A 115,343-nucleotide genomic window follows, 5' to 3' on the forward strand; every position below is an offset into this window, starting at 1 on the left:
GCTTGATCACTTTCTTGGCAGCGATTTCGATGGCAGCGCCAGTCGAAGGGTTACGGCCAGTACGGGCAGGACGCTCGGTGACTTTCAGCTTGCCGATACCTGGCAAGGTGATTTCGCCGCCGTTTTCCAGCTGATCGGCAACGATTTGGCCCAGTTGGTCCAGAGCGTTACGCGCGGTGGTTTTCGGCGCGTCGATGGCTTCAGCGATGTCAGCGATCAGTTGGTCTTTAGTAAGAGCCATGTAGTGTTCCTTCCCTATCAAATTCATATGGATTGCAGAGTGCAGTGTCAGCCATCGAGCCCGATCTCTGTTGATCAGGCACCCTCGGCACTCACCACGACGGATCGGGGTAATAGATGCCGAAAACCGGGTTTGGTTCGACCTGACAGATGCTGAATGCACGCTTAACGCAGTGACTTCGCGTAAGACCGGGCAAAACTAGCACAGAGCAGGGGAAATATCCGCCTCTAGCTACCCATTTGGTCAGCTTTCTTGCGCTAAAACGGTAAAAAATTGCATATGGGGTGCCGCAAGGGTCTGAAAGAGGCTTTGCAGGGTTCCAAAACCAGTGATTGCGGTACACTGGGCCCTTTTTCGGGGAGCGCGCCCTCCTCTCTTTCACCAGCCGAGAAACCCATGCCGATCCGTCATTGCATCGTCCACCTGATCGACAAAAAACCCGACGGCACACCCGCAGTGCTCCATGCCCGCGACTCCGAACTGAGCGAGTCCACAGCCATCGAGAACATGCTCGCCGACCTCAACGAGAGCTACAACGCCAAACAAGGCAAGGCCTGGGGCTTTTTCCATGCCGAGTCTGGCGCGCACCCGTTCAGCGGTTGGCTGAAGGAATACCTCGACGGCGGCAAGGATTTCACCGCCTTCAGTCGCGTGGCGGTGGAACACCTGCAGAAACTGATGGAAGAATCCAACCTGTCGGTGGGTGGCCATGTGCTGTTCGCCCACTATCAACAAGGCATGACCGACTACCTGGCGATTGCCCTGCTGCACCACAGCGAAGGCGTGGCCGTCACCGACGAGCTGGACGTGACCCCGTCCCGTCACCTGGACCTGGGCCAATTGCACCTGGCGGCGCGGATCAACGTGTCGGAATGGCAGAACAACAAGCAATCCAAGCAGTACATCTCTTTCATCAAGGGCAAGAACGGCAAGAAAGTCTCGGAGTATTTCCGCGACTTCATCGGCTGCCAGGAAGGCGTCGACGGCCCTGGCGAGACCCGCACCCTGCTCAAGGCCTTCAGTGACTTCGTCGAAAGCGAAGACCTGCCTGAAGACGATGCCCGGGAAAAAACCAAGACCCTGGTGGATTACGCCAGCAGCCAGGCCAAACTTGGCGAGCCGATGGGCCTGGCAGAACTGTCCGAGCTGATCGACGAAGATCGCCCGAAAGCCTTCTATGATCACATCCGCAACAAGGACTACGGCCTGTCGCCGGAGATCCCGGCAGATAAACGCACCCTCAACCAGTTCCGCCGCTTCACCGGCCGCGCCGAAGGGTTGTCCATCAGCTTCGAAGCGCACCTGCTGGGCTCCAAGATCGAATATGACGAAGAAGCCGGCACACTGATCATCAAGGGGTTGCCCACGTCGCTGACCGACCAGCTCAAGCGACGTAATTGATGCTCGGTAGGGTGCTGAAGAAGTTTCTGCTGATTCTGCTGGTGGTGGTGGCGTACCAGAACTGGGGCAAGATCGAGCGGGTGTTCAACCCGTCACAGATGGTTTCCGAGCAGGTCCGAACCAATGCCCGCGTCGTGCTGTATGCCACCGACTGGTGCGGCTACTGCAAGGCCACCCGACGGTTCCTGGATGAGAAAGGCGTGCCGTTTCGCGAGTTCGATATCGAGAAAGATGCCGAAGCGCGCAAGGCCTACGAGGCGCTGGGCGGCCGGGGGATTCCGATTCTCGATGTGAATGGCACATTGATGCGTGGGTATGAGCCGGAGAATATTCTCAAGGCGTTGTCCGCCATCTGATCATCCCCCTTGTGGGAGCGAGCTTGCTCGCGATGGCGGCGGCACATTCAACATCACTGGCCCAGGCAGACCGCCATCGCGAGCAAGCTCGCTCCCACCGGTCATTGGTTGCTCAGCGCGCCTCGATCCGAAACCCAAACCGCGGAAAGTGCACATGCACCACTGCGCCACGCTCATCCTCGCGGCGCAGGATCAGTTCTTCACGACCGGCAAACAGCAACTCCCCAACCACCGGGTCGACGCCATAGTCGGTCGCGGCAATCGATACCTGTTGCCCCTTCGTAAACCCGTTCGGCTCGTCGAATGATTCATCCGGCAGCGCCGCCGGCGTAGCGTTGCGGGCCACTTCCAAGGCTTCCTCGGAACTCATCGCGCTCGACGCACCATGGCCGAAACCCAATACTCGCGCCAGCCAGGTCGAGACGGCCGGGTAAGCGTCCACCAGCGGCGAGGTCACCGGCGTGCCCTTGAGGAACCACAGCGGATGGGCCATGGCGAAGTCGGCAATCGAGGGATCACCCAACAGGAAGTCGCCTTCCTCACGCTGCAACTGTTGCTCGAGGCGCGCCATGATCGTCGGCCACTGGTGCCGGGCTTGCTCGGCAGCCAGGCGTGTGGTGGTACCACCACTGAACAGCCCGGCACGGTCGGCGATGAATGCCTTGATTGCTTCAGGCGGTAGTTTAGCGAAACGCATCGCCACCGATTCCGGCTGGAACACCAGGCTCACCGCATGCTGGAACACCACCGAGTCGGCCCATGCCGCAAAAGACGCCGCGATCATTTCCCGGCCTTCGGGGAACAGCGCCGGCGAGGCTTTTTCCTGTTCCAGTCGGCGGGCAATCAGGGACGTGTCGCAATAAATATCCGCGCCGACCTGCAATACCGGGGTCTTGCGGTAGCCGCCCGTCAGGGCCGTCAGGTCGGGTTTGGGCATCATTGGCGGGATGTGCACCGAACGCCAGGACAAGCCCTTGAAACCCAACAATAGACGGGCTTTTTCCGCGAAGGGAGACGTCGGGTAATGATGAAGAATCAGCTCTGACATGAGATTCGCCACTGCAGGAAGTAAGTCCCGCAGCTTAGCGCGCCAGGGACGGGCGGCCTACCCTCCTGATGAGGGCCTATCAGTCCGGTTGATGAGGTCGCGCGGCGCTCGCCACCAGGCATTCCTTGGCGCTTTTCCTGAGCTTTTTGATCAGCCGCTCCTGGCGCAGGGCTTCGCGCTTGTCGCGGCAAGCTTCTGTGTACACCAACGCCACCGCCGGACTGGAGAGAAAGAAGCGCGCGCCCTTGCCGCTTTGATGCTTGGCAAAACGCCGTAGCGGGTCATCGCTGATGCCGCAGTACAGCGAGCCGTTGGCGGCCCGCACCAGGTAGACGAACCAGGGTTTGCCCGGTTCGCTCGCGGCGTGCACAGGCGGATCGGCAGAGAGGTTGACGGTGGTCACGGCATGTTCAACGGACGAAGGAAACAAGCCGCGATCTTATCAGCGACTGGCCTGGAATGCCCGCAGCCCCTTGAGGGCCTGGGCCCTGACGGCGTTGCGCACCAGCGGCGTCCAGCCCAGCAGCAGACCCTTGGCGCCCAACGCCTGCCGGGACCAGCGCCACAGATCAAAGCTGTCATGGTGCTCACAGATCTTGTCGTCGCGAAAAACGAAACGCGCCTGAATGTCATTGATCACGATGTTGCCGGTCTGGCTAAACAGGTACGTCGCGACCCAATGGGCACCACCGGTATGCTCATCGCTGCGCACGTTATCGAAGGTCAGGGAAAAGTCCTTGGCCCGGGTGGTGAGCATGCGCCACATGTCGCCGGCATCGCGCCCGCGCAGTTCGCCGAACGCCGGGTCGCTGAACACCACGTCGTCGGTGTAGCAGGCGCTCATCGCTTCAGCGTCCAGGCGCTGGAAGGCCTGGTAGAACCGGGTGATCACGGCATTGTGGGCATCACTCATGGGCAGTCTCCGAAAATTCGCTTCAATAGACCTGCACGATAATCTGCCGTCGCGGGGAACACTACCGTCATTCGCCATGAAAATGACATCAACTAAGAGGGGGAACTCTTTCGCTGCTGACCCCTACGTACAGCGCGCGGCCGGCCCCGATACCCGCGATGATCGCCCCCAGGCCTACCAGGCCGAAGATCCAGCCCAAGGCATTCCAGCCGCCGGTCAAATCGTGGACCACGCCTACCGCGAATGGCCCAAGCGACGCCAGTGTGTAGCCGAAGCCCTGGGCCATGCTGGAGAGGTTAGCGGCCACATGGGCGTCCCGCGAGCGCAGCACGATCAGCGTCAGCGCCAGGCTGAACGCCGCGCCCTGCCCCAGGCCCAGCAGGATGGCCCAACCCCACAGCCCCTCAATGGGTGCATAGAGGCAACCGAACAACCCACCAAGGGCCATGAGCATGACGATCACGATGGCCAGGCGCTGGTCCTTGCCGCGGGTTGCCAGCCAGGGCGCCGCGAGGGAACTGATCAACTGCACGATGACCGAGACGGACAGCACGAGCCCGGCTTGGGTCGGGGTAAGGCCACGTCCGATCAGGATCGAAGGCAGCCAGCCGAACACGATGTAGGCCAGGGACGATTGCAGCCCCATGTACAACGTCACCTGCCAGGCCAGGGGATCACGCAGCAAACCGCGAACCCGATACGCCGCTTGATGAGCACCGTGTTTCTGGCCCACTTGTGGCAACCAGAACACCGCCGCCAGCAATGCCGGAATCGCCCAGAAACCAAGGCCCAGGGCCCAACGTTGGTCCAAGTGCTCGCTCAACGGCACCGTCGCCCCGGCCGCCATCGCCGCGCCCAGGCACAGCGCCATGGTGTAGACACCGGTCATGGTACCGGCCTGTTTGGCGAAGTCGCGCTTGACGATGCCTGGCAACAACACGCCGATCACGCCAATGCTCGCCCCAGCCAGGATACTGCCGGCGAACAGGCCGACCTGGCCGAAAGAGCTGCGCAAAATGATCCCTGCGGCCAGCGTCAGCAAGATCCCCAGCACCACGCGCTCGGCACCGAAACGCCGCGCCAGCACCGGCGCCAGCGGCGCGAACAGGCCCAGGCACAGCACGGGCAACGTGGTCAGCAAACCGGCCTGGGCAGCCGACAGGCCAAGGCTTTTTGAGACTTCACTGAGCAGCGGCGCCATGCTCGACAGCGCTGGACGCAGGTTCAGCGCCACCAGGATCAACCCGAGCAGCAACAACCAGGGCCGACACACCAACGGCGGACGCTGCTGGGCCTGCTCGTCGTCGGCTTCGGCGTCGATCAACAATTCTTCGAGTTCGGCGGCGCGCTTGGGCGTCGTCGAGGGGGTACGGTCAAGCACATCGCGGGACATGGAAAGCTCGGGTTCAGGGTTCATTGATCAACTGTCGGCACAGGGCCTTGGCCCGTTGCGGATCCTGTCGTTCGACAGCGTCGAGGATTTCGCCGTGCAGGTCGAACACATGTTGATGACGAGGAACGATGTTGAGGCTCTGGCGCAATTGCGCGCCGATCACACTGGAAAAATAGCGATACAACTCGCTGAGGGCCGAGTTGTGCGCGGCGTCCACCAAGAGACGGTGGAACACCAGGTCGCAGGCGATGTAGTGCTCCAGATCGCCGTGGTAATGCTCGCCACTGGTTTTCAGCGCCTGGCGCAAGGCACGCAAATCGTCATCGGTGCGCCGCAACGCAGCCAGGCCGATGGCCTCGACTTCAAGGATATGCCGGGTTTCCCGGGCCTGATCCAATGAACAGCGAGACAGGACCTTGAGGGTATCCAGCGGGTCCACCGTCGCTCGCACATAACTGCCGTCGCCCTGACGGATTTCGATCAGCCCGGAAAACGCCAACACCCGCATGGCTTCGCGCACGGTGTTGCGACTGATCCCCAGCTCGGCCACCAACTCGGGCTCGGTGGGCAAACGCTGACCGACGGCCCACACGCCATCGCTGATGCGCTGGCGCAGTTGGTCCAGGGCCTGATCGACCAAGGATCGCTTAATTAATGGAGAAATGTCTGACATGGAACCCACCCTTTCATCCAATCATAGGATGAATTTTCTGACATGTTAGTCAGCTTCGCGTAGGACGGCAACCGCCTAGGGTCAACAAGAGGTAAAGAAACGAGATTTTCGATTAGTCAAAAATTACCCTTTTAGGGTAATTTTAAGGACAAGGCAGAAGGTGACGTACCGCCCCAGCGGAGGCCCACCGGTAATTTCCTTCAAGGAGAAAAACTCATGAAACAGCAATGCTTCAGCTGTGGTGCCCCGGAAGGTATGTTGCATTTCGAAGGTCGCGGCGAAACCATGAGCGTCAAGGGACTGGAACGCCGGGTCGATGACTTGTCTGGCTGGGAATGTCAGATGTGCGGCGAAGTCGAGCTCGATGCAAGCTGCTCGGATCGCTACGACCACGCAGGTGATGAACTGGTCAACGCGGCCAGGCGAATGATCGGCGAAGAGATCAAACGTGTCCGGCGCAAACTGCATCTATCGCAAAAGGAAGCGGTACTGCTGCTATCGGGCGGTGGACACAATGCGTTTTCCCGCTACGAGCGCGGCGAGGTAGTGCCACCCAAGGCGTTGATCTTGCTGATGCGCCTGCTTGATCGCTATCCGCATTTGCTTGCCGATGTCCATGCCTTCGCTGAAGACGCAGACTTGCGGCAATTCAAAACGACGGTGCACAAGGAACACGAGACCCTCACGGCTTGCTGAGCGGCCCATTAAAAACAAACCCGGACAAGTCCGGGTTTATTTCACTGCCTAAGACCGGATCAATGCAGGATCTGGCTGAGGAACAGCTTGGTGCGGTCGTTCTGCGGGTTGTCGAAGAAGTCGTTTGGCGCGGCCTGTTCGACGATTTCACCCTTGTCCATGAAGATCACGCGGTTGGCCACGGTACGGGCAAAGCCCATTTCGTGGGTCACGCAGAGCATGGTCATGCCGTCTTCAGCCAAGCCGATCATGGTGTCGAGTACTTCCTTCACCATTTCCGGGTCGAGAGCCGAGGTTGGCTCGTCGAACAGCATGATTTTCGGCTTCATGCACAGGGCACGGGCGATAGCCACACGTTGCTGCTGACCGCCGGAGAGCTGACCCGGGTACTTGTGCGCCTGCTCTGGAATGCGCACGCGTTCCAGGTAGTGCATGGCGATTTCCTCGGCCTTGCGCTTGGGCATCTTGCGTACCCACATCGGCGCCAGGGTGCAGTTCTGCAAGATGGTCAGGTGCGGGAACAGGTTGAAGTGCTGGAACACCATGCCAACTTCACGACGGATCGCTTCGATCTGTTTGAGGTCGTTGGTCAGCTCCACGCCATCGACCACGATGCGGCCCTGCTGGTGTTCTTCCAGACGGTTGAGGCAGCGGATGGTGGTGGACTTGCCGGAGCCCGACGGGCCGCACAGCACGATACGCTCGCCCTGCTTGACGTTCAGGTTGATGTCTTTCAACACGTGGAACTGGCCGTACCATTTGTTCACGCCCTGCATCTGAATAATGCCTTCAGGGCTCACAGGCTGTTTGATCGCTTCACTCATAAACTACGCTCCTAACGCTTGTGGCCAGTGTCCAGCTTGCGTTCCAAATGCATGGAATAGCGGGACATACCAAAACAGAAAATCCAGAACACCAAGGCGGCGAACACATAGCCTTCGGTGGCCATGCCCAGCCATTTCGGGTCGGCGGCAGCTTGTTTTACGCTGTTGAGCAAGTCGAACAGGCCGATGATGATCACCAGACTCGTGTCCTTGAACAACGCAATAAAGGTGTTAACGATGCCCGGGATCACCATCTTCAGGGCTTGCGGCAGAATCACCAGGCCCATGCTGCGCCAGTAGCCCAGGCCCATCGCTGCGGCCGCTTCGTACTGGCCCTTGGGAATGGCTTGCAAACCGCCGCGCACCACTTCAGCCACATAGGCCGACTGGAACAGGATGACCCCGATCAGCGCCCGCAGCAGCTTGTCGAAGTTCATGCCTTCGGGCAGGAACAGCGGCAGCATCACCGACGACATGAACAGCACCGTGATCAACGGCACACCGCGCCAGAACTCGATGAAGGTCACGCAGACCACGCGGATCGCCGGCATGTTCGAACGTCGGCCCAACGCCAGGACGATACCCAACGGCAAGGCTCCGACAATACCCACGGTAGCGATCACCAGGGTCAGCATCAAGCCGCCCCATTGGCTGGTCGCCACGGCGTCCAGACCGAACACACCACCATGCAGCAGGCACCAGGAGATGATCGGGTACAGCACCAGGAAGCTCAGGCCGTAGATCGCCTTGCGCGGGAAGCGCGAGATGAACAGCGGTGCCACACCGATCACTGCCAGCCACACGGTCAGGTCGACGCGCCAGCGCAGGTCGGTCGGGTAGTACCCGTACATGAACTGACCGAAACGCTGCTGGATGAACACCCAGCAGGCGCCTTCCTTGGTGCAGTCGGCGCGGGTGGTACCGACCCAGTTGGCATCGAGGATCGCCCACTGCAGCAGTGGGGGCACGATCAGGTAGATCAGGTAAAACGCGAACAGCGTCAGCAGCGTATTGATCCAGCTGGAGAACATGTTGGCGCGCATCCACGCCACCACGCCGATGCTGCTGCCCGGCGGGGGCATGTCAGGTTTGAAAGTATGAGTCGTCATGCGCGTTTCCTCACCGCTCGATCAGCGCAATGCGCTTGTTGTACCAGTTCATCAGCAAGGAAATGCTGATACTGATCGCCAGGTACACGCTCATGGTGATCGCAATCACCTCGATGGCCTGGCCCGTCTGGTTCAACACTGTGCCGGCAAACAGCGAAACCATTTCCGGGTAACCGATACCGGCCGCCAGGGAAGAGTTTTTCGCCAGGTTCAGGTATTGGCTGGTCAACGGTGGAATGATCACGCGCAGGGCCTGCGGGATGATCACTTTGCGCAGGGTCGGACCGTTGCGCAGTCCCAGGGAACGGGCGGCTTCGGTCTGGCCGTGGCTGACCGACTTGATGCCCGAGCGCACGATCTCGGCGATGAACGCCGCGGTGTACACGGTCAAGGCCAGGGTCAAGGCCAGCAGTTCCGGGATCAACACCCAGCCACCGACGAAGTTGAAGCCCTTGAGCTCCGGCATTTCCCAATGCACCGGCGCACCAAAGAGCAGCGCGCTCAAGGCCGGAATCACCAGGAACAGCGCCAGGCCGACCCAGAACTTATGAAACGGCTCGCCAGTCGCTTCGAAACGCTTGTTGGCCCAGCGCGTCATCAGCACGATGGCGACGATCGCCAGCACAACGCTGATCACGAACGGCCAGAACCCCTCGGACGTTAGCGCGGCAGGCATGTTCAAGCCCCGGCTGCTGACAAAGAAGGTGTCGCCGAAGTTATGGGCGGCCCGCGGTCCCGGCATGCTCAGGAACACCGCAAAGTACCAGAACAGGATTTGCAGCAGTGGCGGGATGTTACGGAAGACCTCGACATAAACGGTCGCCAGCTTGGAGATGATCCAGTTCTGCGACAGCCGTGCCACGCCGATGATGAACCCCAGGATGGTTGCCAGGATCACGCCGATGAACGTGACCAGCAGCGTATTGAGCAACCCGATGACAAATACCCGGGCATAGCTGTCCGCTTCGGTGTAGTCGATCAGGTGCTGGGCGATGCCGAAACCGGCACTGCGCTCCAGGAAGCCGAAACCGGAGGTGATGCCACGGTGCTGGAGGTTGGTCTGTGTGTTATCGAACAGAAACCAGCCCAGCGCGATAACCGCCACGACAGTGACGACTTGAAATACCCACGCACGCACTCGTGGATCGCTGAGGCTGAGCCTCTGCTTAGGTGCGCCGATTGAATTTTGCATGAAGTGCCCCGCAAAGAATGGAACAGAACATCACCCGGTGGTTGGCCCACCGGGTGATAGAACCATCAGCGCACTGGTGGTGCGTATTGAATGCCGCCAGCGTTCCACAGAGCGTTCAAGCCGCGATCGATTTCCAGCGGAGTGCCCTTGCCGAGGTTGCGCTCGAACATTTCGCCGTAGTTGCCGACTTGCTTGACGATCTGCACGACCCAGTCTTTCGGCAGTTTCAGGTCTTTGCCGTATTCACCGTCGGCGCCGAGCATACGAGCGACGTCAGGGTTTTTGGTGGACTTGGCTTCAGCCTCGACGTTTTTCGAGGTCACACCGGCTTCTTCAGCGTTGAGCAGCGCGTAGCCGGTCCAGCGCACGATAGCCAGCCACTCGTCGTCGCCGTTACGCACGACCGGGCCCAGTGGTTCTTTGGAAATGGTTTCCGGCAGAACCACGTAGTCCTTCGGCGAAGCCAGCTTGCTGCGCTGGGCGAACAGCTGGGACTTGTCGGAGGTCAGCACGTCGCAACGACCGGATTCCAGCGACTTGGCGCTTTCATCGGAGGTGTCGAAAGTGATCGGGGTGTACTTCAGGCCGTTGGCGCGGAAGTAGTCGGAAACGTTCAGCTCGGTGGTGGTACCGGCCTGGATGCAGATGGTTGCACCGTCCAGTTCCTTGGCGCTCTTGACGCCCAGCTTGTTGTTCGCCAGGAAACCAATGCCGTCGTAGTAGGTGATGAAACCTGGAAACTTCAGGCCCATGCCCGCATCACGGGAGCTGGTCATGGTGGAGTTGCGCGAGAGCATGTCGATTTCGCCCGATTGCAGCGCGGTGAAGCGCTCCTTGGCGTTCAACTGGCTGAATTTGACCTTGGTCGCGTCGCCGAATACCGCAGCGGCCACGGCACGGCAGAAGTCAGCATCGATACCGACGATCTTGCCGGTCGAATCAGGCACCGAGAAACCCGGCAGGCCATCACTCACGCCACATTGCACAAAGCCTTTCTTCTGTACGGCATCCAGGGTTGCACCCGCCTGAGCGAACCCGCTGACACCGAGTACTGCAGCAGCAGTCACGACGGCCAGGGTGGATTTCAGTAACTTCATTCAAACCTCCAGTTTTGCTCTTGTTGTGTCGGAGCTCGAGTCCTGTCGCACCCTTTTGAGGCATTGCCGACCCTTGTTGGCTTTTTTTCGGGTCAACCGACGTTTTGGACCTTCGCTATGAGTCTATTAATGAGAACGCCCATAAACAGGGGTCATGCCCACTTCTCACCAATCGGCCGAACGGGCTGTAGCCCTTCACGTTCGCGAAGCCCGCAGCGGCTATTGGCGAACATCCATCACCGGATTTCTGATATCCCATGCGTCGCGTCGAGCTGATAGTGTTACCGCGCAGCGTAAGAATCATCACTCAGGCATCCTCATAGCAAAGCCCGTACCACACCGCTGCGCTTAGCCCTTGTGAAACACGTCAAGACAAAAAGTTGTAAGTTTGCGACATCTAATTAACTGAGACACCAGGCGCGCACTGTAATCACGCACTGATTGAGCGCGACCGCACAATTTTGGAGCACACCATGACCGACCCCTTGATTCTCGAGCCCAGCGGCACTGCCGATGCGTGCGTTATCTGGCTCCACGGCCTGGGCGCCGATCGTTATGATTTTTTGCCAGTCGCTGAAATTTTGCAGCAAAGCCTGCTCACCACGCGTTTCGTTCTGCCCCAGGCACCGACCCAGCCAGTCACGATTAACGGCGGCTACGCCATGCCCAGTTGGTACGACATTCGCGCCTTGAGCCCGGCACGGGCCATCGACGAACAACAACTCGAAGCGTCGGCGCAACGGGTCATCGACCTGATCGAAACCCAGCGAGCCAGCGGAATAGACGCCTCGCGGATTTTCCTGGCGGGTTTCTCCCAGGGTGGCGCGGTGGTTTATCACACCGCATTCGTGAAATCGGAGGGCCCGCTGGGCGGCGTCATCGCGCTGTCTACTTATGCACCGACATTCAGCGACGAACTGCAATTGTCAGCCAGCCAACAGCGTATTCCGGTATTGGCACTGCACGGACAATACGATGAAGTGGTACTCAACCCGATGGGGCGGACCGCCAAGGAGTATTTAAAGCAGCATGGTGTCACCGTGACATGGCAGGAATACCCAATGGGCCACGAAGTGTTACCCGAAGAGATTCGTGACATCGGCACCTGGCTGACCGAGCGGTTGCGCTAAAGCGTCCGATTGCCACGTCAACGCATTGTTCATCACACTACGCCGCGCCCGTTTCTTGCATTACACTGGCCGGCGTACATTCCTTAACCAATCGATGAGATGACCGTGCTCAAAGCACTCAAGAAGATGTTCGGTAAAAGCGAGGCCGAGCAGCTCGCGCCTGGCGCAAGCGCCCCTGTCCACAGCCAGAGCCGTACCGATGCGCAACAACCGCGCCGGGCTGCCCCTGTTGCACAGGCCAAAAAAGAGCCCGCCGCCCAGCCTCTTATTGCCCCTGAACCCGAAAAGCCACGCAACGAAGCCCCCAAGCCACGCCGCGAGCGCGCACCAAAACCGCCGGTCGTCGCCTGGAAGCTCGAGGACTTCGTCGTAGAACCCCAGGAAGGCAAGACCCGCTTCCACGATTTCAAGCTCGCCCCTGAACTGATGCACGCCATCCAGGACCTGGGCTTCCCGTATTGCACGCCGATCCAGGCGCAAGTACTGGGCTTCACCCTCGCCGGCAAAGACGCCATCGGCCGCGCCCAGACCGGCACAGGGAAGACCGCCGCGTTCCTGATTTCCATCATCACCCAATTGCTCCAGACCCCGCCGCCCAAAGAGCGCTACATGGGCGAACCGCGGGCGCTGATCATCGCCCCGACCCGCGAACTGGTGGTGCAGATCGCCAAGGACGCCGCCGACCTGACCAAGTACACCGGCCTGAACGTCATGACGTTCGTGGGCGGCATGGACTTCGACAAGCAGCTCAAGCACCTCGAAGCCCGCCATTGCGACATTCTGGTGGCAACGCCAGGCCGCCTGCTGGACTTCAACCAGCGCGGCGACGTGCACCTGGACATGGTCGAGGTAATGGTGCTGGACGAAGCCGACCGCATGCTCGACATGGGCTTCATTCCCCAGGTCCGCCAGATCATTCGCCAGACTCCACCGAAAAGCGAACGCCAGACCCTCCTGTTCTCCGCCACCTTCACCGAAGACGTGATGAACCTGGCCAAGCAATGGACCACCGACCCGTCCATCGTCGAGATCGAGGCGCTGAACGTCGCCAGCGAAAACGTCGAGCAGCACATCTATGCGGTGGCCGGTGCCGACAAGTACAAGCTGCTCTACAACCTGGTCAACGACAACGGCTGGGAGCGGGTGATGGTGTTCGCCAACCGCAAGGATGAAGTGCGACGCATTGAAGAACGCCTGGTGCGCGATGGCGTCAACGCCGCCCAACTGTCGGGCGATGTGCCACAGCACAAGCGCATCAAGACGCTGGAAGGTTTCCGCGAAGGCAAGATCCGCGTGCTGGTCGCCACCGACGTGGCCGGTCGCGGGATTCATATCGACGGGATCAGCCATGTGATCAACTTCACCCTGCCGGAAGTGCCGGATGACTATGTGCACCGGATCGGCCGGACCGGTCGTGCAGGCGCCGCGGGTGTATCCATCAGCTTCGCCGGTGAGGATGACTCCTATCAGTTACCGTCCATCGAGGCGCTGCTGGGGAAAAAGATCAATTGCGAGACGCCGCCGACGCATCTGTTAAGACCGGTTGAGCGTAAGCGGCCTTAACCGTCTCCACAGAACAGAAAGCGCAGCCCTAAAAAAGCTGCGCTTTTTTTACGCCTGGGATATTGCTTGAATAAACTAAAAGTCCATAATGGACAAATTAGTTTACAAGCAACTTCTCGGAGCCCCGATGACCAGCACGCCTTATGTGATGAACCAAGTCCAGGCCCGAGAACTGCTCGCGCAAGTCGACGTGCCGCAGATCCTGCGCAAGCTGTTCCGCGACCTTGCCGCCGGGCAAGCAGTGCAGCCCGCCCAGCAACTTGTGGAATTCCCCCAAGGCGCCGGGGATTTCATCAACTACCTGGGCGTACTGGCGCAAGACCAGGTCTACGGGGTCAAGACCTCGCCCTATATCGTGCGCGAGCAAGGTCCGCTGGTGACCGCCTGGACCTTGCTGATGTCGATGCAGACCGGCCAGCCCCTGTTGCTGTGCGATGCCGCCGAGCTGACGACCGCCCGTACCGCCGCCACCACGGCTGTCGCTGTCGATGCCCTCGCCCCGCTCCAGGCCCGGCGCCTTGCGGTCATCGGCAGCGGCGCAGTGGCGCGAGCCCACGTGCAGTACGTCAAGGGCCTGCGGGACTGGCAAAGCATCAGCCTCTACTCGCCGGGCCTGAAGAGCAAATCGGCGCAGGCGCTTGCTTCGATCACCGGCCTGGACCCACGCCTGCACATCGTCGACAGCCTTGAAACGGCGCTATACGACGCCGATGTGGTGATGCTCTGTACCTCGTCCGCCAAAGCGGTGCTCGACCCACAGATACTCGGCAAACCAGCACTGATCACTTCCATCAGCACCAACGCCCCTCGTGCCCACGAAGTGCCGCCGCAGAGCCTCAACGACATGGACGTGTTCTGCGATTATCGTCAGACCACGCCTGGCTCGGCCGGTGAAATGTTGATTGCCGGCGAACAGTTCGGCTGGGACGTTTCGAAAATCGTCGGCGATTTGCCCGAACTGCTCAGCGACTACGTGGCACGCCCCGACTATCAACGCCACGTGTTCTACCGCTCCATCGGCCTGGGGCTGGAAGATATTGCGTTGGCGAATGCGCTTTACCATTTACACCGCACTATCTGACACAACTCGATTCCCTGTGGGAGCGGGCTTGCTCGCGAAAGCGGTGTGCCAGCCACATCAATGTTGAAGGTGCTGCCGCCTTCGCGAGCAAGCCCGCTCCCACCAGGGTTTAGCGGACACCCGGCACCGTGCTCCACAGGAGAGCTCCATGACCTCAGCAGACTTCATCATCATCGGCGGCGGCATTGCCGGGGCTTCCACCGGTTACTGGCTGGCCCCCACGGCCGGGTCATTGTGCTCGAGCGTGAATCCCATCCGGCCTACCACTCCACGGGACGTTCGGCGGCGCTGTACACCGCCGCCTATGGCACGCCACAGGTACGGGCATTGACCCAGGCCAGTCGTGACTTTTTCGACGCCCCGCCGAGCGGGTTTTGCGAACATCCCTTGCTCACCCCGCGGGGCGAAATGACCGTGGATTTCACCGGCGACCCGGCCGAGTTGAACAACCAGTACCTCAGCGCCAAGGCCACCGTGCCACAGATGCAGCTGCTCAGCGCCGAAGAAGCCTGTGTGCGGCTGCCGATCCTGCGACGGGACAAGGTCCACGGCGCGATCTACGACCCCACGGCTTGTGACATCGATACCGATGCACTCCACCAAGGCTACCTGCGCGGTATTCGCCGCAATGGCGGTGAAGTGCACACCGACAGTGAAGTGCTCGGTCTGAGTCGCGACGAACAGGGGCTGTGGCAGGTGAAAACCGCCAACCAGAGCTTTAGCGCGCCGGTGCTGATCAACGCCGCCGGCGCCTGGGCCGACCAGGTCGCCGACATGGCCGGCGCCCAAAAACTGGGGCTGCAACCCAAGCGGCGCGCAGCCTTTATCTTCGCTGGGCCCGAGGGTGTGGATATTCATGATTGGCCGATGCTGGTGAGCTTGGACGAATCCTTCTACATGAAGCCCGACGCCGGCATGTTCCTCGGCTCGCCGGCCAACGCCGACCCGGTGGAACCGCACGATGTGCAGCCCGAAGAGCTGGATATCGCCATGGGCATCTACCAGATCGAAGAGGCCACCACCCTGACCATCCGCCGGCCGACCCGCACCTGGGCCGGATTGCGCAGTTTCGTGCACGACGGGGACCTGCTGTGCGGTTTCGATCCGTTGGTACCCGGGCTGTTCTGGGTCGCGGCCCAGGGCGGCTATGGCATCCAGACCTCCCCGGCCATGGGCCAGGCCAGCGCGGCGCTGGTGCGGGGCGAACCGCTGCCCGAGGACCTGGCCCGTTTCGGTCTGAACAACGCCATGCTGTCACCCAAGCGCCTGGGTTGAATCCACCCAGGTGACGCATCGCCACGATTGCGGCACACTCCCCCGCGCCCCTGCTTCACGGGGCGCTGACGCTGCCTGGAGCCCTGTCATGAACGCTGCACAACCCGATCCGGCACTGGATAATTTCCGTACCATCGCCGACGCCATCGCCACGCTGTTCTATCCCCACGCCGAAGTGGTGTTGCACGACCTGCGCACGCAGAAAGTCGACTACATCGCCAACAACCTCTCCAAGCGTGAGATCGGTGATGATTCGTCCTTGGAGGATATGCTCAGCGACGACGCCAGCGAACGTAATATCGGGCCGTACGAAAAGCTGAATTGGGACGGACAGAAAATTCGCAGCCTCAGCAGCGTACTGCGCGACGCCCAGGGTCGCCCGCTGGCTGTGCTGTGCATCAACCTGAATATCTCGCTGTTCGAAAATGCCAAGGCGGCGCTGGACCTGTTCCTGTCGCCGGGCAAATTGATCCCCCAGCCAGACTCACTGTTTCGCGATGACTGGCAGGAGCGAATCAACACCTTTCTGCACGCCTGGATGCGCGAACGTCAGCTGAGCCTGAACCTGCTGACCCGTGACCACAAACGCGAGCTGGTGCTGGCGCTGCACGCTGAAGGCGCCTTCAAGGGCAAAAGCGCCTCCAACTATGTGGCCAATGTGCTGAACATGGGGCGGGCGACGGTGTACAAGCATTTGAAGGAATTGAAGGGCTGAGATCGGTATTGCCTGGCCTGGCGCCATCGCGAGCAAGCTCGCGATAGCGATCAATCAGTCGCCATAGATATCCGACTTGAAGTACTTGCTCTGGATCTTCTGATACTCCCCATTGGCCCGAATCCCATCAATGGCCTTGTTCAAGTCCGCCACCAGCTCGCTATTGCCCTTGCGCACCGCGATACCGGCACCTTCACCGACGTATTTCGGGTCCTTGAGCTCCGGTCCGACAAACCCGTAGCCCTTGCCACGGGGCATCGACAGGAAGTCTTCCAACGGGATGGTGTCGGCAAAAATCGCGTCCAGGCGACCGGACGCCAGGTCCATGTAGATTTCTTCGTTATTGCTGTAGCGCTTGACCGTCACACCCTTGGGTTCGAGGACTTCAGTGGCGTAGCGATCAGTGGTAGTCGCACGCTGCACGCCCACGGTCTTGCCCTTGAGGCTGGCGTACTGGTCATCGACCACCGCACCTTCCTTCATAACCAGCCGCGATGAGGTGAAGTAGTACTTGTGGGTGAAATCCACCGACTTCTTGCGCTCCTCGGTGATGGTCATGGACGACAGCGCCAGGTCGATTTTCTTCACTTTCAACGACGGGATCAGCCCGTCGAACTCACCCTCGATCCATTCGCACTTGACCTGCATCTGCGCGCACAGGGCATTGCCGATGTCGTAGTCGAACCCCTCGATCTTGCCTTCCGAGGTTTTGGAAGCAAACGGCGGATAAGCCGCTTCGATGCCGATGCGCAAGGTTTTCTCGGCGGCGAACAGGCTGCTGGAGGCCAACAGACTCAAGGCCAGGCCGGTGATGAGGGGGAGTTTTTTCATGATCGATCTCTCGCGGGTTGTTGTTGGTTTGGCAGAGAAAGGTGGGGCAAGGACTTTTTATGTACTTATAAATCCATACTGGACTTTAATGTACATATCGTCAATCGGTAGACTGGGGAATGGGATGGGTGGCTGATGGCCTCATCGCGAGCAAGCTCGCTCCCACAGGGGATCCTTGGTGCATGAAGATCCAGTGTGGGAGCGAGCTTGCTCGCGATGGCAGGCGCATGGCTTGCGAAAAAACCACGGGGGTTTACTGCTTCCAGCGACCCGCCGCCGCGTGATCACTGTCGCGCCCTTCAACCCAGCGCGGGCCGTCGGCGGTGTTCTCTTTCTTCCAGAACGGCGCGCGGGTCTTGAGGTAGTCCATGACAAAGGCGCAGGCGTCGAATGCCGCCTGGCGATGGGCACTGGCGGCCGCCACAAAAACAATTGGCTCGCCCGGTTCCAGGGCGCCGATGCGGTGCAGCACTTCCAGTTTGAGCAACGGCCAGCGCTGCTCGGCCTCGGTGGCGATCTTGCCCAGGGCCTTTTCAGTCATGCCCGGGTAGTGCTCCAGGAACATCCCGGACACCTCGAGGCCATCATTGAAGTCACGCACGTAGCCGACAAAACTCACCACCGCCCCGACGCCAACGTTGGCCGCGTGCATGGCGTTGACTTCTGCTCCCGGATCGAACGGATCGGCCTGCACCCGAATCGCCATGGCTCAGCCTCCGGTCACGGTGGGGAAGAACGCCACTTCGTCGCCATCGACCAACGGCTCGTCAAGCTGGCAAAGGTCTTCATTGCGAGCGCACATCAGGTTCTGCTCGCGCAACACATCAAATCCCTCGCGTGCGGCCAACAGTGTTCGAACGTCGTCCACCGTGGCGAAATCCCCTTCGACCTTCTGCGAATCCACGCCCAGGGCCTCGCGATAACGAGCAAAGAACTTCACGGTAATGTTCATCGTGCATCCGCCTGGAAGTGGCCACTTTTACCGCCGAGTTTCTCCAGCACCCGCACGCCTTCGATGATCATGCCCCGATCCACGGCCTTGCACATGTCGTAGATGGTCAGCGCGGCAACGCTGGCCGCCGTGAGTGCCTCCATCTCCACCCCGGTCTGTCCCGACAATTTGCACCGGGCAACGATGCGCACCTGGTCCTCGCCTTCGGCACTGAGCTCGACCTTGACGCTGGTGAGCATCAACGGATGACAGAGCGGAATCAGATCGCTGGTTTTTTTCGCCGCTTGAATGCCGGCAATGCGCGCAACCGCGAAGACATCGCCCTTGGGGTGGCCGCCGCTGACAATCATCTGCAGCGTTTCGGGCAACATGCGCACAAAGGCTTCGGCGGTGGCTTCACGGAACGTCACGGCCTTGTCGGTCACGTCGACCATGTTGGCGCGACCTTGGGAATCGAGATGAGTCAGCACAGGGTTACTCCTGATCGGGAGCATCGATTGTAAACCCGCAGGTCAGATTCCGGCAGGGCTGATTGTCGCACCGATGGAGAACTGCAATTTTTCAGACCCTGCAAATCCTTTGTGGGAGCGGGCTTGCTCGCGAAAGCGGAGTGTCAGACAGCCTATCTGTAACTGTTACACCGCCTTCGCGAGCAAGCCCGCTCCCACAGGGTTATTGGCCGGACACAAAAAAACCGGGCGATATTGAGATCGCCCGGTTTGGCTGGGGGGGGTTACAGATGCGATTCGGCGTATTCGGCCAGAATCGAGCGTGGCACGCCCTGCAGGGTGATGTGGACCCCGTTGGGGAAGTCCTTGAAACGTTCGGTCAGGTAGGTCAGCCCGGAGCTGGTCGCGGACAGGTAAGGGGTGTCGATCTGCGCCAGGTTGCCCAGGCACACCACTTTGGAACCGGCGCCGGCACGGGTGATGATGGTTTTCATCTGGTGCGGGGTGAGGTTCTGGCATTCGTCGATCAGGATCAGGCTCTGCTGGAAGCTGCGGCCTCGAATGTAGTTGAGGGATTTGAACTGCAACGGCACTTTGCTGAGGATGTAGTCGACGCTGCCATGGGTGCTTTCGTCATCCATGTGCAAGGCTTCGAGGTTGTCGGTGATGGCGCCGAGCCAAGGCTCCATTTTTTCCGCTTCGGTGCCGGGCAGGAAGCCGATCTCTTGGTCCAGGCCCTGCACGCTGCGGGTGGCGATGATGCGCCGGTAGCGCTTGCTGACCATGGTCTGCTCGATGGCGGCGGCCAGGGCCAGGATGGTCTTGCCGGAACCGGCGGCGCCGGACAGGTTGACCAGGTGGATATCCGGGTCGAGCAAGGCGAACAGCGCCAGGCTCTGGTAGATGTCCCGAGGCTTGAGGCCCCAGGCCTCCTGATGCAGCAAGGGCTCCTGGTGCAGGTCGAGAATCAGCAGCTTGTCGACGTGGATTTCCTTGATCCAGCCGACGAATCCTTGTTCGTCGATGATGAATTCATTGATGTGCACCGCCGGCAGGTTGTCGATCAGTTGCACCTGGTGCCAGGTGCGACCATGGTCCTGGCGGGTTTCGACTTTGCTCACGCGGTCCCAGAAGGAGCCGGTCATGTTGTGGTAGCCATTGGGCAACAACGAGACGTCGTCGACCAGTTGGTCGGTGCTGTAGTCCTCGGCCGCGATCCCGCAGGCGCGGGCCTTGAGGCGCATGTTGATGTCTTTGGTCACCAGCACCACGGCTTGGTCCTTGTTGCGCGCGTGCAGGTCGATCAATTGGTTGATGATGATGTTGTCGTTCAGGTGTTCAGGCAGCACCAGGTTGGGTTCGGTGCGCTTGCTCATCAGGATCGACAGCAGGCCCTTGGGGCCGCTTTTGCCACGCTGGATCGACACCCCGAGTTCAACGTCTTCAGGGGAGGCATCGCCCAGGGTCTTGTCGATCAGGCGGATTGCCTGCCGGCATTCGGCCGCAACGCTGTGGTGCCCGCTCTTGAGTTTGTCGAGTTCCTCAAGCACGGTCATCGGGATGGCAACGTGGTGTTCTTCGAAGTTCAGGAGTGCGTTTGGATCGTGGATCAATACGTTGGTATCGAGTACATACAGGATTGGCTGGTTGGAGGAAGGGCTACGTCCGTGGTCATCCATACTCGGTCACCTTTGTGGGGGCCATTCGACGCAATACCGTGACAGTGCTGCGCCTCGAAGTAGCCACCGAATTCACCCGCGACGATTCAGGTGAACTGCACACAATCTGGGTCTTGGAAGACGCCACCTGTGTTGCAGGTTTCGGCGGTCTGTCTTCTTGATACTCCAAAAACCATGACAGGAAAAAGCACTTTGACGTTTTTTTGAAGTTTATTTTTCAGAGTGACGAATAACCCTTGGCGTTGCGCCATTGCACCGTTAAAGTCGGAAGTCCGGTCGCCATGAATCTGCGCCGTTTTTTTTGCCTCCCCCAGTGTTTCCGGGCCTTTCAAGGCATCAGCGAAACGCTTCCTGACAATCCTGCCAACCGATCCCGCTTTGCGCCGTTTGCGTAATGAGCCAAGGCATCGCCGTCTTCACCGCATCCTGCTTGGCGTTGAAGTTGATCACTCCGTGGCGCCACAACAGCATCAATGTCAGCGTGCGCTGGGCGCTTTGCTCGGGTTTGAGCCGATTGCTGCTGTCTTGGGGATCAATATCCCACAGCGCCACTTGCAGGCCCTGGCTGCGGAAAAAGGATCCGGCATCGCCACGGCGCTGGCCCTGGGGCGGTCGGAACAGCGGCACATAATTCTCTGGCAGCTTGCCCTTGACCAAGTCGACGCTGCGCCGTACCGAGTCCTGCCAGTCCTGCCAATAGCTGTGGGAGCGGAACTCCCAACCCTGTACACCCACGCATTGACCCGAATATAAAACCTGGAGGCTGTTGACCGAGCTGTCTGCCAGCCGCGCCTGGATGTCTTTGCCCAGCACAAAGAAAGTGCCGCTCATGTTCGATTTGCGCAGGTATTCGGTCAGCCACGGCGTATTGTCCGGCGCGATGTTGGCCCCACTGTCGAAGGTCAGCAGAAACAGTCGGTCGTTCATGTCGTCACCGTTGCGCTCGTAATCGCCGAAACGCTCGATTTCGCTGCTGCTCTGGGGAAACAGCGCAGCCTTGCGCAGCAGTTCATCGCGGTATTGGGTATGGAAGATCCGGCTCGGCTCGGCCCACTTGATGTAATAGGAGTTTTCATCGAGCCGGAATCTGCCCGCCTCTTCGCGCAGGGAGGCCATGTCCTCGACCAGGTAACAGAAGGAAGCATCCTGGTCGCAGCTTTGCTGGGCGAAGTTGTAGCTGGTCAGCAACCGCTGCCACAACCGTGCGCGAAGGGTGCCGATCGCCGCCATATTGACCGTGCGCAGACCCAGATACTGCTTGAGCGCGATTTCGTCCATGGCATCGGTGTCCAGCAGGACACGGGCGAACATCAGGATTTCGGCCCGCGAGGCCACGTCGAACAAGGTCGGGCTGGTGAGTTGCTCCGGCCAGGTGCTGCGGTCCAGGGTGGCGGCGTCGTTGGGCGCGGCATAAGCACCGAGGCTCAACAGCCAGGCCGATAACAGAAGGGCGATACGCAAAAGGGATGTCTCCATAACGAAACCCGCGCGGCATCATAGCCGATCTGTGGCGAGGGGATTTATCCCCGCTGGGCTGCGAAGCAGCCCTAAAAATCTGCGGCCTCATTGATCAGATTGATTCCACTTTGTTGGGGCTGCTGCGCAGCCCAGCGGGGATAAATCCCCTCGCCACAATGAGCACGCCACAAAATTCGGCACCTCACCACCGATCACCTATCGCCCCAATAGCTGGAGTCCACCCAGACAACCCCCTAGAATCGCGGCACCTTTGAAGGAGACGATTACATGCTGATGGTGATTTCCCCCGCCAAGACCCTTGATTACGAAACACCGCCGGCCACCGAACGTTTTACCCAGCCGCAATACCTGGACCACTCCCAGGAACTGGTCGAGCAGCTGCGTGAGTTCTCGCCGGCGCAGATCAGCGAACTGATGCACGTCTCCGACAAGATCGGCGGCCTAAATGCCGCGCGGTTCGGCAGCTGGACTCCGGCGTTCACCCCGGCGAATGCCAAACAGGCATTGCTGGCCTTCAAGGGTGATGTGTACACCGGCCTGGATGCACAGAGCTTTGGCGAAGCCGATTTCGATTATGCCCAACAGCACCTGCGCATGCTCTCCGGCCTTTATGGCCTGCTGCGCCCGCTGGATCTGATGCAACCCTATCGCTTGGAAATGGGCACGAAGCTGGCCAATGCCCGGGGCAAGGACCTGTATGCCTTCTGGGGCACGCGTATCAGCGAATGGCTGAATGAAGCCCTGGCGAGCCAAGGCGATGACGTGTTGTTGAACCTGGCGTCCAACGAGTACTTTTCGGCGGTCAAGCGCAGCGCACTGAAAGCGCGCGTCATTGATACCGAATTCAAGGACCTGAAAAACGGCCAGTACAAAATCATCAGCTTCTACGCCAAAAAAGCCCGAGGCTTGATGAGCCGGTTTGTCATTCAAGAGCGCATCAATGATCCCGCGGCGCTCAAACAGTTCGATGTGCAGGGCTACCGCTTCAACCCACAGCAGTCGAGCCCGGACAAGCTGGTTTTCCTGCGTGACCATGCTCCTGAATAAAGCATAACCTTATAACGCCCCCTGATCGGGGGCCTCGATTGAACTCATACTCGTCATCTAACTTCCCTCGCACTTCGCCAGTTCAATGACGCCAATAAATCGACCCCTCTGTTCGCTAACTTTTCTTTCACTCGACACTCGTCAGTTTTTTGCGTAGTGGCACAGAAATTTTTTATCGGTAGTGGCACATAAACATCTACCCTTCCTAACTCCCCATTTATAAAGGATGAAACGGTAAGTGCCATCATCCTGAGACTAGTGCCATCTTTCAAAATATTTCGAAAAATTTCGAAAATGGCGATGAGCGGATCGGAACTATGTCGAAATGCATGGCTCATACCACCCGTAACGATTCTCGCCGAGCGTGTAAGAGATGACTTACATAGGACGCCGATCTAAGTAACCGAGTTGTCATGGCAATTTAGCGAAACGGTCGCCTATTTGGATCCATCTTATAAAGGACAGGAGATAACGCACCATTACTATCCCCTACAAGGCCAAGGCTGCGCCCCTATAACGTGCTCACCCGAGCACACAAGCTTCTGATTTTGTGGGCTTTTTGCCAGGGATCAGAGGTGAAGAATTTTTTGCACGAGCGTTCTTGATAACGAGGACTGGCTGCATAACAGGGCAGGTCATAACAACTAGGCCGCTTTGCGCACAACTTGAGTGCACTTATTTAGACACTCGGAACTTAGTATGCCTGCACACGGCACTGTGGCGCCTGCATTCCACACTTCCGAGTGCTCGATGACCGCTGAACACTATTAACTCCGGCCATTCAATGGCATGAAAACAGAGGGAAATGCGATGCGCATTAGCATATTTGGTTTGGGTTACGTCGGTGCAGTATGTGCCGGTTGCCTGTCTGCACGGGGCCATGATGTAGTTGGCGTAGATGTCGCCAAAGACAAAATCGACATGATCAACGCGGGTAAATCGCCGATCGTTGAACCGGGTCTTGGCGAGCTGTTGGCACAAGGCATTGAAACAGGTCGTCTGCGCGGCACTACCAACTTCGCCGAAGCGATTCGCGATACTGACCTGTCGATGATTTGTGTCGGTACACCGAGCAAAAAGAACGGCGACCTGGAACTGAACTACATCGAAGCGGTGTGCCGCGAGATCGGTTTTGTCCTGCGCGAAAAGACCACCCGCCACACCATCGTGGTCCGCAGCACCGTACTGCCGGGCACCGTGGCAAACGTGGTCATCCCGATCCTCGAAGACTGCTCCGGCAAGAAAGCCGGCGTTGATTTCGGCGTCGCGGTCAACCCTGAGTTCCTGCGCGAAAGCACCGCGATCAAAGACTACGACCAACCGCCGATGACCGTTATCGGCGAGTTCGACAAAGCCTCTGGCGACGTTCTGCAATCGCTGTACGAAGAACTCGATGCACCGATCATCCGCAAAGACATCGCCGTCGCTGAAATGATCAAGTACACCTGCAACGTGTGGCACGCCACCAAGGTGACCTTCGCCAACGAGATCGGCAACATCGCCAAGGCCGTCGGCGTCGATGGTCGCGTCGTGATGGACGTGGTCTGCCAGGACAAGGCCCTGAACCTGTCCCAGTACTACATGCGCCCAGGCTTCGCCTTCGGCGGTTCGTGCCTGCCCAAGGATGTCCGCGCCCTGACCTACCGCGCCGGCTCCCTGGACGTGGAAGCGCCACTGCTCAACTCGCTGATGCGCAGCAACGAATCCCAGGTGCAGAACGCCTTCGACATCGTTTCCAGCCATGACAAGCGCAAGGTCGCCCTGCTGGGCCTGAGCTTCAAGGCCGGCACCGACGATCTGCGTGAAAGCCCTCTGGTGGAACTGGCGGAAATGCTGATCGGCAAGGGTTTCGACCTGAAGATCTACGACAGCAACGTCGAATACGCCCGCGTCCACGGTGCGAACAAGGATTACATCGAGTCGAAGATTCCTCACGTCTCGTCCTTGCTCAACGCCGATTTCGACGCAGTGATCGACAGCTCCGACATCATCATCCTGGGCAACCGCGACGAGAAGTTCCGCGCGCTGACCGAGAACGTACCGGAAGGCAAGCAGGTCATTGACCTGGTCGGTTTCATGTCCAAGGCCACCGACCCGAGTGGCCGGACCGAAGGCATTTGCTGGTAAATCTGTTTGCCGGCTGGGGCTTGGCCCCGGCCGGCCTTTCGCCTGCCTTAACCCATCGGGCCGCCCACAAGGCCCGCCCGAGATAGAGACGGATGCAGATTATGCACAGGCTAAAGCACGGCCTGCTTCAGGCCGCCGGTTGGCTGTTTTACTTGAGTTTATTGATGGGCATCGCCACGGCGTTGCCTGCGTCCACGTTCGACGCCGAATCCAAGGACTTTATCTTCCTGATCGGCGCCGTGGGCATTTGGCGTTACTCCATGGGAGCGACGCATTTCGTGCGCGGCATGATCTTCCTGTACATCGTCTACCCGCATCTGCGCCGCAAGGTACGCAAGCTGGGCACGGCGGCGGATCCGTCCCACGTGTACCTGATGGTGACCAGCTTCCGGATCGACGCGCTGACCACCGCCCAGGTCTACAGCTCGGTGATTCGCGAGGCCATCGATTGCGAGCTGCCCACCACCGTGGTCTGTTCCATCGTGGAAATGTCCGACGAATTGTTGGTCAAGAGCCTCTGGGCCCGCATGAACCCGCCAGAGCGGGTCAAGCTGGACTTCGTGCGCATTCCGGGTACCGGCAAGCGTGACGGCCTGGCCTATGGTTTCCGCGCGATCTCCCGCCACCTGCCCGACGACCGTGCAGTGGTGGCCGTGATCGACGGCGACACCGTGCTCGCCGAAGGCGTGGTGCGCAAGACCGTGCCGTGGTTCCAGCTGTTCGGCAATGTCGGCGGCCTGACCACCAACGAGTTCTGCGAAGTTCGCGGCGGCTACATCATGAGCGAATGGCACAAACTGCGTTTCGCCCAGCGTCACATCAACATGTGCTCCATGGCCCTGTCCAAGCGCGTGCTGACCATGACCGGACGGATGTCGGTGTTCCGCGCCACCGTGGTAACCAACCCGGACTTCATCGCCGACGTGGAAAGCGACTCGCTGCAACACTGGCGCCTGGGTCGCTTCAAGTTTCTCACCGGTGACGACAAGTCCAGCTGGTTCAGCCTGATGCGCTTGGGTTACGACACGTTCTACGTGCCTGACGCGGCGATCAACACCGTTGAGCACCCGCCGGAAAAGAGCTTCATCAAGGCCAGTCGCAAGCTGATGTTCCGATGGTACGGCAACAACCTGCGGCAAAACTCCCGGGCACTTGGCCTGGGCATGAGGCGTTTGGGCCTGTTTACCTCGGTGGTGCTGTTCGACCAGCGCGTGTCGATGTGGACCTCGCTGCTGGGCCTGACCGTGGCACTGATCGCCAGCTTCAAGTACGGCACCGCGTTCATCCTGGTGTACCTGCTGTGGATCGGCATCACCCGGTTGCTGCTGACCCTGTTGCTGTCGTGCTCCGGACACAAGATCGGGCCTGCCTACCCGGCGATTCTCTATTACAACCAGATCGTCGGCGCGTTGGTGAAGATCTACGTGTTCTTCCGCCTTGACCAGCAGTCCTGGACCCGCCAGCCCACCTCACTGACCCGTGATCTCGCCAGCTTTCAACGTTGGTTCAACACTTGGTCGTCTCGGACCATGACCTTCTCCGCCGGTAGCATTTTTGTCGCCGTGCTGCTGACGATGGTCTGACCGGACTTGAATGAATTAACTAGGAAATCGCCCCTATGAACACCGCCGTGAATGTCAACGTAGTGCATGAATCCGAAGCCCAGCGCCAACACGCCCGAGTGAAAATCCCGGCCAAGTTGCGCTTCTTCGGCCCCGACCGTACGCCTATGGAAGTCAAGGTCCTGGACCTGTCCGCTGGCGGCCTGTGCTTCAACGCCGGTCAGATGCCGCTCAAGGTCGGCGAGTCCTATAAGGGTCGCCTGCAGTTCGTGATCGACAACCTTGGCCTGGCCATGGACGTGGAACTGCAGATCCGCTCCTACGACCGCGAGACCGGTCGCACCGGTTGCCAGTTCCAGAACCTGGAGCCTCGGGACATCTCGACACTGCGCCACATCATCACTTCGCACCTGGCCGGCGACATCGTCGGCGTCGGCGACGTGCTGGCGACTCTGCAGCGCGACAACTTCACCAAGGCGCGCAAGCAGAAGGACCAAACCGGCGGCATGAGCGCCCTGGGCCGCCTGCGGGCCGTGACCTTCAGCCTGGCGATTTTCCTCGTCGGCCTGGCGGCATTCGGCTTCATCTTCAAGTCGGTGTACGGCATGTACTTCGTCAGCCACGCCCAGGCGGGCCTGGTGAACGTACCGGGCATGGCCATTACGATGCCGCGCGACGGCACCGTGCAGAGCCTGGTCAAGGCTGACGGCGTGGCCGCCAAGGGCGCCCCGTTGGCCACGTTCAGCACCAGCATGCTCGACGTGCTCAAGGGTCATCTGGACGACAACCAGCTGCAACCGGCCAAGGTCGAGGAACTGTTCGGCAAGCAAATGACCGGCACCCTGACCTCTCCGTGCGACTGCATCGTGGCCCAGCAGTTGGTGTCCAACGGTCAGTACGCCAGCAAGGGTGACGTGATCTTCGAACTGGTTCCTCGTGGCGCTGAAGCCAACGTCGAGGCGCGCTTCTCCTATCGCCAGTTCGGCGACGTGCGTCCAGGCACCCCGGTCAGCTTCCAGGTTGCCGGCGAAGACACCATTCGCACCGGCAAGATCGTCAGCAGCACCAGCCTGAAGAGCGCCGACCTGTCCTCCGATATCCGTGTGCTGATCAAGCCCGACGAACCGCTGGACAGCTCGCTGTCCGGCCGTCCAGTAGAAGTCAACAGCGACCGTGGCCCTAACCTGGGCTGGCTGATGGACAAAGCCATGGCCGTCGGTCGTTAAGTCGAGGATATGCCCGTGACCATTACAAAAATCCTGACCACGCCGCAGACCCTGTGGGAGCGAGCTTGCTCGCGCAATGCCCACACCGGGTTTGCGATGTGCGCACTGGCACTGGCAGTCAGCCTTAGCGGCTGCGCCGGCTTGCCCGACCAGCGCCTGGCCAACGAAGCGCTCAAGCGCGGCGACACAGCCATGGCACAGCAGAATTATCAGCAACTGGCAGACCTGGGCTACAGCGAAGCCCAGGTCGGCCTGGCCGATATTCAGGTGGACAGCCGCGATCCCGAGCAGATGAAAAAAGCCGAGGCGACTTACCGCGCCGCGGCCGGTATCTCGCCACGCGCCCAGGCTCGCCTGGGTCGCCTGCTGGTGGCCAAGCCCGGCTCCACCGAAGCTGAAAAACACGAAGCCGAAGGCCTGTTGAAAAAAGCCTTCGCCAACGGTGAAGGCGGTACCCTCATCCCGCTGGCGATGCTGTACCTGCAATATCCCCACAGCTTCCCGAACATCAATGCCCAGCAGCAGATCAGCCAATGGCGCAGCGCCGGTTACCCGGAAGCGGGCCTGGCGCAGATTCTGCTGTATCGCACCCAAGGCACCTACGACCAGCACCTGGACGAAGTGGAGAAGGTCTGCAAGGCCGCCTTGACCACCACCGACATCTGCTACGTCGAACTGGCCACGGTCTATCAGAAACGTGGCCAGCCGGAACAGCAGCCCGAGTTGCTCAAGCAGATGCAGGCCGGTCACAGCGCTGGCGTGGTCTCCGCTCAACGCGTAGACAGCGTCGCCCGGGTACTGGCCGATGCCAGCCTGGGCAAGACAGACGAAAAGACCGCCCAGTCGTTGCTCGAAGGGATCGCCCCCGCCTACCCCGCTGCCTGGGTCAGCCTGGCGCAACTGCTTTACGATTTCCCCGAACTGGGCGACGTCGACAAGATGATGCAGTACCTGGAAAACGGCCGCGCCGCCGACCAGCCTCGTGCCGAACTGCTGTTGGGCAAGCTCTATTATGAAGGCAAGTGGGTACCGGCTGACGCCAAGGTCGCCGAGGCGCATTTCCAGAAAGCTGTTGGCCGCGAAGTGGCCGCCGATTACTACCTCGGCCAGATCTATCGCCGCGGTTACCTGGGCCAGGTGTACTCGCAAAAAGCCCTGGACCACCTGCTCAAGGCCGCCCGCAACGGCCAGAACAGCGCCGACTTTGCCATCGCCCAGCTGTTCTCCCAGGGCAAAGGCACCAAGCCAAACCCGGTCAATGCGTATGTGTTCAGCCAGTTGGCCAAGGTCCAGAACACTCCGCAGGCCACTGAGCTTGCCCAGACCCTCGAAGCACAATTACCGCCGGAGCAGCTTGCACAAGCCCAGCGTCTGCTACAACAGGAGCAGGCCATTCGTGGTGCCATGAGCCCCGATACGCTGGAACTGCAAGCCCTAAAAGAAGATGACGGCGAGGAACCTCTATGAAGCCTTTGAAGCTCAATCCTTTTGTGCAGGCCGGTATTGGCCTGTCGTTTGCCCTGCTGTGGTCCTGCCCGACCCTGGCGGCCCTGACCGATGACAAGAACTTCGGCCTGGAAGTGAAAATCACCGGCCAGTCCGAAGATGACCGCGACCTCGGCACCCAGAGCGGTGGCGACGTCAACGGTGTCGGCCTGGACCTGCGCCCTTGGATCTATGGCGAAAGCGGTGCCTGGAGCGCTTACGCCATGGGCCAGGCCGTCACGTCGACCGACATCATCGAGACCGATACCCTGCAACAGTCCGATGGCAACACCCAGCAAACCGACAGCGGCGATCGCGAAGTCAAGAAAAGCTACCTGGCGATGCGCGAATTCTGGATTGGCTACCGTGGGCTGACCCCTTACCCGGGCGAAATGTTGAAGTTCGGTCGCCAGCGCCTGCGCAACGACGACGGCCAATGGCGCGACACCAACATCGAGGCCCTGAACTGGACCTTCGATACCACGTTGCTGCGCGCCAACCTCGGCGTTGCCGAACGTTTCAGCGAATACCGCACCGACCTCAAGGAATTGTCCCCCAAGGACAAGGATCGTATGCACGTCTACGGCGACGTGGGTTACCAGTGGATGCCAGGTCAATGGGCCGGTATCCGCGCCCACCACTCCCATGACAATGGCAGCCTTGATTACCCGACCCCGGGCGAAGCCACCGACACCCTGGACAAGACCCAGAACGGCGACATTTCCTGGCTGGGCCTGGAAGCCAACAGCGACGCCTATAACTGGCGCAACACCAACACCGTCAACTACTGGGCCAGCATTACCGGCATGAGCGGCGAGCGCGACACCGTCAACCCGCTCAACGCCGACGGCACGCGCCCAGCGCAAGCCAAGCACAGCGACGACGTGGACGGTTGGGCCACTGACCTGGGTATCCGCCTGCGTCTCGACCCGCAATGGCAAGTCGGTGCAGCCTATTCCCGCGCCAGCGACGAGTACCAACAGAACGGCCTGCAAAGCAACCGCTCGAACTTCACCGGTACCCGCTCGCGGGTCCACCGTTTCGGCGAAGCCTTCCGGGGCGAAATGGCCAACACCCAGAGCGCCAGCCTGTTCGGTTCCTGGCAGCTGCGTGACGAATACGACGCCAGCCTCGTGTACCACAAATTCTGGCGCGTGGACGGCAACAAGCCGGTGGGCAGCAACGGCATCAACGCCGTGGAAAACGATACCGACGACGTGACGGGCGCAATCCTGTCCACCTCGGCCCTGCCGCTCAATGACGGCAACAAGGACCTGGGCCAGGAAGTCGACCTGGTGGTCACCAAGTACTTCAAGCAGGGCCTGCTGCCGGCCGCACTGAGCCAGTCCATCGATGAGCCGTCGGCGCTGGTGCGCTTTCGTGGTGGTGTGTTCAAGCCAGGCGACGCCTACGGCAAAGAGGTCGATTCGTACATGCATCGCGCCTTCGTCGACGTGATCTGGCGCTTCTGATGCGAATGACCATGGGAGTGCCCGATATGAACCGCTACCTCAGGAACAGCCAGGCGATGAAAGGTTCGATCAGCCTGTTGGTCGCAGCCATGCTGCTGGCTGGCACGCCGGCGTTCGCCAACGTTGAACCGGTGGTCAAGCCGGGCAACGTGGTCAAGGGACTGCAAGAAGCCAAGACCTACACCGTCAGCACTGCACCGACCGCACCGCTGGAACTGGCCAAGCCGACCCTGCCCGACCTCACCGGCTTCACCGCCGAAGCGGCCGCGAAGAAAATCGTGCGGACCAAGCCCGGCAAGATCAGTGTGCGCCGGATGATGCAGGAAAACGCCTTGAAGGACTTCATCGGCGGCGACAACAAGATGGCCGAGTGGGTGGTGCGACAGCACGGCATCCCACAGGCCATCTTCCTCGACGACGGCTACATGAACCTCAAGGATCTGGCCAAGAAGGCGCCTAAGTACATTATCGAAACTTCGCCAGGTGTCTACCTGGCGAAGATTCCGATCGTGGTCGGCCAGAAAGGCATCCTGGAAATCGACAAACAGACCCAAGAGCTGCGCCTGTCCCAGGAGGGCGGCGCGTTCCTGGTCAACGATGGCCAGATGTTCATCCGCGACACCAAGGTCACCGGCTGGCGCGAAAAGGACAATGGCCCTGCCACGTTCCGCTCGCCCAAGGAATTCCGTCCGTTCCTACTGTCGTGGGGCGGTACCGAGACCTACATCGTCAATACCAAGATGGCCAGCTTCGGCTACGCCAACAGTAAGTCGTACGGGGTGAGTATTTCCCAGTACACGCCGAACATGGCCAAGGTCCTCAAGCGCCCGGAACCGACCGGCTGGATCATCGGTTCCGAGTTCTCGGACATGTGGTACGGCTTCTACTGCTACGAGACCCGCGACTTTGTCATCAAGGGCAACACCTACAAAGACAACATCGTCTACGGCATCGACCCCCACGACCGTTCCCATCGGCTGATCATTGCCGACAACACCGTCTACGGGACCAAGAAAAAGCACGGGATCATTATTTCCCGTGAGGTCAACGACAGCTTCATTTTCAACAACCGCAGCTACGACAACAAACTCTCGGGCCTGGTGATCGACCGTAACAGTGTGAACAACCTGATCGCCTACAACGAGATCTACAAGAACCACACCGACGGCATCACGCTCTATGAGAGTGGTGACAACCTGTTGTGGGACAACAAAGTGATCAGCAACCGGCGCCACGGTATCCGGATTCGTAACAGCGTGAACATCCGCCTCTACGAAAACGTGTCCATGGCCAACGGCCTGACCGGTATCTACGGCCACATCAAGGACCTGTCCGACACCGACCGGGACATCAAGCTCGACCCGTTCGACGCCCAAGTCTCGCTGATCGTGGTCGGTGGTGAACTGGCCGCCAACGGCAGCGGCCCATTGTCCATCGACTCGCCCCTGAGTGTTGAGCTGTACCGCGTGTCCATGCTCGCGCCGACCAAATCCAGCGGCATCAGCTTCTCGGGAATTCTCGGCGAGCGCCAGGATGAAATTCTCGACCTGCTGGTGCGCCAGCAGAAAGCCGTGCTGATCGACCCCGTCGAACGCCAGACCGAAATGCGGGACTGAGGATGACCTTTATGAACCCACAGATGATCAAACTTCTGGGCCTGTCCGCCCTGACGGCCGGCATTCTCGCCGCCACCAGCGGCGCACGCGCCGACGAAATCAAGGCGCCGAGCTTCACCGCCGAGCCATGCTGCAACCTGTGCCCTGCCGCCCATGATGCAAAGAACTACACCACGCGCTACCAGCAGAACTTCACCACGCTGGTCCAGGCCCAGGGTGACTGGCTGTTCCGTACCCAGGAAGACCTGCGTACCGAATTCACCACCACCCCGGCCGGCTACCAGCGCATGCAGCAGTTGCACGATGCGTTCAAGAAAAAAGGCATCGAGCTGGTGCTCGTCTACCAGCCGACCCGGGGCCTGGTGAACCGCAACAAGCTCAACCCGCAGGAAAAGGCCAGTTTCGACTTTGAAAAGGCTCTGACCAACTACAAGACCATGCTCGGCCGTTTCGCGCAGATGGGTTATGTGGTGCCGGACCTGTCGCCATTGACCAACGAAAACCTGCCGGAAACCCTGCCGGCCCACGACTTCTACTTCCGTGGCGACCAGCACTGGACGCCCTACGGCGCCCAGCGCACCGCCAAGATCGTCGCCGAGAAGGTCAAGCAGCTCCCGGCCTTCGCCGACATTCCCAAGCGTGAGTTCGAGACCAAGAAGTCCGGCCGCATGGGCAAGACCGGCACCCTGCACAACATGGCCGGCCAGCTGTGCGGTACCAGCTACGCGATCCAGTACATGGACCAGTTCACCACCGAACCGAAAGGCGAGGCGGGCGACGGCGACCTGTTCGGCGATTCCGGCAACCCGCAGATCACGCTCGTGGGCACCAGTCACAGCGGCAAGAACTACAACTTCGCCGGCTTCCTGGAAGAGTCCATCGGCGCCGACATCCTCAACGTCGCCTTCCCGGGCGGTGGTCTGGAAGGCGCAATGATCCAGTACCTGGGCAGCGAAGAATTCCAGAAGAATCCGCCGAAGATCCTGATCTGGGAATTCTCGCCGCTGTATCGCCTGGACCAGGAAACCATCTACCGCCAGATGATGGCGCTGCTGGACAACAACGGTTGCGAAGGCAAGCCGGCGCAGATGAGCAGCAAGACTGCCCTCAAGCCCGGCAAAAACGAATTGATGGTCAATAGCAAGAATATGGACCTGCGTAACGGCAGTCACCAGATCGACATCCGCTTCGCCGACACGTCGGTGAAAACCTTGCAAGCCACCCTCTGGTACATGAATGGGCGCCACGAGGATATCAAGATCGAGAAACCGGATACCTCCGACACCGACGGACGTTTCGCCTTCCAATTGCGCACCGATGAGGACTGGGCTTCGCAGAACCTGTTGGCTGTCGAAGTCCAGGGCCCCGAAGCCGGTACAGCGCCACAGCAAGTCGAGGCGAAAGTCTGCAAACGCAATGCATCTCCGCAAGCCGAACAAACGGCTCAAATCGGACAATGAGGTCTCGTCTCATGACCAGAACCATGCGCACCCGAACGTTGAAAACGCTGCTGGCACCGTCCCTGCTGACCCTGGCGATGTTCGCCGGGGCCACGCAGGCGGCGGCGCCGCTGCGCCCGCCACAGGGTTACTTTGCACCGATCGAAAAGGTCAAGGTGGGCGATCCTGCCCAAGGCTGCGACGCAACACCGACGCCCTACACCGGCTCCCTGCAGTTTCGCAGCAAGTACGAAGGCTCCGACAAGGCCCGTGCAACCCTGAACATGCAATCGGAAAAAGCCTTCCGTGACAGCACCGCCGACATCACCAAGATCGAGCGTGGCGTCAGCAAGCAAGTGATGCAATTCATGCGTGACGGTCGCCCCGAGCAACTGGAATGCACCCTGAACTGGTTGACCGCCTGGGCCAAGGCCGACGCATTGATGTCCAAGGACTTCAACCACACCGGCAAGTCCATGCGCAAATGGGCCTTGGGCAGCATGGCCTCGGCCTATGTGCGCCTGAAGTTTTCCGAGTCCCAGCCACTGGCCAACCACCCGGAGCAGGCTCAACTGATCGAAGGCTGGTTCAGCCGGATGGCCGACCAGGTCGTCAGCGACTGGGACAACCTGCCGCTGGACAAGACCAACAACCATTCCTACTGGGCCGCCTGGTCGGTGATGGCCACCTCCGTGGCAACCAACCGCCGCGACCTGTTTGACTGGGCCGTCAAGGAATACAAGGTCGGTGTCAATCAGGTCGATTCCGAGGGCTACTTGCCCAACGAACTCAAGCGCAAGCAACGGGCCCTGTCCTACCACAACTATGCCTTGCCGCCACTGGCGATGATCGCCAGTTTCGCCCAGGTCAACGGTGTGGACCTGCGCCAGGAAAACAACGGTGCCCTCAAGCGATTGGGTGACCGAGTGCTGGCCGGGGTGAAAGACCCGGACATCTTCGAAGAGAAGAACGGCGACGAACAGGACATGAAGGACCTGAAGGTCGATTCGAAATTCGCCTGGCTCGAACCGTTCTGCAGCCTCTACACCTGCTCCGAGGATGTGCTGGAGCGCAAGCATGAAATGCAACCGTTCAAGACGTTCCGCCTCGGCGGGGACTTGACCAAGGTGTACGACCCTTCGCGGGAAAAAGGTGAGAAAGGAAGCTGACACCCTTCTCCCTGCCTGGCAGGGAAACCTGTGGGAGCGAGCTTGCTCGCGATAGCGGTCTGACATTCGCCTTGGATGTCGACTGAAACACCGTCATCGCAAGCAAGCTCGCTCCCACAGGGAATGTGGTCTGTTTCGAATGTATCAACCCCCCCAATTTTCATGGGGGGTTTGGGGGGGCTCTGGCCCTTGACTGTTGATTCAACATGGAGAGATCGGGATGGTATTTTCATCCAATGTGTTCCTGTTTCTGTTCTTGCCGATCTTTCTCGGCTTGTACTACTTGAGCGGGCAACGCTATCGCAACCTGCTGTTGCTGCTGGCCAGCTATGTGTTCTATGCCTGGTGGCGGGTGGACTTCCTGGCGCTGTTCGCCGGCGTGACCCTGTGGAACTACTGGATCGGCCTGAAAGTCGGCGCCGCCGGTGTGCGCACCAAACCAGCCCAGCGCTGGCTGTTGCTTGGCGTGGCCGTTGACCTGTGCATCCTGGGTTACTTCAAGTACGCCAACTTTGGCGTGGACAGCCTCAACGCGATCATCACCGGTTTCGGTCTGAATCCGTTCATCCTGACCCACGTGCTGTTGCCGATCGGGATCTCGTTCTACATCTTCGAGTCCATCAGCTACATCATCGACGTCTATCGCGGTGACACCCCGGCGACCCACAACCTGATCGACTTCGCAGCGTTCGTGGCGATCTTTCCGCACCTGATCGCCGGCCCCGTGTTGCGTTTCCGCGACCTGGCCGATCAGTTCAACAACCGCACCCACACGCTGGACAAGTTCTCTGAAGGCTGCACGCGCTTCATGCAGGGTTTCATCAAGAAAGTGTTCATCGCCGACACCCTGGCGGTGGTGGCCGACCATTGCTTTGCCTTGCAGAACCCGACCACGGGCGATGCCTGGCTCGGCGCCCTGGCCTACACCGCGCAGCTGTACTTCGACTTTTCCGGCTACAGCGACATGGCCATCGGCCTGGGCTTGATGATGGGTTTCCGTTTCATGGAAAACTTCAAGCAGCCCTACATCAGCCAGTCGATCACCGAGTTCTGGCGGCGCTGGCACATCAGCCTGTCCACCTGGCTGCGCGATTACCTCTACATCACCCTGGGCGGTAACCGCAAAGGCACGTTGATGACCTATCGCAACCTGTTCCTGACCATGCTGCTCGGCGGTCTGTGGCACGGCGCGAACATCACCTACGTGATCTGGGGTGCCTGGCACGGTATCTGGCTGGCCATCGAAAAGGCCGTGGGCATCAACACCACGCCACGCAGCATCAACCCGATCCGCTGGGCGCTGACCTTCCTGCTGGTGGTCATGGGCTGGGTGATTTTCCGCTCCGAAAACCTGCACGTGGCCGGTCGCATGTACGGCGCCATGTTCAGCTTCGGCGACTGGTCGCTGTCGGAACTGACCCGCGCCAACCTCACCGGCCTGCAGATCGCCACGCTGGTGGTGGCCTACATCACTCTCGCCTTCTTCGGCCTGCGGGACTTCTACACCAACCGTCCGCCGGTCAAGACCAAGCCTGAGGTCAACACCGAGGCCGACGGCCCGGCGACTGCACAACCGGGGCTGATCAAAGCCGTACCGGGTGACAACCCGTCGAATATCCATGAACCGGGCTACACCGTGGGTGTCGAAGCCCAGGTGCAACCGGCCTACTGGACTGCGGACTGGTCACGCTACGCGATGCGCGCCCTGGTGCTCCTGCTGTTCATCGCCTCGATTCTCAAACTCTCGGCGCAAAGCTTCTCGCCGTTCCTTTACTTCCAGTTCTGAGGGATCTGAACATGACCCGCTCATTACGCATCTTTTACATCGCACTGTTCCTGCTGATCCTGACAGCACTGGGCCTGTGGTCGACGCGCAGCTTCTTCGGCTTCAGTACCAACCCCGATGCGACCGTGCTCAACGGTCGCTGGACCAAAGCCGTCGAGACGCACTACGACGAGGAGTTCCCGATCAAGCGCCTGGGCACCAACATCTGGGCCGCGCTGGACTACAAGCTGTTCAATGAAGGCCGCAAAGGCGTGGTGCTGGGCCGCGACCAATGGCTGTACAGCGACGAAGAGTTCAACCCGATCGTCAACGAAGAGCTGAACCTGCAAGGCAACTACGCGCTGGTCGAAGGCGTGCGCCAGAAGCTCAAGGAACAAGGCATCACCCTGGTCATGGCGATCGTGCCAGCCAAGGTCCGCCTGTATCCAGAGCACTTGGGTGAAGTGAAGCCGTCGAGCATTCACGCCAACCTGTACCAGGATTTCCACGCTCGCGTGGCGGCAGACAAGATCCTCGCCCCGGACTTGCTTGGCCCGCTGCAACAGGCCAAGCAGAGCGGCCAGCAAGTGTTCCTGCGCACCGACACCCACTGGACTCCGGAAGGCGCGCAAGTAGCCGCCGAAAACCTGGCCAAGGCCATAGCAGAGAAGGCACCGCTCAACGGCGAGCCACAACGCTTCGTCACTGAGCCTGCGGAAAAAATCACCCACAAGGGCGACCTGCGGCAGTTCCTGCCCCTGGACCCACTGTTCGAAAACCTGATGCCTGCCCAGGAACCGCTGGTCAAGCGCAATACCCGCGAAGCCGACAACCAGCCGGCCAGCGACGACGCACTGTTTGCCGACGCCCAGGTGCCCGTGGCCCTGATTGGCACCAGCTACAGCGCCAACCCCAACTGGAACTTCGTCGGTGCACTCAAGCAAGCCCTGCACAGCGACGTCGTGAACTACGCCGAAGACGGCCATGGCCCGATTCTGCCGATGCTCAGCTACCTCAAGAGCGACGCCTTCAAGAACAGCCCGCCACAGGTGCTGATCTGGGAGTTTCCTGAACGTTATCTGCCCGTGAACAACGAAATCGGCGACGCCGACCCGCAGTGGGTCGCAGAGCTCAAACAAGCCGGCGCTCGTCAGCAGAACGTCGCAGCTAACACTCAATCCGAGACGCCCGACCGGGCGCAAAACTGAAAGAGAGGTCCACCATGACTTTCAACACTACTCCTCGCCGTCTCGCAACTCGCTCCCTCAAGGCCGTTGCCCTCGTCGCCAGCATGAGCGCCCTTTCGCTGTCTGCCTTCGCAGGTGATTCGGCCCTGTACGGCCCAGTCGCGCCGAAGGGCTCGAGCTTCGTACGGATCTACAACGCCAGCAACGCCGAAGTCAGCGCTACCGTCGGCAGCACCAACCTCAGCGAAGTGGCCCCCCTGGCCAGCAGTGACTTCAGCTTCATGCCCGGCGGCGACTACAGCGCCAAGGTCGGCAGCCAGACCGTTCCGGTTAAACTGGCCCCCGATCACTATTACACCCTGGTCAACAACGCCAGCGGCCAGCCTCAACTGATCGAGGAGCCGCCGTTCAAGAACAAGCAGAAATCCCTGGTCCGCGTGCAGAACCTCACCGACAAGGCACTGACCCTCAAGACCGCCGATGGCAAGACCGAAGTGGTTCCGAACGTGGCGGCCAAAGGCCGTGGCGAACGTGAAATCAACCCGGTGAAAGTGACCCTGGCGCTGTTCGAAGGCGACAAGAAAGTCGGCGACCTCAAGCCTGTGGCCCTGGAACGCGGCGAAGCCGCCGTGCTGTACGTCACCGGTTCAGGCAGCAGCCTGTCGCCAGTGTGGGTGAAACGCCCGACGTCGACCCGCTGATGAATTCACCTGATTGACGCTGTACCCCTGTGGGAGCGGGCTTGCTCGCGAATACGGTCTCACATTCAACATTGATGTTGGCTGAACCACCACTTTCGCGAGCAAGCCCGCTCCCACCCTGAATTGGGGTGTCATTCGGGTACGGAACAACAACAAGAGAGTGAAACGACAGAACGCAGTAGCTCTAAAACCATTTCGATTTGTAGGAGTAACAAACATGATTCCGGTGATCTTGTCAGGTGGTAGCGGCTCACGTCTTTGGCCGCTTTCGCGCAAGCAATTCCCTAAACAGTTCCTGGCCTTGACCGGCGAACACACCTTGTTCCAGCAGACCATCGAGCGCCTGGTGTTCGAGGGCATGGACACGCCGATCGTGGTCTGCAACAAAGACCACCGTTTCATCGTCAACGAACAGCTGAGCACCCGCAAACTGGAAGCCCAACGCATCCTGATGGAACCGTTCGGGCGCAACACCGCCCCGGCCGTGGCCCTGACCGCGATGATGCTGGTCAATGAAGGTCGCGACGAGCTGATGCTGGTGCTGCCGGCCGACCACGTGATCGAAGACCAGAAAGCCCTGCAACGCGCCCTGGCCCTGGCCACCGTGGCCGCCGAGCGTGGCGAAATGGTGCTGTTCGGTGTGCCGGCCACCAAGCCCGAAACCGGCTATGGCTACATCAAGTCGACCAACGATGCGCTGCTGCCTGAAGGCGTGAGCCGTGTCTCGCACTTCGTCGAAAAACCCGACGTCAAGCGCGCCACCGAGTTCGTTAACGCCGGCGGTTATTTCTGGAACAGCGGCATGTTCCTGTTCCGCGCCAGCCGTTTCCTCGAAGAGCTGAAAAAGCACGATCCAGACATCTACGACACTTGCCTGCTGACCCTGGAGCGCAGTGAACAGACGGCTGACACCATCACCCTCGACGAAGCCACCTTCGCCTGCTGCCCGGACAACTCCATCGACTACGCGGTGATGGAAAAGACCCAGCGCGCCTGCGTCGTACCGCTGTCGGCGGGCTGGAGCGATGTCGGTTGCTGGGCGTCGCTGTGGGAAGTCAACGAAAAAGACACCAACGGCAACGTCACCAAAGGCGACGTGGTGCTCCAGGACAGCCGCAACTGCATGATCCATGGCAACGGCAAACTGGTGTCGGTGATCGGCCTGGACAACATCGTGGTGGTCGAAACCAAGGACGCCATGATGATCGCCCATAAGGACAAGGTCCAAGGCGTCAAGCAGATGGTCAACACCCTCAATGCACAGGGCCGTACCGAAACCCAGAACCATTGCGAGGTCTATCGTCCGTGGGGTTCCTATGACTCGGTGGACATGGGCGGCCGTTTCCAGGTCAAGCACATCTCGGTCAAGCCGGGCGCGTGCCTGTCGCTGCAGATGCACCACCACCGCGCCGAACACTGGATCGTGGTCAGCGGCACCGCTGAAGTGACCTGCGACGAAAACGTGTTCCTGCTCTGCGAAAACCAGTCGACCTACATCCCGATCGCGTCGGTCCACCGCCTGCGCAACCCGGGCAAGATCCCGTTGGAAATCATCGAAGTGCAGTCCGGTAGCTACCTGGGCGAAGACGACATCGAACGCTTCGAAGACATCTACGGTCGCTCCACCCCGATCGAACGCGGCGTGTCGGTGAAAACCATCGCGCAGTAAAGATCAGCCAAACAAGAAGCCCCCGTCCAGCCCACTGCGTCCCCTATCCGCAGTGGGTTGGGTGGGGGCTTTTTGGTCCTGGGCTTTGTATGAAAAGTGCCTGCGCGACATTTCATACAACCCCTAAGCAAACGACTCCCACTCACGACTCCCAGCTTTTCTAAAGGAAACGATGTAGGCGCTCGGAATCGGAGTAATGAATGTTACTTCGACCGTCATGGGTGGAATCATTGCGACGAAGTTGGCTTGATCGAGCGTGTTATTGCTCATCAGCAAACGAGCGTCCAACCTTCCTTTCGGGACAAACTTGAAAGGCTTGTCAATCCCCAGCGTTTGTTGATCGACGCTTCGCTCCTCCAAACCCGGGATCTCCATTCGATACAGATAGTTCCGGGTGTCACCGTATCCTCCCGAATCCTCATCCATCCCAGTGGACACATAACCGGGAACAGGGCTTCTGACGTGTTCATTAGCCAGGGTATTAAAGCCCTTCGTCATCAATGCCTCTCTGAACTCCTGTTTGATTTTCAGCCCTCTATTATCCCTGGGGAAAAAACCACCTGCCCTACGTATTTCATCTGGAGAGCGGTTGTCCCCTCGCATAACGATAATATTCCCCGCCTGGGTTATCGTTAATGCGTGCGAACCGACCAGCAGCTGGCTCCCGACATGGGGCGAGAGCGATCCCGTCGGCCGGATTGATTCAGAGTGCACCGTGGATACTTTTTCTACCGGAAGAAACGATTCAACAGAAGATGCTTGAACTTGCGCTGTCCGCTGTGGAAGCTGTTTCAAGGGAGGTCTAGCTGTTCGAATCAGTGGAACTTGCCGGACTTGCGGTAACTGATCACCGCCAGATTTGGACGACTCAAATGCTTGCCTGATCCTGGACACGTTACTTTCATCTTTAGGCTTGCCTTCAGGTTGAGGTGCAAGTCCATCGGTATCGAAAAACGTCAGCGGATTATTTCTCACCATCCGATAAAGGTTCAAACCGTCCACTTCCCCGGCCGGATCCGGATTGATCCAACGCTGCAGCCACGGCGCGTAATACCTGAACCCATAGTAATAAAGCCCCGTCGCATCCCGCTCCTTGCCGGAGTAACGGACCGTCTTGTAACTGACTTCGATCACATCCTCCCCGGCCAGATACGCTGTCTCGCCGAAGGGATAAAAATGTTCCCGACTGATGATTCGCCCGTCGTGGTCAAGCTCCAGGCTGATAGAACCCAAGTGATCGGAAAAACTGTATCGATAGCGATTGTTTGCCCCTGAGGGTGGTGGGCTTTCCCAGTGCAGTACCCGAACGCTGTTGAGTCCACCCTGAGCCGTAATGACCTGTAGCGACTCCGCGGTGCCGCTGTCGGCGCGCAGTTCCAACCCCGGCAAATAACGCACTTCGGCCGCCAGCGTGCGGGTTCCAGTTTGCAGGGTACGAAGCTTGCGCACGCGCTGACCGTCGCCCGCGTAGACATACCGCTCACTGTCATCCAGACCAGACGCACGGGTTATCGGAGTGACCGAACCCAACTGGTTACGCGGATCCCAGGCCAGGGAACGCCCCTCTTCCAATTGATGCCAATTGCCTCGCGCATCGAATGCCGCCTCGATCTCCTCCTCCGTCGGCGGCACACCATTACGGTACGGCAGGCAACGATTGCTGTAGCGGGCCACCTTCATCTGGTGTCCATGATTCTGCGCACCGACGTGGATCAGCTCCAGCAGGTTGCCGCTTTCATCGTAGCGATAGGTCTGCCGGTAATTGCTGACCGCCGCCGGGTCGCTACGATCAACGGACTCGGGCCCCTGGTTCAGGGCGCCCGCTTCCCATCCGGTGGCCTGGGTCAGTTGATAGAGCGTGTCGTAGATAAAACGACTGATGGGCTCGATCCGCTGGTTGGCGAAATAGCGCACCGGCAAGGCTTTGTCTTCAATGCTCAGGACATTGCCCATGGGGTCGTAGACATAGACCAGGTCTTGCAACACCTGGTCGCCGTGTCGGGCACTTCGGGTCATCAAGCGACCGTCCTGGGGACTATAAGTGAGCCGGGTCCGCACACCGTTACCGGCCGTTTCCGCTTCGACCTGCCCCTCAGCGTTGTAGCGAATATCGCTTACCAGGGGCTGCCATTGACTCTGGCCCCGCAGCAGTAACTGGCTGCCGAAAATCCTGCCATCCAGAGTCAGCGTCTGCTGCTGCCGATTGCCCCTGGCATCGATCTGTTCCAGCGTATCGCTCTGCGGACCAAGGCGCCACGTCGTCAGGAACCCATCGCCAGGTTCCAGCAGCGGCTCACGGTCGGCTTCCAGTTCCGGCCAGTCCGGGTTGGCCGCATCGAGGGTGAAACGACGCTGCTGGGCAAGGCTTCGCCCAGTGAGGGAAAATGACTCCGACAGTACGGTCCCCGCCGGATCGTCATGGCGGATCAGTTGGCCATGCTGGTTGTGATCGCGATCACCCTGGCCCGGGTAACCATATCTCATGCGCTCGACGCACCGACGCGGTTGCCCGGCGCCCTGCTCGAACACCGCCACGGGACGCAGCGAGTCGTCGTAGGCCACCTCGCGTTGCATCCCCCGGCCATCCCAGCCCCGCAAGCCTTCGTTGGCCAGACCAGGTAAACCGATCTGAATGCCTGCGTCGACACTGACCGTATGCAGCGCGGCATCGGACAACGAATAAATCGTCGAAAGGCTGGCTGGGGCCGACGCGTCGTCTTGCTGCAAGGCCCACAACCGCGGATCCCATTGTTTTATTCCCCGTCCCGCCGCGTCAAAAAGGTTGCGGTTGACGCGCCGTTGCGCGGGTCCACGCTCGATGCTGCGGTAATAGTCGACTGAGCAGACCACCAAGCCGCGCGAGTCGAAAGCCACGAGCTGCGGGGTTCTGTGATCCATGCCCATCGATCAAGCCTCTTGTTCCTGGCGCTGTGTCTGTTCACTTGATATCTAACAAGGGGAAACATCATTGCCTACTGTCAGATATGACAGTGACGACCGATGGAACACGATGGACGAATATCAATGGCCTTTCCCCTTCGGTAGGATGTGCCTACGGTAACGGAGGCTTCAAACATGCTTATCGGCGTCTTGCTGGTCATCACCTGGCTCATCCTGTTGTTGCGCTACCCGGCCAAGGCCTTGCCGGTGTCCCTGGCAGCGTTCGTCGGGCTGGGACTGGTGGCCGCCTGGGTGCTCTGGCAGGAAAGCCGCGACATCCGGCAATTGGCGCGCCTGGAGCTGCGTATCACCTACGCCCCCGAACACTGCCCCGCCGACCGGCCCCTGTCGCTGACCCTGAACAACGGCAACGACGTGCCGCTGACCGAACTGCATTGGCGCATCGCGGCCTATGCGCCGGGCGACACCATCAACCTGGCCGACACCCCCTACACCGCGCCCCGCTACCGTGGCCCGGGCGAACTGCAAGCCGGCGCCAGCTGGCAGGACTGTCTGCCCCTGCCCGTCCTGCGTCCCGGCTATCGCCCGCAAACCCTGGAGTTTCGCGCCGAGCGATTGCAAGGTAGTTTTTCCAACTGAACCGTCCCCTCTTCTTTTGCACAAGGAACGCGCCATGCCCGTTGCGTTGATTACCGGATGTTCCAGCGGCATTGGCCGTGCCCTCGCCGACGCCTTCAAGGCCGCCGGATACCAGGTCTGGGCCAGCGCGCGCAAAGTCGAGGACGTGGCAGTGCTCAGCGCTGCCGGGTTCACCGCCGTGCAACTGGACGTGAATGACGAACAGGCCTTGGAACAGTTGAGCGAGCGGATCAACCAGCAACACGGTGGCCTCGATGTATTGATCAACAATGCCGGTTACGGCGCCATGGGGCCGCTGCTGGACGGCGGCGTACCGGCCATGCAGCGCCAATTTGATACAAACGTGTTCGCGGTCGTCGGGGTGACTCGCGCGCTGTTCCCGGTGCTGCGTCGGGCCAAGGGACTGGTGGTGAACATCGGCAGCGTTTCCGGCGTATTGGTCACGCCGTTCGCCGGCGCCTATTGCGCCTCGAAGGCGGCGGTGCATGCCTTGAGCGATGCGCTGCGCATGGAACTGGCACCGTTCGGCATCCGCGTCATGGAAGTCCAGCCCGGCGCCATTGCCTCCAGCTTCGCCAAGAACGCCGGCCATGAAGCCGAACAATTGATCAACGAACAATCGCCCTGGTGGCCCCTGCGCGAGGGCATCCGCGCCCGGGCCAAGGCCTCCCAGGACAAACCGACCCCCGCCAGCGAATTCGCCGCCGGACTGCTCAAGGCCGTGCAACAACCCACACCACCCCGCCTGCTGCGCCTGGGCAATGGCAGCCGGGCGTTGCCGTTGATGGCTGGCTTACTGCCCAAGGCGTTGCTGGAGAAGGGGTTGATGAAGCGGTTTGGGTTGGGTGGGTCGCTGTAACTATCAAGGGCTGGCGAGCTTTGCTGTTGTGGCGAGGGAGCTTGCTCCCGCTGGGTGGCGAAGCCGCCCCAAACCAGGCATTGCGGTGCGGCAGATCAAGAGGGGCGTCCAGGATGCGACTGCTGCGCAGCCGAACGGGAGCAAGCTCCCTCGCCACAGGAATGGGGGGTGACAAGCCTCTTTGTCACCCCTGCCACCGTCGCCTCAGCGCTGGGTTTGTGGTTCAACCACCACCGTACACGTCATCCCCGCCGCCAGCAGCACACCCTCCGGCACTTCATCAAGATGAATCCGCACCGGCACCCGCTGGGCCAGGCGCACCCAGTTGAAGGTCGGGTTGACGTCGGCGATCAGTTCGCGGCTAGCCGGGTTGTCGCGGTCATAGATGCCCCGAGAAACGCTTTCCACATGGCCCTTGAGCACTTCACCGCTCATCAGCTGTAGCTGCGCCGAATCGCCGACCCGCACCTTGGGCAGTTTGGTCTCTTCGAAGTAGCCGTAGACCCAGAACGAATGCATGTCCACCACGGCCATTTTCGCCTCACCGATGCGCGCATAGTCGCCGCGATGGACGTTGAGGTTGGTGACGTAGCCGTCCACCGCCGCGCGAACCTCGGTGCGCGCCAGGTTCAGCTCAGCCGCCTCCAGTTGCGCCTGGGCGTGTTGGTAATCGGCCAGGGCCGAGTCGGCAAGGTTGCTGGCGTCGTCGCGGTTTTCCCGGGAGATCACCAGGCTGTCCAGGTCGGCGCGGCGATGGGCGTTGACCTTGCGCATTTCCCAGGTGGCCTTGCGCGATGCCACCAGGGCGCTCGCCTGCTTGACCGCAAGGCGGTAATGCTCGGGGTCGATGCGCATCAACAAGTCGCCCTTGTTCACCCGTTGGTTGTCACGCACCGGCACCTCCACCACCTCGCCGCTGACATCGGGAGCGACGTTGATGATGTCGGCCCGCACCCGGCCATCGCGGGTCCAGGGAGTATTCATGTAATGCACCCACAGCGTACGGCCGATCCACAGCGCCAGGGCCAACACCAACAGCGTCGCCAGCAGACTGAAAAACTTTTTCATCGCATCGATCTCAACGGTAGACCGTCAGCGCCAGCGCGCCGAACAGACAGGTAAACAGACTCAGGCGCAGCAGCGCCGGGTGCCAGAAGAAGCGGTACAGGTCCAACCCCGACAGGAAACGGTCCAGCACCCAGGCCAGGGCGGCGGCGATGAAAAACATCAGGGTCATGGTGGGCATGTACACGCCATGGAAGGCGATCTCACGGGGCATGTGCGGATTCCTGGGACAACGGTGTGGCCTGCGGCATGGCATAGCCGGCCAAGGGCGATTGCGGGTCGAGCAGTGAAGTGCGGATGAAATGCAGGTAGCTTTTCACCCGACGCAGGGCCGAGGTGTCGAAATGCGGGGCGAAGGGCTCATCGGTGGCCTGTACACGACTGATGGCGTGGTCCACTGCCACCAGGGCACGCTCCAGATTGTTCTGGCCTGGCTGGCGGAACAGACGCACCAGCGCCCGCCCCATCACACGGATCGCCTGGCGCCACGGCTGTCTTTCGGCATAAGCCGGATGCACCGGCAAAATAGCCTGTTCCTTGCGCAACTCAATAATCGCGTGCCCGACTTCCAGCACCACGAACATCCAGCGCAGCAGATCCCGTTGCACCCGGGGCTGCCCCGCCGCCAGCCCGTAGGCTTGATGCAGGAGGTCGCGAGTACCACTTTCGAAGCTCGACGCCAGCCCTTTGAGCTTGCCACTGATGGCAAACACCACTTGCTCGCGCAAATCCTGTTCAAGCCTGCGCCACAACCAGCGGCTGTTGGGCGGCAGAATGATCGCCCCGGCAGCGGCGCACACCAGCATGCCGAGGATCATCGCAAGGTAATCGTTGATAAAGGTGTAGGGGTTGTAGACCGTCAGGTTGTCCGGCACCGAGCCGGTGCTGAAAAAAATCAGCAGTCCCAGCCCGACCCCGGCGTATTGCGGCCGGGAACTGAGGAACGAGCCGAGCATGATTACCGGCGTCAGCATCACGCAAAGAAGGGGGAAACCGTCGATCAGCGGGAAGATGAAAAACATCTCGACGAAGCCGATCAACGCGCCGAACAACGTGCCGCAGGCCATCTGGAACGCCATGCGCTTGGGGTTCGGCGTCGCGGCCGACAAGCCCACCGTGGCGGCGGCGATCATCGTCATGGTCGCGCCGCTCGGCCAGGCCGTGGCGACCCAATAACTGCCCAGCACCAGCAGGATGAAGGCGGCGCGAAACCCCGAGGCAGCCGCCGCCAGCCCATTGGTCTGCGGCACGAACGGTTCGTCCCAGCGCTCGCGTTCGTGGCGATGATCAGCCAGGGAGGCATGGGTCAGGGCGTAGCCGTGCAGGTCGTCGACGAAGCGATAGAGCAGCTCATAGGCGGTGTGGAAGTCCAGCTGCTCACCATCGCTCGGCGCCGTCTCCTGGAACAACGCCCGCAATCGCCGCACCTGGGCCGGCAAGTCGGCCTTGTAGTCGGCCAGTGCCGTCGCCAGACGCGCCGCATCGGCATCGGTCAGGGCCCGTGCGCTGAAGCCGTCCAGCAGTTCGGCAAGGTTTTGCAAACCGGGTTTGATGGCGTCCACCACGTGATTCGCCGCGCTGCTGCGCAAGCGCTCGAGCAACTGGTGCAGGGCGTTGAAGCGAGTGGTGACGCCCATGAACTCGCTGTTCAAGCGACTGAGCCGCCCGTTACGCCAACGCATGTGCGGGTCTTCGAACACGGTCACGCTGCGCAGGCTCTCCAGGCCTACGGCTTCGGCGATGAAGCCCACATTGCGCGCCTCGAACGCCTCCTGTTTGCTGCGTCCACGCAAACCGTCGGTGACGAACAAGGCAAACACTCCGAAGCGCTGATACAAGGCATTGCGCATCGCAGCGCTGGCGGTTTGCGGAAAGATCGCGGCACTGACCAGTGTTGAGCAGAGAATCCCCAGGGCAATTTCCAACACCCGCCAGACCGCCGCCATGAACGCCCCTTCCGGATGGGCCAGGGCCGGCAGGCCGATCATCGCCGCCGTGTAGCCGGCCAGCACGAAACCATAGGCCCGGAAGTTGCGATAACGCGCCGCCCCTGCCGAACAGATGCCCACCCAGATCGCCAGGCAGCCGAGAAACAGCTCGGTGTTCTGGGCGAACATAGCGATCAGCGCCACCATCACCGCCGAGCCGGCCAGGGTGCCAAGCAAGCGATAGAAACTCTTGGCGAACACCTGGCCGCTCTGGGGCTGCATGACAATGAACACGGTGATCATGGCCGTGCGCGGTTGCGGCAACTCCAGGCGCATCGCCAGCCACAACGTCAGGAACGCGGCAAACAGGACCTTGAAGATGTAAACCCAGGTCACCCCGTCGCTGCGGGCCCAATCGAAGAAGCCACGGCGCCATTCGAGGCGGCAGAGCCAGTGCCAAGGGGCAAGCAAAGAAGTCATCGGGCAAGCTCAATGATCAAGGGCGGAAAGGATGGCCGGGGCTCTGGTCGGGCGTGTCGTGCCGGCTGGCGGCACATCCCTGCCAGCTTCCAACCCACCTCCCAGCGCGGTCACCAGGTCGGCATGGGCACTCAGGCGCGCCGCTTCCACCTGCTGTTGCACCTGCTGCTGCTTGAACAACAGGCTTTGGGCATTGAGCACGTTGAGGTAGTCGGTCAGCCCGCGCTGGAACGCCACCAACGCAATGTCGTAGGTGCGCTGCGCCGCGGCCACCGATTCAGCAGCGAAGGCTTGTTGCTTGTCCATGGACTCGCGACGGATCAACTGATCGGAAATGCTCTTGAGCGCGTTTACCAGTGTCTGGTTGTAATGGGCCACGGCAATGTCATAACCGGCTGCCGCCTCCCCCAATTGTGAGCGCAGGCGCCCGCCGTCGAAAATCGGCAGCGTGATGGCCGGACCGACGCTGTAGGTGAGTTTCTTGCCAGTCAGGAACTCCAGTGCCCCACCGCCGGTGGCCATGTAACCGAGACCGCCCACCAGGTCGACGTTGGGATAGAAACCGGCACGAGCCACATCGATGCCCCGGGCCTGAGCGGCCACTTGCCAACGCCCGGCCACCACATCCGGACGCTGGCCGAGCAGTTCGGCGGGCAATGCCGACGGCAGCTTCAAAGGCGCGCCGAGGGCCAGGGTCGGGCGCTGCAACCGCGCACCCTCTCCTGGCCCCTTGCCCGCCAGTGCCGCCAACTGATTGCGGCTCAAGGCAATGGCTTCATCGAGGGCGTCGAGTTGGCGATGGGTCTCGGGCAACGGCGCCTGGGCCTGGCTGACTTCGAAATGGGTACCGATGCCACCGTCCAGACGCTTTTGCGCCAGCTCGAGAATCTGCTCCTGTTGATGGAGCGTCGCGGCGACGATATCGCGCTGGGCGTAGTGCAAGGAAAACTGGATGTAGGCGCGCACGATGTTGTTCTGCAACTCCAGTTGCGCCTGCCGTGCTTCAGCCACGCTGACATGGGCCAGGTCGACGGCCCGTTCGCTGGTGTTGCGCTCGCGGCCCCACAGGTCCAAGGCATAGCTCAAGCCTAGACCCGCGTTGTTGTCCCAAGTGGTGGTGTCCGCCAGTTCGCCGGGGCCGTAGAACTGATCGGAGGGCCAGTTGTGGCGCTTGAGGGTCGCTTCACCGTTGATCTGCAGCGACTCGGCGGCCTCGGCGACACCAGCCATCGCCCTGGCTTGCCGCACCCGGGCGGCGGCCATGGCCAGGCTCGGGCTGCCTTGCACGGCGAGATCGACCCAACGATCCAGTTGCCGGTCGCCATAGGCGTTCCACCATTGGCGGGTGGGCCAGTGGGCGTCGCGGTCGGCCTCGCGGATCGCGGCATCGGTGGCCAATTGATTGGCCGACAACGCCTCGCCTTGCGGCGCAATACCTCCCGTGCCGATGCAACCGCTGATGGTTAACGTCAAAACCCAAACACTGAGAGTCTTCAGCTCTCTGCTGATGCAACGCGGCACTTGCGCAAAATTCCTAGGAGAGAGAGTCGGGAACCTGTAGGAGATCCCTGTGGGAGCGGGCTTGCCCGCGAAGGCGATTGCCCAGGCAACATCATTGCCAACTGACCCACCGCTTTCGCGGGCAAGCCCGCTCCCACCGGTACTGCGCCAGACAGCAGGGCCAAACCAGCGCCACAGTGCCGGCAATTCTAGGCACCCCGCCGAACGGCGATAAGCCGACCTTTCTGCGAATCTTTGTTACCGTTAGCGCGATAATCCATTAGTCGGGGTCCCGTAGCGCCGTAACTTCATGTCACAATTTGCCACCTCCCAAGAGAGCCCTTCATGGACACTTTGCAAAACATGCGCGCGTTCAGCTGTGTCGCCGAAGCTGGCAGCTTCACCGCCGCTGCCCAACAGCTCGATACCACGACAGCCAACGTCTCGCGCGCGGTTTCCAATCTGGAAGCCCATCTGCAAACGCGCCTGCTCAACCGCACCACCCGCCGCATTGCCCTGACCGAGGCCGGAAAACGCTACTTGCTGCGTTGCGAGCAGATCCTGGCGTATGTCGAGGAAGCCGAAGCCGAGGCCAGCGATGCCCATGCGCGCCCCGCCGGGCAGTTGAAGGTTCACACCATGACCGGCATCGGCCAGCATTTCGTGATCGACGCCATTGCCCGGTATCGCAAGACCCATCCAGACGTGACGTTCGACCTGACCCTGGCCAACCGGGTACCGGACATCCTGGACGAGGGCTACGACGTCTCCATCGTGCTCGCCAGCGAGTTACCGGATTCGGGCTTCGTTTCCCAGCGCCTGGGCATCACCTACAGCATCGTTTGCGCGTCGCCGGCCTACGTGAAAGCCAGCGGCTGCCCGCAAAAACCCAGCGACCTGCTCAACCACGCCTGCCTGCGCCTGGTCAGCCCGGTCATTCCGCTGGAAAAATGGGTGTTCGACGGCCCGGAAGGCCAGGAAATGGTCACCATCAACAGCTCACCGTTTTTGGTGAACTCCGCCGATGCCATGAAAACCGCGATCACCAGCGGCATGGGCGTGGGGGTGTTGCCGGTGTACGCCGCCATCGAAGGCCTGCGCAACGGCACGCTGGTGCGGGTCATGCCCAACTACCGCTCCCAGGAACTGAACCTCTACGCCATCTACCCTTCGCGCCAATACCTGGATGCGAAAATCAAGACCTGGGTCGAGTACCTGCGCGGCTCGCTGCCGGAAATCCTGGCAGCGCACCAGTCCGAGCTGATGGCTTATGAATTGAGTGGAAGCCTGGCAGGGGCACGGGCAGCGAACTGAAGTCGCCGCCGTGGACCAAGGATGAGGTTCAGCGCTTGCCCATCGAGCGACGCGTGCCCGGAGGCGCGGCACCCGGGGTCTTGGTATGACCGTTCTTCGCGCCATTCTTGTACCACGGCTGCTGGCCGGCCTCTTTGGTCGCGGCCAGTTCACCGGGTTTGAACGGGAATTTGAAGGCCGGGATCGCCGCTTTGACGTTCTCGGCGCTGGAAATATCGCTGTCGGGCAGGTCGGCCTGTTCGCCGTTCGGGCGTGCGTCCGCGGGCGAGGGTGTTGGGGAAGTCATGTAAAGCTCCGGGTAATGCGGGCAAGTCGGGCCCGGAGAGCGAGCCGCGAAAGGCGGCAGTATACCTGCCCGATACCGGCGCGCGTTGAGCAGATTCGATCAGCGCCACCACTCGTCCGACAGCAATCAGGGACAAAACTGACAAGCCTGTCAGTTCGGCGTCACCTTCCTGACCGCCTCGCAACGCTATATAAGAAAGATAGAAATCCCTCCGTCCTGAACCGGCCTCTCACATCCATGCACATCCAGAAAAAAACCGTCCTGCTCGTCGCGCTCCTGGTCGCCCTGGCGGCTCTCGCCCTCTGGTATGTCATGAAACCTGTCACCACAAAATCCGCTGCCCCCGCCGCCGTTCCAGTACGGGTCGTCAGCGTGGAGCAGAAGGATGTGCCGCGCTTTGCCAGTGGCATTGGCACGGTCCTTTCGCTGCACAGTGTGGTCATCCGCCCGCAGATCGACGGCATCCTCACCAAGCTGCTGGTCAAGGAAGGACAACTGGTCAAGAAGGGTGACCTGCTGGCGACCATCGACGACCGCTCCATCCGCGCCAGCCTCGACCAGGCCCGGGCCCAGCTCGGCGAGAGCCAGGCACAACTGGCGGTGGCCCAGGTCAATCTCAAGCGCTACAAACTGCTCAGTGTCGACGACGGCGTATCGAAGCAGACCTACGACCAGCAACAGGCGCTGGTCAATCAGCTCAAGGCCACCGCCCAGGGCAATCAAGCGGCCATCGATTCGGCGCAGGTGCAGTTGTCCTACACCCAGATCCGCTCCCCGGTGAGCGGTCGCGTTGGTATTCGCAACGTGGACGAAGGCAACTTCCTGCGCAGCAGCGACACTGAAGGCCTGTTCACCGTGACCCAGATCGACCCGATCGCGGTGGAGTTCTCCCTGCCCCAGCAAATGCTGCCCACCTTGCAACGGTTGATCGCCGCGCCCGAGCAAGCCTTGGTCAAGGCTTATATCGGCGCCGATGGCACCACCGGGGAAATGCTCGGCGAGGGTCGGTTGAGCCTCATCGACAACCAGATCAACACCAACACCGGGACCCTGCGGGCCAAGGCTGAATTCACCAACGCCGCGCAACGGCTCTGGCCAGGCCAGCTGGTGACCCTGAAGATCCAGACCGCCCTCGAAAAAGACGCCCTGGTGGTGCCACCCACCGTGGTCCAACGGGGCCTGGAGCAACACTTCGTCTATCGGGTCAAGGGCGACAAGGTCGAGAGCGTGCCGGTGGTGATGGTTTACCAGGACAGCGGCATGCACATCATCAAAGGCGTGAACGCCGGTGATCAACTGGTGAGCGATGGCCAATCACGGCTCAAACCGGGCACCCATATCCAGGTGCTCAGTGATCCACCGGCGCTGGCCAAGTCTTCGGAGTCGCAGCCATGAAGGGCCGCGGTTCGGTGTCAGCGTGGTGCATCGACCATCCCATCGCCACGGTGCTGCTGACGTTTGCCTTGGTACTGCTGGGGTTTATCGCCTTTCCGAAACTGCCGGTCGCGCCATTGCCGGAGGCGGAGTTCCCGACGATCCAGGTCAACGCCCAGTTGCCCGGCGCCAGCCCTGAAACCATGGCTTCGTCGGTGGCGACGCCGTTGGAGGTGCAATTCAGCGCCATCCCCGGCGTCACCCAGATGACCTCCAGCAGCGCCTTGGGCTCGACCAACCTGATCCTGCAGTTCAGCCTCGATAAAAGCATCGACACCGCGGCCCAGGAAGTACAGGCGGCCATCAACACCGCCGCCGGCAAACTGCCCAATGACATGCCGAACCTGCCCACCTGGCGCAAGGTCAACCCGGCCGACAGCCCCGTGTTGATCCTCAGCATCAGCTCCACGCTGATGCCCGGCACCGAACTGAGCGACTACGTCGAAACCCTGCTCTCGCGCCAGATCAGCCAGATCGATGGCGTCGGGCAAATCTACATTACCGGCCAGCAACGTCCGGCGATCCGCGTCCAGGCGTCGGCTGACCGGCTCGCCGCCATCGGCCTGACCCTGGCCGACATCCGCGTGGCACTTCAGCAGGCCAGCCTCAACCTGGCCAAGGGCGCCCTGTACGGCGAATCGAGTGTTTCCACCCTGTCGACCAACGACCAATTGTTCCAGCCCGCGGAGTACGGTGAGCTGATCGTGTCCTACAAGGACGGCGCACCGGTTCATCTCAGGGACATCGCCAAGGTCGTCAGCGGTTCGGAAAACGCCTACGTCCAGGCCTGGTCCGACGACGAACCGGGGGTCAACCTGGTGATCTTCAGGCAACCGGGGGCGAACATCGTCGAGACCGTCGACCGCATCCAGGCGGCCCTGCCGACCCTGCAAGCCATGCTGCCCGCCGCCGTGCAGGTCAAGGTGCTGATCGACCGTACCCAGACCATCCGCGCCTCGCTGCATGAGGTGGAAATCACCTTGCTGATCGCCGTGCTGCTGGTGGTGGCGGTAATGGCGCTGTTCCTGCGCCAGTTGTCGGCGACCCTGATTGTCTCGGCCGTGCTGGGAGTGTCGCTGACCGCCAGTTTCGCCCTGATGTACGTGATGGGCTTCAGCCTGAACAACCTGACCCTGGTGGCGATCGTCATCTCGGTAGGGTTCGTGGTGGACGATGCGATTGTGGTGGTGGAGAACATCCACCGGCACCTGGAGGCCGGCGACGGCATGCGTGAGGCGGCCATCAAGGGCGCCGGCGAAATCGGGTTCACCGTGATGTCCATCAGCTTCTCGCTGATCGCCGCGTTCATTCCCTTGCTGTTCATGGGCGGCGTGGTCGGGCGTCTGTTCAAGGAATTTGCCCTGACCGCCACTTCGACCATCCTGATTTCGGTGGTGGTGTCCCTGACCCTGGCGCCGACATTGGCCGCGCTGTTCATGCGCGCCCCGGTGCACCATGCCCACAGCAAGGCGGGGTTCGGTGAGCGTCTGCTGGGCTGGTATGAACGGGGCCTGCGTCGGGCCCTGGCTCATCAGAAGCTGATGATCGGCGTGTTCGGCCTGACCCTGGCGCTGGCCGTGGTGGGCTACGTGTTCATCCCCAAGGGATTCTTCCCGGTGCAGGACACCGGCCTGGTGCTGGGCACCAGCGAAGCCGCCGCCGATGTGTCCTTCCCGGACATGGTGGCCAAGCACAAGGCCCTGGCCGAAATCGTTGCCGCCGACCCGGCGGTGCAGACCTTCTCTCACTCCGTCGGCGTCTCGGGTAATAACCAGACCATCGCCAACGGCCGCTTTTGGATCGCCCTCAAGCCGCGGGGCGAGCGTGACGTGTCGGCCAGTGGGTTCATCGACCGGATCCGCCCCAAACTGCTGAAAATCCCAGGCGTGGTGCTCTACCTCAGGGCCGGGCAGGACATCAACCTCAGCTCCGGCCCCAGCCGCGCCCAGTATCAATACGTGCTCAAGAGCAACGACGGGCCGAGCCTCAACGCCTGGACGCAAAAACTCACCGACAAGCTGCGCGGCAACCCGGCGTTCCGCGACATTTCCAACGACTTGCAACTGGGCGGCAGCATCACCCACATCAACATCGACCGCAGTGCGGCGGCGCGCTTCGGCCTCACCGCCACCGATGTCGACCAGGCCCTGTACGACGCCTTCGGCCAGCGGCAGATCAACGAATTCCAGACCGAGACCAACCAGTACAACGTGATCCTGGAGCTCGACACCGCACAACGGGGCAAGGCCGAAAGCCTGGCGTATTTCTACCTGCGTTCGCCCCTGAGCGGAGAAATGGTGCCGCTCTCGGCCCTGGCCCGCTTCGATGCACCGAGCAACGGCCCACTGTCGATTGCCCACGACGGCATGTTCCCGGCCGCCAACCTGTCGTTCAACCTGGCGCCGGGCGTGGCCTTGGGAGACGCGGTGCGCATGCTCGACCAGGCCAAGAACGAGATCGGCATGCCGGCGGCCATCACCGGTAATTTCCAGGGCGCCGCCCAGGCGTTCCAGAGTTCCCTGGCCAGCCAACCGTGGCTGATCCTCGCGGCGTTGGTGGCGGTGTACATCATCCTCGGCGTGCTCTACGAGAGCTTCGTGCATCCGTTGACGATCATCTCCACCCTGCCCTCGGCCGGCCTCGGCGCGCTGGTCATGCTCTGGCTGTTGGGCCAGGACTTTTCGATCATGGCGTTGATCGGGCTGGTACTGCTGATCGGGATCGTCAAGAAAAACGGCATCCTGATGATCGACTTCGCCCTCGACGCCCAACGCAATAACGGGCTGGCGCCCCAGGAAGCGATTTTCCAGGCGTGCCTGACAAGGTTCCGCCCCATCATCATGACAACCCTGGCTGCCCTGCTCGGCGCCCTGCCGCTAATGCTCGGCTACGGACCCGGCGCGGAGTTGCGCCAGCCCCTGGGTATCGCGGTGGTAGGCGGCCTGCTGGTGAGCCAGGCGCTGACGCTGTTCACCACACCGATCATATACTTGTGGCTCGAGCGACTGTTCCATCGGCCCGCACATTCGCCAGAATCTGCGCCGACGACGGCACAGACGACCACAGACTGAGGCGGGACCATGCGCGTTCTGATCATCGAAGACGAAGAGAAAACCGCGGACTACCTGCACCGCGGCCTGACCGAACAGGGCTACACCGTGGACGTCGCGCCGGACGGCATCGAGGGGCTGCACCTGGCCCTGGAAACCGACTACGCCGTGATCGTGCTCGATGTGATGCTGCCGGGCCTGGACGGTTTCGGCGTGCTGCGGGCCCTGCGTGCCCGCAAGCAGACACCGGTGATCATGCTTACGGCCCGTGAACGGGTCGAAGACCGCATCAAGGGCCTGCGCGACGGCGCCGACGACTACCTGGGCAAGCCCTTCTCCTTCCTGGAGCTGGTGGCCCGCCTGCAAGCCCTGACCCGCCGCAGCGGCGGCCATGAACCGGTGCAAGTGAGCATCGCCGACCTGTGGATCGACCTGATCAGCCGCAAGGCCACTCGCGCGGGCCAACGCCTGGACCTGACGGCCAAGGAGTTTTCCCTGCTCAGCGTCCTGGCCCGCCGCCAAGGCGAAATACTCTCGAAGACCGCCATCGCCGAAATGGTCTGGGACATCAACTTCGACAGCGACGCCAACGTAGTGGAAGTGGCGATCAAACGCCTGCGAGCCAAGCTCGACGGGCCGTTCGAGCAAAAGCTGCTGCACACCATCCGCGGGATGGGCTATGTGTTGGAGAGTCGCAGCGATGACCTACCCTAATAGCATCGCCCTGCGCCTGAGCGGCCTGTTCACGCTGGTGGCGGCGCTGGTGTTTTTGTTGATCGGCGGGGCGTTGTATCAACAGGTTGGCAAAGGCCTTGGCCTCTTGCCCGAAGCCGAGCTCGACGCCCGCTACAGTGTCCTGGAGTCGACGGTCGGCCGTTATGGCACGTCCGAGCACTGGGTGAAGATCAACAACAAATTGCGACTGCTGGGCGAAGAAGACAAGCGCATCCACTTCTGGATCGTCAGCGGCGATCCGCGCTTTGAGTATGGCGATCCCGATCCGCAGATCCGCGCCTTTGCCGAAGGTCCGCTGGGCAAGCGCGACCTGAAGTTGCCCCAGCGGCATTACCCGATGAAAGTGTTGGTCAGCCAGTTCCCCGCCAAGGACCAACGCCCGCCGCTACGTTTCATGATCGGGATCGACACCGAGACGTTCTACCAGACCCAGCATCATCTGCTGGTGGCGCTGGTGAGCCTGGCGATTGTCGGTGTGCTGCTGGCTTCTTTGCTGGGTTATTGGGTGGCACGCATCGGCCTCAAGCCACTGATCAAACTGTCCGATGAGGCCCGGCGCCTGACCCCGCCCCGCCTGTCCGGGCGCTTGCGGCTGTCACCGCTGCCGCCGGAGCTCAGTCAGTTCGTCAGCTCCTTCAATGCCACCCTCGACCGGGTCGAACAGGCGTACTCACGGCTGGAGTCGTTCAACGCCGACGTTGCCCATGAGCTGCGCTCGCCCCTGACCAACCTGATCGGCCAGACCCAGGTGGCACTGACCCGTGGGCGTTCGGCCGAGCATTACTTCGAAGTGTTGCAGTCAAACCTCGAGGAGCTGGAGCGGCTGCGTTCGATCATCAACGACATGCTGTTCCTGGCCAGCGCAGACCAGGGCAGCAAAGCCACCAAGTTGACCAGCACCTCCCTGGCCGGCGAAGTGGCGACCACCCTCGATTACCTGGACTTCATTCTGGAAGACGCCCAGGTCCAGGTCCGGGTCAGCGGCGACGCCCAGGCCAACATCGAGATCGCTCACCTGCGACGGGCGCTGATCAACCTGCTGAGCAACGCCGTGCAGCATACCGCGCCCGGGCAAGTGATCGACGTGCGCATCGAGGCCCTTGGCGACCAGATCACCCTCGCCGTCACCAACCCCGGTGAACCGATTGCCGGCGAGCATCTGCCACGCCTGTTCGAACGTTTCTATCGCGTCGATGCCTCGCGTAGCAACAGTGGCGCCAACCATGGGCTGGGGCTGGCCATCGTCAAGGCGATTGCACTGATGCATGGTGGCGATGTGTTTGTGCACAGCGACCAGGGTGTCAACACATTCGGGATCCGCTTGCCAGCCTGACGCCCCTCCCCCCATAAGTTTTTACACGTCATCAGGTCTTTCCAAGCCAATGAATGCTGGGCGAAAGCCAACTGTAGCAAAATCGGAATACCGTCCGAACGCGCCCCCCAACTTTCATTAATTACCGGGTAATTGCGCAAACACTGATTGCCCGCTCTCATTGATCCAAGCACAATCAGCAAAAGGCCAGCATCTGGTTCATTGCCGGTTTGCAATCCTTGGGGACGGATCCCAGCCACATGACAATGCAGACATCGGAACCATGAGCGCGCGCAGTGCGACACCCGGCAACACCCAGCCTTCGATACGTTCGGAACGGGTACTCGTACTGGCCAGCTCGCTGGTTGTCATTGCCATCCTGAGCATCGTGACGTTTCTGTTGATCCGCGAACATGCGGCCGCACAACAGGCTGCGACACGTGCGGCGACCAATATCGTGCAATTGATTGACGCCGATGTGCTGCGTAACGTGGAGCTCTACGATCTGTCGCTGCAAGGTTTGGTCGCCGCCGCCAAACGCGACGACCTGGAAGATGTTTCGCCGGCGATTCGCCATCTGGCGCTGTTCGACCGCGCCACCGCCGCCCCCTACAAAGGCGACATCCTGCTGCTCGACAAGCGTGGCGATGTAATCGCCGACTCCGCCTCGGTCGAACCGCGCAAAGGCAATTACGCCGACCGAGAGTATTTCCAGTCCCATGTTCAGGACCCGAGCCTGGGCATGATGATCAGTCGCCCATTCCGTTCCAGGAGTGCCACCCACGATTGGCGCATCAGTTTCAGCTATCGACTGAGCGACGACCGGGGTGAGTTCATGGGCGTGGCCGAGGCCGCGATGCGTTTGAACTACTTCAGCCAGCTGTTCAAAAGCCTGAACATCGGCCACGGGACGGTCAACCTGGTCAGCCGCGATGGAATTCTGTTGGCCCAGGAACCGCCCCTGGCCGACGACATGATCGGCAAGGACTTCAGCAACCGACCGAACTTCGTACGCATCCTGCGTGAAGGTAACGGCAGTTTTACCAGCGTCTCCAGCTTTGATCAGACACAGCGCCTGTACACCTTTTCCCAGGTGGGCAACCTGCCATTGATCGTCGTGGTAGCGCTCTCCTCCCAAGAGGTCTTCGCCTCATGGCAGCGCACGGCATTGTTGGTCAGCGGCGCTACCGGCGCGCTGTGCATCGGTCTGCTCTGGCTCACCTGGCTACTGCGCCGCGAATTGCGCCGCCGTTACAGGGCTGAACGGAAATTGGCCCAACTGGCGTCCGTCGACGCCCTGACGGGCCTGGCCAACCGACGAACACTGGATGAGACGTTACAACAGGAATGGCTGCGCGCCCAACGTTCGGGCCAACCGCTGTCTGTGCTGATGATCGATGCCGATCATTTCAAGGCGTTCAACGATCGTCATGGTCATCAACAGGGTGACGAGGCCCTGCGCACCTTGGCGCAATTGATCGGCCAGCATGTCCGACGTCCCGCCGACCTGGCGGCGCGCTATGGCGGTGAGGAGTTCTCGGTGGTGCTGCCGGAGACCACCACCGCTGGCGCCTTCACCATGGCCCAGAACATTCGCGACGCGGTTGAACAACTGCCACCTGTGTCCGAGGGGGAAACGCCCATGACGGTCAGTATCGGCATCGCCACTTGGGCACAAGGGCCGTATGGCGAACTCGAACAACTCCTGTTCGCCGCCGACAAGGCGCTGTACCAGGCCAAGGCCAGTGGGCGTAATCGTGTGGTTTGTGCGATGTAGCGCCGGTGCACCCAAAGGCTATGGGCATGGCTCTCTGTGGCGAGGGAGCTTGCTCCCGCTGGGCTGCGCAGCAGCCCCAAACAGGCCTGGCCAATGAGTCTGATACACCGCGGAGTCAGATTTCAGGGCCGCTGCGCGCCCCAGCGGGAGCAAGCTCCCTCGCCACAACTACCCACCCTCCTCAGGAAACATCCATAAAAAAAGGCCACCCGAAGGCAGCCCTTAAAAAACTAGAGAGGTTTTTTGCTTACACGGCCGCAACAGGGCGCATGTAAGAGATGGGTGCGGTGCTGGCGTCTTCGAACGTCACGACTTCCCAAGCGTCTTTCTGCTCAATCAACTTGCGCAGCAGCTGGTTGTTCAGTGCATGACCGGACTTGAAGCCCTTGAACTCACCAATCAGGCTATTGCCCAGCAGGTAGAGGTCGCCGATTGCATCGAGGATCTTGTGCTTGACGAATTCGTCTTCATAACGAAGGCCGTCTTCGTTCAACACACCATCGGAATCGACCACGATCGCGTTTTCAACACTGCCGCCGAGTGCGAGGTTGTGCTTGCGCAGGTACTCGATATCACTCATGAAACCAAAGGTACGGGCGCGGCTGACTTCTTTTACGAACGAAGTACTGGAAAAGTCCACGCTTGCACTCTGGGTGCGGTCACGGAAAACCGGATGATCGAAATCGATCTCGAAGCTCACCTTGAAACCTTCGAAAGGGACAAAAGTGGCGCGCTTGTCGCCATCTTCCACGGTCACTTCCCGCAAGATACGGATGAACTTCTTGGCGGCGTCCTGCTCTTCCAGGCCAGCCGATTGAATCAGGAATACGAAGGGTCCGGCACTGCCATCCATGATCGGGACTTCGGACGCGGAGAGCTCGACGTAGGCGTTATCGATGCCCAGGCCAGCCATGGCCGAGAGCAAATGCTCCACCGTGTCCACTCTGGTGTCACCGTTGACCAACGTGGTCGACATAGTGGTTTCACCAACGTTTTCCGCGCGAGCAGGAATCTGCACCACAGGGTCGAGGTCGGCACGACAAAACACAATGCCGGTATCGATAGGCGCGGGCTTGAGGGTCAGGTAGACCTTCTCGCCGGAGTGCAAGCCGACACCTGTGGCACGGATAATATTCTTCAGGGTGCGTTGTTTAATCATGGCATGGGCCGCTTCAGCGCAAATTGCGAACTGGTATCAACAAAGGCTGGCGATGATAGCAGACCAGACCTTTGCTGAACACCAATCACCCGTATCCCCCTGATACATTTCATCAATCGGCCTGACGACGCAGGAATGCCGGGATGTCCAGGTAATCCAGATCGTCTTGCGGATTCATCTTCGCGGCAGTCGCGGCACCGGCCTGAGCCTGGTTGCGCATGACGGTCGGACGGTCCAGGTCACGGTAGTTCACCGCAGGCGCTTCCTGACGGGCAGACGCTTGTTGTTGCGGTTGCGAAGCCATGGAAGTGTGAACGGTATTGTCGATGACCTTCACAGGCTTCTCGATTTTCGCGCCCAGACCGGTGGCAACCACAGTCACGTGCAACTCGTCGCGCATATCCGGATCGATCACGGTACCGACCTTGACCATGGCGTGCTCGGAAGCAAAGGCTTCGATGATGCTACCCACGTCGGAGTACTCACCCAGGGACAGGTCAGGACCGGCGGTGATGTTCACCAGGATGCCGCGTGCACCTTGCAGGTTCACGTCTTCGAGCAACGGGTTGCGAATGGCCGCTTCGGTGGCCTCGCGTGCACGGTTCGGACCGCTGGCGCAGCCAGTGCCCATCATCGCCATGCCCATTTCGCTCATGACAGTCCGTACGTCGGCAAAGTCGACGTTGATCATGCCCGGACGCTTGATGATGTCGGAGATACCGCGAACGGCGCCGGCCAGTACATCGTCAGCCTTGGCGAAAGCCGACAAGAGGCTTGCGTCTTTACCGAGGATGGTCAGCAGCTTCTCGTTGGGAATGGTGATCAACGAGTCGACGCTTTCAGACAGCAGACGGATACCTTCGTCGGCGATCTGCATGCGCTTGCGACCTTCGAACGGGAACGGACGAGTCACCACCGCAACGGTGAGAATCCCCATTTCCTTGGCCACTTCGGCAATGATCGGCGCCGCACCGGTACCGGTACCGCCGCCCATGCCCGTGGTAATGAACACCATGTTGGTGCCCTGCAGGACTTCGGCAATACGCTCGCGGTCTTCGAGAGCGGCCTGACGACCGACTTCAGGGTTGGCGCCGGCGCCCAGGCCTTTGGTTACACCAGTGCCCAGTTGCAGGATGGTCCGCGCGCCGATGGATTTCAGCGCCTGGGCATCAGTGTTGGCGCAGATGAATTCAACGCCTTCAATGTTGCTCTTGACCATGTGGTTGACAGCGTTGCCGCCGCCACCGCCGACTCCGATTACCTTGATAACCGGGCTAGCGGGGATGTTGTCTACGAGTTCAAACATTTTCCCTCTCCTTACATTCTCTAGTTTTTTTCGCCTACTGCGTTTTTTACCGCCTTCCAGCGCCAAGCCTGAAACTTGCCGCGTGAAGCTTTGAACCTGTTTTAAAAATTGCCTTTGACCCAAGCCTGGAGCCGCTCGAAGAGCGGCGCCTTCGGCTCGTCGTTGCTGTAGCTGTCGCGACTGCCTATCCCTGAGAACGAAATCCCGTCGGACTGCTTCTGCAGGCCGTACATCAACAGGCCAACGCCGGTGGAATAAATCGGGTTGCGGACCACGTCATCCAGGCCCTTGACGCCATGGGGCACGCCCAGGCGTACCGGCATGTGGAAAATCTCTTCGGCCAGCTCGACCGCGCCTTCCATCTTCGACGTACCGCCGGTCAGCACGATGCCGGCCGGGATCAGGTCTTCGTAGCCGCTGCGACGCAGTTCGGCCTGGATCAGCGTGAACAGTTCGTCGTAGCGCGGCTCGACCACTTCGGCCAAGGCCTGGCGCGACAGTTCGCGTGGTGGACGGTCGCCGACGCTTGGCACCTTGATGGTTTCACCGGCACCGGCCAGTTTCGCCAGGGCGCAGGCGTAGCGGATCTTGATTTCCTCGGCGTACTGGGTCGGGGTACGCAGCGCCATGGCGATGTCGTTGGTCACCTGGTCGCCGGCAATCGGGATCACCGCCGTGTGGCGGATGGCGCCTTCGGTGAAGATCGCGATGTCGGTGGTGCCGCCGCCGATGTCCACCAGGCACACGCCCAGCTCTTTCTCGTCGTCGGTCAGCACCGAGTAGGCCGAGGCCAGTTGCTCGAGGATGATGTCGTCGATTTCCAGGCCGCAGCGGCGCACGCATTTTTCAATGTTCTGCGCAGCGTTCACGGCACAGGTGACCACGTGGACCTTGGCTTCCAGGCGCACGCCGGACATGCCCAGGGGCTCACGCACACCTTCCTGGTTATCGATCACGTAATCCTGCGGCAGGGTGTGCAGTACACGCTGGTCGGCCGGGATCGCCACGGCCTGGGCCGCGTCGAGCACGCGTTCAAGGTCCGCGGAGCTGACTTCGCGATCACGGATCGCCACGATGCCGTGGGAGTTCAGGCTGCGGATGTGATTGCCCGCCACGCCGACGAACGCCGAGTGGATCCGGCAACCGGCCATCAGCTGCGCTTCTTCGATGGCGCGCTGGATCGATTGCACGGTGGACTCGATGTTCACCACCACGCCTTTTTTCAAGCCACGGGACGGATGGGTACCGATCCCGACGATGACCAGCGTGCCGTCGTCCGCGACCTCGCCTACCAGCGCTACCACCTTGGAAGTGCCGATATCCAGACCGACGATCATTTTTCCGCTTTGCACGTTTGCCATGGGTCCTGCCTCTTCTTAATTCTTCGCGACGGCGGGTGCGGCCGTCGTGGGCGCTACAGGTTCCCGCCAGCCAACAGCCAGGCCGTTGGCGTAGCGCAGATCGATGCGCGCGATGTTCGTAATCTGTTCTTTGAGCGTCTTGTCATAGATGGCAATGAAACGGCGCATCTTTTCCACCAGGTTGCCGCGACCGAGCAGCAGCTCGATGCCCGGGCCCGAGCTGCCCGCGCCAGTGGTCAGAAACCAGCTGCCGCGCTCACGCAATTCCAGGCGCGCGATGGAGAAGCCCAGGGGCCGCAACATCTGACTCAACACCTGGTATTGCTGCATCACTTGCTGCTGGGCCCGTTGGGGACCGAACAGTTGTGGCAAATGTTCGTAGTTCGCCAGTTCCCGCGGCGTGAACGCCTGGCCCTGGTTGTTCAGCAACGACTCGTCGCCCCAACGGGCCACCGGCAGTTGCTCTTCCAGGCGAATAGACACCTGGTCAGGCCAAACCCGGCGGACCTCCGCATGGGCGATCCAGGGCATCTGCTCCAGCTCCGTGCGCATGCCCGCCAGGTCGATGGTGAAGAAGCTCGACGCCACGAACGGCGCGATCCGCTGCTGCACCGCTTGCTGACTGATGTAGCTCAGGTCGCCCTGGACGTTGATCCGGGCAATCGGCCGGTCGGCATAAGGCAACAACCGTTGCGCGCCTTCATAGGTACCGAACCCCAACGCCACCAGCAGCACCGGCCAGAACAGGCTCTTGAGAAAACCAAAATTGGCTTTCGGCAAACGCGCCGACATCGGCTCTTTAGCCACCATTCGGCTGGCACCCCGCGGCACCGGCTTGCGACCGGGTGCGGATGGCTGATGACGAAGCGATGCTCCTTGCATGGCTTAACCTCTTGGCTCTTGAGGGCCGACACTGGCCGCCAGGATCGACAGCACCAGTTGCTGGAAATCCAGACCGGCGGCACGGGCCGCCATCGGTACCAGGCTGTGATCGGTCATGCCGGGAGCGGTGTTGACTTCCAGGAACCAGAACTGCCCATCGGCGTCCTGCATCACGTCCGCCCGTCCCCAACCGGCAATACCCAGCGCCTCACAGGCCTTGGCCGTGAGGTCCATCAGTTCTTTTTCCTTGGTGCTGTCCAGCCCGCAAGGAATGCGGTACTGGGTATCGTTGGCGACGTACTTGGCGTCGTAGTCGTAGAACGTGTGCGGTGTGCCCAGCGCAATCGGGGGCAATACCTGGTCACGCAGGGTGGCGATGGTGAACTCTGGACCGGTGATCCATTGCTCGACCAACACTTGCGAATCGTAGGAACTGGCGTCTTTCCATGCCGCGGTCAACTCTGGCAGCGAATTCACTTTCGCCATGCCGATACTTGAACCTTCATGGGCCGGTTTGACGATCAAAGGGAAGCCCAGTTCCGTGGCCGCCGAAATACAATCGCTCTCGGACGCCAGCACGGCGTGACGGGGCGTCGGAATGCCGAGGCTGTGCCAGACCTGCTTGGTGCGCAGTTTGTCCATCGCCAGGGCAGACGCCAGGATGCCGCTGCCGGTGTAGGGAATGCCCACGCACTCGAGCAAGCCTTGCATGCTGCCGTCTTCACCGCCGCGGCCATGCAGAATGATGAACGCGCGGTCGATCTTCTCGTTCAGCAGGCGCTGCAGGAAATCGTCGCCCACGTCGATACCGAAGGCGTCGACACCGGCACTTTGCAGGGCTTGCAGCACGGCATTGCCGGACTTGAGGGACACCTCGCGCTCGGCGCTCTTGCCGCCGAACAGCACGGCAACGCGGCCGAAGGCTTTCGGGTCAAGGGTCGAGACCAAATTGGCGTAGGCAGCAGTCATTTCAGTTTCCCCTCGCTGGGTGCCACGATTGCCCCGGCGAATAACGGACTTTTCAACAGTTTCGGGGCCAGGCCACCGATGTCACCGGCACCCTGGCACAACAGGATGTCGCCCGCGCGCAACAGCGGCTTGACCAGCGGCGCCAACTCCACGCCGCGCTCGATGTAGATCGGGTCCAACTGGCCACGCTGGCGAATGCTGTGGCACAGCTGACGGCTGTCGGCCCCGGGGATCGGCTCTTCACCGGCCGGATAGACTTCCATCAACAGCAGCACGTTGGCGTCGGCCAGTACCTGGACGAAATCGTCATACAGGTCGCGGGTGCGGCTGTAGCGGTGCGGCTGGTAGACCATCACCAGGCGCCGCTCCGGCCAGCCACCGCGCACGGCCTTGATCACCGCCGCGACTTCGGTCGGGTGGTGGCCGTAGTCGTCCACCAACATCACGTTGCCGCCGTCCACCGGCAGCTCGCCGTAGACCTGGAAGCGTCGGCCCACGCCCTGGAACCCGGACAGGCCCTGGACGATAGCTTCATCGCTGACGCCTTCATCGGTGGCGATGCAAATGGTCGCCAACGCGTTGAGCACGTTGTGGTTGCCGGGCATGTTCACCGACACATCCAGTGGTTCGCGATCCGGACGCAACACGGTGAAGAACGTCTGCATGCCCTGCTGGCGCACGTTGATGGCGCGCACGTCGACGTCTTCGCCGAAACCGTAGGTCACGGTCGGACGCTTGATCAGCGGCAAGATCTCGCGCACCACCGGGTCGTCCAGGCACACCACCGCCAGGCCGTAGAACGGCAGGTTGTGCAGGAACTCGACGAAGGTTTTCTTCAACTTGTTGAAGTCGCCGTCGTAGGTCGCCATGTGGTCGGCGTCGATGTTGGTCACCACCGCCACCAGCGGTTGCAGGTGCAGGAAGCTCGCGTCGCTCTCGTCGGCTTCGGCGATCAGGTAGCGGCTGGTGCCCAGCTGGGCATTGGTGCCCGCGGCATTCAGACGGCCACCGATCACGAAGGTCGGGTCCAGGCCACCGGCGGCGAACACCGAAGCGATCAGGCTGGTGGTGGTGGTCTTGCCGTGGGTACCGGCGACGGCGATGCCGTGGCGATAGCGCATCAGCTCGGCCAGCATCTCGGCCCGAGGCACCACGGGAATACGGCGTTCCAGGGCGGTGGCGACTTCCGGGTTGGACGTGTTCACGGCGCTGGAAACCACCAGCACGTCGGCATTGGCGGCGTTCTCGGCGCGGTGGCCGATGAAAATCTGGGCGCCAAAGGACTCCAGGCGCTCGGTCACCGGGGACGCTTTGAGGTCCGAGCCGGAGACTTCGTAGCCCAGGTTCAATAGCACTTCGGCGATCCCGCACATGCCCACGCCGCCGATACCGACGAAGTGGATACGGCGGATGCGGCGCATTTCCGGTTGCGGCATGGCTTTGCGATTCTCAACCATGGGCCACCTCCAGGCAGGTATCGACCACTTGGGCCGTAGCATCGGGTTTGGCCAGGCGGCGGGCGGCGCGGGCCATGTCTTCAAGTCGTTGCGGCTGCATCAAAACCTCTGTCAGGCGGGCGGCAAGATCCGCGGCGCCAGTCGTTCTTTGCGGCATCAGGAAGGCTGCGCCTTCACGGGCCAAATAATCGGCATTGCGGGTCTGGTGATCGTCGATGGCGTGGGGCAAAGGCACCAGCATCGAGGGCAGACCGGCGGCAGCCAGTTCGCTGATGGTCAACGCGCCTGCGCGGCAGACCACCAGGTCGGCCCAGCCATAGGCTTGGGCCATGTCTTTGATGAAAGGCTGCACTTGCGCCTCGACGCCTGCGGCGCGGTAGCGCTCGGCAGTCACTTCATCGTGGTTTTTGCCAGCCTGGTGAAACACTTCCGGCCGCAGTTCGGGGGCGACCTGGGACAAAGCTTCGGGCAGCAATTTGTTCAACGGCTCTGCCCCCAGGCTTCCGCCCAGGATCAGCAATCGCGCCTTGCGTCCAGCCAGGGCTGGGCGCGGTGTATCGAGGAACAGCTCGATCCGCACCGGATTACCAGTGGTGCGGCGGCTGCCCGACAGGGTAAAGGTGTCGGGAAAGGCTTCACAGACCCGGGCGGCCAACGGCACCAGTAACCGATTGGCGGTACCGGCGACGGCGTTCTGCTCGTGAACGATCACCGGCACGCCCGCCAGTTTTGCCGCAACGCCGCCAGGGCCGGTCACATAACCGCCAAACCCCACCACGCAGACCGGCCGCAACCGACGGATGATCGCCCGGGCCTGCCAGACCGACTTGAGCAGCATCAGCGGCGCCTTGAACAACGACAGCTTGCCCTTGCCCCGCAGGCCACTCGCGTCGATCCGGTGCAGCTCCAGGCCCGCGCCGGGCACCAGTTCATTCTCGATGCCCCGTGGCGTACCCAGCCAGTGCACGGTGTAGCCGCGCGCCTGGAACTCGCGGGCACAAGCCAGCGCCGGGAATACATGCCCGCCGGTACCGCCCGCCATGATCAGCACGTTAGCGCCCATGGGTCGGCTCCTCGGCGAAGTCGCTCTCCTGGAATTCCATCTCTTCGCTGCCCAGATGGGTTCGACTCTCCCATTCGATGCGCAGCAACAAGCCGAGACAGGCACAGCAGATCACCAGGGAGCTGCCGCCATAACTGAGGAACGGCAGCGTCAGGCCTTTGGTCGGCAACAGGCCGACGTTCACGCCGATGTTGATCAGGAACTGGCCGATCCACAGGAACGACAAGCCATAGGCCACATAAGCGGCAAAAAACTGCTTGGCCTTCTCGGCCCACAAACCGATGTACATGCCGCGCACGCAAACGAACACGAACAGGGCAACGGTGCACAACGAGCCCACCACGCCCAGCTCTTCGGCCAGGACCGAGAACACGAAGTCGGTGTGGGCTTCGGGCAGGTAGAACTGCTTCTGCACGCTGTTGCCCAGGCCCACGCCCAGCCATTCGCCGCGACCGAAGGCGATCAGTGCCTGGGTCAATTGGTAGCCGGAACCGAACTGGTCGGCCCACGGGTCGGTGAAGGTAATCAGACGCGCCATCCGATAGGGTTGCGCCTGGACCAGCACGGTCACCGCGCCAACCGCCAGCGCCACCATCAAGGTGAAACGGAACAGCCCGACGCCGCCCAGGAACAGCATCGCCGCCGCCGCGCCCATCATCACCACCGTGGCGCCGAAGTCCGGCTCCATCAGCAGCAGGCCCGCCATCGGCAGCAACACGATGAACGGCTTGAAGAAGCCCATCCAACTCTCGCGCACTTCTTTCTGGCGACGCACCAGGTAACCGGCGAGGTAGATCACCACGAAGACCTTGGCGATTTCCGACGGCTGTACGTTGAAGAAGCTGAAGCCGATCCAGCGCATCGAACCGTTGACCTCGCGGCCAATACCCGGCAACAGCACCATCACCAACAGGCCAAAGGCACCGAGCAGCATCATCCAGCCCAGGCGCTGCCAGGTGGCGATCGGCACCATCATGGTGACGATGCACGCGCCCAGGCCGATCACCAGGTAAATCAGGTGGCGGATCATGTGGTAAAGCGTGTTGCCCGACTGCACGGCCGCCACTTCCGACGACGCGGAGGTGATCATCACCAGGCCCAGGCCCAGCAATGCCAGGCAACCGGCGAGCATCGGGAAATCCAGGTCGATGCCGCGCCCGGTGATCAGCGGCGACGGGTACGGCTTAATGATATTCATCAGGCTCATGCCAAGTCCTCCGCGGCCCGGGCGAACAACTGCCCGCGTTCTTCGTAGTTCTTGAACATGTCAAAACTGGCGCAGGCCGGTGACAGCAGCACCGCGTCGCCCGGTTGCGCCAGGGTGCGGCATTGCTGCACGGCTTCGTCCAGCGAGCCGACGCGAACCAGCGGCACGGCATCGCCGAGTGCCTGGGCGATCAACTCGCGGTCGCGGCCCATCAACACCACGGCACGGCAGTTGGCCGCCACCGGATCGCGCAGGTCCTTGAAGTCGGCGCCCTTGCCGTCGCCGCCGGCGATCAGCACGAGTTTGCCTTCAATGTCCGCGCCCAACCCTTCGATAGCGGCCAGTGCGGCACCGACGTTGGTGGCCTTGGAATCGTTGTACCAAGCCACGCCATCGAGATCGCGCACCCACTGGCAGCGGTGTTCGAGACCGGCAAACGTACGCAGGGCCGAAAGCATGGCGTCGAACGGCAGGCCGACCGCGTGTCCCAGGGCCAGGGCCGCCAAGGCATTGGCCTGGTTGTGGGCACCACGAATCTTCAGTTCGCGCACAGGCATCAGGTTCTGGAATTCGAAGGCCAGGTATTTCTCGCCATTCTCTTCGCGCAAGCCGAAGCCTTTGAAATCCGGAACACCCAGGCCGAAGGACCAGCACGGCAGGCCTTCGCCCAGCAGCGGACGGGTCAGGGCGTCCTGGCGGTTGAACACCACTTGCCGGGCGCCACGGAAGATCCGGTGCTTGGCCAGGTGATAAGCCGGCAGACCGCTGTAGCGGTCCATGTGGTCTTCGCTGACGTTGAGCACGGTCGCCACTTCGGCGCCCAGGTGATCGGTGGTTTCGAGCTGGAAGCTCGACAACTCCATCACGTACAGCTCGACGTCGTCACTGAGCAGGTCCAGCGCCGGGGTACCGAGGTTGCCGCCCACGGCGACGCGCTTGCCGGCCGCAGCGGCCATTTCGCCCACCAGGGTGGTGACGGTGCTTTTCGCATTGGAGCCGCTGATGGCGATGATCGGCGCCTTGGCATTACGCGCGAACAGCTCGATGTCGCCGGACAGTTTTACGCCTCGGGCAGCCGCCGCCTGCAGGGCCGGAGTCGCCAGGGCCAGGCCGGGGCTCACGTAGAGCTCATCGGCGCGACACAGGAATTCAACGTCCAGCTCGCCACAACGCACGTCCACCTGCGGATAGTCACGCCGCAGCGTGGCCAGCTCAGGTGGATTTTCCCGCGTATCGGCCACGGCAAACGACACGCCCCGGTTCGCCAGGAAGCGAACCAGGGACATGCCGCTCTTGCCGAGGCCGACAACGATGCGGAAGTGGTCAGAAGCGATCAGGGACACTCGTTCTACCTCAGCTTCAGGGTGGCAAGGCCGACCAGTACCAGAATCACGGTGATGATCCAGAAACGGACAATCACTCGCGGCTCGGGCCAGCCCTTGAGTTCAAAGTGGTGGTGAATCGGCGCCATGCGGAAAACGCGGCGGCCGGTCAATTTAAAGGAAGCAACCTGAATGACGACTGACAGGGTCTCCATCACGAACACGCCGCCCATGATGAACAGGACGATTTCCTGGCGAACGATGACGGCGATGGTGCCCAGGGCCGCGCCCAGCGCCAACGCGCCGACGTCGCCCATGAAGACTTGCGCCGGGTAGGTGTTGAACCACAGGAAGCCCAGGCCGGCACCGATCAGCGCACCGCAGAACACGATCAGCTCGCCCGCGCCCGGCACATAGGGGATCAGCAGGTATTCAGCGAATTTCACGTTACCCGACAGGTAGCAGAAGATCCCCAGCGCGCCGCCCACCATGACCGTCGGCATGATCGCCAGGCCGTCGAGGCCGTCGGTGAGGTTGACGGCGTTGCTCGAACCGACGATGACCAGGTAGGTCAGCACGATGAAACCTGCGCCCAGAGGAATGCTGTAATCCTTGAGCATCGGCAGGATCAGGGTGGTTTCCACCGGCGAGGCGGCGGTCATATAAAGGAAGATCGCCGCACCGAGGCCGAACACCGACTGCCAGAAATATTTCCAGCGGCTCGGCAGCCCACGGGAATTCTTCTCGATCACCTTGCGGTAGTCGTCGACCCAGCCGATGGCACCGAAGAGCAAAGTCACCAACAGCACGACCCAGACGTAACGGTTCGCCAGGTCGGCCCAGAGCAAGGTGCTGATACCAATGGACGACAGGATCAGCGCACCGCCCATGGTCGGGGTGCCGGACTTGGACAGGTGCGACTGCGGGCCGTCGTTACGCACCGACTGGCCGATTTGCAGGTTCTGCAACGTGCGGATCATCCACGGGCCCAGGAACAGCGACAACGACAGCGCGGTCAGCACACCCAGGATCCCGCGCAGGGTCAGGTACTGGAAGACCGCGAAGCCTTTGTGGAACTGTTGCAGGTACTCCGCTAGCAGCAGCAGCATTAATGTTTCTCCATACGGGTGCCGCACAGCGCCGCGACGATGTTTTCCATCGCTGCGCTGCGTGAGCCCTTGATCAATAAGGTGGTGTTCGGATCTTGCTCGGCGCCCAAGGCCTGGATCAGCTCGGCCTGGGTGGTGAAATGCTGTGCGTGTTCGCCAAACGCGGCGACCGCATGGGCCATCATTGGGCCGACGGCATACAGCGCATCGACTTTGCCGCGGGCATAGGCCCCGACATCGTGATGGCCCTGCTGCGCCCACTCGCCCAGCTCGCCGATATCCCCCAGCACCAGCACGGTACGGCCGGAGAAACCGGCAAGGATATCCACCGCCGCGCACATGGACGTCGGGTTGGCGTTGTAGGTGTCGTCGATCACGCGCATGCCGTTGCTGGCCAGTTGCGCGACGGAGCGCCCCTTGACCGGCTGCACCGCGTTCAGCCCGGCAACGATGCCCGGCAGCGACACGCCCAACGCATGGGCGGCAGCCGCCGCGGCCAGGGCATTGGCGACGTTATGGGTGCCGAGCAGGTTCAACTGGATCCGCTCGGCGCCGTCGGGGCTGTGCAGGTTGAAAGCCGGGCAACCACGGGCATCGCGGTCCAGGTCGCTGGCGTAGAAGTTCGCGGCGAGATTACTCAGGGCAAAGGTCAGCACCTTGCGCTCGCCCGCCCGGGCTTTCCAGATTTCGAACGCCTTGTCGTCGAGATTCAGCACGGCGATGCCATCGGCATCCAGCCCTTCGATGATCTCGCCCTTGGCCTCGACGATTTTTTCCGGGCCGCCGAACTCGCCGACGTGCGCGGTCCCGGCGTTGTTGAGCACCGCCACGTGGGGCTTGGTCATGGCCACGGTGTAGGCAATTTCGCCAAGTCGCGAAGCGCCCAGTTCGATGACCGCAGCGCTGTGTTCCGGCGCCAGTTCCAACAAGGTCAGCGGGACGCCGAGGTCATTGTTCAGGTTGCCACGGGTCGCCAGCACCGGGCCGCGTGTGCGCAGGATGCTTGCAAGCATTTCCTTGACGGTGGTCTTGCCGCTGGAACCGGTGATGGCCGCGACCGGACCGCCAAACGCAGTGCGGTTCAGCGCGCCCAATTGGCCAAGGGCCTGGCGGGTGTCAGCGACCAGCAACTGCGGCAGCGTACTGTTGGTCACTTCTCGCTCGACCAGCGCCGCGACCGCCCCTTTGGCGGCGACTTCGTTCAAGTAATCGTGGCCGTCGAAACGCGGTCCGGCCAGGGCGACGAACAGCTGCCCCGGAGCAATGGCCCGGCTGTCGATGCTGACACCGTCGAAGCTGGCATCCGCGGCGATGAGGCGCGCATTCAGGGCGTTGGTCAGTTCGCTGAGTTTCAGGGCCTTAAGCATGGGCCACCTCCCACGCAGTCAGGGCGTGATCGGCTTCCACCAGGTCGGAGAAAGCATGGCGTTCGCCATTGATTTCCTGATAGTCCTCGTGCCCTTTGCCGGCCAGGACTATCACATCGTCCGCCGAAGCGCCGGCGATCAACTGGGCAATCGCCTGGCCGCGACCGGCCACGAACGTGACGTTGTCCGCCACCGAGAAGCCAGCGCGGATGTCGTCGAAAATCTGCAACGGGTCTTCGGTACGCGGGTTGTCGTCGGTGACCAGCACAGCGTCTGCCAGGCGCTCGACCACTTCGGCCATCAGCGGACGCTTGCCACGATCACGATCGCCACCGCAGCCGAACAGGCACAGCAACTTGCCTTTGGCGTGAGGCCGCAGGGCCATCAGGACTTTTTCCAGGGCATCGGGGGTATGGGCGTAATCGACCACCACCAGCGGCTGCGTACCGCCACCCAAGCGCTGCATGCGACCGGCGGGACCTTCGAGCTTCGGCAGGACCTTGAGGATTTCGTCCAGCGCGTAGTCCAGGCCGAGCAAGGCGCCGATGGCGGCCAATACGTTGCTCAGGTTGAAACGACCCAGCAAGGTGCTGCGCAGGTGGTGCTCGCCCTGGGGCGTGACCAACGTGGCGCGCACGCCTTCGTCGGTGAACTGCGCCTGGCGTATATAAAGGTAAGCGCTGGCATCTTCCAGGCTATAGGTGATCAACCGGGACTCGCCTTTTTCGGCGGCCAATTGCCGGCCGAACGCGTCATCGATGTTGATGACCCGGCATTTCAAGTCGTTCCAGGCAAACAGCTTGGCCTTGGCTTCGCCATAGGCCTGCATGGTGCCGTGGTAATCCAGGTGATCCCGGGACAGGTTGGTCAGCACCGCGACGTCAAAGGCCAGCGCGGTCACGCGTCCCTGGTCCAGGCCGTGGGAAGACACTTCCATGGCAACGGCCTTGGCCCCGGCCTTTTTCAGGTCCGCCAGGGTCGCTTGCACGGCGATCGGGTTCGGCGTGGTGTGCAGGCCACTTTCCAGCGCGCCGTGAAAGCCGTTGCCCAGGGTCCCGACGATGCCGCAATGCTGGCCGAGCAGGTCCAGAGCCTGGGCCACCAGTTGGGTCACGCTGGTCTTGCCGTTGGTGCCGGTCACGCCGACCAGGTTCAAGTGACGGCTTGGGTCGCCATAGAAACGCCCGGCGATATCCGACAACTGCGCCGCCAGCCCCTTGACCGGGATCAGGGGAACGTCGGTGATCGGCAACACGGTCGCGCCCGCCACTTCATACGCCACGGCCGCCGCGCCGCGCTTCAAGGCATCGGCGATGTGGGCACGGCCATCGAACCGGGCGCCTGGCACGGCCAGGAACAGGTCTCCGGCGCGGACATTGCGGCTATCCAGGGCCAGCTCGCGAATCAACAGGTCGTGACCGGCGTGGGCAAAAATCTTGTTCAGGCTCAGGGACATCAGCCACGCCCTCCTTCGGCTTTCAAGGGCACGACCGGTGCGGTGTTCGCTTGCTGGGTCGGCGGCAGGTTGTCCGGGGTAATGTTCATCAGGCGCAGGGTGCCGGACATCACTTTGCTGAACACGGGCGCCGAGACCAGGCCACCGAAGTAGCCGGCCTTGCTCGGTTCGTCGATGACCACGACGATGGCGTAGCGCGGGTCACTCATCGGGCCGAAGCCGGCGAACAGCGAACGGTAGGAATTCTCGGCATAGCCTTTGGTGCCCACGGAGGTTTTACGGGCCGTACCCGATTTGCCTGCAACGTGATAGGCCGGTACTTGGGCGCGATAGACACCACGGGGCGCCTCGATCACCTGTTGCAACATACCCTGCATGGTCTTGGCGACGTTTTCCGGGATCACTTGGGTGGTCTGCGGTGCCTTGTCGGTTTTGATCAGGGTCAGCGGGGCGATGCGCCCGTTGTTCGCCAACGCGGAAAACGCATGGACCAATTGGATCGCCGTCACCGAAACCCCGTAGCCGTAGGACAAGGTGGCCGTTTCAGCCTTGCGCCAGTCGCGGTAGTTCGGCAGGTTGCCGACACGTTCGCCCGGGAAGCCCAGGCCAGTGTCCTGGCCGAGACCGATTTTCTGGGCCAGGCGATAAATCGTCTCGCCGCCGATATCGAAGGCAATCTTGCTCATGCCCACGTTACTGGAATTGATCAGGATACCGGTCAGGTCCAGCACCGGGCCTTCGGTCTTGGACACGTCGCGAATGGTGTACTTGCCGATCTGCAAGGTACCCGGATACACCTCGACGGTGTCGCTCGGCTTCCAGCGTCCGGTTTCGAGGGCGGCGGCCATGGACACGGCTTTCATGGTCGAACCCGGCTCGAACACGTCGATCATCGCGCGGTTGCGCATCATCGCCGGTTGCAGGTTGCGACGGTTGTTCGGGTTGTAGGTCGGCTGGTTGACCATGGCCAGGATCTCGCCGGTCTTCACGTCCATGATCACCAGGCTGCCAGCCTTGGCACCGTTCTCGACGATGGCATTGCGCAGCTCACGGTTGGCCAGGTATTGCAGGCGCAGATCAATGGACAACGCCAAGGGCTTGCCGGCCTTGGCGTTTTTGGTGACTTGGACATCCTTGATCAGCCTGCCGCGCCGATCCTTGATGACTTGTCGCTTGCCGGCAACCCCGGCGAGCCATTCGTCATAGGCCAGCTCGACACCCTCTCGACCCCGGTCATCAATGTCGGTGAACCCGACCATGTGGGCCGTGACTTCACCGGCCGGGTAGAAACGCCGGAACTCTTCGATGCCATAGACGCCCGGGACCTTGAGGTCGAGCACGCTCTGGCCTTGCTCGGGCGTCAACCCGCGCACCAGATAGATGAATTCCTTATTGGCCTGGGCTTCGAGACGCTCGGCCAGGGCCTTGGGATCCTGGCCGAGGGCGGCAGCCAGTGCGGGCCACTTTTCCTTGGCCTGCTGCATTTCCTTGGCGTTCGCCCACAAGGTGGTGACCGGGGTACTCACGGCCAATGGCTCGCCATTGCGGTCAGTGATCAGGCCACGGTGGGCCGGAATTGGAATATGACGCACGCTACGGGCGTCGCCCTGCCCCTTGAGGAAGTCACGGTCGACGACCTGCAGGTCGATGATGCGCCACGAAATCGCCGCTACCATGATCCCGAGCAAACCCATGACCAGGCGGAACCGCCACGGGAACAGCGCCCCCTCGAGTTTCATCATGGCGTCACCATCTGCACTTCGGCAGCGCCGGGGATGCGCATTTTTAGTTGCTCGGTGGCCAATACTTCGATGCGGCTATGGGCGGTCCAGGTGCTCTGCTCCAGGATCAACCGGCCCCACTCGGCCTGCGCCTTGTCGCGCACGCTCAGCTCGTTGTAGAGGGAATTGAGCAACTGCCGGTTCCAGTGCGCGCTATAGGACACGGCAATCGCCGACACGAGCACGCCGATAAACAGCAGCAGCATGAAAAAGCTGCCGCCAGGCAGTGGCTTGGCGAAGAGCTTGCTCACCGCAATTTCTCCGCAACACGCATGACCGCGCTACGGGCGCGCGGGTTGGCCTTGAGTTCAGCCTCGGAGGCGAACTGTGCCTTGCCATGGATCTTGATTTTTGGCACGAAGGCTTCAAAACGCACCGGCAGGTTGCGCGGCAGGTTATCGGCTTCGCCCTTGGTGAGCTTGCGCATGAACAGCTTGACGATACGGTCTTCCAGGGAATGGAAGCTGATCACCACCAGCCGACCGCCGATCTCAAGCGCTTCAAGGGCCGCTTCAAGGCCGGCCTCGAGGTCGCCCAGCTCGTTATTGACGTGGATGCGCAACCCCTGGAAAGCACGGGTCGCCGGGTTCTTGCCCTTCTCCCAGGCGGGGTTGGCGACTTTCAGCACTTCGGCCAGATCGCCGGTGCGCTCGAAAGGCTTGATGTCGCGACGCTCGACCACGGCGCGGGCCATGCGGCCGGAGAAACGCTCTTCGCCGTATTCCTTGAAGACACGGGCGATTTCTTCCACCGGGGCGGTGTTGACGAATTCGGCGGCGCTGATTCCACGGGACGGATCCATGCGCATGTCCAACGGGCCGTCATTGAGAAAACTGAAGCCGCGCTCCGGGTCATCCAGCTGTGGCGAAGACACGCCCAGGTCGAGCAGCACGCCACTGACCTTGCCGGCCAGGCCGCGCCCGGCGACTTCCGAGCCCAGCTCGGCGAAGCTGCGCTGCACAATGACAAAGCGGCCGTCTTCGGCCGCCAGCGCTTGCCCGGTGGCAATCGCTTGAGGATCCTTGTCGAATCCCAGCAACTGGCCGTCCGGACCGAGCTGGCTGAGGATCAGCCGGCTGTGCCCGCCGCGCCCGAATGTACCGTCCAGATAGCAGCCATCAGGACGTACGGCGAGGGCCTCGACGGCCTCGTCCAGCAGTACGGTGATGTGGTTAAAGCCGCTATCAATAGTCACAGGATCAAATCACGCAGTTCATCAGGCATGGCGCCCGGTTGTTGAATAGCAGCGAGGTCGGCGGCAGAAACCGCATTCCAGGCATCTTCGTCCCACAGTTGGAACTTGTTCAGTTGGCCCACCAGCATCGCGCGCTTGTCCAGCTTGGCGTACTCGCGCAGGCGCGGTGGAACCAGGAAACGACCGCTGCCATCGAGTTCGAGGTCGACGGCGTTACCGATCAGCAAGCGTTGCAAACGACGGTTTTCTTCTCGTAGCGAAGGCAGCGCGCGCAGTTTGGTTTCGATGATTTCCCACTCATCAAGAGGGTAAACGCACAAACATGGGTCAACGGCGTCGATCGTGACGATTAACTGCCCGGAACTTCGCGAAACGAGCTCGTCACGATACCGGCTCGGCATGGCGAGACGGCCTTTTGCATCGAGACTGATAGCGTTAGCTCCGCGAAACACGTCAGCGTTTCTCCACTTTTTGGCGTTTTACGTTCAAAAAAACCCACTTCATGCCACTTTCCGCCACTTGCGCACACTATAGGAATGCGCCCACCGCACCGTCAAGGCGCGGATTGAAGGAAAAGCCTTATAGATCGGAGATTTAGGAGCGTTTCAGGAGAGGTAACAAGAATCTGACGTAGGAAATTTCACCTCAACCCGAATGAGCACAGGAGGCTGCGCGCACAAGTTAAAGTGATTTGTTAAGAGTAAGATTTTTTTGGTATTAGGAACTGCGTCTGCCTGTGATTCCGGCAGGGAGGGAAAAAGGTGGAGAGTCGATCTGTAAGCCGGGTTCTGTCTTGAACAGTCATTCGTCTACGATGGCCATCACTGGACATCTTTAGCAACCTACCCGGTCCCAGCGCGGGCCACGCCTTGGGACCCTATTTGGTCTTGCTCCAAGTGGGGTTTACCTAGCCACGAACTGTTGCCAGACGTGCGGTGCGCTCTTACCGCACCTTTTCACCCTTACCGGCGCCGAAGCGCTTAGGCGGTTATTTTCTGTGGCACTTTCCGTAGGCTCACGCCTCCCAGGCATTACCTGGCACTTCGCCCTATGGAGCCCGGACTTTCCTCCCCCCCCTAATTCTCATAGAGGGCAGCGACTGTCCGATCGACTCTCCGCCGCGAAGGTTAACGGTAGAGAGCCCGAAGAACAAGCGCTAAAAGCCTTTGGCCAGCCCCGTGTCCCGGTTTCACTGGTCCTTCTGTTTTTCCAGCGCGACCTGATACAGCACGTTCTTGCGCTCGCCGGTGATCTGCGCCGCGAGGGCGGCGGCGCGCTTGAGGGGCATTTCCTCAAGCAACAGATTCAGGATGCGCATCGCTTCGCTGCTGACGGCCTCTTCACTTTCCGGCGCCGTCCAACCTGCCACCAGTACCACGCATTCGCCGCGCTGCTGATTGCTATCGTTTTCGACAAACGCCCGCAGCTCGGCCAATGGCAAGCCCTTGAGGGTTTCGAAGGTTTTGGTCAGCTCACGGGCCAGCAGCGCCGGACGCTCGGCACCGAACACCAGCTCCATGTCTTGCAGGCATTCGAGAATGCGATGCGGCGCCTCATAAAAGATCAAGGTGCGCGGCTCTTCCTTTATAGCCTCCAGGCGCGCCCGTCGCCCCACCGCCTTGGCCGGCAGAAAGCCTTCGAAGATGAAACGGTCCGACGGCAAGCCTGCCGCCGACAGCGCCGCGATCAATGCACAGGCCCCTGGCACCGGCACTACACTGATCCCGGCCGCCCGGGCTTGGCGCACCAGATGATAGCCAGGGTCGGAAATCAGCGGCGTACCCGCATCGGAAATCAGCGCAACGTTATCGCCTGCCAGTAGCCGGGTAATGAAACGACTGCCTTCGTCACGCTCATTGTGTTCATGACAGGCCGCCAACGGGGTGGAGATGCCAAAATGCTGCAGCAGGCGCTGGGAATGGCGTGTGTCTTCGGCTGCGATGAGGGCAACTTCTTGCAAGATTTTCAGCGCGCGGGCACTGATATCGTCCAGGTTGCCGATGGGCGTCGCCACCACATAAAGCGAGCCGGCAGCGGAATTCAAAGCACCTGGAGCAGTCAAAGCGCACACCTCATGATCGGTAAAAACCGCCATTGTAGCGTGTGCCGGCCGTCTCGGCTGTTCGCATCAGCCATTGTGGCGAGGCAACACCCTGTCTTTTGTGGCACGCCGCACTCTTTGAAATACCTAAATTGATCGATTCACGCCACTAACATCGCGCCCCGGCCAGTGCTTGGGTACAATTCGACGCTTATTTGATCTCGTATCAGGAACACTTACATGATCGCTTGCCTGCGGCTGCTCTCCGCCCTCTGCCTCGCTGCCCTCCTGGCGGCCTGCGCCAGCTCGCCCTCGTCCAGCCTTGGCGAGCTTCCACGGACCCCGGATGCCAGTATCGAGCAGTTGCTCGAACAGGCCGCCCAAAGTAAAACACCGGAAAAAGCCGCCCTGTTGCGCCTGAGCGCAGCCGACCTGGCCTACCGCCAGGGCAACGCTGGCCAATCCGCGCAGATCCTGCAACAAGTGCCCATGGAGCAACTCAAGCCTGGCCAGCAGATTTTCGCCAGCACCCTGGCGGCCGAACTGGCCATGACGCGCAACCAGCCCAAGGCCGCGTTGACCGCCCTGGGCCACCCGAGCCTGCAACACCTGAGCGAGCTGCCGGTGGAACAGCAGGTCCGCACCGGCACTGTTCGCGCCCGCGCCCTGGAGGCCGATGGCCAGACCCTGGCGGCTGCCAAGGAGCGCATCTTCATCGCGCCCCTGCTTGAGAACGAAGCCGCAGCGAAAAACCACGAAGCGATCTGGTCCCTGATCGCCTCGCTGCCTACCGATCAACTGCAACCGACCACCACCGACGACCTCGGCGGCTGGCTGAGCCTGGCCCAGGCCGTAAAAACCGCCGGCACCCTGGAGCAGCAACAAGCGGCTATCGACAGCTGGCGCGAACAGAACCCGAAGCACCCGGCCGCCCTCCAGCTGCCGACACCGCTGGTCAAGCTCAAGGAGCTGGCGAGCCAGCCATTGAGCAAGATCGCCGTGCTGCTGCCCCAGACCGGCCCGCTGGCCACCGTCGCCAAAGCCTTGCGTGAAGGTTTCATGGCCGCGCACTACCAGGCCCAACAAGCCGGGCAGAAGCCACCCAGCATCCAGTTCTACGACAGCGCCAGCCTGACCTCCATGGACGAGTTCTACCGCAAGGCCCAGGCTGACGGTGTGCAACTGGTCGTCGGCCCGCTGGAAAAACCCCTGGTCAAACAGCTCAGCACTCGCCCGCAACTGCCGATCACCACCCTGGCACTCAACTACAGCGAAGGCGAACAAGGCCCGGCCCAACTGTTCCAGTTCGGCCTGGCTGCCGAGGACGAAGCACGCGAAGTCTCCCGCCGCGCCCGCGCCGATGGCCTGCATCGCGCAGCCGTCATGGTGCCGAAAAGTGAATGGGGTGATCGCGTATTGAAAGCCTTCAGCCAGGACTGGCAAGCCAACGGCGGCAGCATCGTCGCTGTGGAGCGGGTCGACCAGCCGGTGCAACTGGCCCAGCAGATCGCCGACATGTTCCAGCTGCGCCAGAGCGAAGGTCGCGCCAAGAGCCTGCAAAACACTGTGGGCAGCACGGTCGCGGCCCAGCCGTCCCGTCGCCAGGACATTGAGTTCATTTTCCTGGCCTCGACTCCGCAGCAAGCCCAGCAGATCAAGCCGACCCTGAACTTCCAGTACGCCGGCGACGTACCGGTCTACGCGACTTCGCTGGTGTTCAGCGCCAGCGGCGACCAGAACCAGTACAACGACATGAATGGCGTTCGCTTCTGCGAAACCCCGTGGCTGCTCGATGCCAATGATCCGCTGCGCAAGCAGGTCACCGCGCAGTGGCCCCAGGCAGGTGGCAGCATGGGCCGACTGTATGCAATGGGCGCAGACGCCTACCGCCTGGCGCCGCGCCTGGGTCAGCTCAAGACGTTGCCGGACAGCCGCATCGAAGGCCTGACAGGCAGCCTGGCAGTGTCGCCATCTCAACGCGTGCAGCGTCAGTTGCCTTGGGCCGAGTTCGTCAATGGCCAGGTCCAGCGCCTGCCGGACACCCAGCGCTGATGCCTGACCAGTCACGCCAGCAAAGCGGACGGGATGCCGAGGGCCAGGCCCTCGCGCATCTCCAGCAACACGGTCTACGACTGCTGGCGCAGAACTGGTTATGTAAACGCGGCGAGCTTGATCTGGTCATGCTTGATGGCGATACAGTAGTATTCGTCGAAGTCCGCTACAGAAAAAATACCCAATGGGGCGGTGCGCTCGACAGCATCGACGGGCGCAAGCGCCAGAAGCTGATTCTCGCCGCGCAGTATTTTCTGCAAAAGGAGTCTCGCTGGGCCGATCACCCCTGCCGTTTCGACGTGGTTGCCATCGACAGCAACGCCGACCAGTTGAACTGGCTGCAAAACGCCTTCGATAGCTGAAGCCCTATGCCGAGCCGGACACTTTCACTTAACTTTTTTGCTCTTTGCTTTGCGGGCCGCACACGTTTGTGCCGATAAGCCGCGCTACTTAAGGTCACACAGATGGACATGCAATCGCGAATTCGCCAGCTTTTTCAGGCCAGTATCGACACCAAGCAACAGGCGATGGACGTACTTGCACCGCACATCGAGCAAGCCAGCCAAGTGATGGTCAACGCCCTGCTCAACGAAGGCAAAATGCTCTCGTGTGGCAATGGCGGTTCCGCCGGCGACGCCCAGCACTTCTCGTCGGAGCTGCTCAACCGCTTCGAACGCGAGCGCCCGAGCCTGCCGGCCATTGCGCTGACCACCGATAGCTCGACGATCACCTCGATCGCCAACGACTACAGCTACAACGAAATATTCTCCAAACAGATCCGCGCCCTGGGCCAGCCCGGCGATGTGCTGCTGGCGATTTCCACCAGCGGCAACTCGGCCAATATTATTCAAGCGATCCAGGCCGCACATGATCGCGAAATGATTGTCGTAGCATTGACCGGTCGCGACGGTGGCGGCATGGCGTCACTGCTGTTGCCCGAAGACGTCGAGATCCGCGTACCGGCCAATGTCACTGCACGTATTCAGGAAGTCCACCTGCTGGCGATCCACTGTCTTTGCGACTTGATCGACAGCCAACTGTTCGGGAGTGAAGAATGACCCCTAATCGCCTAGGCCTTCTGGCCCTGACCCTATGCCTCGGCATCAGCGGCTGCACATCGGTGGTTAACGCCAGCCGGGAAAAGCCGATTGAAGATGACCGCGGCACCCGCACCTTCGGCAGCAAGATCGACGACTCCCTGATCGAAACCAAAGTGGGAGTGAACATCGCCAAGGCCGACCCGGACCTGGACAACAACTCGCACATCGTCGTCACTAGCTTCAACGGTGTCGTGTTGCTGGCGGGCCAGACCCCCGCGCAGACCTCAAGGCCAAGGCCGAGCAGGAAGCGAGCGCTGTGCAGCGGGTCAAGACTGTGCATAACGAATTGCAGGTCCTGTCACCCTCCTCGCTGCTGGCGCGCCAGAACGATGCGTGGTTGACCACCAAGATCAAGACTCAGATGATCGCTGATGCCAGTATTCCCGGCTCGCGCATCAAGGTTGTGACTGAGAATGGCATCGTTTATCTGCTGGGTTTGCTGACCAAGAAAGAGGCCGCTCAGGCGACCAACCTGGTGCAAAGCGTTTCCGGGGTACAGAAAATCGTTAAGCTGTTTGAGTACATCGATTAAGGGGTGGTTCGGTTGCGGGCTTTGTGAGACGCAGCTTGTTGGTAGTATTGATCACTTAAAAAACGGCGCTTCTTCCAGGGTGGGAAGACGTCGTTTTTTTATGGGCGGGATTTTCGGGTTTTGGGTGTATATCCGTTGCCGCGGTAACGGCCACTTAGGGTTCCGCCCTGACGGCGGGTCACTTTCGAAAATCCGGAAGCCGGCCCAGGCGAAAGTAACCAAAGCGCTTTTGCCCCACCACTCGGTGCCTCGCCTAGGCTCGGCATGCCCGAACGCAGGCATTGCTCCGTGGGCCGCCGCGATCAACGTTCACCGCGAGGCGGCCTGATAGCCGGCCTGGTTCCTGATGGGGACCGCGCTTCTCCTGTGGGAGCGGGCTTGCTCGCGAAGGCGATACCACTGTCGATGAAGATGTTGAACGGGCTGGCCTCATCGCGAGCAAGCTCGCTCCCACAGGTTTTTTGTGTCGTGTACAGATGCTGTGAACACCCGCGAATCCATGTGGGAGCGAGCTTGCTCGCGATAGTGGTGGCCCAGCCACATAGATGCTGGATATACCCCCGCCCTTGCTTTGCTTTAGATCTTGATCTGGACGCCCCATTAACCACGCTGGCCGAACGCAGGCATTGCGTAGTGGGCCCACGGAGCAATGCCGGAGTGAGGGCACACCGAGCCTGGGCGAGGTGCCGAGTGGTGGGGCAAAGCGCTTTTGGTTACTTTTGGCTGGTCCGGCTCCCGGCTCTTCCAAAAGTGACCCGCTGTAAGAGCGGAACCGTAAGCCGCCGTTACCGCAGAAATGGATATACACACCATCCTAACGCGCTCGAAAACCTATGCACAACGCAATCTGAGAGCAGAGCAGATACCGCTCATAAAAAAATGCCCATATCTTCCGATACAGGCATTTCCTTAACCAACCAGCAAATCACCAGGCCCTTAAACAACCTGCCCGCGAATCACCTTCCATTACTTCACCACCTTCAAACTCGGCCGACCGCTAGGACGCGGAGGCTCGTCATCCGGTGGCGGCAGATCATCATCCGGCTCAAGCTCGTCTTCACCATCTAGCGGCGCTTCCAGCTCAAACACCATGCCCTGGCCATTCTCCCGAGCATAAATCCCCAGGATCGAGGCTATGGGCACAAACAGAGTATGCGGCACACCACCGAAGCGCCCTTCAAAGCTGACAGCATCGTTATCCATGTGCAAATGACGCACGGCAGCCGGCGACACATTCAGGACAATCTGCCCGTCATTGGCAAAACCCTGCGGCACCTGCACCGACGGATACTCGGCATTGACCAGCATATGCGGGGTGCAATCGTTGTCCACAATCCACTCATAGAGCGCGCGGACCAGATAAGGTCGACTGGAGTTCATAGCGGCTCCTTAAGCCTTAGCGCATGTCGCGTTCGACACCAGACAGACTCGCCTGGAAAGCCTCACGCGCAAATTGGCGCTCCATATAATCAAGCAGCGGCTTGGCAGGCCGCGGCAGTTCGATACCCAGAATCGGCAAACGCCAGAGTATGGGCAATAGGCAGCAATCCACCAGACTTTGTTCCTCACTGAGGAAGAACGGCTTGTCGACGAACAGCGGCGATACGCCAGTCAGGCTTTCTCGCAGCTCTTTACGCGCCACGACCCGTGCCGGCTCCTTGGTCCGGGAATCCAGGATCAGATCCACCAACCCACACCAGTCACGCTGGATGCGATGGATCAGCAAACGACTGTTGGCGCGCGCGACAGGGTACACCGGCAGCAAAGGCGGATGCGGATAACGCTCATCCAGGTATTCCATCACCACGGTCGACTCCCACAATGCCAGGTCACGATCGACCAGCGTGGGCAGGCTGCCGTAAGGGTTCACTTCGATCAGCTTCGGCGGCTGACGGCCCGCTTCGACGTAAATGATCTCGGCGCTGACACCCTTCTCTGCCAGTACGATGCGTACCCGGTGGGAATAGTGGTCGGCGGGGTCGGAGTAACAGGCCAACCGATTGGTCACGCCCATGGCGATCCTCCTCGCTTGTAGAAATTATCAAAAAACGGAAAAGCGAGCGCGCCCAGAGGGCGTCTCCCGTAACACCTGGCTGACCAGGCTCGTTACACTTTCAGAGACGCCCTTGGGCGCGCACGATTAACAGCAACGGATTACAGCTTTATCAATGCACGTCTTTCCAGTATTCACGCTTGAGCAGGTAAGCGAATACGAAGAAGAACGCCAGGTACAGCAACACATAAGTACCGATGCGCTGATGCTGCAGCTTCACCGGGTTGGCCGAATAGGCCAGGAAGGTCACCAGATTCTTGACCTTCTCGTCGAACTGCTCCTCGGTCAGGCTACCGGTGTTCGGCAATACGGTCAGTTGGTCGCACGCTTCATGCGTCAAAGCGGTGCCAGTCAACGGGTCGTATTGCTTCTTGCCGTCCTCGACGATTTGAACCTGCTTGCAGCCTACCACCTGACGACCCTGGAGGCCGACCAGAACGTTCGGCATGCCGACGTTCGGGAAGACCTTGTTGTTCACGCCCCATGGACGTGCAGGGTCTTCATAGAACGAACGCAGGTAGCCATAGAGCCAATCAGTACCCCGCACGCGCGCGACCAGGGTCAGGTCGGGCGGCGCAGCGCCGAACCAGGTCTTGGCGTCTGCCGGCTGCATGCCAATGCTCATGTGGTCGCCCAGCTTGGCACCGGTGAACACCATCTTCTCGAGCATTAGCTCATGAGGAATGCCCAGGTCATCGGCGACACGCTCGTAACGCTGGAACTTGGCACTGTGGCAACCCATGCAGTAGTTGGCGAACGTACGTGCGCCGTCCTGCATGGCCGCTTTGTCGGAAACGTCGATGTCGACTTTTTCCAGCTCCGGACCACCGTGTTCAGCCGCGAAGGACAGTACAGGCATAGCAGCAAGAATCAGTACAGCAAATAGCTTTTTCATCAGCCAGTCACCCTTTCCGGAACCGGTTTGGTCTTCTCGAGCCTGGTGTAGAACGGCATCAGAATGAAGTAGGCGAAGTACAGGAAGGTGCAGACCTGCGAGAGCAGCGTACGCTCCGGTGTCGGTGCCAGTACACCCAGCACACCCAGGATCACGAACGAGATGCAGAACACCACCAGCCAGATCTTGCTCAGCCAGCCCTTGTAGCGCATCGACTTGACGGGGCTGCGATCCAGCCACGGCAGGACGAACAGCACGGCAATGGCAGCGCCCATGGCAATGACGCCCAGCAGCTTGTCCGGGATCGCCCGCAGAATCGCGTAGAACGGCGTGAAGTACCAGACCGGGGCAATGTGCTCAGGAGTCTTGAAGGCGTTCGCCTGTTCGAAGTTCGGCTTCTCGAGGAAGTAACCACCCATTTCCGGGAAGAAGAACACGATGGAGCAGAAGATGAACAGGAAGACCACCACGCCGACGATATCTTTCACGGTGTAGTACGGATGGAAGGCGATGCCGTCCAGCGGTATGCCGTTCTCGTCCTTGTGCTTCTTGATGTCCACGCCATCGGGGTTGTTCGAGCCGACTTCGTGCAGCGCCAGGATGTGCAGCACCACCAGGCCGAGGATCACGATCGGCAGGGCCACGACATGCAGGGCGAAGAAGCGGTTCAGGGTAATGCCCGAGATCAGGTAGTCACCACGGATCCACTGGGTCAGGTCGTCACCGATGACCGGGATCGCGCCGAACAGCGAGATGATCACCTGGGCCCCCCAGTAGGACATCTGGCCCCACGGCAGCAGGTAGCCCATGAAGGCTTCGGCCATCAGCGCCAGGTAGATCAGCATGCCGAACACCCACACCAGCTCACGAGGCTTCTGGTACGAACCGTAGAGCAGGCCACGGAACATGTGCAGGTAGACCACGATGAAGAACGCCGAAGCGCCCGTGGAGTGCAACAGGCGCAGGATCGAGCCGTACTCGACGTCGCGCATGATGTATTCGACGGAGGCAAACGCTTCTTCCGCCGACGGGGTGTAGCTCATGGTCAGCCAGACACCGGTGACGATCTGGTTGACCAGAACGAGCAGTGCCAGGGAGCCAAAGAAGTAGAAGAAGTTGAAGTTTTTTGGAGCGTAGTACTTGCTGAGATGGTCTTCCCACATCTTGGTCGCGGGAAAGCGCGCATCAACCCAATCCATGAATTTGCTCATCACGCTTTCTCCGTATCGACGCCGATGACAATGATGTCGTCGGTCTCATAGGAATGCGGGGGAACTGGCAGGTTCAAAGGTGCAGGCTGCGACTTGTAGACGCGACCGGCCAGGTCGTAGTGGGAGCCGTGGCAAGGGCAGAAATAACCACCGACCCAGTCCTTGCCCAAATCGGCAGGCGCCACTTCAGGGCGGAACGTTGGCGAGCAACCCAGGTGCGTGCAGATCCCGATCAACAGCAGGACCTCTGGCTTGATCGAACGCGTCTGCGGGTCGACATAGGTCGGTTGCGTAGAGTTCTTGGAGGACGGGTCGGACAACTGACCCTCAATCTTTTTCAGATTCCCCAGGATTTCCTCTGTACGGCGGACGATGAACACCGGCTGGCCGCGCCACTCAGCAATCATCTGCTGGCCTGGCTCGATCTTGCTGACATTCACTTTCACCGGTGCACCTGCGGCTTTCGCCTTGGCACTGGGAAACCATGACCCCACGAACGGGACCGCAGCCCCCACCGCTCCTGCAGCACCCACCACGGATGTGGCTGCTACCAAGAAGCGACGCCGGCCTGCATTCACGCCGTCATTGCTCATTCAGTCCTCTCCCATCAGCTTTGTGGCCTGTTAAATCAGGCGTCTACTAAGTAAAAATCTGAACTTATAAAAATTTTGCCGAATGGTAATGAAAAGCCCCAATATTGACAAGGTAATTACCAAGCGGCCAAACCGCCAAGCCTTGTAGTATAGGGCTTCTACGGATGTGGCAAGTTGTCACAGCATAAATATTTCGCCCATAAAAAAACGCCCAGCTCCGTAAGGAACTGGGCGCTTTTTGAACGCGAAAGCGAATTAACGCTTCGAGTACTGCGGACGCTTACGCGCTTTACGCAGACCGACTTTCTTACGTTCAACTTCACGAGCATCGCGAGTTACGAAGCCGGCTTTGCGCAGAGCACCGCGCAGAGTTTCGTCGTAATCCATCAGGGCGCGAGTGATGCCGTGGCGGATTGCGCCAGCTTGACCACTTACACCACCGCCGATAACAGTGACGTAGATGTCGAATTTTTCGACGGTCTCGGTCAGTTCCAGCGGCTGACGAACTACCATGCGGGCAGTTTCGCGGCCGAAGAAGTTATCCAGGGAGCGGTTGTTGATGGAGATGTTACCAGTGCCCGGACGCAGGAAAACGCGTGCGGTTGCAGTCTTGCGACGGCCAGTGCCGTAATTTTGAGTCGCCGACATAATGAACTATTCCGTTAAAACTTCAGTTCTTGGGGCTGCTGAGCAGTATGAGGGTGAGCAGCGCCCGCATAGACTTTCAGCTTACGATACATGTCGCGACCCAGTGGGTTCTTAGGCAGCATGCCTTTAACCGCGGTCTCGAGCACGCGCTCAGGGGCTTTGGCGATCAGCTTTTCGAAGTTGATCGACTTGATGCCGCCAGGAAAACCGGAGTGGGAGTAGTACATTTTGTCAGTGGTTTTAGCGCCAGTAACACGTACTTGCTCAGCGTTGATCACGACGATGTAGTCACCGGTGTCAACGTGAGGGGTGTACTCAGGCTTGTGCTTGCCACGCAGACGGCTCGCGATTTCGGTGGCCAGACGACCCAGGGTCTGACCAGCAGCGTCGACGACAAACCAGTCGCGCTTTACTGTTTCCGGTTTAGCAGTAAAAGTTTTCATTCTTTATAGCCTCAGGGGCCGCCCTGTAAATTAGACGGCGGATCTTACTGAATAGTGCGTACTTTGACAAGTCAAAGGCAGCCGGATACAGACGCTTTCGGGGGCTCGGGTCGGCGCGTCCGTTCAACGGCAAGATTCTTCGGCGGCGGCGCATCACTTCCACTGCAGAAAGAGGTGCGCAATTATGCAGATTGCGAAAAATAATTCAACCTGCTTTTATGATTGTTTTGCCCAAGGAGTCCCCGATGGACTATCGCCAGCTAGGCCGTACCGATCTGAACGTGAGCGCCCTGTGCCTCGGAACCATGACCTGGGGCGAGCAAAACAGCGAGGCCGAGGCCTTCGCCCAGATTGAACGCGCCAAGGGTGCCGGCATCAACTTCATCGACACCGCCGAGATGTACCCGGTGCCACCGAAGGCCGAAACCTACGCCACCACCGAGCGCTACATCGGCAATTACTTCAAGAGCCGCGGTGACCGTGCCGACTGGATCCTGGCGAGCAAGATCGCCGGCCCCGGCAACACCATTGACTACATCCGCGACAAAAACCTCAAGCATAACCGCCAGCACATCGTCGAAGCCGTGGATGCCAGCCTCAAGCGCCTGCAGACCGACTGGATCGATCTTTACCAACTGCACTGGCCGGAACGCAGCACCAATTTCTTTGGCCAACTGGGCTACAAGCACAATGCCGACGAAACGTTCACCCCGCTGGAGGAAACCCTCGAAGCCCTGGATGAACAGGTCCGTGCCGGCAAGATCCGTCACATCGGCCTGTCCAACGAAACACCGTGGGGCACCATGAAATTCCTCGCCCTGGCCGAAGCCCGTGGCTGGCCGCGCGCCGTGTCGATCCAGAACCCGTACAACCTGCTCAACCGCAGCTTCGAAGTCGGCCTCGCGGAAATCGCCATCCGCGAACAGTGCGGCTTGCTCGCCTATTCGCCGCTGGCGTTCGGCTTCCTGTCTGGCAAATACGAAGGTGGCGCGCGCCCACCTAAAGGTCGCCTGAGCCTCTACAGCCGCTTCAGCCGCTACTTCAACCCGCAGTCGGAAGCGGCGTGCAGCCGTTATGTCGCATTGGCCCGGGAGCATGGACTGGACCCGGCACAGATGGCCCTGGCGTTCGTCACCCAACAGCCGTTCGTGACCAGCAACATCATTGGCGCCACCACGCTGGAGCAACTGGACAGCAACATCGCCAGCTTCGATCTGAAGCTGTCGGATGAAGTGCTGGCGGGGATTGAGGCGATTCACAAGGATCACCCAAACCCTGCTCCTTGATTGATTCATAGACCCCATCGCGAGCAAGCTCGCTCCCACAGGGTTTCTGCGGCAATACAGGAACCCCATGTGGGAGCGAGCTTGCTCGCGATGGCGGACCCAAGTTCACCACCGCATCAAAGCGACCGCGCAATGATCTCCTTCATGATCTCGTTAGTCCCCGCATAAATCCGCTGCACCCGGGCATCCGCCCACGCCCGGGCAATCGGGTACTCCCACATGAAGCCGTAACCGCCATGCAACTGCACGCACTCATCGAGCACCTTGCATTGCAGGTCGGTGCCCCAGTACTTGGCCATGGCCGCCGTCGGTACGTCGAGCTTGCCTTGCAGGTGGAGTTCCAGGCAGCGATCAACGAAAACCCGGCCGATCTGGATCTCGGTGGCCATCTCCGCCAGCTTGAAGCGGGTGTTCTGGAAGTCCGCGATGGATTTGCCGAACGCCTTGCGGTCGCGGGTGTAGTCCAGGGTCCATTGCAGCGCCGCTTCGGCCGAGGCCAGGCCGCCAATGGCGACGGTCAGGCGTTCCTGGGGTAGCTCCTGCATCAGGTAGGCGAAACCCGCCCCGGCCTGCCCAAGCAGGTTTTCCTTGGGCACGCGGACATCCTGGAAAAACAACTCCGACGTGTCCTGGGCCTTCATCCCGACTTTTTCCAGGCGCTTGCCCTTTTCAAAGCCAGGCGTGCCTGCTTCTACCAGGAACAGGCTGGTGCCCTTGGCGCCGGCCTTCGGATCGGTCTTGGCGACCACGATCACCAAGTCGGCCAGGAAGCCATTGGTGATAAAGGTTTTCGAGCCATTGATGACGTATTCATCGCCATCCAATACCGCCGTGGTCTTCACCCCTTGCAAGTCGGAACCGGCACCCGGCTCGGTCATCGCGATGGCCGTGACCATTTCGCCGGACACCAGTTTGGGCAGGTATTTGTGCTTCAGCGCTTCGCTGCCGTAATGCAGGATGTACGGGGCGACGATGTCGGAATGCAGCGAGAAGCCGATCCCCGTCAGCCCCAGGCGGCCGATCTCCTCGATCACCACCGTGCTGTAGAGGAAGTCTGCGTCCAGCCCACCATAGGCTTCTGGAAGGTGCGAGCACAACATGCCCGCCTCCCCCGCTTTATTCCAGAGCTGGCGATCGACATGACCCTGCTTTTCCCACTGGCTGTGGTACGGCACCGCTTCTTTTTCGAGGAAGGTTCGTACGCTGTCGCGAAACAACTCATGCTCGGGGGCGAACAGGGTTCTGGGGATCATGGCGCACCTTTCGTTATTGTTGGACAGGGTTATCCAACAGAGCCTAAGCCTGGGATGAACGACAGGACACTGGACACATCCGACAAAAAATAAGACGATCCAGCCGTTTGGTGACCACTTTCCCCTATAAAAATAAGATGAATATGTCTATGCATGTCTCCACGCCTTTGCGGCGCGTCAGCATCCTGGCGATTGACCGGGTTTTCGCTTCCACCCTCATGCAAGCCAAGGATTTTTTCCATCTGGCCAGCCTGCGCTATGGCAAACAACTGGGCCACGGCCTGACACCGGCGTTCGAAACCCGGCTGGTCAGCCCCGACGGCAAGCCGGTGAACAGCTTCAGCGACGTGATCATGCCGGTGGATGGCGGCCTGGAAAATACCGATGTAATCATCCTGCCCGCGTTCTGGGATGATTTCGCCAACCTTTGCCAACGTTATCCTCAGGTCCTGCCCTGGTTGCGCGAGCAACATGCTCGCGGCGCGGTACTCTGTGGTGAAGCCACCGGGGTGTTCTGGCTGGCCGAAGCCGGGCTGCTCGATGGCAAGGAAGCCACCACTTACTGGCGCTTCTTCAATGCCTTCAAGGAGCGCTTTCCCCAAGTGCACCTGAACCAGGACAAGCATCTGACCGACGCCGACAACCTGTTCTGCGCCGGCGGCACGACCTCGGCCTGCGACCTTTACATTTACCTCATCGAACGTTTCTGCGGCGCCAACGTGGCCCAGGCCGTGGCGAGGGATATTCTGTACGAAGTACAGCGCAATTATTCGCCAGGAAGAATCGGCTTCGGCGGGCAGAAGCTGCACCAGGATGTGATCATCCTGCAGATCCAGCACTGGCTCGAAGAGCACTTCGCCGACAAATTTCGCTTCGAGGACGTCGCCCGGGAACACGGCATGAGCATTCGCAATTTCATGCGCCGCTTCCAGACCGCCACGGGTGACAAACCGCTGCATTACCTGCAACGGCTGCGGATAGAAACCGCCAAGGGCCTGCTGTCCGGCAGCCGCAAGAGCATCAAGACCATCAGCTATGAAGTCGGCTACGACGATGCGAGCTTTTTCGCACGGCTGTTCCGGCAACATACCGACCTGTCGCCGAACCAGTATCGGCAGCAGTTTCAGCAGGCGGCGTAGACCGAGGGCTTGGCAACGATCCACTGTGGGAGCGAGCTTGCTCGCGATGGCGGTGGTTCAGCAGCACTGATGTTGACTGACAAGACGCCATCGCGAGCAAGCTCGCTCCCACAGGGTATGGGGTGAATCACACGCACAAAAAAGGCCTGCAATCGCAGGCCTTTTTTGGTTTTCCGAATCACCCTACGGCTTATGCGCCCGCGCCAGGAATTCGTGGGATTGCATTTCCAGCAGGCGACTCAGGGTCCGCTGGAATTCGAAGGTCAGGCGACCGCCGGTGTAGAGGTCCTTGAGTTCGACTTCGGCCGAGATGATCAGCTTCACGTTACGGTCGTAGAACTCGTCGACCATGTTGATGAAGCGGCGGGCGATGTCGTCGGTGGTGACGCTCATCTGTTCGACGCCACTGAGTAGCACGGCGTGGAAAATCTTGCCCAGCTCGATGTAGTCATTCTGGCTGCGAGGGCCGTCGCACAGTTCGCGGAAGTCGAACCAGGCCACGTCGTCGCAGGTGCGAATGGCGCGAATCTCACGATTCTCGATGATCAGTACGTCGTTCTCGACCGCCTGGGTGCACTCCGGCGTCAGGGCGCGGAAGCTCTTGCGCAGGCTCTCTTCGGCGGCGGCATCCAGGGGGAAGTGGAACAGCTCCGCTTGCTCGAGGTGACGCAGGCGATAATCCACGCCGCTGTCGACGTTGACGATTTCGGTGTGTTCCTTGATCAGCGCGATGGCCGGCAGGAAGCGTGCCCGTTGCAGGCCATCCTTGTAGAGACCATCCGGCACAATGTTCGAGGTGGCGACCAGGGTCACGCCATTCTTGAACAGTTCCTCCATCAAGGTGCCGAGGATCATGGCATCGGTGATGTCGGAGACGAAAAACTCATCGAAGCAGATTACCCGGGTCTCGTCGGAGAAACGCTTGGCGATGATGGTCAGTGGGTTTTTCTCGCCACCCAGGGTTTTCATTTCCTCGTGCACGCGCTTCATGAAGCGGTGGAAGTGCGTCCGCGTTTTTTCCTTGAACGGCAGCGCCTCAAAGAAGGTGTCCACCAGGTAAGTCTTGCCACGGCCCACGCCGCCCCAGAAATACAGGCCCTTGACGGGTGCCTGGTCTTTCTTGCCGAACAGTTTGCCCAAAAACCCTGGCTTGTTGTTCGACGCGGCGACCAAGTCGTCGTACAGGCGCTGCAAATGCCGCACCGCCGTTTCCTGGGCTGCGTCGTGGAAGAACTCCGGGCGTTTCAGATCAGCTTGATATCGTTCTAGGGGCGTCATATTCGTTAGCAAGGCAACAAAAACGGGCCGTCACTGTAGCGACGGCCCAGAGGAATGGCAATCGGCCCTTATTCGAGCCGATGGTCGGGTTACGCGCGAGATCAGTCCTGGGCAGGCGTCAGGGCGATGCGCAACGCATCGATGGCGGCATCCCGGGCGGCGCTGTCCGCGAAGGCCGGGCTGTCCGCCACGCATTCGCCCTCGAGCCAAACGCTGAAACTCAGGTCGTCGCTGCGCACGTCCAATGGCTGGCCGGCTTGCAATTGCTTGGTCACCTGGCCGGCGGTCTTGCCATCGGCAAAATGCCGAGACAGCAACAGTTGCTCGCCATCAGCGGCCAGCAGGCGGAAGCGGAAGCTGCCGTCGTCTTCGCGAAAGCTGACGAAGCGTGCGGCCTTGGCGGCTTTCTTCTTGGTGCTGGTCGCCACTTGGACCTGGCTGACAAACGAACGCAAGCCAACGGCTTCGCGCAGCTCGTTGAGGAACGGCGTCGCGACGGCCCGGGCTTTCTTCGCGCCCAGTTGCAGGATGTCCTCAAGGTCCGACGGCCGCTCGATGAACTGGTGGTAACGCTCGCGGGCTTCACCCAACTCGCTGTCGAGCAACTGGAACAGGCGATTCTTGGCCTCGCCCCAACCCAGGCCTTGCAACAGTTCGCTACGGAACTCAGCGGACTGGACCGGGGTGGCGAAGGCCTGGAACAAGGTGAAGAGGTGCGAATTGTCCGGGTCCTTGGCTTCGCCCGGGGCGCGGGAGTCGGTAACGATCCGCGAGATCGCGTCTTTCATGTCCTTGGCGCTACTGAACAACGGGATGGTGTTGTCGTAGCTCTTGGACATCTTGCGGCCATCGAGGCCCGGCAGCGTGGCGACGCTTTCTTCGATCAGCGCCTCGGGCATGACGAAGAACTCCTTGCCCTGGCCGAACAGGTGATTGAAGCGCTGGCCGATATCGCGAGCCATTTCCACGTGCTGGATCTGGTCGCGACCGACCGGCACCTTGTGGGCGTTGAACATCAGGATGTCCGCGGCCATCAGGATCGGATAGCTGTACAGGCCCATGGTGATGCCGGCGTCCGGGTCTTCACCGGTCTCGACGTTCTTGTCCACCGAGGCCTTGTAGGCGTGGGCACGATTGAGCAGGCCCTTGGCGGCGACGCAGGTCAGCAGCCAGGTCAGCTCGGGAATCTCGGGAATGTCGGACTGGCGATAGAACGTCACGCGGTCCACATCCAGGCCACCGGCCAGCCAGGTCGCGGCGATTTCCAGGCGCGAACGCTGGATGCGCAGCGGGTCATCGCACTTGATCAGGGCGTGATAATCAGCCAGGAAGTAGAACGAATCGGCGTTGCTGTCGCGGCTGGCGAGGATCGCCGGCCGGATGGCGCCAGCGTAGTTGCCCAGGTGCGGGGTGCCGGTGGTGGTGATGCCGGTCAGGATACGGGTACGAGTCGTCATGGGTTATCGCTTGTCAGACTGCTGTCAATTCGAGAGGCGCGGCAGGAGCAGATCCTTGAGATCGGTCAGCTTGCCATGGAAAAAGTGTCCGCATTCTGCCACTTTCAGCAGCTCATGGGGGCGCTGGAGCGTGTCGGACCATTGGTAAACGAGCTGGGGATCGACGACTTCGTCGGTTTCCGGCTGGATCACGGTCAACTCGCCGCTCATCGGCAAGGGTGATTGTGCGTCGAGGCGCATCACCGCCGGGGCGACCATGAACAGGTGCTTGAGCGCCTGGCCCTGGGCTTCCAGGCGTCCGCCAAGGCTGGCGGCGACGAATCCGCCGAACGAAAAACCAAACAGGGTAAGCGGCAGTTGCGGGTATTTTTCCCGCAGCCAATCGGCCGCAGCCTGGGCGTCATCCACTTCGCCGGTGCCCATGTCATGGCTGCCGGCACTGGCGCCGACGCCGCGATAATTGAAACGTAACGTAACCAGGCCAGCATCCCGGGCAGTGCGTTGCAGGGTCGAGACCACTTTGTTGAGCATGGTCCCACCCTGCACCGGGTTCGGGTGGCAGATCAGCGCCAGGCCACGGGGCGCTTCGCTGTCCAGGTACAAGGCTTCCAGTTGGCCCACGGGGCCATCGATGAATACAGGGGTTTCGCGCATAAGCAAGGGAAAGAACTCCGTGACCCCGAATAGGGTCGACTCGTCTAGCTAAAAGTCTGTGCTTGGCATGATTGCGATGTTCTTCGCGGTATACAGCGCAGGTCCGAGCCGTTAACGTAAAGCAAAGCCGTTTATAGAGGAAGGACTCGTGGAACACTCGCTCTTAGTTTGGTTGTTGCCGACTCTTGCCCTGGTTGCCGGTGTCGCCATTGGATTCCTGCTTGCCCGACTGCTGCCCAACGCGGTGCCTAACAGCACGCAACGTCAGCTGGACGACATTCAGGAACGTTTCGACAGTTATCAGAATGAAGTGGTCACTCACTTCAACAGCACCGCTTCTCTGGTGAAGAAACTCACCCAGAGCTACCAGGACGTCCAGGATCATTTGTCCGAGGGTGCCAATCGCCTGGCCCTCGACGAGCAGACTCGCCAACGCCTGCTGGCCGCCTTGCACGCCGACGCGGCGCAGGCGCCACGGGAACGCCTGACCCCGCCCAAGGATCAGGAACCGCCCCGGGACTACGCCCCCAAGGCCCCCAATTCGCCCGGCATGCTCGATGAGCATTACGGTTTGAAGAAGTAATTTCCAAGCGACACAAAAACCCGTCCGATCCCATGATCGGACGGGTTTTTTATTGTCTCGGGTTCACCGGCAGGCTCAGAACGCCAGTTGCAGGGTTTGCTGGCCTTCAAGGCTGAGCAGGAACTGTTTGGCCGCGAGGCCGCCGGCAAAACCGGTGAGGCTGCCGGAAGTGCCGATGACGCGGTGACAGGGAGCAATGATCGAGATGGGGTTCCGGCCGTTGGCCGCGCCCACTGCCCGCACCGCTGTGGGCTGACCGATCTGGATGGCGATGTCGCGGTAGCTGCGGGTTTCACCGAAGGGAATGGTCAACAGGGCCTGCCAGACCCGGATCTGGAAGTCGGTGCCGACGAAATCCAATTGCAGATCAAAGCGCCTGCGCTGCCCAGCGAAATACTCCATGAGTTGACGTTCGGTTTCCGCAAGGGTCGGGTGATGGTTATCCTCCTCCAAGGGCCCCAGGCGTACCCGGTTGAGCCGCTCGTTTTCCCACAGGATGGCCGCCAGCTTTGCCCCCGGGCGACGAGGATCAGTTGGCCCACGGGGGATTGGATGGTTTTGTATTGGGGGAGCATTGAGTGTTCCTTCACTGGCTCTGACTGGCTCTGACTGGCTTTTGTGGCGAGGGGATTTATCCCCGCTGGGGTGCGAAGCGCCCCTGAAACCTGAATTCTCGGTGTATCAGGTACAAATCATGCCTGAAGCTCTTGGGGCTGCTTCGCAGCCCAGCGGGGATAAATCCCCTCGCCACAAAAGCTCCTTGGCCTGGCAAAACCTCACTCAGCCCAACAATCCCAACACCTTCGCCCGTGCCACCGCCTGGGTGCGGCGCTCGACGCCGAGTTTGCTGTTGATGTGGCTGGCGTGAGTCTTGACGGTGTGCAGCGAGATGAACAACTGCTCGCTGATTTCCTGATTTGAACAGCCTTGGGCAATCAGCTGCAGCACCGCACGCTCGCGGCTGCTGAGGGTTTCGACAGGTGTCAATGGGTCGCCAGCTTGAGTCACCGCCAACGGCAGGCGCTCGAGCAGATGCTCGCGCAGGGGGCTGGACGGTGCATGCAGCAACTGCTCGCGCAGCCATTCACGATGTTCTTCGCCCAGCAACCATTCGAAGGGCTGCAGCACACCACCGGTGGCGGCTTCGAATGCCTGGGTCAGTGTTCTGCGGGCTTCGGGTTCGCGCCCGAGGCTCAGCAGCAAGGCGACTTTCTGGTTGAGCGCCATCACGTAGAGCAACTGCCGGTTGGTCTGCTGGCTGTGTTCAAGCAAGGCATTGAGCCGCCCTTCAGCCAACATCGGTTGGCCCCGGATAGACTCCAGCAGCGCCTGCTGCAATTCGACATGCAGCGGCAGGTGCGGGTGGAATTCCGGTGGCGCGGCGGCCTGTTCGCCAGTGTAGGTCTGCCCCAGGCGTAACAACCAGGCTTCGGCCAGGTCAGTACGGCCTTGAGTCAACCAAAGTTCGCATTTGACCAGGGTGATCATCGCCAGGTAGTAGATCGGCGGAACATCCCAGATGTGCATCAGGCGCTCGGCTTCGGCCAGTTCGGCAAAGGCCCGGGCGAATTCACCGTTATAGCCTTCGATACGGGCGATCACGCAATGGCCGATCAACACACTGATGTCGCGACAGGCCCGGGCCTCGGTAAGACCGGCCTGCAACCGCACCAACCCGGCCTGGGGTTGCATGCGCAAGGTCAGCAGGAAGCCCTCGTACAGGATCAACCGCGCCCGCACCGCGTAAAGCCGTTGGGGCGACAGTTTATGCAAGCGTTGCAACCCCTGACGGACTTCATCCAGCGCCCGCAGGATCTCTCCCCGGGCCTGCAAGACCCGGGCACGATCATAATGGGCCAAGGCCTCGAACAGCGGATTGCCGACCCGCTGGGCCAACTCCAGGGAATCACGGTTCAAGCTGCGGGCGCGCCACAAGTCGCCGTCGGCTATCGCCAGGTTCGACAGCGTGGACAGGCACATCAAGCGCTGGCCGTAGCGTTTGTGCGGCAAGCTCTCCAGGGCTTCGGTGCAGTAACGCACAGTGGCTTCACGATCGCCGCGACCACGGGCGACGATTCCGCTGAGGGCCAGCCATTGGGCAAGCATGGATTTTTGCGCGGTGGCCGAAGGTGCCGGCAAGAAACGACTCAAGTGGGCGGCCAGCTCTTCAGCGGCATCCAGTTGACACGCCAGCCCCAGCGCCCAGCTGTAGAGCACGATCAGCCGCGGAGTGCTGATGAGCAGGCTGTCGGGCAGGTCCATTTTCCAGCGCAGCAGCATGCCGACGTTCTGCTCGGCCAGCAGTTGCTCCTCCGAGAGGTTCTGCACCAGGTTCGCCGCCACGTCCAGGTGCCCGGCCCGCAGGGCCTGTTCCACGGCTTCGTCGATCAGGCCTTGGGCGTTGAACCAGCGACAGGCCCGCAGGTGCAGGGTCGCGGCCGGTACCATGGCCGGCGCACTGGGCCGGCTGCGCAGCAGATCGGAAAACAGGTGGTGGTAACGGTACCAGTGGCCATGCTCGTCCAGTGGCACCAGGAACACTTGATGAGCTGCCAGAAAACCCAGGATCTCGGCGCTGTCATGGGCTTCGCGCACGGCGTCGCACAGTTCGCTGCAAAAGCGTTCCTGAGAGGCGGTATCGTAAAGAAACGCCTGCACTTCGGCGGGCAGGCAATCGATGACTTCTTCAAGCAGGTAATCGCGAATCAGCCCTTCCCCACCGTGCAGGGCCTGGGGTAGCAGACCTTCAGTGCCGGCTTCGGAGGCGGCCAGCAGCCAGAAACGCAACCCGGCCACCCAGCCTTCGCTGCGCCGGATCAGGTTTTCCAGGGCTTCCCCACGCAACGAGCTGCTGTGATGCTGGAGCAGGGTCAGGGCCTCGTCGTGGGTCAGGCGCAGGTCTTGTTCGTTCAGCTCGAGCAATTGCCGTGACAGGCGCAGGCGCGCCAGATGCCAATCCGGACGCTGGCGGCTGGTGACCAACACCAACAAACCATCGGGCAGGTGATTGAGGAAAAATTGCAGGCAGCGATCCAGCACCGGACTTTGGGCCAGGTGGTAATCGTCGAGCACCAGCAGCAAAGGTTTGTGGGGGGACAGATGCGTGGACAGTTCATCCAGCAGACCGTCGAGCCATTCTTCGAAAGCAAAGGGTTGGTGGCGCTGGCGCATTTTCAGCAACCCCAACGCCCGGCCTCCCAATTGCGGGAAAAAGGCCTGGAGCCCGTCGAGCAGCCGCTCCAGAAAACGTCCCGGATCGTTGTCCCTGGCACTGAGTCCCAACCAGAGGCTTTGCCAATGGGCCGGCAGACCCTGGCAGAACTCCACCGCCAGGGAGCTTTTGCCGAACCCCGCCGGCGCACTCACCAACAACAGCCGGCCGCCAAGCCCCGCGCTCAAACGCTCGCACAACCGCGGACGCACAACGTGACCGTCGGGCAAGGGCGGGCGATAGAAGCGCCCGTCCTGGACCGCGATGGCTGCGCGGGCAGAATCCGGAAGTGAAGACAGATCAGTCATGGCCGGCTCTTGTTGAAGTGCGGGTGGCGGCGTTGCGGATGTCCGCAGACTAGCTGTAAACGAGGAGGTATTGAAGGGAGTGCTACAAATGGCTACAAAAAGGCTACAAACTGAATGCCGCTTTTTGTAGTGAGGGGATTTATCCCCGTTGGGCCGCGAAGCAGCCCCAAAAGCTTGAAGATAATCTCCCAGACACTGCGAGGTGGATGGCCAAGGGGCCGCTTCGCAGCCCAGCGGGGATAAATCCCCTCGCCACAGGTTCGGTTTTCGACGGAAAAAAAACGCCCCGAACCAGGTCGGGGCGTTTCTTCGAGGATGCGGCCTCGGGTAAAGCGGTCTAGCGGATACCGTCCTGACGCAGTGCGTTCGGCGTGAAGTCGGCGGTGGTGGCGGTGAAGCCGAAGTCGTAGGCCGATTTCTCTTCGTTCTTCATGCCCAGGGCCAAATAGCGGCCGGACTGCAGGTCATAGAGGGTTTCCAGGGCGTACCACGGCACTTGCTTGTCGTAGTAGTTCTCGGCATGGGCCTCAGCCACGCGCCACAGCTGGCCACGGCCGTCGTAATGGTCGATCACCGCCGCTTGCCAGGTGTCTTCGTCAATGTAGAAGTCACGCTTGGCGTAGATGTGGCGCTGGCCTTCCTTCAGGGTCGCGGTCACGTGCCAGACACGACGCAACTCGTAGCGAGTCAGGTCCTGGTTGATATGACCGGCCTTGATGATGTCGTCGTACTTGAGCTGCGGCGAATCGATCTTGTAGCTGTTGGAAGCGATGTACAGCTCCTTCTTGCCCTCCAGCTTCCAGTCGTAGCGGTCCGGCGCACCGTTGTACATGTCCAGGTTGTCGGAGGTACGCAGGCCGTCGGCGGCAGTACCCGGGCCGTCATAGGACACCTGCGGTGCACGACGCACGCGACGCTGGCCGGCGTTGTAGACCCAGGCCGAACGGGGTTCCTTCACCTGGTCGAGGGTTTCGTGCACCAGCAATACGCCACCGGCCAGACGCGCCGGTGCGGTCACTTGCTGCTTGAAGTAAAACAGGATGTTGCCAGGGTTGGCCGGATCGAAATCCTTCATCTTGTCGCGGAACACGAACTGGTCCCGGAAGTACACCAGGCTGTAGGAGCCGTTGGGTTGCGGGGTGGCCTGGGTCACCAAGCGCGTCACGCTGCCGCCGCGATAGCGGGTGATGTGGTTCCAGATCACTTCCACGCCGCTCTGGGGAATCGGGAACGGCACGGCCGTCTCGAAGTTCTCCAAGCCGTTGCCACCGGACACCAGCTTGGTGTTGACCGCGTTCTTCTTGATGGAGGCGAACACGTCATCCGGCACGGTGGCGCCGCGATGGGTCGGGTAGACCGGCATCTTGAAGGTTTCCGGGTAGCGCTTGAACATCGCGTACTGGCCCGGCGCGAGCTTGGCCTTGTACTGCTCGACGTTCTGCGCGGTGATGGTGAACAGCGGTTTCTCGCTGGCATACGGGTCGGCGAGGAAGCCCTTGCTGTCCACGGAGCCGGCGTTCTTGGCCATGGGTTTCCAGGCCGAAATCGAACCGTCGGCGTTACCAGCCATCTCGGCGCCCATCGGCGTCAGGCTCTTGCCCAGTTTGTCGGCTTCGGCGGCAGGCACTGCCGCCATGATGCTGGCCGCCAGCAGGGATAGCCCCAAAACACCGGCCTGCATCAGACTCTTTGTTATTTTCATAATGTGTCGTCCTGAAATACTGTGCTTAGAAGGTCATGCCGACGCTGAGCGCAACAAAATCGCGGTCATCCACGGTGGTGTACTTGCCATCGAAGAAGTTGGTGTATGCCAGGCTGGCGTTATAGGTGTTCTGGTACTCGGCCTCCAGCCCGAGGCTGACGGCCTTGCGGCCTTCCTCGAAGTTGGCACCGGGACCTGGCGAGTAACCCTTCACATCATGGGACCAAGCCACGTTGGGCTTGAGGTTCACACCGGCAAATACGTCGTTGTAATCCCAGATGGCACGACCGCGATAACCCCAAGAGTTTGCGGTGGTGAAGCCATCGTTTTCGCAGTAGCGACTGAGGTTGTTTTGCGCTCCACTCCCCAGGGTGGAACCGTTCAATATCTCGCATTGGCCATTTGGCAATGGACCGGGGCCATAGCTCGGATCACGGCCATAACGTGCCTTTGAAGTGCTTTCCAAACCACCTACGTGAGTGAAGCCGACCTCGCCCACCAGCGTCAGTCGCTCCGCCCCCATGACTTGGTCGAAGAAGTGGGTCAATGTGGTTTGCAGCTGCGTCACTTCCTTGCGGCGATAACCTTGCTGGTCTTGCCCTGCCTGTCCTGGCAGCACGGAAACATCAGGGTTCAGAGGCGTTAAGCCGGAAAACAGGATATCGGTGGTATTGAGCTGAACTGGCGCATTCGGCCGATAGCTGACTTCGCCGCTCCATGCGGTACCTGTGGGTAACGTGGTCGAGAAGCTCAAGCCATACATGCGAATATCTTCTGGGTATTCGACGTAGTAGCTTGAGTTACCCGCCACCACCATTGGTACCATGGAGGAAGCCATAGCAATCGCGGTGGCAAGTGGGATACCAGACGCGACCAGCGACCCTACCAGGGCTGGTCCGCTGGTATAAGCGCTGGATGGCGCACCATGGCCGCTGAAAATCGGTGCACGACTGTGATAGTTCATGAAATAAGCGCCAAACTCAGTGTCCAGCGGTTCATACATATATTTGAAGGACACGCCAAACTGGCCGCCGTCACGAGCGTCACGGTCAGCGCCACGGCGAACCAAAGTCCCCTCGCCGTTTACGTCTACGCCAAAGGCACCCAACGTTGGCATGGCTGCCGCTGGAATCGCAGAGGCGCTCCTCAGCACCCGCAGGTTATTGTCGCAACCATCGGAAATCACGTCTGGCTGGGAAAAGAACGTCCCACAGTTATCCGTAACGGTCTGGTCCCACTCCAACTGATAAAAGGCTTCGGCCGACAAATTGTCGGTCAAGCTTTGGGACACATAGAACATGTTCACCGGGATCAAACCTTCCTTGACCTCGGCACCAGGGCGACGGAACGCGGACACGTCGACCGGGTTGATGGCGTTGATACCGTTCTGGATGAAGGTACTTTCCCCCCAACTGACGACCTGTTTGCCCAGCCGGACCGAGCCCGGCTGATCGGCGATCGCGTAGTTGTGGTAGATGAACGCATCGAGAATCTGCCCGCCGGAAGACTTGGCGCCTTCCTTGCGATTACTGTCGCTGATGTCCTTGAACTGACGGCTTTCGTCCTTGAGTTCAAAGTCATACCAATACTTGCCACGCACAAACAAACCTGTGTCGCCGTATTTCAATTCCAGATCGTGGATGCCCTTAAAGATCTTCGAGAAGGTCTCTCCTCGCTTGAAATTCAAATGACCGTCATCGGAGGTCTGCGACAGGCCCCGGCCGCCGTTGTTGACACCGATCAGGTCCTTGTTGGCATTGGCCGTCGACCAGCTCGCCCCCACCGACAGGGATGAGTCGAACTGGCCTTCGATTTCACCGATGTTGAAACTGACGCCGAATGCTGGGCCGGCGAGCGAAGAGGCAAGACTGACCGCCAAAGGCAGTTTCGCCCGGCGCCAGAACGTGTTTGCTGTGGTCATCGACGCTACTCCATGTGCTTTTATTGTTATGGCAGACAGGATTTTCAAGAACCCTTTCAACGGCTGGAAGCGGCATGTCCCGCCCTCCGTTCAAAGTCGCAGCGCTCGTTTAGTACGTGCGTTCCGTTTTTGAAAATTCTTACGCGGACTATAGCCAGCAGGGAGTACCGCTTGATCCCTCTAAAGTGTGATTTGTAGCCTCGACCACTCTGGAACAGTCCTTATGCCAGGCCGACAGGTGTCGGCACGGCAAGGATGGCTGAAATTTTCGTTTTGACAAGACAAGCGCTTGCTTGGTGGGGCTGCCGTGCCCTTTCGGGCACGGCAAACGTATTTAAAGCGTCGAGAGGAAGGTGCTGTTGTTGCTCTGCCATTCGGTGATGTCGACGCGAATACGCTTCTTGTCGAGCTTGCCAACGCTGGTCTTGGGAATTTCCGTAACAAGGGCGATCTGGCTCGGGATCGCCCACTTGCTCAGGTGCCCCAGCTCGACAAACGGTTTGAGGTGTTCCTTGAGTTCCCGAGCCCCGATCTGATGCCCTTCGTGGATCACCAGCAAGGCAAACGGCCGCTCGCCCCACTGCGGATCGGGAATGCCGACCACTGCTACTTCGCGTACCGCCACGTGACGGCTGATGAGGTCTTCCAGGTCCAGGGACGAAATCCATTCGCCGCCGGTCTTGATCACGTCCTTGATGCGGTCGCGGATGTCGATAAACCCCATGCTGTCGAGCGTGGCGACATCACCAGTGTGCAGCCAGCCGCCGTTCCAGAGTTCGGCGCCCTTCTGTGGCTCGTTGAAGTAGCCTTCGGTGAGCCACGGCGCACGCAGCACCAGTTCGCCTTGGGTCTCGCCATCGGCGGGCAGGAAACGGCCCTCGGTGTCGATGATCGCCGCCTCCACCAACGGCCCCGGCACGCCGGCCTTGATCCGGTAGGTGGTGCGCTCGTCTTCGCTGCCGGCCATCAGCTCGTCATTGAGGTGGGCGCAGGACACCAGCGGGCCGGTTTCCGACATGCCGTAGGCAGCGGTGAGCTGGATGCCCCGGGCCTTGGCCGCTTCGTAGAGGCTGCGGTTCAGGGCACTGCCGCCAATGACGATTTTCCAGCCGCCGAAATCGGTGCCCTGGGCGCCCTTGGCGTTGAGCAGCATTTGCAGGATGGTCGGCACGCAATGGGAAAAAGTGACCTTTTCCTTGCGCCACAGCTGGACCAGGAGTTCGGGATCGTAACGGCCAGGATAGACCTGCTTGAGCCCGAGCATGGTCGCCACGTAGGGCAAGCCCCAGGCGTGGACATGGAACATCGGCGTGATCGGCATGTACACATCGTTGGTGCCCAGCAGCCGCACGCTGTCGATGGACCCCATGATGGTCGCCACGCCCATGGTGTGCAGCACCAGTTGCCGATGGGTAAAGTACACGCCCTTGGGATTGCCCGTGGTGCCGGTGGTGTAGAACGTGGTGGCGACAGAATTTTCGTCGAAATCCTGGAAGTCGTAGACGGGGCTGGCGCCGGCGAGCAGTTGTTCGTATTCACCCACGAGGTTCGGCAGGTCGGCGGTTTTTTCCGGCAGGTCGGTCAGCAGCAGGGTCTTGTCCACCGTGGTCAGGTGCCCGGCGATCGCCTGGTACAAGCCGACGAACTCGCTGTTGACCAGAACGAAGCGATCCTCGGCGTGGTTCATGGTGTAGAGAATCTGTTCCGGTGACAGGCGCACGTTGATGGTGTGGATCACCGCGCCGATCATCGGGATCGCGAACATGCACTCCAGGTAACGATGGCTGTCCCAGTCCATCACCGCCACGGTGTCACCAGCCTTGACCCCGGCCTCGGTCAGCACATTGGCCAGCCGCGCGACCCGCTCGATCAGCGTTGGATAGCTGTAGCGCAACTGGTCGCGGTAAATGATCTCGCGGGTTTTCTCGTAACGCGCCCCGGACATCAGCAGCCGCTTGATCAGCAGCGGGTATTGATAAGCGCCTTCGGCTGGAGGAATAACGCGAGTCTGCAACATAAGAGTCCCTTTTCTGACTGCACGGTCTTGGCTGGAAGCAAGCACTCTAGAGTGCTTATACACGGATCAAATCAGCCAAAGGAATGATTTGATTCGAGCGTAAATACTAGCCTTGAGCCATCCCCGCGCAGCGACAGGGTCCCGTCAATGCATCTCGGTAAACGCCAGTTTCACGCCAATAGCGACCAGTACCGCGCCCATGGTCCGGTCGAACCAATGGCCCATGCGAGCAAAACCGGCGCGTACCCGCTGCTGGCTGAACAGCATGGCCACCAGGCAGAACCAGATCGCCGTCGCGACCGCCAGGTACACCCCGTAACCGGCCTGGATCGCCAAAGGTGTATGCGGGTTGATCACCACGGTGAACAGGGAAAGGAAGAACAGCGTTGCCTTGGGGTTCAGGCCATTGGTGACGAAGCCCGAAGTGAACGCGCCGCGGGCGGTACGCTCGCCGACTTCTTTGTGCAGGTTTTCCGCCGCCGGATTGGCCGGTTTTGCGCGCAACGCCTTGAAGCCGATGTACAGCAGGTACGCGGCGGCGGCCCATTTCAGCGCGTTGAACAGCACGATCGACTGGGACACGATCAGGCCGATACCCAACAGCGAATAGCCGACATGGAGGAAAATCGCCGTGCCGACGCCCAGCGCCGTCCAGGTCCCGGCACGTCGACCATGGGTCACGCTTTCACGCACCACCACGGCAAAGTCCGGCCCGGGGCTGGCGACGGCCAGCAGATGGATCAGGGCGACGGTGAGGAATTCGGTGAGGTACATGGGGGCTCCTTGGCTAACTCAATCTCGAAACGGATATCAACTTTTGTGGCGAGGGGATCTGTGGCGAGGGGATTTATCCCCGCTGGGCTGCGAAGCAGCCCCAAAAAGCTTCAGACATAATTTTTGCCTGACACACCGAGTGTTCAGGTTTCAGGACTGCTTCGCAGTCCAGCGGGGATAAATCCCCTCGCCACAAGGTTCTTCATGAGCCCCAATATCGAGCCAGACCACTGCCGCAATTCATCTGATAGGCTCGCCACATTACGCCTTCGGTTCATCACGGAAAAGGTACAGCTGATGACAAACATCGCCCGCGCAGTTTTTCTCGACCACTCTTCCCTGGACCTTGGCGACCTGGACCTGGGCCCGCTGCGCAACTGCTTCGGCGAACTGCAATTGTTCGACCGGACCGCTCCGGAGCAGGTAACCGAACGGCTCAAGGGCGCCACGGTGGCGATCACCAATAAAGTCGTGATCGATGCGGCGGCCATGGCCGCCAGCCCCGAGCTGAAACTGATTCTGATCAGCGCTACCGGCACGAACAATGTCGACCTGGCCGCCGCACGCCAACAGGGCATCACGGTGTGCAATTGCCAGGGCTACGGCACGCCTTCGGTGGCCCAGCACACGATCATGCTGTTGCTGAATCTGGCAACGCGCCAGAGCGATTATCAAAAAGCAGTGGGGGATGGTCGTTGGCAACAGGCCACGCAGTTCTGCCTGCTGGACTATCCGATTGTCGAGTTGCAAGGCAAGACCCTCGGGTTATTGGGCCATGGTGAACTGGGTAGCGCCGTCGGACGGTTGGCCGAAGCCTTTGGCATGCGCGTGGTGCTGGGGCAGATTCCCGGGCGCCCTGCCCGCCCCGACCGCCTGCCGCTGGATCAGCTACTGCCGCAAGTCGACGCCCTGACCCTGCACTGCCCGCTCAACGAGCACACCCGACACTTCATCGGCGCCCAGGAACTGGCGCTGCTCAAGCCCGGCGCCTTCGTGGTCAACACCGCCCGCGGTGGCCTGATCGACGAACAGGCCCTGGCCGAAGCACTGCGCAACGGCCACCTGGGCGGTGCCGCCACCGACGTGCTCAGCGTGGAGCCACCCACCCAGGGCAATCCACTGCTGGCCGGCGACATCCCCCGGCTGATCGTCACGCCCCACAACGCCTGGGGCAGCCGCGAGGCGCGGCAACGGATCGTCGGTCAAATGACCGAAAACGCCCAGGGCTTTTTCAGCGGTACAGCACAGCGGGTCGTCAGTTGATAAACTGCCGCACTTTTTTTCAAGGAGCAGACCATGGATCCGCGCAGTGAAGTACTGCTTCGTCAGGCCGAATTATTCCAGGGTTCGGTCTTGTTGGCCGGGCTGCCCGCCGACGATCTGCTCGGCCGTTTGCCCGAGGCCCATGGCTGGTGCTGGCACGCAGGCGATCAGGCCGCGCTGGATGCCCGCTTCCCCGAGCGCAGTCACTTTGGCGTAAACGTCCCCGAGCGCGCGTTCGACACCGCCGTGGTGTTCCTGCCCAAGGCCAAGGACCTGACCGATTACATCCTCAATGCCGTGGCGGCACGCCTGGCCGGTCGCGAGGTGTACCTGGTGGGGGAAAAACGCAGTGGTATTGAAGGCGCGTCCAAACAGCTCAACCCGTTCGGCAAGCCGCGCAAGCTCGACAGCGCGCGGCATTGCCAACTGTGGCAGGTCACCGTCGCCAACGCGCCCGAGGCCACGCCTCTGGAAAGCCTGGCCCAGACCTACGAGCTGCCCCTGGTCGAAGGTCCGCTGAAGGTCATCAGCCTGCCGGGGGTGTTCAGCCATGGTCGCCTGGATCGCGGCAGTGCGTTGCTGCTAGAACACCTCGACAAACTGCCCAGCGGCCATTTGCTGGACTTTGGCTGCGGTGCCGGTGTGCTGGGGGCGGCGGTCAAGCGTCGCTATCCGCACAACACCGTCACGCTGTTGGACGTGGATGCGTTCGCCGCCGCCAGCAGTCGCTTGACCCTGGCCGCCAACGGTCTGGAAGCCGAGGTGCTGACCGGTGACGGGATCGACGCCGCGCCGATGGGTTTGAGCGCGATCCTGAGTAACCCGCCGTTCCATGTCGGCGTGCACACCGATTACCACGCCACGGAAAACCTGCTGCGAAAAGCGGCCAAACATCTGAAAAACGGCGGCGAACTGCGCTTGGTAGCGAACAGCTTCCTCAAGTACCAACCGCTGATCGAAGAGCATTTGGGTGTGTGTGCGATCAAGGCCGAGGGCCAGGGTTTTCGCATCTACCGGGCCAAACGCAGCTGAAGCTTTTTTAAAAAACAGCACTTGCCCAATCGGATTTGCCTAGGCAGAATCCGCTCCGTCCTAGGGGAGTAGTCTCCCGCGAGCGCCATGCTCGCCCGGCATACGTCAACATACTTGGTCAGCAGACCATGGCGTATGCGGCCCAAGCGTCCACACAGATGGTCGCTGGGTTTGACAAGACCTATGACACGCACACCTTACCCGGGGCGGGAAGGCTGTACGTGTCATAGCCGTGTCGACCCGCCCCTCTAGGAATCACCTGATGCTGGACTCTCTCCTCGTACCTACCGCTATCGTTGCGCTGGCCGAAATCGGCGACAAGACGCAATTGCTCGCGCTCATTCTTGCGGCTCGCTTTCGCAAACCCTGGCCGATCATCGCCGGCATCGTTGCGGCGACGCTCGCCAACCATGCGGCGGCCGGGGCGGTGGGGGCCTGGGTCGGCAGTATATTCTCGGATGCGGTCTTGCACTGGATCCTGGCAGCGAGTTTCGCGGCCACGGCGCTGTGGACCCTGGTCCCGGACAAGCTGGACGACGAAGAAGCCAATACGGCCCGCAAGTTCGGACCATTCCTGACCACGCTGATTGCGTTTTTCCTGGCGGAAATCGGTGACAAGACGCAGATCGCCACGGTGATGCTCGCCGCGCAGTACCCGGAACTGTGGCTGGTGATCATCGGCACCACTGTGGGCATGCTGATTGCCAACGTGCCGGTGGTGCTGGCGGGCAATTTCGCCGCCGAGAAACTGCCCCTGACGCTGATCCGCCGCCTGGCCGCCTCGGCATTTTTCGTCCTGGCGATCGTGGCGGTGTACAAGGCGATGCAGAGTAGTGGGTGGGTTTGATCAGGTTGATGCAGGCTCTTGTGGCGAGGGAGTTCGCTCCCGCTGGGTTGCGAAGCAGCGCCAAGCTTTTGCGGTCACTGCGCGACCGAGCGGGAGCAAGCTCCCTCGCCACAAGGAAACAACCTTAATACTTATTTCTTGGCCTGCTGATAAAGCGGCATCACCTTCGGAATCGCCGCCTGCAGGGAAGCGATCCGGCTGTCCGATGACGGGTGGGTGCTCATGAACTCCGGCGGTGCGCCTTCCGATGCCTTGGCCATTTTGTTCCACAGGGTGATCGCGGCATTCGGGTTGTAGCCAGCGCGGGCGGCCAGTTCAAGGCCGATCAGGTCGGCTTCGTTTTCGTTGCCGCGGCTGTTGGGCAGGGTCATGCCATAGTTGGCCACGGTATCGGCCAATGCCAGGCTGTCCTGGCCCAGGCCGAATATGGCGCCGGCGCCCTGCTTGGCCATCTCGATGCCATAGGCCTTGGACATCGCTTCACGCCCATGCTCGCGCAGGGCGTGGGCGATTTCATGGCCGATGATCGCGGCGATTTCATCGTCGGTGAGCTTCAGCTTGTTGATCAAACCCGTGTAGAAAATGATTTTCCCGCCGGGACCGCAACTGGCGTTGAGCTCATCGCTCTTGATCAGGTTCACTTCCCAGTTCCACTGCGCCGAATCCGGACGGAACACCGGAGCCTGGTTGATCAGCCGGCTGGAAATGGCCTGGACGCGCTTGGCATCGCTGCTGGTCTTGTCCAGTACCCCCTGGGCGCTCGCCTCGCCCATGGTCTTTTGATAGGACTGGGCATACATCTGGTTGACCTCAGCGGTCGACAGCATGCTGAACATGTACTGCTTGCGCTCCACGCCCACAGCCCCGCCGCTGGTGGTGTTGACCGACTGACAACCCGCGAGCAGCAAAGCCGCGCTCAGAGCACACACCATCAATGTCTTGTTCATACTTAAGAAGCTCCCTGGAAACGTGGGCGTATCGTAGGCGTTGATTTGTATCGGCGCCAGATACACAGCGCGGGTTTGGCGTTTTTTCAGACAAGTCCCATCCAGTCCATTTGCGACACTCACGAAGCCATAACAGTCACCCGACGAACAGCGCCTCATGCCGTTGCACAGAAACGCCGATACAGGCTCCAGCGTCATCTTCGCGTCCGGAGCCTTTATGAAATTCAAATCGATCCAGTTTTCCGTGGCCGCCCTGGCCGGTGCCATCGTGCTCAGCGTGGTCGGCGCCCTGGTGCTGTACGCGCTGTTTGCCGGCGCCCGCACCCAGGAAATGGTGCAACAGCGGACCAAGACACAGTTCGAACAACTCATCGAACAACGCCTCAGCGCCTTGGCCCGCACCCAGGCCAGCCTGATCCAGCGGGAACTGGAAGCGCCGCTGTTGCTCGCCCGTGGCCTGGCCACCAGCAACGCCTTGATGGGCATGAACGGCGCGGACGGTAACCCGCAACTGAAGGTGCCCCGTGAGCAAATGATCAGCCTGCTGCGCGAAACCGTGGTGCGCAACCCGAAGATTCTCGGCGCCTACATCGCCTGGGAACCGAACGCCATCGACCACGACGACGCCAATTATGTGAACAGCCCGGTGGTGGGCATGGAAACCAACGGACGTTTCCTGCCGTGGTGGTTCCGCAATCAGGACGGTACCCTCGGGCTGGAAAAACTCGCCGACGTGACCGACCAGAAACTGCTTTCCACCGGCATCCGCGCCAGTGAGTATTACCTGTGCTCCCAGGACAGCAAGAAAGCCTGCGTGATCGACCCGGCGCCCTATCGCGTCGGCAGCACGATGACCATGCTCGCCTCGTTCATCGAACCGATCCTGATCGACGGCAAGTTCCAGGGCATCGTCGGTGCCGACCTGTCGGTGAACTTCATCCAGGACATGCTCGTGGCCGCCGACGGCAAGCTGTACGACGGCGCCGGGGAAATGGCCTTGCTCTCGAGCAACAACCGGCTGGTGGCCTTCACCAAGGACCCGAGCAAACTCGGGGAAAAAGCCAGCGACCTGCTGGATGCCAGCGAATTGGACAACCTGGCCAAGCTGGGCGTCGGCGAGGTGCGCTACGACATCGACGAAGAACACGGGCATATCGAGGTGTACATGCCGTTCGGCATCGGCGAAACCAACGCCCGTTGGACCCTGATGCTGCAGTTGCCGCTGAATGCGGTCATGGCTGACCTGCAAGCCTTGCAGAAAGATCTCGACCACCAGCGCCAGGCTGACATTTTCGGCATGGCGATGGTGGGCCTGGTGATTGCCGGTATTGGCCTGCTGGTGATCTGGCTGGTGGGCCACGGCATTGCCCGACCGCTCAAGCAAATGGTGGCAATGCTCGATGACATCGCCCAGGGCGAAGGTGACTTGACCCGTCGCCTGGTCAGCGACCGTGCCGATGAACTCGGGGCGATTGCCAGGGGCTTCAATACCTTCCTGAGCAAGTTGCAAGGGATGATCACCCAGGTGGTGACCTCGGTGCAGAGCGTCAGCGATTCGTCGGAGCACACCGCCGACATTGCGATCCGCACCAACCAGGGTGTGCACAAGCAAATGTCGGAGATCGATCAGGTCGCCACCGCCGTGCACGAAATGACCGCCACCGCCCAAGACGTGGCTCGCAACGCAACCCAGGCCGCCCAAGCCGCCAGTCACGCCGACCAGGCCGCCAGCCAGGGCATGCAGATCGTGCGGGACACCTCCACCTCCATTGGCGCCCTCGCCGTGGAAATCGGCAAGGCTGTTAGCGTGGTGCAAACCCTGGCCAAGGACAGCGAGAACATCAACGCGATCCTGACTGCGATTCGCGGGATCGCCGAACAGACCAACCTGCTGGCCCTCAACGCCGCCATCGAAGCCGCCCGGGCAGGTGAGCAAGGTCGTGGTTTCGCGGTGGTGGCCGATGAGGTGCGCAACCTGGCGCAGAAGACCCAGCATGCCACGGGAGAAATCCAGACGATGATCCAGCAGCTGCAACAAGGCACCCGGGATGTGGTGCGGGTGATGGAAGACAGCCAGCAGCGCACCGATGAAAGCGTGCAGCACGCGGCAAAAGCGGCCCAGGCCCTGGAGACGATCACCCAGGCCGTGTCGGTGATCAACGACATGAACACCCAGATCGCCAGCGCCGCCGAGGAACAGAGCGCCGTGGCCGATGACATCAACCGCAACGTGATCAACATCGGGCAAGTGGCGAACGAAGTGGCCAGTGGCGCCGACGAGTCCAGCGCCGCCAGTGCCGGGTTGACCAAACTGGCGGAGCAGCAACGGCGCTTGATCAATCAGTTCAGGGTTTGATCCAGAGGCCTCATCGCGAGCAAGCTCGCTCCCACAAGGGATTGCGGTTATCCACAAATCCTGTGGGAGCGGCCTTGCTCGCGAAGGCGGTGTGTCAGGCGACGCACCGCTGTCGGGTGTACCGCTTTCGCGAGCAAGCTCGCTCCCACAGGGATTGGCGGTGAACACAGTTGCTGTAAACACTCGCAGCCCACTGTGGGAGCGAGCTTGCTCGCGATGAGGCCAGCACAGGCTTCAGCCAACTCAAGCCGGAGTCAGGCACTCCGGCCCATTGAGCTTCGGATCATTGACCATGTTCGCCAACACCCGCTCGCGCAATTGCGCCGGCTCGCTGGCCAGCAACCCTTGCAGCGCGTGCAGCGGCGTCTCGGGGTCGAGCCACAGGCGCTGGCCCTCTTCGTCCAGGATCAACGGCCGACGCTGGCCCGCCGCGGGCTGGGTGATAACCGCCGTACTCAGCCATACTTGCTCCTGCACCGGATACGCCTCCCAGATCGCGGCAAAGAACAACGACGAGCCCTCTCCCGGCGTCAGCCAGTAAGGACGCTTGCGCGTACCGCCGCGCCATTCGTAGAAGCCGTTGGCCGGCAACAGGCAGCGACGCTGGCGCAAGGCTTCACGGAACATTGGTTGCTCGGCCACGGTTTCGGCCCGGGCATGGGCGGGCGTGCGAGACAGGTCGGTCAGCCACGGTGGTGTCAGGCCCCAGCGCGCCCGGGCCAGTTCGCGCTGCCCCTCGGCGCCGACACGCAGCATCAGCACCGAATCATTGGGCGAGATATTCCACTGGGCCTTCTGATCGGCAGGAAAGCCGGGCAAGGCCGCGAAGGTGGGGTTCCAGCGAAACAGGGCATAACGTCCACACATGGGGCAACACGACTCTTGATCAACCGGCCGCCAGCCTAGCAGACCAGCGTGCCGGGGTAACTGTCCGGTTCATCGCCGAGCAGGGGCAGCGCGGCATTGTAGGCTGCGATCAACTCCCGAGCGGCTTGCGCCCGGTCGTCCTCCACCGCCAGCCCCAGCAAGCCCTGCATCGGCAATTCCCCGGCTCCGCCCATCAGATCGCGGCCCACCAGGTACGCCGTGATGCCTTCGCTGGCGAGCATGCCTTGGAGCAACTCGCCTTCCATCAGGTTCTCCAGTTCGTAGATTCGCTGCATGGACGCCCCCATCACTCGTTTTCGCTAAAGACCTCGAGATGCCACTCTTCACCATGGACCTGCAGGACAAAGGTTATCGGCCGGCAACAAACCTGACAGTCCTCAATGTAGGTCTGATCGCCGCCGGACAGATCCAAGACAGTCTCAACCCCTTCGCCACAATACGGACATTCATAATGAGTGGTTTCCAGCATCGCGGTCTCCCAGGTGACTTGTGCGTATAATCGCCGGTCTATTTGCAGGGCTATTAGTGTCTGGCTGATGTTTCAGCCCCTGCCCTGTCGGTTTTTCGAACACACTTTTACTTACCCTAGCCGTTTCCAACAAGAGAGCATGATGGGCGAATTCGATGCCATCCGACCTTACGACGACAGCGAAGTCCCAGCGGTGCTGGCACGGCTGCTCGGCGACAAGGCGTTTCTAGATATCCTCACCCACTTCCGCTTCCCACGCCTGGCCGGCGCCTTCGGCTGGATGCTCAAACCTCTTATAGCGCAAAGATTGCGTCGTGAGTTCGCTGGCGTGACATCGGTCGCGACTTTGCAGGACAAGGTGGAGTTCTATGTCGACCACACAATCGAGCGGGCCACCGATGGCGTGACCTACACCGGGGTGGAGCAATTCAAGTCCGGCAGTGCGTACCTGTTCATCGCCAACCACCGCGACATCGTCATGGACCCGGCCTTCGTCAACTATGCCGTGTACCACGCCGGTCTGCCGACCCCGCGCATCGCCATTGGCGATAACCTGCTGCAAAAGCCATTCGTCAGCGACCTGATGCGCTTGAACAAGAGTTTCATCGTGCACCGCTCCATCACCGGACGACGGGAGAAAATGGCGGCGTACCAATTGCTGTCGGCGTACATCAACCACTCGATCCGCAACGATTGTGCTTCCATCTGGATCGCCCAGGCCGAGGGCCGGGCCAAGGACGGCGACGACCGTACCGAATCGGCGATTCTCAAGATGTTCCACATGAGCCGCAAGGACGAGCCATTCGGTGAAGTGATCCGGTCACTGAACCTCACGCCAGTGTCCATCAGCTACGAATACGACCCGTGCGACCAGGCCAAGGCCCGCGAGCTGTACATCCGCGCCACCACCGGCA

99 protein-coding genes, 1 other RNA gene, 4 pseudogenes and 1 riboswitch (2 of these 105 only partly in view) are annotated in these 115,343 nt (G+C 60.8%); of the genes and pseudogenes, 42 read left to right on the forward strand and 62 right to left on the reverse strand.

Annotated elements, in window-relative coordinates; translation table 11 throughout:
- Positions 1-241: the 5' portion of an HU family DNA-binding protein gene (locus CD58_RS23250; protein ID WP_007905514.1), read on the reverse strand. The gene continues 41 nt to the left of window position 1, outside the view; only the first 241 of its 282 coding nucleotides appear in the window; the start codon lies at positions 239-241; the stop codon falls past the left edge of the window.
- Positions 242-637: 396 nt separating this feature from the next.
- Here CD58_RS23250 and yejK point away from each other — a divergent pair, with 396 nt between their 5' ends.
- Positions 638-1,642: a nucleoid-associated protein YejK gene (gene yejK, locus CD58_RS23255; protein WP_025215345.1), complete on the forward strand. Its 1,005-nt coding sequence runs from the start codon at positions 638-640 to the stop codon at positions 1,640-1,642.
- Positions 1,642-1,998, forward strand: a complete 357-nt coding sequence (locus tag CD58_RS23260) for a glutaredoxin family protein (RefSeq protein WP_025215346.1) — start codon at positions 1,642-1,644, stop codon at positions 1,996-1,998. The genes yejK and CD58_RS23260 overlap by 1 nt, the downstream gene beginning before the upstream one ends.
- A 112-nt stretch (positions 1,999-2,110) precedes the next feature.
- On the opposite strand, the gene CD58_RS23265 is transcribed toward CD58_RS23260, so the two are convergent.
- The 5 genes from CD58_RS23265 to CD58_RS23285 form a co-directional block, all read right to left on the reverse strand.
- On the reverse strand, positions 2,111-3,046 hold the full coding sequence (locus CD58_RS23265; protein WP_025215347.1) for a glutathione S-transferase family protein: 936 nt from the start codon (positions 3,044-3,046) through the stop codon (positions 2,111-2,113).
- Between the two features lie 79 nt (positions 3,047-3,125).
- A complete protein-coding gene (locus tag CD58_RS23270) occupies positions 3,126-3,449 on the reverse strand; it encodes a GIY-YIG nuclease family protein (RefSeq protein ID WP_025215348.1) in 324 nt (107 codons plus the stop codon).
- Between the two features lie 39 nt (positions 3,450-3,488).
- Positions 3,489-3,959: a nuclear transport factor 2 family protein gene (locus CD58_RS23275; RefSeq protein WP_025215349.1), complete on the reverse strand. Its 471-nt coding sequence runs from the start codon at positions 3,957-3,959 to the stop codon at positions 3,489-3,491.
- Between the two features lie 88 nt (positions 3,960-4,047).
- A complete protein-coding gene (locus tag CD58_RS23280; protein WP_025215350.1) occupies positions 4,048-5,376 on the reverse strand; it encodes a CynX/NimT family MFS transporter in 1,329 nt (442 codons plus the stop codon).
- Positions 5,366-6,025, reverse strand: coding sequence for a FadR/GntR family transcriptional regulator (locus CD58_RS23285; protein WP_025215351.1), 660 nt, complete (start codon positions 6,023-6,025; stop codon positions 5,366-5,368). The genes CD58_RS23280 and CD58_RS23285 overlap by 11 nt, the downstream gene beginning before the upstream one ends.
- Positions 6,026-6,241: 216 nt before the next feature.
- Here CD58_RS23285 and CD58_RS23290 point away from each other — a divergent pair, with 216 nt between their 5' ends.
- Positions 6,242-6,721: a type II toxin-antitoxin system MqsA family antitoxin gene (locus CD58_RS23290; protein WP_025215352.1), complete on the forward strand. Its 480-nt coding sequence runs from the start codon at positions 6,242-6,244 to the stop codon at positions 6,719-6,721.
- 59 nt (positions 6,722-6,780) lie between these two features.
- Here CD58_RS23290 and CD58_RS23295 read toward each other — a convergent pair whose 3' ends face one another.
- From CD58_RS23295 to CD58_RS23310, 4 genes are all read right to left on the reverse strand, one after another.
- On the reverse strand, positions 6,781-7,545 hold the full coding sequence (locus tag CD58_RS23295) for an amino acid ABC transporter ATP-binding protein (protein WP_003178331.1): 765 nt from the start codon (positions 7,543-7,545) through the stop codon (positions 6,781-6,783).
- An 11-nt stretch (positions 7,546-7,556) separates the two neighbouring features.
- A complete protein-coding gene (locus CD58_RS23300) occupies positions 7,557-8,654 on the reverse strand; it encodes an amino acid ABC transporter permease (RefSeq protein WP_025215353.1) in 1,098 nt (365 codons plus the stop codon).
- A 10-nt stretch (positions 8,655-8,664) separates the two neighbouring features.
- Entirely contained in the window at positions 8,665-9,846 is a 1,182-nt protein-coding gene (locus tag CD58_RS23305; RefSeq protein ID WP_025215354.1) for an amino acid ABC transporter permease, read from the reverse strand.
- Between the two features lie 65 nt (positions 9,847-9,911).
- Complete coding sequence (locus tag CD58_RS23310) at positions 9,912-10,943, reverse strand: amino acid ABC transporter substrate-binding protein (RefSeq protein WP_003178326.1); 1,032 nt, start codon at positions 10,941-10,943, stop codon at positions 9,912-9,914.
- Between the two features lie 473 nt (positions 10,944-11,416).
- On the opposite strand from CD58_RS23310, the gene CD58_RS23315 reads away from it, so the two are divergent.
- From CD58_RS23315 to CD58_RS23335, 5 genes and pseudogenes are all read left to right on the forward strand, one after another.
- Complete coding sequence (locus CD58_RS23315; protein WP_025215355.1) at positions 11,417-12,073, forward strand: alpha/beta hydrolase; 657 nt, start codon at positions 11,417-11,419, stop codon at positions 12,071-12,073.
- 99 nt (positions 12,074-12,172) lie between these two features.
- On the forward strand, positions 12,173-13,636 hold the full coding sequence (gene rhlB / locus CD58_RS23320) for an ATP-dependent RNA helicase RhlB (RefSeq protein WP_025215356.1): 1,464 nt from the start codon (positions 12,173-12,175) through the stop codon (positions 13,634-13,636).
- 127 nt (positions 13,637-13,763) lie between these two features.
- Positions 13,764-14,717 carry an ornithine cyclodeaminase family protein gene (locus CD58_RS23325; protein WP_025215357.1) on the forward strand — a complete coding sequence of 318 codons (954 nt, stop codon included), beginning with the start codon at positions 13,764-13,766 and terminating at the stop codon, positions 14,715-14,717.
- Positions 14,718-14,865: 148 nt separating this feature from the next.
- Positions 14,866-15,992, forward strand: a pseudogene (locus tag CD58_RS23330) (NAD(P)/FAD-dependent oxidoreductase).
- 88 nt (positions 15,993-16,080) lie between these two features.
- Positions 16,081-16,707: a helix-turn-helix transcriptional regulator gene (locus CD58_RS23335; RefSeq protein WP_025215358.1), complete on the forward strand. Its 627-nt coding sequence runs from the start codon at positions 16,081-16,083 to the stop codon at positions 16,705-16,707.
- 54 nt (positions 16,708-16,761) lie between these two features.
- On the opposite strand, the gene CD58_RS23340 is transcribed toward CD58_RS23335, so the two are convergent.
- The 7 genes from CD58_RS23340 to CD58_RS23365 form a co-directional block, all read right to left on the reverse strand.
- On the reverse strand, positions 16,762-17,538 hold the full coding sequence (locus CD58_RS23340) for an ABC transporter substrate-binding protein (RefSeq protein ID WP_025215359.1): 777 nt from the start codon (positions 17,536-17,538) through the stop codon (positions 16,762-16,764).
- A gap of 253 nt (positions 17,539-17,791) precedes the next feature.
- Entirely contained in the window at positions 17,792-18,244 is a 453-nt protein-coding gene (gene moaE, locus CD58_RS23345) for a molybdopterin synthase catalytic subunit MoaE (RefSeq protein WP_025215360.1), read from the reverse strand.
- A 3-nt stretch (positions 18,245-18,247) separates the two neighbouring features.
- On the reverse strand, positions 18,248-18,490 hold the full coding sequence (locus CD58_RS23350) for a MoaD/ThiS family protein (RefSeq protein ID WP_025215361.1): 243 nt from the start codon (positions 18,488-18,490) through the stop codon (positions 18,248-18,250).
- The gene (moaC, locus tag CD58_RS23355) at positions 18,487-18,960 is read right to left on the reverse strand and encodes a cyclic pyranopterin monophosphate synthase MoaC (protein WP_025215362.1); all 474 of its coding nucleotides are present in this window, start codon (positions 18,958-18,960) and stop codon (positions 18,487-18,489) included. The genes CD58_RS23350 and moaC overlap by 4 nt, the downstream gene beginning before the upstream one ends.
- 263 nt (positions 18,961-19,223) lie before the next feature.
- Positions 19,224-20,618, reverse strand: a complete 1,395-nt coding sequence (locus CD58_RS23360) for a PhoH family protein (protein ID WP_025215363.1) — start codon at positions 20,616-20,618, stop codon at positions 19,224-19,226.
- An 86-nt stretch (positions 20,619-20,704) separates the two neighbouring features.
- Entirely contained in the window at positions 20,705-20,950 is a 246-nt protein-coding gene (locus CD58_RS31140; RefSeq protein ID WP_158482164.1) for a hypothetical protein, read from the reverse strand.
- A 4-nt stretch (positions 20,951-20,954) separates the two neighbouring features.
- Positions 20,955-22,079, reverse strand: a complete 1,125-nt coding sequence (locus CD58_RS23365) for a polysaccharide deacetylase family protein (RefSeq protein WP_025215364.1) — start codon at positions 22,077-22,079, stop codon at positions 20,955-20,957.
- Between the two features lie 285 nt (positions 22,080-22,364).
- On the opposite strand from CD58_RS23365, the gene yaaA reads away from it, so the two are divergent.
- The 13 genes from yaaA (at position 22,365) to CD58_RS23430 (ending at position 40,562) form a co-directional block, all read left to right on the forward strand.
- Positions 22,365-23,144 (forward strand): peroxide stress protein YaaA, encoded by a 780-nt coding sequence (gene yaaA, locus CD58_RS23370; RefSeq protein ID WP_025215365.1) that lies wholly within the window; start codon positions 22,365-22,367, stop codon positions 23,142-23,144.
- A gap of 810 nt (positions 23,145-23,954) precedes the next feature.
- Positions 23,955-25,271 carry a nucleotide sugar dehydrogenase gene (locus CD58_RS23375; protein WP_025215366.1) on the forward strand — a complete coding sequence of 439 codons (1,317 nt, stop codon included), beginning with the start codon at positions 23,955-23,957 and terminating at the stop codon, positions 25,269-25,271.
- Between the two features lie 101 nt (positions 25,272-25,372).
- A complete protein-coding gene (alg8, locus tag CD58_RS23380) occupies positions 25,373-26,854 on the forward strand; it encodes a mannuronan synthase (RefSeq protein ID WP_404942645.1) in 1,482 nt (493 codons plus the stop codon).
- A gap of 35 nt (positions 26,855-26,889) precedes the next feature.
- On the forward strand, positions 26,890-28,059 hold the full coding sequence (locus CD58_RS23385) for an alginate biosynthesis protein Alg44 (protein WP_025215368.1): 1,170 nt from the start codon (positions 26,890-26,892) through the stop codon (positions 28,057-28,059).
- 9 nt (positions 28,060-28,068) lie between these two features.
- Positions 28,069-29,526, forward strand: coding sequence for an alginate biosynthesis TPR repeat lipoprotein AlgK (gene algK, locus CD58_RS23390; protein ID WP_038436716.1), 1,458 nt, complete (start codon positions 28,069-28,071; stop codon positions 29,524-29,526).
- 5 nt (positions 29,527-29,531) lie between these two features.
- The gene (locus CD58_RS23395; protein ID WP_025215370.1) at positions 29,532-31,016 is read left to right on the forward strand and encodes an alginate export family protein; all 1,485 of its coding nucleotides are present in this window, start codon (positions 29,532-29,534) and stop codon (positions 31,014-31,016) included.
- Between the two features lie 26 nt (positions 31,017-31,042).
- Positions 31,043-32,632, forward strand: a complete 1,590-nt coding sequence (gene algG, locus CD58_RS23400) for a mannuronan 5-epimerase AlgG (RefSeq protein ID WP_025215371.1) — start codon at positions 31,043-31,045, stop codon at positions 32,630-32,632.
- 11 nt (positions 32,633-32,643) lie between these two features.
- Positions 32,644-34,092 carry an alginate O-acetyltransferase gene (locus CD58_RS23405; RefSeq protein WP_025215372.1) on the forward strand — a complete coding sequence of 483 codons (1,449 nt, stop codon included), beginning with the start codon at positions 32,644-32,646 and terminating at the stop codon, positions 34,090-34,092.
- A 23-nt stretch (positions 34,093-34,115) separates the two neighbouring features.
- Positions 34,116-35,240, forward strand: a complete 1,125-nt coding sequence (locus tag CD58_RS23410; RefSeq protein ID WP_025215373.1) for a mannuronate-specific alginate lyase — start codon at positions 34,116-34,118, stop codon at positions 35,238-35,240.
- Positions 35,241-35,460: 220 nt separating this feature from the next.
- Entirely contained in the window at positions 35,461-37,026 is a 1,566-nt protein-coding gene (locus CD58_RS23415; RefSeq protein WP_025215374.1) for an MBOAT family O-acyltransferase, read from the forward strand.
- Between the two features lie 11 nt (positions 37,027-37,037).
- Positions 37,038-38,213 carry an alginate O-acetyltransferase gene (locus tag CD58_RS23420; protein WP_025215375.1) on the forward strand — a complete coding sequence of 392 codons (1,176 nt, stop codon included), beginning with the start codon at positions 37,038-37,040 and terminating at the stop codon, positions 38,211-38,213.
- Positions 38,214-38,227: 14 nt separating this feature from the next.
- Positions 38,228-38,893, forward strand: coding sequence for an alginate O-acetyltransferase AlgF (locus CD58_RS23425; RefSeq protein ID WP_025215376.1), 666 nt, complete (start codon positions 38,228-38,230; stop codon positions 38,891-38,893).
- A 217-nt stretch (positions 38,894-39,110) separates the two neighbouring features.
- On the forward strand, positions 39,111-40,562 hold the full coding sequence (locus CD58_RS23430; protein WP_025215377.1) for a mannose-1-phosphate guanylyltransferase/mannose-6-phosphate isomerase: 1,452 nt from the start codon (positions 39,111-39,113) through the stop codon (positions 40,560-40,562).
- 123 nt (positions 40,563-40,685) lie between these two features.
- On the opposite strand, the gene CD58_RS23435 is transcribed toward CD58_RS23430, so the two are convergent.
- Positions 40,686-43,466: an RHS repeat domain-containing protein gene (locus tag CD58_RS23435; RefSeq protein WP_025215378.1), complete on the reverse strand. Its 2,781-nt coding sequence runs from the start codon at positions 43,464-43,466 to the stop codon at positions 40,686-40,688.
- Between the two features lie 171 nt (positions 43,467-43,637).
- On the opposite strand from CD58_RS23435, the gene CD58_RS23440 reads away from it, so the two are divergent.
- Positions 43,638-44,102, forward strand: a complete 465-nt coding sequence (locus CD58_RS23440) for a hypothetical protein (protein ID WP_025215379.1) — start codon at positions 43,638-43,640, stop codon at positions 44,100-44,102.
- A 34-nt stretch (positions 44,103-44,136) separates the two neighbouring features.
- The gene (locus CD58_RS23445) at positions 44,137-44,961 is read left to right on the forward strand and encodes an SDR family oxidoreductase (protein WP_025215380.1); all 825 of its coding nucleotides are present in this window, start codon (positions 44,137-44,139) and stop codon (positions 44,959-44,961) included.
- Positions 44,962-45,165: 204 nt separating this feature from the next.
- On the opposite strand, the gene CD58_RS23450 is transcribed toward CD58_RS23445, so the two are convergent.
- Genes CD58_RS23450 through CD58_RS23465 form a run of 4 tightly spaced genes read right to left on the reverse strand, consistent with a single transcriptional unit; the run spans position 45,166 to position 49,955 of the window.
- The gene (locus CD58_RS23450) at positions 45,166-46,029 is read right to left on the reverse strand and encodes an HlyD family secretion protein (protein ID WP_025215381.1); all 864 of its coding nucleotides are present in this window, start codon (positions 46,027-46,029) and stop codon (positions 45,166-45,168) included.
- A gap of 10 nt (positions 46,030-46,039) precedes the next feature.
- Positions 46,040-46,240, reverse strand: coding sequence for a DUF1656 domain-containing protein (locus tag CD58_RS23455; RefSeq protein ID WP_025215382.1), 201 nt, complete (start codon positions 46,238-46,240; stop codon positions 46,040-46,042).
- A complete protein-coding gene (locus CD58_RS23460; RefSeq protein WP_025215383.1) occupies positions 46,230-48,434 on the reverse strand; it encodes an FUSC family protein in 2,205 nt (734 codons plus the stop codon). The genes CD58_RS23455 and CD58_RS23460 overlap by 11 nt, the downstream gene beginning before the upstream one ends.
- Positions 48,435-48,443: 9 nt before the next feature.
- The gene (locus CD58_RS23465) at positions 48,444-49,955 is read right to left on the reverse strand and encodes an efflux transporter outer membrane subunit (protein ID WP_025215384.1); all 1,512 of its coding nucleotides are present in this window, start codon (positions 49,953-49,955) and stop codon (positions 48,444-48,446) included.
- A 324-nt stretch (positions 49,956-50,279) separates the two neighbouring features.
- Between CD58_RS23465 and CD58_RS23470 the strand changes: the two genes are divergently transcribed.
- A complete protein-coding gene (locus tag CD58_RS23470; protein WP_025215385.1) occupies positions 50,280-51,248 on the forward strand; it encodes a LysR family transcriptional regulator in 969 nt (322 codons plus the stop codon).
- Positions 51,249-51,276: 28 nt separating this feature from the next.
- Here CD58_RS23470 and CD58_RS23475 read toward each other — a convergent pair whose 3' ends face one another.
- Positions 51,277-51,534 (reverse strand): hypothetical protein, encoded by a 258-nt coding sequence (locus CD58_RS23475; protein WP_025215386.1) that lies wholly within the window; start codon positions 51,532-51,534, stop codon positions 51,277-51,279.
- Positions 51,535-51,771: 237 nt separating this feature from the next.
- On the opposite strand from CD58_RS23475, the gene CD58_RS23480 reads away from it, so the two are divergent.
- The 5 genes from CD58_RS23480 (at position 51,772) to CD58_RS23500 (ending at position 59,842) form a co-directional block, all read left to right on the forward strand.
- On the forward strand, positions 51,772-52,929 hold the full coding sequence (locus CD58_RS23480; protein ID WP_025215387.1) for an efflux RND transporter periplasmic adaptor subunit: 1,158 nt from the start codon (positions 51,772-51,774) through the stop codon (positions 52,927-52,929).
- Entirely contained in the window at positions 52,926-56,039 is a 3,114-nt protein-coding gene (locus tag CD58_RS23485; protein ID WP_025215388.1) for a multidrug efflux RND transporter permease subunit, read from the forward strand. The genes CD58_RS23480 and CD58_RS23485 overlap by 4 nt, the downstream gene beginning before the upstream one ends.
- 9 nt (positions 56,040-56,048) lie before the next feature.
- On the forward strand, positions 56,049-56,732 hold the full coding sequence (locus CD58_RS23490; RefSeq protein ID WP_025215389.1) for a heavy metal response regulator transcription factor: 684 nt from the start codon (positions 56,049-56,051) through the stop codon (positions 56,730-56,732).
- Positions 56,719-58,086 carry a heavy metal sensor histidine kinase gene (locus CD58_RS23495; protein ID WP_025215390.1) on the forward strand — a complete coding sequence of 456 codons (1,368 nt, stop codon included), beginning with the start codon at positions 56,719-56,721 and terminating at the stop codon, positions 58,084-58,086. The genes CD58_RS23490 and CD58_RS23495 overlap by 14 nt, the downstream gene beginning before the upstream one ends.
- Before the next feature lie 262 nt (positions 58,087-58,348).
- The gene (locus CD58_RS23500) at positions 58,349-59,842 is read left to right on the forward strand and encodes a sensor domain-containing diguanylate cyclase (RefSeq protein WP_025215391.1); all 1,494 of its coding nucleotides are present in this window, start codon (positions 58,349-58,351) and stop codon (positions 59,840-59,842) included.
- A 247-nt stretch (positions 59,843-60,089) separates the two neighbouring features.
- Here the strand turns inward: CD58_RS23500 and lpxC are convergent, their stop codons facing one another.
- From lpxC to rsmI, 18 genes are all read right to left on the reverse strand, one after another.
- Positions 60,090-61,001: a UDP-3-O-acyl-N-acetylglucosamine deacetylase gene (gene lpxC, locus CD58_RS23505; protein ID WP_025215392.1), complete on the reverse strand. Its 912-nt coding sequence runs from the start codon at positions 60,999-61,001 to the stop codon at positions 60,090-60,092.
- A 112-nt stretch (positions 61,002-61,113) separates the two neighbouring features.
- The gene (ftsZ, locus tag CD58_RS23510; RefSeq protein WP_025215393.1) at positions 61,114-62,307 is read right to left on the reverse strand and encodes a cell division protein FtsZ; all 1,194 of its coding nucleotides are present in this window, start codon (positions 62,305-62,307) and stop codon (positions 61,114-61,116) included.
- A gap of 101 nt (positions 62,308-62,408) precedes the next feature.
- A complete protein-coding gene (gene ftsA, locus CD58_RS23515; protein ID WP_003178237.1) occupies positions 62,409-63,668 on the reverse strand; it encodes a cell division protein FtsA in 1,260 nt (419 codons plus the stop codon).
- 15 nt (positions 63,669-63,683) lie between these two features.
- The gene (locus tag CD58_RS23520) at positions 63,684-64,550 is read right to left on the reverse strand and encodes a cell division protein FtsQ/DivIB (protein ID WP_025215394.1); all 867 of its coding nucleotides are present in this window, start codon (positions 64,548-64,550) and stop codon (positions 63,684-63,686) included.
- A gap of 3 nt (positions 64,551-64,553) precedes the next feature.
- Positions 64,554-65,519 (reverse strand): D-alanine--D-alanine ligase, encoded by a 966-nt coding sequence (locus CD58_RS23525; RefSeq protein WP_025215395.1) that lies wholly within the window; start codon positions 65,517-65,519, stop codon positions 64,554-64,556.
- Positions 65,516-66,976, reverse strand: a complete 1,461-nt coding sequence (gene murC, locus CD58_RS23530) for a UDP-N-acetylmuramate--L-alanine ligase (protein WP_025215396.1) — start codon at positions 66,974-66,976, stop codon at positions 65,516-65,518. The genes CD58_RS23525 and murC overlap by 4 nt, the downstream gene beginning before the upstream one ends.
- Positions 66,969-68,039, reverse strand: a complete 1,071-nt coding sequence (gene murG, locus CD58_RS23535) for an undecaprenyldiphospho-muramoylpentapeptide beta-N-acetylglucosaminyltransferase (RefSeq protein WP_025215397.1) — start codon at positions 68,037-68,039, stop codon at positions 66,969-66,971. The genes murC and murG overlap by 8 nt, the downstream gene beginning before the upstream one ends.
- Entirely contained in the window at positions 68,029-69,246 is a 1,218-nt protein-coding gene (ftsW, locus tag CD58_RS23540; RefSeq protein ID WP_025215398.1) for a putative lipid II flippase FtsW, read from the reverse strand. Before ftsW ends, murG begins: the two co-directional genes overlap by 11 nt.
- A complete protein-coding gene (murD, locus tag CD58_RS23545) occupies positions 69,243-70,589 on the reverse strand; it encodes a UDP-N-acetylmuramoyl-L-alanine--D-glutamate ligase (RefSeq protein WP_025215399.1) in 1,347 nt (448 codons plus the stop codon). The genes ftsW and murD overlap by 4 nt, the downstream gene beginning before the upstream one ends.
- A 5-nt stretch (positions 70,590-70,594) precedes the next feature.
- Positions 70,595-71,677 (reverse strand): phospho-N-acetylmuramoyl-pentapeptide-transferase, encoded by a 1,083-nt coding sequence (gene mraY / locus CD58_RS23550; protein ID WP_014340067.1) that lies wholly within the window; start codon positions 71,675-71,677, stop codon positions 70,595-70,597.
- A complete protein-coding gene (locus CD58_RS23555; protein ID WP_025215400.1) occupies positions 71,677-73,044 on the reverse strand; it encodes a UDP-N-acetylmuramoyl-tripeptide--D-alanyl-D-alanine ligase in 1,368 nt (455 codons plus the stop codon). The genes mraY and CD58_RS23555 overlap by 1 nt, the downstream gene beginning before the upstream one ends.
- Positions 73,037-74,500 (reverse strand): UDP-N-acetylmuramoyl-L-alanyl-D-glutamate--2,6-diaminopimelate ligase, encoded by a 1,464-nt coding sequence (locus tag CD58_RS23560; RefSeq protein WP_025215401.1) that lies wholly within the window; start codon positions 74,498-74,500, stop codon positions 73,037-73,039. Before CD58_RS23560 ends, CD58_RS23555 begins: the two co-directional genes overlap by 8 nt.
- The gene (locus CD58_RS23565; RefSeq protein WP_185045939.1) at positions 74,500-76,239 is read right to left on the reverse strand and encodes a peptidoglycan D,D-transpeptidase FtsI family protein; all 1,740 of its coding nucleotides are present in this window, start codon (positions 76,237-76,239) and stop codon (positions 74,500-74,502) included. The genes CD58_RS23560 and CD58_RS23565 overlap by 1 nt, the downstream gene beginning before the upstream one ends.
- On the reverse strand, positions 76,239-76,532 hold the full coding sequence (ftsL, locus tag CD58_RS23570) for a cell division protein FtsL (RefSeq protein WP_025215403.1): 294 nt from the start codon (positions 76,530-76,532) through the stop codon (positions 76,239-76,241). Before ftsL ends, CD58_RS23565 begins: the two co-directional genes overlap by 1 nt.
- Entirely contained in the window at positions 76,529-77,476 is a 948-nt protein-coding gene (gene rsmH / locus CD58_RS23575) for a 16S rRNA (cytosine(1402)-N(4))-methyltransferase RsmH (RefSeq protein ID WP_025215404.1), read from the reverse strand. The genes ftsL and rsmH overlap by 4 nt, the downstream gene beginning before the upstream one ends.
- Complete coding sequence (gene mraZ, locus CD58_RS23580; protein ID WP_003205355.1) at positions 77,473-77,928, reverse strand: division/cell wall cluster transcriptional repressor MraZ; 456 nt, start codon at positions 77,926-77,928, stop codon at positions 77,473-77,475. The genes rsmH and mraZ overlap by 4 nt, the downstream gene beginning before the upstream one ends.
- A 309-nt stretch (positions 77,929-78,237) precedes the next feature.
- An RNA gene (gene rnpB, locus CD58_RS28825) (RNase P RNA component class A) lies at positions 78,238-78,591 on the reverse strand.
- A gap of 74 nt (positions 78,592-78,665) precedes the next feature.
- On the reverse strand, positions 78,666-79,571 hold the full coding sequence (gene rsmI, locus CD58_RS23585; RefSeq protein WP_080712608.1) for a 16S rRNA (cytidine(1402)-2'-O)-methyltransferase: 906 nt from the start codon (positions 79,569-79,571) through the stop codon (positions 78,666-78,668).
- 186 nt (positions 79,572-79,757) lie between these two features.
- Between rsmI and CD58_RS23590 the strand changes: the two genes are divergently transcribed.
- The 4 genes and pseudogenes from CD58_RS23590 (at position 79,758) to CD58_RS23605 (ending at position 83,201) form a co-directional block, all read left to right on the forward strand.
- Entirely contained in the window at positions 79,758-81,569 is a 1,812-nt protein-coding gene (locus CD58_RS23590) for a penicillin-binding protein activator (protein WP_025215406.1), read from the forward strand.
- Positions 81,569-81,931, forward strand: a complete 363-nt coding sequence (locus CD58_RS23595) for a YraN family protein (protein ID WP_025215407.1) — start codon at positions 81,569-81,571, stop codon at positions 81,929-81,931. Before CD58_RS23590 ends, CD58_RS23595 begins: the two co-directional genes overlap by 1 nt.
- 102 nt (positions 81,932-82,033) lie before the next feature.
- Positions 82,034-82,627 carry a phosphoheptose isomerase gene (locus CD58_RS23600; protein ID WP_007904374.1) on the forward strand — a complete coding sequence of 198 codons (594 nt, stop codon included), beginning with the start codon at positions 82,034-82,036 and terminating at the stop codon, positions 82,625-82,627.
- Positions 82,624-83,201, forward strand: a pseudogene (locus tag CD58_RS23605) (BON domain-containing protein). The gene CD58_RS23600 and the pseudogene CD58_RS23605 overlap by 4 nt, the downstream one beginning before the upstream one ends.
- Positions 83,202-84,167: 966 nt before the next feature.
- Here CD58_RS23605 and CD58_RS23610 read toward each other — a convergent pair.
- From CD58_RS23610 to rplM, 7 genes are all read right to left on the reverse strand, one after another.
- On the reverse strand, positions 84,168-84,581 hold the full coding sequence (locus CD58_RS23610) for a ClpXP protease specificity-enhancing factor (RefSeq protein ID WP_025215408.1): 414 nt from the start codon (positions 84,579-84,581) through the stop codon (positions 84,168-84,170).
- A gap of 16 nt (positions 84,582-84,597) precedes the next feature.
- Entirely contained in the window at positions 84,598-85,215 is a 618-nt protein-coding gene (locus CD58_RS23615) for a glutathione S-transferase N-terminal domain-containing protein (protein WP_003178195.1), read from the reverse strand.
- A 151-nt stretch (positions 85,216-85,366) separates the two neighbouring features.
- Complete coding sequence (locus CD58_RS23620) at positions 85,367-86,149, reverse strand: cytochrome c1 (RefSeq protein ID WP_025215409.1); 783 nt, start codon at positions 86,147-86,149, stop codon at positions 85,367-85,369.
- Positions 86,149-87,360, reverse strand: coding sequence for a cytochrome b (locus CD58_RS23625; protein ID WP_025215410.1), 1,212 nt, complete (start codon positions 87,358-87,360; stop codon positions 86,149-86,151). The genes CD58_RS23620 and CD58_RS23625 overlap by 1 nt, the downstream gene beginning before the upstream one ends.
- Positions 87,360-87,953 (reverse strand): ubiquinol-cytochrome c reductase iron-sulfur subunit, encoded by a 594-nt coding sequence (petA, locus tag CD58_RS23630; protein ID WP_025215411.1) that lies wholly within the window; start codon positions 87,951-87,953, stop codon positions 87,360-87,362. The genes CD58_RS23625 and petA overlap by 1 nt, the downstream gene beginning before the upstream one ends.
- Positions 87,954-88,208: 255 nt before the next feature.
- On the reverse strand, positions 88,209-88,601 hold the full coding sequence (gene rpsI, locus CD58_RS23635) for a 30S ribosomal protein S9 (RefSeq protein WP_003205364.1): 393 nt from the start codon (positions 88,599-88,601) through the stop codon (positions 88,209-88,211).
- Between the two features lie 14 nt (positions 88,602-88,615).
- Positions 88,616-89,044, reverse strand: a complete 429-nt coding sequence (rplM, locus tag CD58_RS23640; RefSeq protein ID WP_003178186.1) for a 50S ribosomal protein L13 — start codon at positions 89,042-89,044, stop codon at positions 88,616-88,618.
- A gap of 245 nt (positions 89,045-89,289) precedes the next feature.
- On the opposite strand from rplM, the gene CD58_RS23645 reads away from it, so the two are divergent.
- Complete coding sequence (locus tag CD58_RS23645; RefSeq protein WP_025215412.1) at positions 89,290-90,330, forward strand: NADP(H)-dependent aldo-keto reductase; 1,041 nt, start codon at positions 89,290-89,292, stop codon at positions 90,328-90,330.
- Between the two features lie 116 nt (positions 90,331-90,446).
- Here CD58_RS23645 and CD58_RS23650 read toward each other — a convergent pair whose 3' ends face one another.
- The gene (locus tag CD58_RS23650) at positions 90,447-91,583 is read right to left on the reverse strand and encodes an acyl-CoA dehydrogenase family protein (RefSeq protein ID WP_025215413.1); all 1,137 of its coding nucleotides are present in this window, start codon (positions 91,581-91,583) and stop codon (positions 90,447-90,449) included.
- 242 nt (positions 91,584-91,825) lie between these two features.
- Here CD58_RS23650 and CD58_RS23655 point away from each other — a divergent pair, with 242 nt between their 5' ends.
- The gene (locus CD58_RS23655) at positions 91,826-92,722 is read left to right on the forward strand and encodes a GlxA family transcriptional regulator (protein ID WP_200868935.1); all 897 of its coding nucleotides are present in this window, start codon (positions 91,826-91,828) and stop codon (positions 92,720-92,722) included.
- 183 nt (positions 92,723-92,905) lie between these two features.
- Here CD58_RS23655 and zapE read toward each other — a convergent pair whose 3' ends face one another.
- The 3 genes from zapE to CD58_RS23670 all read right to left on the reverse strand — a co-directional run bounded on the left by zapE (position 92,906) and on the right by CD58_RS23670 (position 96,111).
- A complete protein-coding gene (gene zapE, locus CD58_RS23660) occupies positions 92,906-94,000 on the reverse strand; it encodes a cell division protein ZapE (RefSeq protein WP_025215415.1) in 1,095 nt (364 codons plus the stop codon).
- Positions 94,001-94,101: 101 nt separating this feature from the next.
- On the reverse strand, positions 94,102-95,457 hold the full coding sequence (locus tag CD58_RS23665) for a tryptophan--tRNA ligase (protein WP_025215416.1): 1,356 nt from the start codon (positions 95,455-95,457) through the stop codon (positions 94,102-94,104).
- Between the two features lie 24 nt (positions 95,458-95,481).
- Positions 95,482-96,111, reverse strand: a complete 630-nt coding sequence (locus tag CD58_RS23670; RefSeq protein ID WP_038436717.1) for an alpha/beta hydrolase — start codon at positions 96,109-96,111, stop codon at positions 95,482-95,484.
- 148 nt (positions 96,112-96,259) lie between these two features.
- On the opposite strand from CD58_RS23670, the gene CD58_RS23675 reads away from it, so the two are divergent.
- Entirely contained in the window at positions 96,260-96,694 is a 435-nt protein-coding gene (locus CD58_RS23675; protein WP_025215418.1) for a YhcB family protein, read from the forward strand.
- Positions 96,695-96,769: 75 nt separating this feature from the next.
- Here CD58_RS23675 and CD58_RS23680 read toward each other — a convergent pair.
- The 6 genes and pseudogenes from CD58_RS23680 to CD58_RS23705 all read right to left on the reverse strand — a co-directional run bounded on the left by CD58_RS23680 (position 96,770) and on the right by CD58_RS23705 (position 106,627).
- Positions 96,770-97,269: pseudogene (locus CD58_RS23680) on the reverse strand (methylated-DNA--[protein]-cysteine S-methyltransferase).
- Positions 97,270-97,474: 205 nt separating this feature from the next.
- Entirely contained in the window at positions 97,475-100,213 is a 2,739-nt protein-coding gene (locus CD58_RS23685) for a LuxR C-terminal-related transcriptional regulator (RefSeq protein WP_025215419.1), read from the reverse strand.
- 337 nt (positions 100,214-100,550) lie between these two features.
- Positions 100,551-101,915, reverse strand: coding sequence for a DUF1329 domain-containing protein (locus CD58_RS23690; protein WP_025215420.1), 1,365 nt, complete (start codon positions 101,913-101,915; stop codon positions 100,551-100,553).
- A gap of 25 nt (positions 101,916-101,940) precedes the next feature.
- Positions 101,941-103,836 carry a DUF1302 domain-containing protein gene (locus CD58_RS23695; protein WP_025215421.1) on the reverse strand — a complete coding sequence of 632 codons (1,896 nt, stop codon included), beginning with the start codon at positions 103,834-103,836 and terminating at the stop codon, positions 101,941-101,943.
- A gap of 334 nt (positions 103,837-104,170) precedes the next feature.
- Positions 104,171-105,853, reverse strand: coding sequence for a fatty acid--CoA ligase (locus tag CD58_RS23700; protein WP_025215422.1), 1,683 nt, complete (start codon positions 105,851-105,853; stop codon positions 104,171-104,173).
- Positions 105,854-105,997: 144 nt separating this feature from the next.
- Positions 105,998-106,627: a LysE family translocator gene (locus CD58_RS23705; protein WP_025215423.1), complete on the reverse strand. Its 630-nt coding sequence runs from the start codon at positions 106,625-106,627 to the stop codon at positions 105,998-106,000.
- 297 nt (positions 106,628-106,924) lie between these two features.
- Between CD58_RS23705 and CD58_RS23710 the strand changes: the two genes are divergently transcribed.
- The 3 genes from CD58_RS23710 (at position 106,925) to CD58_RS23720 (ending at position 109,769) form a co-directional block, all read left to right on the forward strand.
- On the forward strand, positions 106,925-107,890 hold the full coding sequence (locus tag CD58_RS23710) for a 2-hydroxyacid dehydrogenase (protein ID WP_025215424.1): 966 nt from the start codon (positions 106,925-106,927) through the stop codon (positions 107,888-107,890).
- 33 nt (positions 107,891-107,923) lie between these two features.
- Positions 107,924-108,922, forward strand: a complete 999-nt coding sequence (locus tag CD58_RS23715; RefSeq protein ID WP_025215425.1) for a class I SAM-dependent methyltransferase — start codon at positions 107,924-107,926, stop codon at positions 108,920-108,922.
- Between the two features lie 51 nt (positions 108,923-108,973).
- Positions 108,974-109,094, forward strand: a riboswitch (yybP-ykoY riboswitch).
- A 90-nt stretch (positions 109,095-109,184) separates the two neighbouring features.
- Complete coding sequence (locus CD58_RS23720) at positions 109,185-109,769, forward strand: TMEM165/GDT1 family protein (protein WP_003185295.1); 585 nt, start codon at positions 109,185-109,187, stop codon at positions 109,767-109,769.
- Between the two features lie 131 nt (positions 109,770-109,900).
- On the opposite strand, the gene CD58_RS23725 is transcribed toward CD58_RS23720, so the two are convergent.
- Positions 109,901-110,716, reverse strand: coding sequence for a M48 family metallopeptidase (locus CD58_RS23725; protein WP_025215426.1), 816 nt, complete (start codon positions 110,714-110,716; stop codon positions 109,901-109,903).
- A gap of 1,303 nt (positions 110,717-112,019) precedes the next feature.
- Here CD58_RS23725 and CD58_RS32000 point away from each other — a divergent pair.
- Positions 112,020-112,214 (forward strand): annotated as a pseudogene (locus CD58_RS32000) (HAMP domain-containing protein); the annotation flags it as partial.
- A 114-nt stretch (positions 112,215-112,328) separates the two neighbouring features.
- A complete protein-coding gene (locus CD58_RS32005) occupies positions 112,329-113,072 on the forward strand; it encodes a methyl-accepting chemotaxis protein (RefSeq protein WP_419178848.1) in 744 nt (247 codons plus the stop codon).
- A 243-nt stretch (positions 113,073-113,315) separates the two neighbouring features.
- Here CD58_RS32005 and CD58_RS23735 read toward each other — a convergent pair whose 3' ends face one another.
- Genes CD58_RS23735 through CD58_RS29550 form a run of 3 tightly spaced genes read right to left on the reverse strand, consistent with a single transcriptional unit; the run spans position 113,316 to position 114,429 of the window.
- Positions 113,316-113,939 carry an SOS response-associated peptidase gene (locus CD58_RS23735; protein WP_025215428.1) on the reverse strand — a complete coding sequence of 208 codons (624 nt, stop codon included), beginning with the start codon at positions 113,937-113,939 and terminating at the stop codon, positions 113,316-113,318.
- A gap of 35 nt (positions 113,940-113,974) precedes the next feature.
- Positions 113,975-114,235: a putative signal transducing protein gene (locus CD58_RS23740; protein ID WP_025215429.1), complete on the reverse strand. Its 261-nt coding sequence runs from the start codon at positions 114,233-114,235 to the stop codon at positions 113,975-113,977.
- A gap of 11 nt (positions 114,236-114,246) precedes the next feature.
- Positions 114,247-114,429, reverse strand: coding sequence for a CPXCG motif-containing cysteine-rich protein (locus tag CD58_RS29550; RefSeq protein ID WP_025215430.1), 183 nt, complete (start codon positions 114,427-114,429; stop codon positions 114,247-114,249).
- Between the two features lie 139 nt (positions 114,430-114,568).
- On the opposite strand from CD58_RS29550, the gene CD58_RS23750 reads away from it, so the two are divergent.
- Positions 114,569-115,343: the 5' portion of a 1-acyl-sn-glycerol-3-phosphate acyltransferase gene (locus tag CD58_RS23750; protein ID WP_038436720.1), read on the forward strand. 392 nt of this gene lie beyond the right edge of the window; the window shows 775 of its 1,167 coding nt (coding positions 1-775); its start codon is at positions 114,569-114,571; its stop codon lies beyond the right edge, outside the window.

This window comes from Pseudomonas brassicacearum, assembly GCF_000585995.1.
GTDB classification, from domain to species: domain Bacteria; phylum Pseudomonadota; class Gammaproteobacteria; order Pseudomonadales; family Pseudomonadaceae; genus Aquipseudomonas; species Aquipseudomonas brassicacearum_A.

Excerpts from the sequence above, each read along its gene's own strand:
- CD58_RS23305 (WP_025215354.1), bottom strand. The coding sequence starts at position 9,846 with ATGCAAAATTCAATCGGCGCACCTAAGCAGAGGCTCAGCCTCAGCGAT.
- CD58_RS23275 (WP_025215349.1), bottom strand. The coding sequence starts at position 3,959 with ATGAGTGATGCCCACAATGCCGTGATCACCCGGTTCTACCAGGCCTTC.
- murC (WP_025215396.1), bottom strand. The coding sequence starts at position 66,976 with ATGGTTGAGAATCGCAAAGCCATGCCGCAACCGGAAATGCGCCGCATC.
- CD58_RS23705 (WP_025215423.1), bottom strand. The coding sequence starts at position 106,627 with ATGTACCTCACCGAATTCCTCACCGTCGCCCTGATCCATCTGCTGGCC.
- CD58_RS23495 (WP_025215390.1), top strand. The coding sequence starts at position 56,719 with ATGACCTACCCTAATAGCATCGCCCTGCGCCTGAGCGGCCTGTTCACG.
- CD58_RS32005 (WP_419178848.1), top strand. The coding sequence starts at position 112,329 with ATGTCGGAGATCGATCAGGTCGCCACCGCCGTGCACGAAATGACCGCC.
- algK (WP_038436716.1), top strand. The coding sequence starts at position 28,069 with ATGCCCGTGACCATTACAAAAATCCTGACCACGCCGCAGACCCTGTGG.
- CD58_RS23290 (WP_025215352.1), top strand. The coding sequence starts at position 6,242 with ATGAAACAGCAATGCTTCAGCTGTGGTGCCCCGGAAGGTATGTTGCAT.
- CD58_RS23685 (WP_025215419.1), bottom strand. The coding sequence starts at position 100,213 with ATGACTGATCTGTCTTCACTTCCGGATTCTGCCCGCGCAGCCATCGCG.
- zapE (WP_025215415.1), bottom strand. The coding sequence starts at position 94,000 with ATGACGCCCCTAGAACGATATCAAGCTGATCTGAAACGCCCGGAGTTC.
- CD58_RS23300 (WP_025215353.1), bottom strand. The coding sequence starts at position 8,654 with ATGACGACTCATACTTTCAAACCTGACATGCCCCCGCCGGGCAGCAGC.
- CD58_RS23590 (WP_025215406.1), top strand. The coding sequence starts at position 79,758 with ATGATCGCTTGCCTGCGGCTGCTCTCCGCCCTCTGCCTCGCTGCCCTC.
- CD58_RS23455 (WP_025215382.1), bottom strand. The coding sequence starts at position 46,240 with ATGCCCCGTGAGATCGCCTTCCATGGCGTGTACATGCCCACCATGACC.
- ftsW (WP_025215398.1), bottom strand. The coding sequence starts at position 69,246 with ATGAGCCTGATGAATATCATTAAGCCGTACCCGTCGCCGCTGATCACC.
- CD58_RS23285 (WP_025215351.1), bottom strand. The coding sequence starts at position 6,025 with ATGTCAGACATTTCTCCATTAATTAAGCGATCCTTGGTCGATCAGGCC.
- CD58_RS23645 (WP_025215412.1), top strand. The coding sequence starts at position 89,290 with ATGGACTATCGCCAGCTAGGCCGTACCGATCTGAACGTGAGCGCCCTG.
- CD58_RS23335 (WP_025215358.1), top strand. The coding sequence starts at position 16,081 with ATGAACGCTGCACAACCCGATCCGGCACTGGATAATTTCCGTACCATC.
- ftsZ (WP_025215393.1), bottom strand. The coding sequence starts at position 62,307 with ATGTTTGAACTCGTAGACAACATCCCCGCTAGCCCGGTTATCAAGGTA.
- CD58_RS23440 (WP_025215379.1), top strand. The coding sequence starts at position 43,638 with ATGCTTATCGGCGTCTTGCTGGTCATCACCTGGCTCATCCTGTTGTTG.
- CD58_RS23725 (WP_025215426.1), bottom strand. The coding sequence starts at position 110,716 with ATGAACAAGACATTGATGGTGTGTGCTCTGAGCGCGGCTTTGCTGCTC.
- CD58_RS23735 (WP_025215428.1), bottom strand. The coding sequence starts at position 113,939 with ATGTGTGGACGTTATGCCCTGTTTCGCTGGAACCCCACCTTCGCGGCC.
- CD58_RS23720 (WP_003185295.1), top strand. The coding sequence starts at position 109,185 with ATGCTGGACTCTCTCCTCGTACCTACCGCTATCGTTGCGCTGGCCGAA.
- CD58_RS23670 (WP_038436717.1), bottom strand. The coding sequence starts at position 96,111 with ATGCGCGAAACCCCTGTATTCATCGATGGCCCCGTGGGCCAACTGGAA.
- CD58_RS23650 (WP_025215413.1), bottom strand. The coding sequence starts at position 91,583 with ATGATCCCCAGAACCCTGTTCGCCCCCGAGCATGAGTTGTTTCGCGAC.
- CD58_RS23615 (WP_003178195.1), bottom strand. The coding sequence starts at position 85,215 with ATGGGCGTGACCAATCGGTTGGCCTGTTACTCCGACCCCGCCGACCAC.
- CD58_RS23260 (WP_025215346.1), top strand. The coding sequence starts at position 1,642 with ATGCTCGGTAGGGTGCTGAAGAAGTTTCTGCTGATTCTGCTGGTGGTG.
- CD58_RS23420 (WP_025215375.1), top strand. The coding sequence starts at position 37,038 with ATGACCCGCTCATTACGCATCTTTTACATCGCACTGTTCCTGCTGATC.
- CD58_RS23595 (WP_025215407.1), top strand. The coding sequence starts at position 81,569 with ATGCCTGACCAGTCACGCCAGCAAAGCGGACGGGATGCCGAGGGCCAG.
- CD58_RS23500 (WP_025215391.1), top strand. The coding sequence starts at position 58,349 with ATGAGCGCGCGCAGTGCGACACCCGGCAACACCCAGCCTTCGATACGT.
- CD58_RS23315 (WP_025215355.1), top strand. The coding sequence starts at position 11,417 with ATGACCGACCCCTTGATTCTCGAGCCCAGCGGCACTGCCGATGCGTGC.
- yejK (WP_025215345.1), top strand. The coding sequence starts at position 638 with ATGCCGATCCGTCATTGCATCGTCCACCTGATCGACAAAAAACCCGAC.
- CD58_RS23265 (WP_025215347.1), bottom strand. The coding sequence starts at position 3,046 with ATGTCAGAGCTGATTCTTCATCATTACCCGACGTCTCCCTTCGCGGAA.
- CD58_RS23520 (WP_025215394.1), bottom strand. The coding sequence starts at position 64,550 with ATGCAAGGAGCATCGCTTCGTCATCAGCCATCCGCACCCGGTCGCAAG.
- CD58_RS23620 (WP_025215409.1), bottom strand. The coding sequence starts at position 86,149 with ATGAAAAAGCTATTTGCTGTACTGATTCTTGCTGCTATGCCTGTACTG.
- rsmI (WP_080712608.1), bottom strand. The coding sequence starts at position 79,571 with ATGGCGGTTTTTACCGATCATGAGGTGTGCGCTTTGACTGCTCCAGGT.
- CD58_RS23360 (WP_025215363.1), bottom strand. The coding sequence starts at position 20,618 with ATGGATGACCACGGACGTAGCCCTTCCTCCAACCAGCCAATCCTGTAT.
- CD58_RS23310 (WP_003178326.1), bottom strand. The coding sequence starts at position 10,943 with ATGAAGTTACTGAAATCCACCCTGGCCGTCGTGACTGCTGCTGCAGTA.
- CD58_RS23450 (WP_025215381.1), bottom strand. The coding sequence starts at position 46,029 with ATGAAAAAGTTTTTCAGTCTGCTGGCGACGCTGTTGGTGTTGGCCCTG.
- algG (WP_025215371.1), top strand. The coding sequence starts at position 31,043 with ATGAACCGCTACCTCAGGAACAGCCAGGCGATGAAAGGTTCGATCAGC.
- petA (WP_025215411.1), bottom strand. The coding sequence starts at position 87,953 with ATGAGCAATGACGGCGTGAATGCAGGCCGGCGTCGCTTCTTGGTAGCA.
- CD58_RS23610 (WP_025215408.1), bottom strand. The coding sequence starts at position 84,581 with ATGAACTCCAGTCGACCTTATCTGGTCCGCGCGCTCTATGAGTGGATT.
- CD58_RS23485 (WP_025215388.1), top strand. The coding sequence starts at position 52,926 with ATGAAGGGCCGCGGTTCGGTGTCAGCGTGGTGCATCGACCATCCCATC.
- CD58_RS23415 (WP_025215374.1), top strand. The coding sequence starts at position 35,461 with ATGGTATTTTCATCCAATGTGTTCCTGTTTCTGTTCTTGCCGATCTTT.
- CD58_RS23740 (WP_025215429.1), bottom strand. The coding sequence starts at position 114,235 with ATGCAGCGAATCTACGAACTGGAGAACCTGATGGAAGGCGAGTTGCTC.
- CD58_RS23560 (WP_025215401.1), bottom strand. The coding sequence starts at position 74,500 with ATGTCCCTGAGCCTGAACAAGATTTTTGCCCACGCCGGTCACGACCTG.
- CD58_RS23410 (WP_025215373.1), top strand. The coding sequence starts at position 34,116 with ATGCGCACCCGAACGTTGAAAACGCTGCTGGCACCGTCCCTGCTGACC.
- CD58_RS23555 (WP_025215400.1), bottom strand. The coding sequence starts at position 73,044 with ATGCTTAAGGCCCTGAAACTCAGCGAACTGACCAACGCCCTGAATGCG.
- ftsA (WP_003178237.1), bottom strand. The coding sequence starts at position 63,668 with ATGGCAAACGTGCAAAGCGGAAAAATGATCGTCGGTCTGGATATCGGC.
- CD58_RS23625 (WP_025215410.1), bottom strand. The coding sequence starts at position 87,360 with ATGAGCAAATTCATGGATTGGGTTGATGCGCGCTTTCCCGCGACCAAG.
- CD58_RS23475 (WP_025215386.1), bottom strand. The coding sequence starts at position 51,534 with ATGACTTCCCCAACACCCTCGCCCGCGGACGCACGCCCGAACGGCGAA.
- CD58_RS23295 (WP_003178331.1), bottom strand. The coding sequence starts at position 7,545 with ATGAGTGAAGCGATCAAACAGCCTGTGAGCCCTGAAGGCATTATTCAG.
- CD58_RS23695 (WP_025215421.1), bottom strand. The coding sequence starts at position 103,836 with ATGACCACAGCAAACACGTTCTGGCGCCGGGCGAAACTGCCTTTGGCG.
- CD58_RS23425 (WP_025215376.1), top strand. The coding sequence starts at position 38,228 with ATGACTTTCAACACTACTCCTCGCCGTCTCGCAACTCGCTCCCTCAAG.
- moaE (WP_025215360.1), bottom strand. The coding sequence starts at position 18,244 with ATGGCGATTCGGGTGCAGGCCGATCCGTTCGATCCGGGAGCAGAAGTC.
- CD58_RS23280 (WP_025215350.1), bottom strand. The coding sequence starts at position 5,376 with ATGAACCCTGAACCCGAGCTTTCCATGTCCCGCGATGTGCTTGACCGT.
- rhlB (WP_025215356.1), top strand. The coding sequence starts at position 12,173 with ATGACCGTGCTCAAAGCACTCAAGAAGATGTTCGGTAAAAGCGAGGCC.
- rpsI (WP_003205364.1), bottom strand. The coding sequence starts at position 88,601 with ATGTCGGCGACTCAAAATTACGGCACTGGCCGTCGCAAGACTGCAACC.
- CD58_RS23490 (WP_025215389.1), top strand. The coding sequence starts at position 56,049 with ATGCGCGTTCTGATCATCGAAGACGAAGAGAAAACCGCGGACTACCTG.
- CD58_RS23600 (WP_007904374.1), top strand. The coding sequence starts at position 82,034 with ATGGACATGCAATCGCGAATTCGCCAGCTTTTTCAGGCCAGTATCGAC.
- CD58_RS23435 (WP_025215378.1), bottom strand. The coding sequence starts at position 43,466 with ATGGGCATGGATCACAGAACCCCGCAGCTCGTGGCTTTCGACTCGCGC.
- alg8 (WP_404942645.1), top strand. The coding sequence starts at position 25,373 with ATGCACAGGCTAAAGCACGGCCTGCTTCAGGCCGCCGGTTGGCTGTTT.
- lpxC (WP_025215392.1), bottom strand. The coding sequence starts at position 61,001 with ATGATTAAACAACGCACCCTGAAGAATATTATCCGTGCCACAGGTGTC.
- CD58_RS23710 (WP_025215424.1), top strand. The coding sequence starts at position 106,925 with ATGACAAACATCGCCCGCGCAGTTTTTCTCGACCACTCTTCCCTGGAC.
- CD58_RS23340 (WP_025215359.1), bottom strand. The coding sequence starts at position 17,538 with ATGAAAAAACTCCCCCTCATCACCGGCCTGGCCTTGAGTCTGTTGGCC.
- CD58_RS23525 (WP_025215395.1), bottom strand. The coding sequence starts at position 65,519 with ATGACTGCTGCCTACGCCAATTTGGTCTCGACCCTTGACCCGAAAGCC.
- CD58_RS23665 (WP_025215416.1), bottom strand. The coding sequence starts at position 95,457 with ATGACGACTCGTACCCGTATCCTGACCGGCATCACCACCACCGGCACC.
- CD58_RS23350 (WP_025215361.1), bottom strand. The coding sequence starts at position 18,490 with ATGAACATTACCGTGAAGTTCTTTGCTCGTTATCGCGAGGCCCTGGGC.
- CD58_RS23715 (WP_025215425.1), top strand. The coding sequence starts at position 107,924 with ATGGATCCGCGCAGTGAAGTACTGCTTCGTCAGGCCGAATTATTCCAG.
- CD58_RS23700 (WP_025215422.1), bottom strand. The coding sequence starts at position 105,853 with ATGTTGCAGACTCGCGTTATTCCTCCAGCCGAAGGCGCTTATCAATAC.
- murG (WP_025215397.1), bottom strand. The coding sequence starts at position 68,039 with ATGGGCGCTAACGTGCTGATCATGGCGGGCGGTACCGGCGGGCATGTA.
- CD58_RS23445 (WP_025215380.1), top strand. The coding sequence starts at position 44,137 with ATGCCCGTTGCGTTGATTACCGGATGTTCCAGCGGCATTGGCCGTGCC.
- CD58_RS23375 (WP_025215366.1), top strand. The coding sequence starts at position 23,955 with ATGCGCATTAGCATATTTGGTTTGGGTTACGTCGGTGCAGTATGTGCC.
- rplM (WP_003178186.1), bottom strand. The coding sequence starts at position 89,044 with ATGAAAACTTTTACTGCTAAACCGGAAACAGTAAAGCGCGACTGGTTT.
- mraY (WP_014340067.1), bottom strand. The coding sequence starts at position 71,677 with ATGCTGCTGCTGCTAGCGGAGTACCTGCAACAGTTCCACAAAGGCTTC.
- CD58_RS23565 (WP_185045939.1), bottom strand. The coding sequence starts at position 76,239 with ATGAAACTCGAGGGGGCGCTGTTCCCGTGGCGGTTCCGCCTGGTCATG.
- CD58_RS23385 (WP_025215368.1), top strand. The coding sequence starts at position 26,890 with ATGAACACCGCCGTGAATGTCAACGTAGTGCATGAATCCGAAGCCCAG.
- CD58_RS23690 (WP_025215420.1), bottom strand. The coding sequence starts at position 101,915 with ATGAAAATAACAAAGAGTCTGATGCAGGCCGGTGTTTTGGGGCTATCC.
- CD58_RS23480 (WP_025215387.1), top strand. The coding sequence starts at position 51,772 with ATGCACATCCAGAAAAAAACCGTCCTGCTCGTCGCGCTCCTGGTCGCC.
- yaaA (WP_025215365.1), top strand. The coding sequence starts at position 22,365 with ATGCTGATGGTGATTTCCCCCGCCAAGACCCTTGATTACGAAACACCG.
- CD58_RS23325 (WP_025215357.1), top strand. The coding sequence starts at position 13,764 with ATGACCAGCACGCCTTATGTGATGAACCAAGTCCAGGCCCGAGAACTG.
- CD58_RS23405 (WP_025215372.1), top strand. The coding sequence starts at position 32,644 with ATGAACCCACAGATGATCAAACTTCTGGGCCTGTCCGCCCTGACGGCC.
- CD58_RS23470 (WP_025215385.1), top strand. The coding sequence starts at position 50,280 with ATGGACACTTTGCAAAACATGCGCGCGTTCAGCTGTGTCGCCGAAGCT.
- CD58_RS29550 (WP_025215430.1), bottom strand. The coding sequence starts at position 114,429 with ATGCTGGAAACCACTCATTATGAATGTCCGTATTGTGGCGAAGGGGTT.
- CD58_RS23460 (WP_025215383.1), bottom strand. The coding sequence starts at position 48,434 with ATGACTTCTTTGCTTGCCCCTTGGCACTGGCTCTGCCGCCTCGAATGG.
- CD58_RS23430 (WP_025215377.1), top strand. The coding sequence starts at position 39,111 with ATGATTCCGGTGATCTTGTCAGGTGGTAGCGGCTCACGTCTTTGGCCG.